Origin of the sequence: Streptomyces sp. DH12 (assembly GCF_020873895.1) — a bacterium.
Lineage (GTDB): Bacteria > Actinomycetota > Actinomycetes > Streptomycetales > Streptomycetaceae > Streptomyces.
Genome location: NZ_JAHWGT010000017.1, coordinates 1 through 112,831, shown reverse-complemented (window position 1 = coordinate 112,831; position 112,831 = coordinate 1). Strand labels below are relative to the sequence as shown.

Annotated in this window: 96 protein-coding genes, 2 tRNA genes, 1 pseudogene and 1 riboswitch (1 of these 100 cut by a window edge); of the genes and pseudogenes, 50 read left to right on the top strand and 49 right to left on the bottom strand. The window is 74.7% G+C overall.

All coding sequences use genetic code 11. The features are described from left to right. On the top strand, window positions 1-554 hold the 3' portion of the coding sequence (locus LPA54_RS17735; protein ID WP_228978793.1) for a GtrA family protein. It extends 1 nt beyond the left edge of the window; the window shows 554 of its 555 coding nt (coding positions 2-555); only part of the start codon is in view: it crosses the left edge, with 2 bases visible at window positions 1-2; its stop codon occupies window positions 552-554. Window positions 555-741: 187 nt separating this feature from the next. On the opposite strand, the gene LPA54_RS17730 is transcribed toward LPA54_RS17735, so the two are convergent. Both LPA54_RS17730 and LPA54_RS17725 read right to left on the bottom strand, forming a co-directional pair. Beyond that, window positions 742-2,013, bottom strand: a complete 1,272-nt coding sequence (locus LPA54_RS17730; protein ID WP_228978791.1) for an ATP-binding protein — start codon at window positions 2,011-2,013, stop codon at window positions 742-744. Window positions 2,014-2,026: 13 nt separating this feature from the next. Then, window positions 2,027-2,707 carry a response regulator transcription factor gene (locus LPA54_RS17725; RefSeq protein ID WP_228978790.1) on the bottom strand — a complete coding sequence of 227 codons (681 nt, stop codon included), beginning with the start codon at window positions 2,705-2,707 and terminating at the stop codon, window positions 2,027-2,029. Window positions 2,708-3,119: 412 nt separating this feature from the next. On the opposite strand from LPA54_RS17725, the gene LPA54_RS17720 reads away from it, so the two are divergent. The 3 genes from LPA54_RS17720 (at window position 3,120) to LPA54_RS17710 (ending at window position 6,862) form a co-directional block, all read left to right on the top strand. Continuing rightward, window positions 3,120-4,640, top strand: coding sequence for a peptide MFS transporter (locus LPA54_RS17720; RefSeq protein ID WP_228978789.1), 1,521 nt, complete (start codon window positions 3,120-3,122; stop codon window positions 4,638-4,640). A gap of 194 nt (window positions 4,641-4,834) precedes the next feature. Beyond that, window positions 4,835-5,929 carry an LCP family protein gene (locus LPA54_RS17715; RefSeq protein WP_228978787.1) on the top strand — a complete coding sequence of 365 codons (1,095 nt, stop codon included), beginning with the start codon at window positions 4,835-4,837 and terminating at the stop codon, window positions 5,927-5,929. A gap of 177 nt (window positions 5,930-6,106) precedes the next feature. Further along, window positions 6,107-6,862 carry a CDP-alcohol phosphatidyltransferase family protein gene (locus LPA54_RS17710; protein WP_228978874.1) on the top strand — a complete coding sequence of 252 codons (756 nt, stop codon included), beginning with the start codon at window positions 6,107-6,109 and terminating at the stop codon, window positions 6,860-6,862. Here the strand turns inward: LPA54_RS17710 and LPA54_RS17705 are convergent. Beyond that, window positions 6,831-7,331, bottom strand: coding sequence for an adenylyltransferase/cytidyltransferase family protein (locus LPA54_RS17705; protein WP_228978785.1), 501 nt, complete (start codon window positions 7,329-7,331; stop codon window positions 6,831-6,833). The two genes, LPA54_RS17710 and LPA54_RS17705, sit on opposite strands and share 32 nt — an antisense overlap. Before the next feature lie 135 nt (window positions 7,332-7,466). On the opposite strand from LPA54_RS17705, the gene LPA54_RS17700 reads away from it, so the two are divergent. The 3 genes from LPA54_RS17700 to LPA54_RS17690 are packed head-to-tail and all read left to right on the top strand — an operon-like array spanning window position 7,467 to window position 11,844. Beyond that, complete coding sequence (locus LPA54_RS17700; RefSeq protein WP_228978784.1) at window positions 7,467-8,753, top strand: glycosyltransferase family 4 protein; 1,287 nt, start codon at window positions 7,467-7,469, stop codon at window positions 8,751-8,753. Then, a complete protein-coding gene (locus LPA54_RS17695; RefSeq protein WP_228978781.1) occupies window positions 8,750-10,492 on the top strand; it encodes a lipopolysaccharide biosynthesis protein in 1,743 nt (580 codons plus the stop codon). Before LPA54_RS17700 ends, LPA54_RS17695 begins: the two co-directional genes overlap by 4 nt. Next, complete coding sequence (locus tag LPA54_RS17690; RefSeq protein ID WP_228978780.1) at window positions 10,489-11,844, top strand: hypothetical protein; 1,356 nt, start codon at window positions 10,489-10,491, stop codon at window positions 11,842-11,844. The genes LPA54_RS17695 and LPA54_RS17690 overlap by 4 nt, the downstream gene beginning before the upstream one ends. On the opposite strand, the gene LPA54_RS17685 is transcribed toward LPA54_RS17690, so the two are convergent. Then, a complete protein-coding gene (locus LPA54_RS17685) occupies window positions 11,811-13,346 on the bottom strand; it encodes a hypothetical protein (protein ID WP_228978778.1) in 1,536 nt (511 codons plus the stop codon). The genes LPA54_RS17690 and LPA54_RS17685 overlap by 34 nt on opposite strands. A gap of 241 nt (window positions 13,347-13,587) precedes the next feature. Between LPA54_RS17685 and LPA54_RS17680 the strand changes: the two genes are divergently transcribed. Together LPA54_RS17680 and LPA54_RS17675 are read left to right on the top strand one after the other, a co-directional pair. Then, window positions 13,588-14,127 carry a WcaF family extracellular polysaccharide biosynthesis acetyltransferase gene (locus LPA54_RS17680; RefSeq protein ID WP_228978775.1) on the top strand — a complete coding sequence of 180 codons (540 nt, stop codon included), beginning with the start codon at window positions 13,588-13,590 and terminating at the stop codon, window positions 14,125-14,127. Between the two features lie 11 nt (window positions 14,128-14,138). Then, a complete protein-coding gene (locus LPA54_RS17675) occupies window positions 14,139-15,281 on the top strand; it encodes a glycosyltransferase (protein WP_228978872.1) in 1,143 nt (380 codons plus the stop codon). On the opposite strand, the gene LPA54_RS17670 is transcribed toward LPA54_RS17675, so the two are convergent. From LPA54_RS17670 to gmd, 3 genes are all read right to left on the bottom strand, one after another. Further along, entirely contained in the window at window positions 15,260-15,994 is a 735-nt protein-coding gene (locus LPA54_RS17670) for a hypothetical protein (RefSeq protein ID WP_228978773.1), read from the bottom strand. The genes LPA54_RS17675 and LPA54_RS17670 overlap by 22 nt on opposite strands. 71 nt (window positions 15,995-16,065) lie before the next feature. Beyond that, window positions 16,066-18,780 (bottom strand): LamG-like jellyroll fold domain-containing protein, encoded by a 2,715-nt coding sequence (locus tag LPA54_RS17665; RefSeq protein ID WP_228978771.1) that lies wholly within the window; start codon window positions 18,778-18,780, stop codon window positions 16,066-16,068. A 154-nt stretch (window positions 18,781-18,934) separates the two neighbouring features. Continuing rightward, a complete protein-coding gene (gene gmd, locus LPA54_RS17660; protein WP_228978769.1) occupies window positions 18,935-19,948 on the bottom strand; it encodes a GDP-mannose 4,6-dehydratase in 1,014 nt (337 codons plus the stop codon). A gap of 122 nt (window positions 19,949-20,070) precedes the next feature. Between gmd and LPA54_RS17655 the strand changes: the two genes are divergently transcribed. Next, window positions 20,071-21,072: a GDP-L-fucose synthase gene (locus LPA54_RS17655; protein WP_228978766.1), complete on the top strand. Its 1,002-nt coding sequence runs from the start codon at window positions 20,071-20,073 to the stop codon at window positions 21,070-21,072. Window positions 21,073-21,097: 25 nt separating this feature from the next. On the opposite strand, the gene LPA54_RS17650 is transcribed toward LPA54_RS17655, so the two are convergent. The 3 genes from LPA54_RS17650 to LPA54_RS17640 all read right to left on the bottom strand — a co-directional run bounded on the left by LPA54_RS17650 (window position 21,098) and on the right by LPA54_RS17640 (window position 23,953). Beyond that, window positions 21,098-22,603: a sugar transferase gene (locus tag LPA54_RS17650; RefSeq protein ID WP_228978765.1), complete on the bottom strand. Its 1,506-nt coding sequence runs from the start codon at window positions 22,601-22,603 to the stop codon at window positions 21,098-21,100. Between the two features lie 269 nt (window positions 22,604-22,872). Further along, window positions 22,873-23,397, bottom strand: a complete 525-nt coding sequence (locus LPA54_RS17645) for an ATP-binding protein (RefSeq protein ID WP_228978763.1) — start codon at window positions 23,395-23,397, stop codon at window positions 22,873-22,875. A 190-nt stretch (window positions 23,398-23,587) separates the two neighbouring features. Further along, on the bottom strand, window positions 23,588-23,953 hold the full coding sequence (locus LPA54_RS17640) for an STAS domain-containing protein (protein ID WP_228978761.1): 366 nt from the start codon (window positions 23,951-23,953) through the stop codon (window positions 23,588-23,590). A 224-nt stretch (window positions 23,954-24,177) separates the two neighbouring features. Between LPA54_RS17640 and LPA54_RS17635 the strand changes: the two genes are divergently transcribed. Further along, window positions 24,178-25,107 carry an RNA polymerase sigma factor SigF gene (locus tag LPA54_RS17635; RefSeq protein WP_228978760.1) on the top strand — a complete coding sequence of 310 codons (930 nt, stop codon included), beginning with the start codon at window positions 24,178-24,180 and terminating at the stop codon, window positions 25,105-25,107. A 231-nt stretch (window positions 25,108-25,338) separates the two neighbouring features. Beyond that, entirely contained in the window at window positions 25,339-26,217 is an 879-nt protein-coding gene (locus LPA54_RS17630; RefSeq protein ID WP_228978758.1) for a class I SAM-dependent methyltransferase, read from the top strand. Between the two features lie 65 nt (window positions 26,218-26,282). Here the strand turns inward: LPA54_RS17630 and LPA54_RS17625 are convergent, their stop codons facing one another. The 5 genes from LPA54_RS17625 to hutU form a co-directional block, all read right to left on the bottom strand. After that, complete coding sequence (locus LPA54_RS17625) at window positions 26,283-26,489, bottom strand: DUF4287 domain-containing protein (RefSeq protein ID WP_228978757.1); 207 nt, start codon at window positions 26,487-26,489, stop codon at window positions 26,283-26,285. Window positions 26,490-26,577: 88 nt separating this feature from the next. Beyond that, window positions 26,578-27,888 carry an imidazolonepropionase gene (gene hutI / locus LPA54_RS17620; RefSeq protein ID WP_228978756.1) on the bottom strand — a complete coding sequence of 437 codons (1,311 nt, stop codon included), beginning with the start codon at window positions 27,886-27,888 and terminating at the stop codon, window positions 26,578-26,580. A 26-nt stretch (window positions 27,889-27,914) separates the two neighbouring features. Then, complete coding sequence (locus tag LPA54_RS17615) at window positions 27,915-29,204, bottom strand: formimidoylglutamate deiminase (protein WP_228978870.1); 1,290 nt, start codon at window positions 29,202-29,204, stop codon at window positions 27,915-27,917. Window positions 29,205-29,278: 74 nt separating this feature from the next. Beyond that, complete coding sequence (locus LPA54_RS17610) at window positions 29,279-30,490, bottom strand: allantoate amidohydrolase (RefSeq protein WP_228978755.1); 1,212 nt, start codon at window positions 30,488-30,490, stop codon at window positions 29,279-29,281. Next, a complete protein-coding gene (hutU, locus tag LPA54_RS17605; RefSeq protein ID WP_228978753.1) occupies window positions 30,487-32,151 on the bottom strand; it encodes a urocanate hydratase in 1,665 nt (554 codons plus the stop codon). The genes LPA54_RS17610 and hutU overlap by 4 nt, the downstream gene beginning before the upstream one ends. Window positions 32,152-32,310: 159 nt before the next feature. On the opposite strand from hutU, the gene LPA54_RS17600 reads away from it, so the two are divergent. From LPA54_RS17600 to LPA54_RS17580, 5 genes are all read left to right on the top strand, one after another. Next, window positions 32,311-33,642, top strand: a complete 1,332-nt coding sequence (locus LPA54_RS17600; RefSeq protein ID WP_228978751.1) for a diaminopimelate decarboxylase — start codon at window positions 32,311-32,313, stop codon at window positions 33,640-33,642. A gap of 193 nt (window positions 33,643-33,835) precedes the next feature. Further along, the gene (locus LPA54_RS17595) at window positions 33,836-34,270 is read left to right on the top strand and encodes a hypothetical protein (RefSeq protein ID WP_228978750.1); all 435 of its coding nucleotides are present in this window, start codon (window positions 33,836-33,838) and stop codon (window positions 34,268-34,270) included. After that, window positions 34,270-35,094, top strand: a complete 825-nt coding sequence (locus LPA54_RS17590; RefSeq protein ID WP_228978749.1) for a transcriptional regulator — start codon at window positions 34,270-34,272, stop codon at window positions 35,092-35,094. The genes LPA54_RS17595 and LPA54_RS17590 overlap by 1 nt, the downstream gene beginning before the upstream one ends. A 39-nt stretch (window positions 35,095-35,133) precedes the next feature. Then, window positions 35,134-35,571, top strand: a complete 438-nt coding sequence (locus LPA54_RS17585; protein ID WP_228978747.1) for a roadblock/LC7 domain-containing protein — start codon at window positions 35,134-35,136, stop codon at window positions 35,569-35,571. A 70-nt stretch (window positions 35,572-35,641) separates the two neighbouring features. Continuing rightward, window positions 35,642-36,013: a hypothetical protein gene (locus LPA54_RS17580; RefSeq protein ID WP_228978745.1), complete on the top strand. Its 372-nt coding sequence runs from the start codon at window positions 35,642-35,644 to the stop codon at window positions 36,011-36,013. A 45-nt stretch (window positions 36,014-36,058) separates the two neighbouring features. On the opposite strand, the gene LPA54_RS17575 is transcribed toward LPA54_RS17580, so the two are convergent. Together LPA54_RS17575 and LPA54_RS17570 are read right to left on the bottom strand one after the other, a co-directional pair. Beyond that, the gene (locus tag LPA54_RS17575; RefSeq protein WP_228978744.1) at window positions 36,059-36,622 is read right to left on the bottom strand and encodes a hypothetical protein; all 564 of its coding nucleotides are present in this window, start codon (window positions 36,620-36,622) and stop codon (window positions 36,059-36,061) included. 164 nt (window positions 36,623-36,786) lie between these two features. Next, window positions 36,787-37,644 carry a MurR/RpiR family transcriptional regulator gene (locus tag LPA54_RS17570; RefSeq protein WP_228978743.1) on the bottom strand — a complete coding sequence of 286 codons (858 nt, stop codon included), beginning with the start codon at window positions 37,642-37,644 and terminating at the stop codon, window positions 36,787-36,789. A 136-nt stretch (window positions 37,645-37,780) separates the two neighbouring features. Here LPA54_RS17570 and LPA54_RS17565 point away from each other — a divergent pair, with 136 nt between their 5' ends. From LPA54_RS17565 to LPA54_RS17545, 5 genes are all read left to right on the top strand, one after another. Continuing rightward, the gene (locus tag LPA54_RS17565; RefSeq protein WP_228978742.1) at window positions 37,781-38,188 is read left to right on the top strand and encodes a hypothetical protein; all 408 of its coding nucleotides are present in this window, start codon (window positions 37,781-37,783) and stop codon (window positions 38,186-38,188) included. A gap of 265 nt (window positions 38,189-38,453) precedes the next feature. Continuing rightward, on the top strand, window positions 38,454-38,903 hold the full coding sequence (locus tag LPA54_RS17560; protein ID WP_228978741.1) for a hypothetical protein: 450 nt from the start codon (window positions 38,454-38,456) through the stop codon (window positions 38,901-38,903). Between the two features lie 139 nt (window positions 38,904-39,042). Continuing rightward, window positions 39,043-40,494 carry a hypothetical protein gene (locus tag LPA54_RS17555; RefSeq protein ID WP_228978739.1) on the top strand — a complete coding sequence of 484 codons (1,452 nt, stop codon included), beginning with the start codon at window positions 39,043-39,045 and terminating at the stop codon, window positions 40,492-40,494. An 11-nt stretch (window positions 40,495-40,505) separates the two neighbouring features. Continuing rightward, entirely contained in the window at window positions 40,506-41,117 is a 612-nt protein-coding gene (locus LPA54_RS17550) for a hypothetical protein (RefSeq protein WP_228978738.1), read from the top strand. Window positions 41,118-41,207: 90 nt separating this feature from the next. Then, a complete protein-coding gene (locus LPA54_RS17545) occupies window positions 41,208-42,053 on the top strand; it encodes a histidine kinase (protein ID WP_228978736.1) in 846 nt (281 codons plus the stop codon). A gap of 375 nt (window positions 42,054-42,428) precedes the next feature. Here the strand turns inward: LPA54_RS17545 and LPA54_RS17540 are convergent, their stop codons facing one another. Further along, window positions 42,429-43,814 (bottom strand): cystathionine beta-synthase, encoded by a 1,386-nt coding sequence (locus LPA54_RS17540; protein WP_228978728.1) that lies wholly within the window; start codon window positions 43,812-43,814, stop codon window positions 42,429-42,431. 116 nt (window positions 43,815-43,930) lie between these two features. Between LPA54_RS17540 and LPA54_RS17535 the strand changes: the two genes are divergently transcribed. From LPA54_RS17535 to LPA54_RS17525, 3 genes are all read left to right on the top strand, one after another. Further along, window positions 43,931-45,073 carry an SGNH/GDSL hydrolase family protein gene (locus tag LPA54_RS17535; protein ID WP_228978726.1) on the top strand — a complete coding sequence of 381 codons (1,143 nt, stop codon included), beginning with the start codon at window positions 43,931-43,933 and terminating at the stop codon, window positions 45,071-45,073. A 141-nt stretch (window positions 45,074-45,214) separates the two neighbouring features. After that, entirely contained in the window at window positions 45,215-46,435 is a 1,221-nt protein-coding gene (locus tag LPA54_RS17530) for an acetyl-CoA C-acetyltransferase (RefSeq protein WP_228978724.1), read from the top strand. 255 nt (window positions 46,436-46,690) lie between these two features. Beyond that, complete coding sequence (locus LPA54_RS17525; RefSeq protein ID WP_228978868.1) at window positions 46,691-47,608, top strand: hypothetical protein; 918 nt, start codon at window positions 46,691-46,693, stop codon at window positions 47,606-47,608. 14 nt (window positions 47,609-47,622) lie between these two features. On the opposite strand, the gene LPA54_RS17520 is transcribed toward LPA54_RS17525, so the two are convergent. Continuing rightward, window positions 47,623-47,979, bottom strand: a complete 357-nt coding sequence (locus tag LPA54_RS17520) for a hypothetical protein (protein WP_228978721.1) — start codon at window positions 47,977-47,979, stop codon at window positions 47,623-47,625. 99 nt (window positions 47,980-48,078) lie between these two features. On the opposite strand from LPA54_RS17520, the gene LPA54_RS17515 reads away from it, so the two are divergent. Next, complete coding sequence (locus LPA54_RS17515; RefSeq protein ID WP_058945016.1) at window positions 48,079-48,309, top strand: DUF4287 domain-containing protein; 231 nt, start codon at window positions 48,079-48,081, stop codon at window positions 48,307-48,309. A gap of 188 nt (window positions 48,310-48,497) precedes the next feature. Here the strand turns inward: LPA54_RS17515 and LPA54_RS17510 are convergent, their stop codons facing one another. Then, the gene (locus tag LPA54_RS17510) at window positions 48,498-49,376 is read right to left on the bottom strand and encodes a Bax inhibitor-1/YccA family protein (RefSeq protein WP_228978718.1); all 879 of its coding nucleotides are present in this window, start codon (window positions 49,374-49,376) and stop codon (window positions 48,498-48,500) included. A 149-nt stretch (window positions 49,377-49,525) separates the two neighbouring features. Further along, a tRNA-Leu gene (locus LPA54_RS17505) sits at window positions 49,526-49,607 on the bottom strand. Between the two features lie 395 nt (window positions 49,608-50,002). Here LPA54_RS17505 and LPA54_RS17500 point away from each other — a divergent pair. Together LPA54_RS17500 and LPA54_RS17495 are read left to right on the top strand one after the other, a co-directional pair. Then, complete coding sequence (locus LPA54_RS17500; protein WP_228978716.1) at window positions 50,003-50,779, top strand: ABC transporter ATP-binding protein; 777 nt, start codon at window positions 50,003-50,005, stop codon at window positions 50,777-50,779. A gap of 79 nt (window positions 50,780-50,858) precedes the next feature. Next, complete coding sequence (locus tag LPA54_RS17495) at window positions 50,859-53,390, top strand: ABC transporter permease (RefSeq protein ID WP_228978713.1); 2,532 nt, start codon at window positions 50,859-50,861, stop codon at window positions 53,388-53,390. Between the two features lie 104 nt (window positions 53,391-53,494). Here LPA54_RS17495 and LPA54_RS17490 read toward each other — a convergent pair whose 3' ends face one another. Beyond that, window positions 53,495-54,829, bottom strand: coding sequence for a cyclopropane-fatty-acyl-phospholipid synthase family protein (locus tag LPA54_RS17490; RefSeq protein WP_228978711.1), 1,335 nt, complete (start codon window positions 54,827-54,829; stop codon window positions 53,495-53,497). 324 nt (window positions 54,830-55,153) lie between these two features. Further along, entirely contained in the window at window positions 55,154-56,533 is a 1,380-nt protein-coding gene (locus LPA54_RS17485) for an NAD(P)/FAD-dependent oxidoreductase (RefSeq protein WP_228978709.1), read from the bottom strand. Between the two features lie 472 nt (window positions 56,534-57,005). On the opposite strand from LPA54_RS17485, the pseudogene LPA54_RS17480 reads away from it, so the two are divergent. The 3 genes and pseudogenes from LPA54_RS17480 to LPA54_RS17470 all read left to right on the top strand — a co-directional run. After that, window positions 57,006-57,251 (top strand): annotated as a pseudogene (locus LPA54_RS17480) (type II toxin-antitoxin system Phd/YefM family antitoxin); the annotation flags it as partial. 96 nt (window positions 57,252-57,347) lie between these two features. Further along, complete coding sequence (locus LPA54_RS17475; RefSeq protein WP_228978866.1) at window positions 57,348-57,620, top strand: type II toxin-antitoxin system Phd/YefM family antitoxin; 273 nt, start codon at window positions 57,348-57,350, stop codon at window positions 57,618-57,620. After that, window positions 57,617-57,886 (top strand): type II toxin-antitoxin system RelE/ParE family toxin, encoded by a 270-nt coding sequence (locus LPA54_RS17470; RefSeq protein WP_228978708.1) that lies wholly within the window; start codon window positions 57,617-57,619, stop codon window positions 57,884-57,886. The genes LPA54_RS17475 and LPA54_RS17470 overlap by 4 nt, the downstream gene beginning before the upstream one ends. Before the next feature lie 37 nt (window positions 57,887-57,923). Here LPA54_RS17470 and LPA54_RS17465 read toward each other — a convergent pair whose 3' ends face one another. The 11 genes from LPA54_RS17465 to LPA54_RS17415 form a co-directional block, all read right to left on the bottom strand. Beyond that, window positions 57,924-58,850 (bottom strand): Ppx/GppA phosphatase family protein, encoded by a 927-nt coding sequence (locus tag LPA54_RS17465; protein WP_228978704.1) that lies wholly within the window; start codon window positions 58,848-58,850, stop codon window positions 57,924-57,926. Beyond that, on the bottom strand, window positions 58,847-59,443 hold the full coding sequence (locus tag LPA54_RS17460) for a DUF501 domain-containing protein (protein ID WP_228978703.1): 597 nt from the start codon (window positions 59,441-59,443) through the stop codon (window positions 58,847-58,849). Before LPA54_RS17460 ends, LPA54_RS17465 begins: the two co-directional genes overlap by 4 nt. 39 nt (window positions 59,444-59,482) lie before the next feature. Then, window positions 59,483-59,956 carry a septum formation initiator family protein gene (locus LPA54_RS17455; RefSeq protein ID WP_228978701.1) on the bottom strand — a complete coding sequence of 158 codons (474 nt, stop codon included), beginning with the start codon at window positions 59,954-59,956 and terminating at the stop codon, window positions 59,483-59,485. Between the two features lie 87 nt (window positions 59,957-60,043). Continuing rightward, window positions 60,044-61,324, bottom strand: a complete 1,281-nt coding sequence (eno, locus tag LPA54_RS17450; protein ID WP_228978700.1) for a phosphopyruvate hydratase — start codon at window positions 61,322-61,324, stop codon at window positions 60,044-60,046. Window positions 61,325-61,634: 310 nt separating this feature from the next. Continuing rightward, window positions 61,635-62,327, bottom strand: a complete 693-nt coding sequence (locus LPA54_RS17445) for a transglycosylase family protein (protein WP_228978699.1) — start codon at window positions 62,325-62,327, stop codon at window positions 61,635-61,637. A gap of 3 nt (window positions 62,328-62,330) precedes the next feature. Then, a riboswitch (cyclic di-AMP (ydaO/yuaA leader) is annotated at window positions 62,331-62,505 on the bottom strand. A 259-nt stretch (window positions 62,506-62,764) separates the two neighbouring features. Further along, the gene (locus LPA54_RS17440; RefSeq protein WP_228978698.1) at window positions 62,765-63,823 is read right to left on the bottom strand and encodes a transglycosylase family protein; all 1,059 of its coding nucleotides are present in this window, start codon (window positions 63,821-63,823) and stop codon (window positions 62,765-62,767) included. Between the two features lie 113 nt (window positions 63,824-63,936). Then, the gene (locus LPA54_RS17435; RefSeq protein WP_228978697.1) at window positions 63,937-65,202 is read right to left on the bottom strand and encodes a cytochrome P450; all 1,266 of its coding nucleotides are present in this window, start codon (window positions 65,200-65,202) and stop codon (window positions 63,937-63,939) included. Next, on the bottom strand, window positions 65,199-67,487 hold the full coding sequence (locus LPA54_RS17430; RefSeq protein WP_228978694.1) for a tetratricopeptide repeat protein: 2,289 nt from the start codon (window positions 67,485-67,487) through the stop codon (window positions 65,199-65,201). Before LPA54_RS17430 ends, LPA54_RS17435 begins: the two co-directional genes overlap by 4 nt. Before the next feature lie 48 nt (window positions 67,488-67,535). Further along, window positions 67,536-68,546 (bottom strand): nucleoside triphosphate pyrophosphohydrolase, encoded by a 1,011-nt coding sequence (locus LPA54_RS17425; protein WP_228978864.1) that lies wholly within the window; start codon window positions 68,544-68,546, stop codon window positions 67,536-67,538. Window positions 68,547-68,651: 105 nt separating this feature from the next. After that, window positions 68,652-69,302: a SurA N-terminal domain-containing protein gene (locus tag LPA54_RS17420; protein WP_228978693.1), complete on the bottom strand. Its 651-nt coding sequence runs from the start codon at window positions 69,300-69,302 to the stop codon at window positions 68,652-68,654. A gap of 83 nt (window positions 69,303-69,385) precedes the next feature. Then, complete coding sequence (locus LPA54_RS17415; RefSeq protein ID WP_228978691.1) at window positions 69,386-69,805, bottom strand: GtrA family protein; 420 nt, start codon at window positions 69,803-69,805, stop codon at window positions 69,386-69,388. Window positions 69,806-70,123: 318 nt separating this feature from the next. Here LPA54_RS17415 and LPA54_RS17410 point away from each other — a divergent pair, with 318 nt between their 5' ends. Beyond that, window positions 70,124-70,942 (top strand): class I SAM-dependent methyltransferase, encoded by an 819-nt coding sequence (locus LPA54_RS17410; RefSeq protein ID WP_228978689.1) that lies wholly within the window; start codon window positions 70,124-70,126, stop codon window positions 70,940-70,942. 267 nt (window positions 70,943-71,209) lie between these two features. Here LPA54_RS17410 and LPA54_RS17405 read toward each other — a convergent pair whose 3' ends face one another. The 3 genes from LPA54_RS17405 to LPA54_RS17395 form a co-directional block, all read right to left on the bottom strand. Further along, window positions 71,210-72,778 carry a protein kinase gene (locus tag LPA54_RS17405; RefSeq protein ID WP_308112867.1) on the bottom strand — a complete coding sequence of 523 codons (1,569 nt, stop codon included), beginning with the start codon at window positions 72,776-72,778 and terminating at the stop codon, window positions 71,210-71,212. Beyond that, a complete protein-coding gene (locus LPA54_RS17400) occupies window positions 72,775-73,443 on the bottom strand; it encodes a hypothetical protein (RefSeq protein WP_228978687.1) in 669 nt (222 codons plus the stop codon). The genes LPA54_RS17405 and LPA54_RS17400 overlap by 4 nt, the downstream gene beginning before the upstream one ends. A 118-nt stretch (window positions 73,444-73,561) precedes the next feature. Beyond that, entirely contained in the window at window positions 73,562-75,715 is a 2,154-nt protein-coding gene (locus LPA54_RS17395) for an N-6 DNA methylase (RefSeq protein ID WP_228978684.1), read from the bottom strand. 240 nt (window positions 75,716-75,955) lie between these two features. On the opposite strand from LPA54_RS17395, the gene LPA54_RS17390 reads away from it, so the two are divergent. After that, window positions 75,956-76,798 (top strand): DUF4190 domain-containing protein, encoded by an 843-nt coding sequence (locus LPA54_RS17390; RefSeq protein ID WP_228978681.1) that lies wholly within the window; start codon window positions 75,956-75,958, stop codon window positions 76,796-76,798. 88 nt (window positions 76,799-76,886) lie between these two features. Then, entirely contained in the window at window positions 76,887-77,666 is a 780-nt protein-coding gene (locus LPA54_RS17385) for a hypothetical protein (protein ID WP_228978679.1), read from the top strand. Between the two features lie 22 nt (window positions 77,667-77,688). On the opposite strand, the gene LPA54_RS17380 is transcribed toward LPA54_RS17385, so the two are convergent. The 3 genes from LPA54_RS17380 to mfd all read right to left on the bottom strand — a co-directional run bounded on the left by LPA54_RS17380 (window position 77,689) and on the right by mfd (window position 82,997). Continuing rightward, window positions 77,689-78,441, bottom strand: coding sequence for an N-acetyltransferase (locus tag LPA54_RS17380; protein WP_228978677.1), 753 nt, complete (start codon window positions 78,439-78,441; stop codon window positions 77,689-77,691). 95 nt (window positions 78,442-78,536) lie between these two features. Continuing rightward, complete coding sequence (locus LPA54_RS17375) at window positions 78,537-79,277, bottom strand: HNH endonuclease family protein (protein ID WP_228978675.1); 741 nt, start codon at window positions 79,275-79,277, stop codon at window positions 78,537-78,539. Window positions 79,278-79,463: 186 nt separating this feature from the next. After that, on the bottom strand, window positions 79,464-82,997 hold the full coding sequence (mfd, locus tag LPA54_RS17370; protein ID WP_228978673.1) for a transcription-repair coupling factor: 3,534 nt from the start codon (window positions 82,995-82,997) through the stop codon (window positions 79,464-79,466). Between the two features lie 981 nt (window positions 82,998-83,978). On the opposite strand from mfd, the gene LPA54_RS17365 reads away from it, so the two are divergent. The 4 genes from LPA54_RS17365 to LPA54_RS17350 all read left to right on the top strand — a co-directional run bounded on the left by LPA54_RS17365 (window position 83,979) and on the right by LPA54_RS17350 (window position 89,113). Further along, window positions 83,979-85,526: an MFS transporter gene (locus LPA54_RS17365; protein ID WP_228978860.1), complete on the top strand. Its 1,548-nt coding sequence runs from the start codon at window positions 83,979-83,981 to the stop codon at window positions 85,524-85,526. A gap of 229 nt (window positions 85,527-85,755) precedes the next feature. Then, window positions 85,756-86,175: a hypothetical protein gene (locus tag LPA54_RS17360; protein WP_228978671.1), complete on the top strand. Its 420-nt coding sequence runs from the start codon at window positions 85,756-85,758 to the stop codon at window positions 86,173-86,175. 20 nt (window positions 86,176-86,195) lie between these two features. Then, window positions 86,196-88,448 (top strand): hypothetical protein, encoded by a 2,253-nt coding sequence (locus tag LPA54_RS17355; RefSeq protein ID WP_228978669.1) that lies wholly within the window; start codon window positions 86,196-86,198, stop codon window positions 88,446-88,448. Between the two features lie 182 nt (window positions 88,449-88,630). Beyond that, window positions 88,631-89,113 (top strand): hypothetical protein, encoded by a 483-nt coding sequence (locus LPA54_RS17350; protein WP_228978668.1) that lies wholly within the window; start codon window positions 88,631-88,633, stop codon window positions 89,111-89,113. Window positions 89,114-89,165: 52 nt separating this feature from the next. Here the strand turns inward: LPA54_RS17350 and LPA54_RS17345 are convergent, their stop codons facing one another. Next, window positions 89,166-91,853 (bottom strand): SUKH-4 family immunity protein, encoded by a 2,688-nt coding sequence (locus LPA54_RS17345; RefSeq protein WP_228978666.1) that lies wholly within the window; start codon window positions 91,851-91,853, stop codon window positions 89,166-89,168. 7 nt (window positions 91,854-91,860) lie between these two features. After that, window positions 91,861-92,844 carry an SMI1/KNR4 family protein gene (locus tag LPA54_RS17340; RefSeq protein WP_228978663.1) on the bottom strand — a complete coding sequence of 328 codons (984 nt, stop codon included), beginning with the start codon at window positions 92,842-92,844 and terminating at the stop codon, window positions 91,861-91,863. Window positions 92,845-93,073: 229 nt separating this feature from the next. On the opposite strand from LPA54_RS17340, the gene LPA54_RS17335 reads away from it, so the two are divergent. Together LPA54_RS17335 and LPA54_RS17330 are read left to right on the top strand one after the other, a co-directional pair. Beyond that, complete coding sequence (locus LPA54_RS17335) at window positions 93,074-93,613, top strand: YwqJ-related putative deaminase (RefSeq protein WP_228978662.1); 540 nt, start codon at window positions 93,074-93,076, stop codon at window positions 93,611-93,613. An 11-nt stretch (window positions 93,614-93,624) separates the two neighbouring features. Then, entirely contained in the window at window positions 93,625-94,113 is a 489-nt protein-coding gene (locus tag LPA54_RS17330; protein WP_228978660.1) for an SUKH-3 domain-containing protein, read from the top strand. A 504-nt stretch (window positions 94,114-94,617) separates the two neighbouring features. On the opposite strand, the gene LPA54_RS17325 is transcribed toward LPA54_RS17330, so the two are convergent. Beyond that, window positions 94,618-95,940, bottom strand: coding sequence for a sensor histidine kinase (locus LPA54_RS17325; RefSeq protein ID WP_228978659.1), 1,323 nt, complete (start codon window positions 95,938-95,940; stop codon window positions 94,618-94,620). Between the two features lie 312 nt (window positions 95,941-96,252). On the opposite strand from LPA54_RS17325, the gene LPA54_RS17320 reads away from it, so the two are divergent. The 7 genes from LPA54_RS17320 (at window position 96,253) to LPA54_RS17290 (ending at window position 102,059) form a co-directional block, all read left to right on the top strand. Continuing rightward, window positions 96,253-96,325, top strand: a tRNA-Gln gene (locus LPA54_RS17320). Between the two features lie 115 nt (window positions 96,326-96,440). Beyond that, entirely contained in the window at window positions 96,441-97,886 is a 1,446-nt protein-coding gene (gene glmU / locus LPA54_RS17315) for a bifunctional UDP-N-acetylglucosamine diphosphorylase/glucosamine-1-phosphate N-acetyltransferase GlmU (RefSeq protein ID WP_228978657.1), read from the top strand. A 110-nt stretch (window positions 97,887-97,996) separates the two neighbouring features. After that, on the top strand, window positions 97,997-98,974 hold the full coding sequence (locus LPA54_RS17310) for a ribose-phosphate diphosphokinase (protein WP_228978655.1): 978 nt from the start codon (window positions 97,997-97,999) through the stop codon (window positions 98,972-98,974). 283 nt (window positions 98,975-99,257) lie between these two features. Further along, entirely contained in the window at window positions 99,258-99,842 is a 585-nt protein-coding gene (locus LPA54_RS17305; RefSeq protein WP_228978654.1) for a 50S ribosomal protein L25/general stress protein Ctc, read from the top strand. A 70-nt stretch (window positions 99,843-99,912) separates the two neighbouring features. After that, the gene (gene pth, locus LPA54_RS17300; protein WP_228978653.1) at window positions 99,913-100,509 is read left to right on the top strand and encodes an aminoacyl-tRNA hydrolase; all 597 of its coding nucleotides are present in this window, start codon (window positions 99,913-99,915) and stop codon (window positions 100,507-100,509) included. 54 nt (window positions 100,510-100,563) lie between these two features. Continuing rightward, the gene (locus tag LPA54_RS17295; RefSeq protein WP_228978652.1) at window positions 100,564-101,034 is read left to right on the top strand and encodes a hypothetical protein; all 471 of its coding nucleotides are present in this window, start codon (window positions 100,564-100,566) and stop codon (window positions 101,032-101,034) included. Window positions 101,035-101,249: 215 nt separating this feature from the next. After that, a complete protein-coding gene (locus tag LPA54_RS17290) occupies window positions 101,250-102,059 on the top strand; it encodes an LPXTG cell wall anchor domain-containing protein (RefSeq protein ID WP_228978650.1) in 810 nt (269 codons plus the stop codon). Between the two features lie 88 nt (window positions 102,060-102,147). On the opposite strand, the gene ppc is transcribed toward LPA54_RS17290, so the two are convergent. After that, window positions 102,148-104,877, bottom strand: coding sequence for a phosphoenolpyruvate carboxylase (ppc, locus tag LPA54_RS17285; protein ID WP_228978648.1), 2,730 nt, complete (start codon window positions 104,875-104,877; stop codon window positions 102,148-102,150). Between the two features lie 327 nt (window positions 104,878-105,204). Here ppc and LPA54_RS17280 point away from each other — a divergent pair, with 327 nt between their 5' ends. Together LPA54_RS17280 and LPA54_RS17275 are read left to right on the top strand one after the other, a co-directional pair. After that, window positions 105,205-106,179: a fatty acid desaturase gene (locus LPA54_RS17280; protein WP_228978646.1), complete on the top strand. Its 975-nt coding sequence runs from the start codon at window positions 105,205-105,207 to the stop codon at window positions 106,177-106,179. Further along, window positions 106,179-106,850: a TetR/AcrR family transcriptional regulator gene (locus LPA54_RS17275; RefSeq protein WP_228978857.1), complete on the top strand. Its 672-nt coding sequence runs from the start codon at window positions 106,179-106,181 to the stop codon at window positions 106,848-106,850. Before LPA54_RS17280 ends, LPA54_RS17275 begins: the two co-directional genes overlap by 1 nt. A gap of 74 nt (window positions 106,851-106,924) precedes the next feature. Here the strand turns inward: LPA54_RS17275 and LPA54_RS17270 are convergent, their stop codons facing one another. After that, window positions 106,925-107,752, bottom strand: coding sequence for a trans-aconitate 2-methyltransferase (locus LPA54_RS17270; RefSeq protein WP_228978644.1), 828 nt, complete (start codon window positions 107,750-107,752; stop codon window positions 106,925-106,927). A gap of 131 nt (window positions 107,753-107,883) precedes the next feature. On the opposite strand from LPA54_RS17270, the gene LPA54_RS17265 reads away from it, so the two are divergent. Continuing rightward, entirely contained in the window at window positions 107,884-108,381 is a 498-nt protein-coding gene (locus LPA54_RS17265) for a MarR family winged helix-turn-helix transcriptional regulator (RefSeq protein ID WP_228978642.1), read from the top strand. On the opposite strand, the gene LPA54_RS17260 is transcribed toward LPA54_RS17265, so the two are convergent. The 4 genes from LPA54_RS17260 to galT form a co-directional block, all read right to left on the bottom strand. After that, the gene (locus tag LPA54_RS17260; protein WP_228978640.1) at window positions 108,340-109,119 is read right to left on the bottom strand and encodes a response regulator transcription factor; all 780 of its coding nucleotides are present in this window, start codon (window positions 109,117-109,119) and stop codon (window positions 108,340-108,342) included. The genes LPA54_RS17265 and LPA54_RS17260 overlap by 42 nt on opposite strands. Before the next feature lie 327 nt (window positions 109,120-109,446). After that, window positions 109,447-110,631 (bottom strand): galactokinase, encoded by a 1,185-nt coding sequence (galK, locus tag LPA54_RS17255; protein WP_228978638.1) that lies wholly within the window; start codon window positions 110,629-110,631, stop codon window positions 109,447-109,449. Next, complete coding sequence (gene galE, locus LPA54_RS17250; protein ID WP_228978637.1) at window positions 110,628-111,602, bottom strand: UDP-glucose 4-epimerase GalE; 975 nt, start codon at window positions 111,600-111,602, stop codon at window positions 110,628-110,630. Before galE ends, galK begins: the two co-directional genes overlap by 4 nt. Then, window positions 111,599-112,687 (bottom strand): galactose-1-phosphate uridylyltransferase, encoded by a 1,089-nt coding sequence (gene galT, locus LPA54_RS17245; protein WP_228978635.1) that lies wholly within the window; start codon window positions 112,685-112,687, stop codon window positions 111,599-111,601. Before galT ends, galE begins: the two co-directional genes overlap by 4 nt. Between the last annotated feature and the right edge of the window lie 144 nt (window positions 112,688-112,831).

Sequence of the window (112,831 nt, the reverse complement as noted above, 5' to 3'; positions counted from 1 at the left end):
TGAGTGCGCAGAGCGCCCTTCGGGTGCGGCTGGAACAGCTCGTCCGTGAGATAGCGAAATTCGGTGTCGTCGGCGGCATCGGTTTCCTGGTGAACATGGCCGCCTTCAACGTGCTGCGCCAGACCACCGACCTGCCCGTCGTCCGGGCCAGCCTGCTGGCCACGGTCATCGCCATCGCCTGCAACTACGTCGGTTTCCGCCACTTCACCTATCGGGACCGGGACAAGACGCGGCGGACGCGTGAGGCGTCGTTGTTCTTCGCGTTCAGCGCCGCCGGAATGGTGATCGAGAACGGGATCCTGTACGCCGCGACCTACGGTTTCGGGTGGGACAGCCCGCTGCAGAACAACGTCTTCAAGTTCATCGGGATCGGCATAGGGACGCTGTTCCGGTTCTGGTCCTACCGCACGTGGGTGTTCCGGGCGGTCCCGGGCGCTCAGGCGGGGGCCGGTGCGGAGGACGGGGAGGCCGGGGCCGCCACGGCGGGCCCGGCGATCCTGGAGCAGCGGCGGCCGGAGGAGTCCCCGGCCCCGGTGGGCCCGCGCCTCCCCTGACGCCCGCGGCGCCGGTCCCGACGGCGGGGGTCGCGCCCGGCGCACCACCGGCCCGCGCCCGCCGCCCCGCTCCCACCGCCCCCGGGCCCAGCGCCCACCGCCCCGGCACGACGGCTCCCGCCGCGCCCGGCACGACGACGCCCAGTCGCGCCCGCCCGCGCCCGGCGCGGCCCCGCGGCCCCGCGGCCTAGCGGATGGGCCGCTGCGGGGCCTCCTCGTCGCGGCGGCGTGACTCGCGGCTCAGGAAGAGGGCGAAGACGGCCGGCTTGAGCTGGACCAGTTCCAGCCGTCCGCCGTCCGCCTCGGCGAGGTCGCGGGCGACGGCCAGGCCGATGCCGGTGGAGTTGCGGCCGCTGATGGTCCGCTCGAAGATCCGCGCGCCGAGGTCGGCGGGGACGCCGGGCCCCTCGTCGGTGACCTCGACGACGGCCTGGTTGCCGGTGACGCGGGTGCGCAGGGCGACCGTGCCGCCGCCGTGCATGAGCGAGTTCTCGATCAGCGCGGCCAGCACCTGGGCGACGGCGCCGGGGGTGCCGACGGCGCGCATGCCGGTGCGGCCGGAGCGGACGATGGCCCGGCCGGCGCTGCGGTACGCGGGCCGCCACTCCTCGATCTGCTGCTTGACGACCTCGTCGAGGTCGAAGCCGACCGCGGAGCCCGTGCGCGGGTCGCGCGCGTTGGTCAGGAGCCGCTGGACGACGTCGGTGAGCCGCTCCACCTGGGCGAGCGCGATCGTCGCCTCCTCGCGGACCGTCTCCAGGTCGTCGGTTTCGGAGATCTCCTCCAGCCGCATCGACAGCGCGGTCAGCGGGGTGCGCAGCTGGTGGGAGGCGTCGGCGGCGAGCCGGCGCTCGGCGGTGAGCATCCGGGCGATGCGTTCGGCGGAGGCGTCGAGGACGTCGGCGACCCGGTCCAGTTCGGGCACCCCGTACCGCCGGTGGCGCGGCCTGGGGTCGCCGGAGCCGAGCCGTTCGGCGGTCTCGGCGAGGTCGGTGAGGGGCGACGCCAGCCGGTTGGCCTGGCGCAGGGCGAGCAGGACGGCGGCGACGACCGCGAGCAGCGCGACCGCGCCGATGATCAGGAGCGTACGGCCGACCTCGCGGGTCACCGACGAGCGGGACTCCTCGACGACGACCCGTTCGCCGCGCTCGCCGACGGCGGTGCCGCGGATGACGCCGCCCTCGGGGCGGGTGCCCACCTCGACGGGCGGGCGGCCGGGGATCTCGATGCGGGCGTACCGGTCGGCGCCGCCGTGGTCGGAGAGGATGCCGGGGTCGACGGGCTCGCCGCCGATGAGGCGGCCGTCGACGATCCCGGCGAGCCGCATCGCCTCCAGCTCGACGCTCTCCTGCGCGCTGCTCGTGATGGTGCGGGTCTCGACGATGACGAGGGAGACCCCGAAGACGGAGATGACGACCAGGACCACGGCGAGCGTGGAGCTGATCAGGCGGCGGCGCACGGAGAGGTCCGCCTCAGCTCTTCTCGAAGCGGAAGCCGACGCCGCGGACGGTCGCGATGTACCGGGGGTTCGCCGCGTCGTCGCCGAGCTTCTTGCGGAGCCACGAGATGTGCATGTCGAGGGTCTTGGTGGACGACCACCAGGTGGTGTCCCAGACCTCGCGCATCAGCTGGTCGCGGGTGACGACCCGGCCGGCGTCGCGGACCAGGACCCGCAGCAGGTCGAACTCCTTCGCGGTGAGCTGGAGCTCCTCGTCGCCCATCCAGGCGCGGTGCGACTCGACGTCGATGCGCACGCCGTGCGTGGACGGCGGCTGCGGGGCGGGCTCGGTGGCGCCGCGCCGCAGCAGGGCGCGGACGCGGGCGAGCAGCTCGGCGAGGCGGAACGGCTTGGTGACGTAGTCGTCGGCGCCGGCGTCGAGGCCGACGACCGTGTCGACCTCGTCGGCGCGGGCCGTCAGGACGAGGATCGGGACGGTGTGGCCCTCGGAGCGGAGCCGGCGGGCGACCTCCAGCCCGTCCATGCCGGGCAGGCCCAGGTCGAGCACGACGAGGTCGACGGCGCCCTTCAGTCCGGTGTCGAGCGCGCTGGGGCCGTCCTCGCGCACCTCGACCTCGTACCCCTCGCGCCGCAGCGCGCGGGCCAGCGGTTCCGAGATCGATGCGTCGTCCTCGGCGAGCAGTACACGCGTCATGGGGTGATGGTAGTCCGCGGGGCGTGCGGGTCGTGGAGAGATCGCGTCAAGATCGTCCATACCTGGGTGTCATCGATGACATCCTGGAAATGACCTTAGAAACTGGGTACGCGGTTCCACCGCCACCTGTGATCCATGTCTCAAGTCCTTCCATATGCCGCAGTGTCGTGGCGTATGGTGGCGAGACGCTTGTAGTAGGCAATCGGGGACCTTTGGCGGCATCACTCGTTGACGCACCAAAGGTCTCTTTTCTGCTCGGCGTAGGAATGACCTGTTGGCCGGGCTCCTCCGCGCGATGACGCGGCGGGGTGTGGATCCCGGCACGGCTGCGACCGTGCCGGTGCCGGCCGCCCCGGAGCGGGCGCGGGTCGCCCACAAAGCGACGAGCGTCCCGAACGAACAAGGATCGACCATGGCGTCCAGCCTGACGAAGGACCCGGCGAACACCCCCGTCGCCGAGAAGACCTTCTTCGGCCACCCCCGCGGCCTGGCCACACTCTTCATGACAGAGATGTGGGAGCGCTTCAGCTACTACGGCATGCGCGCCCTCCTCGTGTACTACCTGGTCTCCGGCGGCGCGGACGCGGCCGTCGGCAGCCAGGGCGGCGGGCTCGCCATGACCGCGGCCACGGCGACGGCGATCTACTCCGTCTACGTGTCGATGGTCTACCTCATGGCCATGCCGGGCGGCTGGTTCGGCGACCGCGTCTGGGGCGCCCGCAAGACGGTCGCCATCGCCGGCGCCGTGATCATGCTGGGCCACCTGTCGCTCGCCCTGCCCGGCCAGGCGATGTTCTTCGTCGGTCTGGCGCTCGTCGCGGCCGGCTCCGGTCTGCTCAAGGCCAACATCTCCACGATGGTGGGCCACCTGTACGACGGCCCGGACGACCCGCGGCGCGACGGCGGCTTCACGCTCTTCTACATCGGCATCAACCTCGGTGCCTTCGTCGCCCCGTTCGTCATCGGCACGGTCGGCAAGGAGCACAACTGGCACGCCGGCTTCGCGCTGGCCGCGCTCGGCATGGGTCTCGGCCTGGTCCAGTTCCTGTTCGGCACCCGCCACCTGAGCCCGAAGAGCAGCGTCGTCCCGAACCCGCTGTCGGCCGAGGAGCGCCGCCGCGTCCTGCTGCGCGTCACCGGCGGCCTGCTGGTCGCCGCGGCGTTCTACGGCGCGGTCGTCGCCCTGGGCATGTACACCCTGAACTGGGCGCTCGTCCCGCTGACCCTGGCCGGCCTGGTCATCCCGGTGGCGGTGCTGGCGCGGATCAAGCGCGACAAGGACCTGTCGCCCACCGAGCAGTCCAAGGTCAACGGCTACATCTGGTTCTTCGTGGCCGCCGCGGTCTTCTGGATGATCTACGACCAGGGCGGCTCGACCCTCTCCCTCTTCGCGGACGACAAGACCGCGGACAGCGTCTTCGGGTTCGGCTTCTCCGCCACCTGGTACCAGTCGCTGAACCCGCTGTACGTCATGGCGCTGGCGCCGGTCTTCGCCTGGCTGTGGCTGTGGCTGGCCCGCAGGAACCAGGAGCCGAACACCATCGTGAAGTTCGCGATGGGCCTGGTCCTCGTCGGCGCCTCGTTCTTCGTCTTCGTCATCCCCATGGGCATGGCGGGCGACGGCGGCAAGGTCTCCCCGATGTGGCTCGTCTCGATCTACATGATCCAGACGATCGGTGAGCTGTGCCTCTCCCCCGTCGGCCTGTCGGTCACGACGAAGATGGCGCCGCAGAAGTACGCCTCGCAGATGATGGGCGTCTGGTTCCTCGCCGTCACCGCCGGCGACTGCACCACGGGCCTGCTCTCGCTGGCCGGCGTGGACCTCAACGGCACCGGCGTCATCGCGATGGAGGCCTCGCTGGCCGTCCTCGCGGGCGTGGCGATCTACATGTACCGCAAGAAGGTGCAGGGCCTCATGGGCGACGTGCGCTGACGCACCCGCTCCCCCGCACCCGACGAGGGGCGCCGCACCGGTCCGGTGCGGCGCCCCTCTCGCGTGCGGTGCCGGGTGCTCGGGCCTCCCCGTGCCGCGGGGGGACGTTTATAGTTCACCGACCGGTCGGGCCCGGGGGGGGCCGTACGCGTGGGCGGGCCGGCGCGTCAGCACAGCGAGCAGGGGGGCCATCGATGCCGGACACCAACGAGACGGTCGACGGGGCGGAGGGCTCCGGCCCGCCGCCGGCGCCCGGGCGCCGGGCCGGTCGGCGGCGGCGCGGGTGGCGCCTCGCGGGCGCCGGGTGCGCCGTCGTCCTGCTGGGCGCGGCCGCGGCCGGCTGGTGGGCGTACCGGAGCCTCGACGGCGGCCTCACAGGCGTGGACATCGGCCGCGCCCTGGGCGACGACCGGCCGCAGAAGGCGCCCGGCGCGCTCGGCGCGACCAACCTGCTGGTGCTGGGGTCGGACTCGCGGGCCGGTGAGAACGCCGCGCTCGACGCCGGTGACGTGGGCGGCGCCCGCTCCGACACCGCGCTGGTGGTGCACGTGTCGGCGAACCGGGCGGACGCGGTCGCGGTGAGCATCCCCCGCGACACCCTGGTGGACCGCCCCGCCTGCCCCCGGCCCGGCGGCGGCGAGAGCGGGCCGGCGTCCCGCGTCATGTTCAACTCCGTCTACACGACGGGCGGCCCGGCCTGCGTGGTGAAGACGGTGGAGAAGATGTCCGGTGTCCGCATCGACCACCTCATGGAGATCGACTTCGCGGGCTTCAAGGAGCTCGTCGACGAGCTGGGCGGGGTGACCGTCGAGGTGCGGGAGCCGATCCGCGACACCAAGGGCGGCTTCGCCCTGGAGCCCGGCACGCACCGGTTGGACGGCACCGAGTCGCTGAAGTTCGTCCGTACCCGCTACGGCTACCGCGACGGGAGCGACCTGGGGCGCATAGGGCTCCAGCAGCAGTTCCTCACGTCGCTGCTGCGCGAGGTGCAGCGGCAGGACCTGCTCGGCAGCCCGGCGAAGTCGTTCCGGATCGCCCAGTCGCTGACCGGGTCGCTGACGACCGACTCCGAACTGGCGTCGCTCCCCGCGCTCGTCGAGTTCGGTCGGAGCATGCGGGGCATCGACCCGGCGTCGATGGACACGGTGATGCTGCCCGTCGCGTACGACCGGGCGGACCCCAACCGCGTGGTGCCGGCGCAGCCGCAGGCGGACGAGTTGTGGCGGGCCCTGCGGGAGGACGACCCGGTGCCGGCGTCGGCGCGGCGCTCCCCGGCGTCCGCCCGCTGACCCCTGCCGATCCGCCTGGCCCGCGCGGGCTGACCCCCGGCCCGCGCGGGCCGGCCTCCGCGTCCGTCCCCGCGCCGTGGGCGGGGCTGTCATCATGAACGCTCCGGCAGGCGGAGTGGCACAGGGGGCGGGATGGTGGCGGGGACGACGGGCGGTACGGCCGCGGTGGCGGCGCGGATGTCGTGGGGCCAGGCGCTGGCGCGGCTCGGCGGCGCGCAGAAGACGGCCAAGGGGGTGTCCCTGTACTCCCGGTTCGTCAACCGGCCCACGGGCCGGTTCCTCGCGGCCGGCTCGTACGTCGCCGGCCTCACGCCCAACCAGGTCACGCTTGTCAGCGCGGCGTTCAGCTTCGCCGGGGTCGCCGCCGTGGCCGTGGCCCCGCCCACGTGGTGGACGGGCGCGCTGGTGTGGCTGGCGCTCGCCGTGGGCTTCGCCTTCGACTCCGCCGACGGCCAGCTCGCGCGGCTGCGCGGCGGCGGCAGCCCAGCGGGCGAGTGGCTCGACCACGTCGTGGACTGCGCGAAGACGACCGCGCTGCACACCGCGGTCCTCGTCGCGTTCTTCCGGCACCCCGGGCACTTCGGCACGGGCGCGGACGTCGTGCTGCTGGTGCCGCTGGTCTTCCTCACCGCGTCCACCGTGACGTTCTTCGGCGGGCTGCTCACCGAGCAGCTCAAGCGGAAGGCGGCCCCGGGCGGTCCGGCGCCGGCGCCCTCCACCCTGCGGGCGGTGGCGCTGCTCCCGGTCGACCACGGGGTCTTCTGCCTGGTGTTCCTGCTGCTGGGCGGCGGGCCGCTGTTCCTGTGGGGGTACGGGCTGCTCGGCGCCGCCGCCGTCCTCTACCTGCCGCTGTTCCTCGCCAAGTGGTTCCGCGAGCTCGACCGGCCGGCCGCCCAGCCGGTCACCGGCGCGGAGCCGTCTCCGGCACGCTGACGCCCTCGGCCGCCGCCCGGTCCTGCGGCGGCCCCTGGCGGGTCAGCGCGTCCAGCGCGCGGCGCAGCTGGGTGCTGGAGGTGTGGACGGTGTACGGGAAGTACACGACGTCCACGCCGACGGTGGCGAAGTCCCGCTCCAGGCGTTCGCCCCGGGGGGTGCCGCGCCAGTCGTCCCCCTTGAACAGGACGTCGAACCGGACCTGCTTCCAGGTCTCCAGCTTGTCCGGGACCGTCTCGACGAACGCCGCGTCGACGTACTTGATGTTGCGGACGATCTCCAGCCGCTCGATGAGCGGGATGACCGGCCGGTGGCCCTTGGCCCGCTCGGCCATCTCGTCCGACACCACTCCGGCCACCAGGTAGTCGCAGTGCTGCCTGGCGTGGCGAAGGATGTTCAAGTGGCCTATGTGGAACAGGTCGTAGGCCCCCGGTGCGTACCCCACCCGGTACGGTCTGCGCTCCGACATGACGTGCTTGCCCCCCTCTGGAACGGTCCGCCCCCGTGCGTCCCGGCTGACAGTACCGTGCACACTTCGCGCAGGACAGGTGAACGATTAGGGTGCACGAGCGAGCGATCGTTCGTCACGAGGGGGGCCATCCGGATGCGGGACGCGGACCAGACCGACCAGTCAGACACCGGCCGGCGGCCTCGGCGCCTGCTGCTGGTGTCGACCAACTACGCGCCGGAGCACACCGGCATAGGCCCCTACGCCACGCAGATAGCCGAGCACTGGGCGGCCCGGGGCCACGAGACGCACGTCCTGGCCGGCATGCCGCACTACCCGTCCTGGTCGGTCGACCCGGCCTACCGGGGGGCGTGGCGGCGCACCGAGCGGCGGGCGGGCGTCACCGTGCACCGCCGCCGGCACACCGTGCCCGCCCGCCAGACCGCCGCGCGGCGGGCGCTGTTCGAGGCGTCGGTCCTCGCCCACCAGCTCGCCGCGCCGCCCCGGATGGGGCGCCCCGACGCGGTCGTCGCCCAGCTGCCCAGCCTCGCCGGCGGCGTGGTGGGGGCCCGGCTCGCGGCCCGCTGGCGGGTGCCGTACATACCCGTCGTGCAGGACCTGATGGGGGCGGCGGCCGCGCAGAGCGGCATCGAGGGGGGCGACCGGGCGGCGGCGGCCGCGGCGCGCGTCGAGGCGTACGCGCTGCGCCGGGCCACGCTCGTCGGCGTGATCCACGAGACGTTCAGGGCGGGGGTCACCGCGCTGGGCGTGGCGCCGGAGCGGATACGTACCGTCCCCAACTGGTCGCACGTGGCGGCCCCGGCGCGGCCGCGCGAGGAGACCCGCCGGCGGCTCGGCTGGCGTCCGGCCGAGACGGTCGTCCTGCACTCCGGCAACATGGGCCTCAAGCAGGGCCTGGAGGTGCTCGTCCGGGCGGCCCGCCTCGACCCGGCGGTACGCGTGGTGCTGATGGGCGACGGCAACCAGCGCGCGGCGCTGGAGCGGCTCGCCGAGGGCGTGCCGAACCTGCGGTTCCTCCCCGCCGTCGACGACGCCGAGTTCCCCGAGGTGCTGGCCGCCGCGGACGTGCTGGCCGTGACGCAGCGGGCCTCGGTGCTCGACATGAGCGTGCCGTCAAAGCTGACCTCGTACTTCGCCACCGGCCGGCCGGTGGTCGCCTCGGTCGCCGAAGGCGGCGGCACCGCCGAGGAGGTGCGGCGCTCCGGGGCGGGCGTCCTGGTGCCGCCCGAGGATCCGGCGGCGCTCCTGGCGGCCGTGCGGGAGCTGGCCGCCGACCCGGTGGCGGCGGCGGAGCGGGGCGCGGCCGGGCCCCGGCACGTGGCGGCCCACCTGGGCCGTGCGGCGGGTCTGGCGCGGTACGACGCGCTGCTCGACGAGGCCCTGGCGGGGACGGGCGCGGCGGTGGAAGGAGCGGACAGGTGACACACCCCCACGGCGGCCCGGCGGCCGCGGTCCCGGTGGACGACGAACCGGACCTGCTGCGCGACCAGTTCCGCCAGCTCCTGCGCTACCCGCGGCTGATGGCCGCCGGCGTGCTCCTCGGACTGCTCGGCGGGGCCTGGCTCGGGTACAGCACCTCCGACACCTACGTGGCGACGAGCGACGTGGTGCTGCGGGTCCCCATGGAGGACCCCTTCAACCCGACGATCGCCGTCGAGAAGACCCTCGACATGAACACCGAGCGGCAGGCGGCCACGAGCCGGCGCATCGCCGGCCGGGCCGCCGAGGACCTCGGGTACGAGGGGGAGGCGGCCGGGCTGGTGTCGGGCCTCCAGGTGACCAACCCGCCCAAGTCGCAGGTGCTGCGCTTCAGCTACACGGACGAAGACCCGGCCGAGTCGGCGCGCCGCGCCAACGCGCTGGTCGCGGCGTACCTCGCCGACCGGCAGGAGCAGACCGAGCAGACCCGCGACACCATGATCAAGGGACTGCAGGCGCAGCTGGACCCGGTCGCCAAGCAGCACGACGAGCTCGCGGAGCGGCTGGAGGGGCGGTCGGGGACGGACGCCGAGGCGGACTACACCGTCAAGGCGAACCTCCTCAACCGCATCACCGAGCTGAGCAACCGCATCAGCAAGCTGAAGGCGCTCGACGTGACGCCCGGCAAGGTGATCAGGACGGCGACGCCGCCGACCGCGTCCGACGGTCCGGGGTGGGCGCTGTCCCTCGGGCTCGGCGGCGCCGTGGGCATCGCGCTGGGGCTGCTCATCGCCTGGGTGCGGCTGGTGTTCGACCCGGCGGCCCGCTCGGAGGGCGACGTGGCGCGGGCGCTGCGCGCCCCGGTGCTCGGCTCGCTGCCCCGCACCCGTGACACCGACCCGCTGCTGACGGAGGACCGGGAGGAGTCGCCGCTCGCCGAGGAGTACCGGTCCATCGCCTACCGGCTCGCCTACGACCAGCGGTTCGCCGACCGGCGGCGGCTGCTGGTGGCCGCGCCGCGAGGCTCCAGCCGTACGGCCGCGGCGGTGGCCGTCAACCTGGCCGCGTCCTTCGCCGAGACCGGCAAGCGCGTGCTGATCGTGGAGGCCGAGCTGCGCCGGCCGTCGCTGGAGAAGCAGTTGCGGGCCCGCGAGGTGAGCCGACCGGCGTGGACGCAGGACGGCGAGACGGACGCCTGGCCGGGCGGGCGGCGGCTGACCGTGGACGCCGGGGAGTCCGGGAGTTTCGAGCTGGTGCCCGGGGCGCGGGTGCGCAACGTGGCGCGGGCGCTGACGTCGCCGGAGATGTCGCGGCTGGTGGAGGAGGCCGACGACCCGCAGGTGACGGTGATCGTGCTGACCCCGCCGGTGTTCGCGTACGCCGACGCCCTCGCCCTGGTGGACCGGGTCGACGGTGTGCTCGTGGTGTGCGACCCGCGGGGCGTGCACCGCTCGCAGCTGGCCCGGCTGCGCGACCTCATCACGGGCGCGGGCGGCACGGTGCTCGGCACGGTCATGCACCGCGGCCAGCAGAGCGGGGGCGCCCGCCGGGGCAAGGGCGCCCGCGGGCAGTCGGGCGGTGCCGCCCCGGCCCCGGACGGCGGCCGCGCCGACCACGGCGCGGGCGACCGGGACGGGCGCGGGCGCGGCGGGGCGCGTACGGGCGCGGTCGGCGCGTCGGCGCACGACGACCCGGCCACCACGATGGCGCTGCGGGCGGTCTCACCCCCCGACCGCCGGTGAGCGCGGCCGGCGGGGCGCTGCGCGGGCGTACGGCGGCCCTCGCCTCCGTCCTCGACCAGGGCGCCGCGGGGCTGACCAACATCCTGGTGCTGGTGCTGGCCGCGCGGCTGTCGACGGCGTCCGGGTTCGCCGAGTTCTCCATGGTGTACCTGGTGTTCACGGTGGCGCTGGGGCTGTTCATGGCGTACGTCGGGCAGGAGCTGGTGCTGGTGCGCGGCGGGGCCGGCGCGGTGGCGGCGGCCTGCCGTTCGGCGCTCGGCTTCACGGCCGCGGCGGCGTTCGCCACCGGCGCGGTGCTCGCCGCGACGGGTGCGGCGCTGCCGCCGGGCGGGCGGGCGCTGGCGGCGCTCGGCGCGGTCCTGCCGGTCGTCCTGCTCCAGGACGCGGCCCGCTACTGCTTCTCGCTGCTGGGCCGGCCGCACCACGCGCTGGCGGCGGACGCGCTGCGGCTGGCGTCGACCGTGACGGTGCTGGCGCTCCAGCCGGCCGGGGCGTCGGCGTCCCGGCTGGTCCTGGCGTGGGGGCTGGCGGCCCTGCCGGGGCTGGTGGTGGCGGCGCTGCTGCTGCGGCGGCCGCTGGCCGGGGCGCGCGGGGAGTGGCGCCGGTACGTGCGCCGGGGCCACCTGGGGCGGCGGTTCGCCGTCGAGTTCGCCGTCGGCAACGGCTCCAGCCAGCTGGCGGTCCTCTGCCTCGGCCTGCTCGGCAACCCCCTGGCGGTGGGGGCGCTGCGCGGCGCCTCGGCGCTCTTCGGGCCGCTGAACGTCTTCTTCGGCGCGGCCAACGGCTTCGGACCTCCGCTGCTGAACCGCCTCGGCGGCGGGCGCGCCGTGGTCCGGGCGACGCTGCTGCTGGGCGGGGCGCTGGCCGCGACCGGCGCCGCGTGGGGCGGTGTGTGGTGGCTGCTGCCCGACGGCGCGGGGCGGGCGGTGCTGGGTGACACGTGGCCGGCGGTCGCCGCGCTGCTGCCGGCGTCGGCGGCGCAGTACACGCTGATGGGGCTCGGGGTGAGCGCGCTGCTCACGCTGCGGGTGCTCAGCCCCCGCGACACCCTGCCGGTGCAGGTGGTCTTCTCGCTGCTGTCGGTGGCGCTGCTGTACGCCGGGTTCGTCCTCGGCGGCGCGGTCGGCGCGGCGTGGGGCCTGGCGGGCGGTTCGGCGGCGAAGGCCCTGGCCGCGTGGGTGCGGGTGGCGCTCCTGCGCCGCCGCGCGGGCGCCGCTCCCGAGGCACCCGGGGTGCCCGAGGCCGGGGTGCCCGAGGCCGGCGTGCCCGAGGGCCCCGACGTGCCGGAGGCGCCGGACGCGCCCGGCGCGCCGGGCGGTCAGTCGAGGCGGGCGCCCCGGTCGCGCCGGTAGGTGGCGATCAGGGCGAGGCAGAGCGCGGCGATGGCCACCTTGCCCGTCGCCTGGAGCAGCGGGCCCCGCACGAGGATGAAGGAGTACCCCGCCACCAGCGGCGCCGCGATCAGCAGCAGGCTGCCCGGCGGCGAGCCCCGTACGGCGCGGCGCGCCACCCGGCGGTCGACGCGGGCGGCGGCGTACCCGAGGGCCGCCATCCCGGCCGTCATGCCGACGGGGCCGAAGTCGATCCACAGCTCGGCCCAGACCGGCGAGGAGAGGTTGGTGTTGACCGCGCCCATCCACTCGCCGACGGTCACGCCGGTGTCGGACGGCTTCTGCGCCCACATCGAGCGGGGCACGGCGAACAGCAGGGAGCCCGCGGCCTGGCGGCCGTAGCTGTGGCCCTGGCCGGACTCGACGTAGGTGATGGTGTTGGCGAACATGCCGACCTGGTCGTAGTCCTTCAGCGCCAGCGGCTCCAGGAACGAGGTCGTCTCGATCTGCTGGGTGTTGTTCTCGTCGTACCGGAAGCGGTCGGCGAAGGGGAAGACGAGCAGCGCGACGACGACCCCGAGGGAGAGCGACGCCCGGTACAGGGCGGCGCTCGTCGGGAAGGCGGTGAACAGCAGCGCGAACAGCACCGTGAGGAACCAGTAGCGCGGGTTGGAGATGGGGTTGTTCACCACGGCGTTCAGCACCACCAGGGCGCCGAAGACGGTCACGACCGACCAGGTGCGGCGGGCCCGGCGGGAGGTGACGAGCCAGCGGGTGTAGACGAGCAGGGCGATCAGCGGCGGCACGGTGCCGAAGCCGCGCAGGAACGCCTGGCCGGCCTGGCCGCCGTCGCCGGAGACGCCCGCGTCCTCGATGCTGGCGATGATCTCCTGGCGGCTGCTGAAGAAGACGGCGGGCCCGCCGAGCTTGACGACGAGCAGGCCGCCGCAGGCGAAGGCGGCCAGCACCAGCAGGGCCAGCCGCCGGCGGTGGATCAGCACCGGCCGGTCGTCGGGCGCCTCGCCCCGCGCCGGCGCGCCCGCGCCGCGGGCGCGGCCGCGGCGGTGCCAGGGGGTGCGGTACCGGGCGAGGAGGGCGCCGACGTCGAAGGCGAAGCAGCCGAGCAGGACCAGCGCGACCGCCTGGACGAGGTCCTCGCGGGGGCCGACGACCGGGGTCGGCACGCGGCCGATGACCGCCTGGGCGAGCGGGGCCACGCCCATCGCCATGTAGCAGAACATCCAGAACGTCGCCTGGAGGAGCTTGCGGCGGGTGGTGAGGACCATCGCGGAGAGCCGTACACCGCAGTAGACGGTGAGGACCACCTGGAGCCAGAATGCGGCGTCGCGCGGGCCGTCGCCGGGCTGGGAGACGACCGTCAGGGGCAGGAAGAGTGCCAGGCCGAGCACGAGGGGCACGGCGAGCGCCCGGGAGAGCAGTGTGCGCGGCTTGAACGGCGGTGGCAGCGGCACCGTGCGGGGCCGTGGCGGCGGCACCGCGCGGGGCGTGGTCCCGACCGTCATCCCGTACCCCCGTCGCCCCGCCGCCCCTGTTCCGCGCGCAGTCTAACGAGCGCTCCGGGACCGCACCCTGGACGCAGGCGTACGAACCGATAACCTGACGTTCGTTTTCCGTACGTGGCGGCCGTCCGCACGTCGCGGCCGTCGTACGTGGCGGCCGTCCGCGTGTCACGGCCGTCCGCACCTCGCGGTCTCCGCACCTCGCGGTTTCCCGCACAGCGCGCACAGGGGGGAGTCCGGCGCCATGCGCGACCTGTCCGCATTCACGCTGGCCGGGTACGACAAGGGCCGGGGCAGGCTGACGCAGGCCCTGTGGTTCGCCGTGCTCAATCTGGTGTTCACGACCTGGTGGTGCCCGGCCCGGCTGCGGGTGGCGCTGCTGCGCGCGTTCGGCGCGACGATCGGCGAGAACGTGCTGATCCGCCACCGCGTGCGCGTCCTGTGGCCGTGGAAGCTGACCGTCGGCGACCACACCTGGATCGGCGAGGGGGCCTGGCTGCTCAACCTGGAGCCGATCACCCTCGGCGCGCACGTGTGCGTCTCCCAGGAGGCCCTGCTCTGCACCGGCAGCCACGACCACCGCGCGGCCGACTTCCGCTACCGCAACGCGCCCGTCACCGTGGAGGACGGCGCCTGGATCGCCACCCGCGCCACCGTGCTCGCCGGCACCCGGGTCGGCCGCCACGCGGTCGTCGGCGCCGGCGCGGTCCTCCACCAGGACCTGCCCGAACTGACCCTGCACACCGCGGACGGCACCCGCCGGCCCGTCGAGGAGCCGAAGTGAGCACCGCACCCCTGCGGGTCCTGCACGCCGTCACCCTGCACTCCCCCACCGGGGCGTTCGGCGGTCCGGTGCGCGTCGCCCTGAACCTCTCCCACGGCCTGCGCGACCGGGGCCACCACCCGCGGCTGCTGGCCCTCGCCGACGGCTTCGGGCCCGTGCCGCCCACCGACGTGGAGGGCGTACCGGCCCGGCTCCACCCGGCCCGGCGGCTGCTGCCGCTCGGCTTCAGCGGCATCACCTCGCCCGCGCTGCTCGCGGAGGCGGGGCGCCTGGTGCGCGGCGCGGACGTCGTCCACGTCCACCTCGCCCGCGACCTCGTCACGCTGCCCGTCGCCCTCGCGTGCCTGCGCGCCCGCGTGCCGCTGGTGCTCCAGACGCACGGCATGGTCGACCCCAGCGACCGGCTGCTGGCGAAGGTCCTCGACGCCCTGGCCGTCCGGCGGGTGCTGCGCGGCGCCGCCGCGGTGCTCCACCTCACCACGCACGAGCGGCGCGGCCTGGACGCCGTCCTCGGCACGCCGCTGCGCACGGCGGTGCGGCTGGTCAACGGCGTCCCCGCGCAGAGCCCCCGCCCCGCGCCCGAGGGCCCGCCGAGGATCCTGTACGCGGCCCGGCTCCAGGCCCGCAAGCGGCCGTGCGACTTCGTCGCCGCCGCGCCGGAGGTCCTGCGCCGCCACCCCGAGGCGCGGTTCGTCGTGGCGGGCCCGGACGAGGGCGAGCGGGGCGCGGTGGAGCGGCTCGTCGACGACCTGGGCCTGCGGGACCGGGTCGAGCTCGTGGGGCCGCTGGGACCGGCGCAGGTGCTGGAGGAGCTGCGCCGGGCGCACGTGTACGTGCTGCCGTCGGTGGACGAGCCGTTCCCGATGTCGGTGCTGGAGTCGCTGTCGGTGGGCACCCCGGCCGTGGTGACGGTGTCCAACGGGCTGGCCCCGGCGGTCGGGGAGGCCGGCGCGGGCCGGGTCGTCGAGGACGCCTCGGGGCTCGCGGGCGCGGTGCTGGAGCTGCTGGAGCCGGAGGCGGCGGAGAAGGCCGGGGCGGCGGCGCACGCGCTCGCCGGCTCGGCCTTCTCCCTGGACGCCGTGGTGGACGACCTGCTGGACGTGTACGCCGGGGCGGTCGGCCGGGCGGTCGGTCAGGCGCGCAGCCAGGCGTAGCAGCCGGTCGAGGTGAAGCGCGCCGCCCCGGCCGGGACGGTCAGCGTGTGCCGCTCGCCGGACGCGCCGGGCGCCGGTCCCGCGGCCAGCTCGCCGCCCTGGGCGTCGGTGACCTGCCAGGTGCAGCCCGGTCGGGCGGCGGCGGTGCGGTAGCGGCCGGCGGCCGGGGAGGCGTGGGTGCCGTCCGGGTAGCCGCCCTTGGCCGCGTCGAGCACGGGTCGCTGCTCGGGGCAGAGGTGGGTGACGGCGTCGGCGGCGTCGCGCACGTCCCCCGCGATGACGGCCGCGACGGCCGCGTCCCTGTCGTGCCGGGCGGTCCGCTCGATGCGCTGGCAGGACTCCTTGCCGACGTCGAGCACGGCGGCGGGGTCGACGGAGCGCGGCACCCGGCCGCTCAGGTACTCCTTCTCCCGCGGGGTGAAGGAGCCCGTCGCCGGGGTGAGCGAGGCGTCCGGCCGGACCGGGCCGGCGGGGGCCGAGGCGCGGGGGCCGGCCGGCGCGGAGGCGCCGGGGGCCGGCGGGGGCGGGGTCGTGGCGCCCTCCTGCTCGCGGGCGACGCGTTCGGCGTCGGACAGGGCCGGGGCCGAGGCCGACGGGGTGGCGCCCGCGCCCCGGGCCGCGTCGGATCCGCCGCCGGAGGAGCAGCCCGTCGCGGTGAGCACCGCCGCCAGCAGCAGCGTGGCCGCGGCCGGGCGGCGGAGGTGGGTACGCATGTGTGTGGTGCTCCTGCTCCGTGGATCGCGTGCGGCGGGGGCGGCGCGCGCGGCGCCGCCCCCGCCACTGCCTACTTCGGCGAGAAGGTGAGGACCAGCTTCGGCGTGCCGCCGGAGGCGGGCGCCTCACGGGACCACAGCCACAGCGCGTCCGTGCCCTCCCCGGTCAGCGCCATGCTGTACTCGCCGCCCAAGGCCGCCGCGATGGCGGTCTTGTCCAGCTGTACCGAGGCGCCCGTGGACGGCCCGGTGGGCGGGGTGAGCGTGCCCAGCGTGCGGTCGCCGAGCGCCGGCTTCGTCGCGTGGGTGACCTCGGTCTCGGACCAGGCGCCCGTGACGGGGCTGACCCGCACCGCGTCGGTCGAACCGGCGCTCGCCGACGAGTCGGTCCGCACCTCCAGGGAGGCGCCCGTCAGCTGCCTGCCGGCCGGCAGGGCCGGCAGCGCGAAGCGCAGGTACGTCTCGTAGGCGGCGCTGCCGCGCACTGCGAGGGAGGTCCCGGTGCCGTGGTTGGTTCCGGTGGAGGCCCCGTTGACGTAGGTGTCCGCGACGGGCTGCAGGGTGGTGACCGTGTCGCCCTGCTGGGACGCGCGCTGGTAGTGCGCGGCGACCTGGTCGGCCGTGAGCGCCGTCGGGTAGACGGCCGTCTCGTCGATCTGCCCGGCGAAGTAGTTGCTCGACGGGCGGGACGGCCAGCTGCCGACGGCGTCGCCGCCGACGCGCCAGTACCCGGCGTACCGCTCGTGGCCCGAGCGGGTGTTGCTGCCGACGCGCTTGCCGTCGACGTACAGGGTCATGCCGCCCGGGCCCTGGGTGCCGACGACGTGGTGCCACTTGCCGTCGTTGTAGGAGGAGAGGGTCGACAGGGTGCGGGCCGTGCCGTCGTAGGCGCCGAAGTACAGCTGGCCCCAGTTGTTCATGTAGACGTGCTTGTCGTAGCGGCCGCTGTTGCGGGTGCTGTTGTTGCCGAACCCGATGAGCTTGCCGCCGCGGTTCGTGGTCGTCTTGAACCAGGTCTCGACGGTGTACGCGTCGCCCACGGTGACGCGGCGGTCGCTGTGGACCACGGAGTCGGTCCCGTCGAAGGCGTACGCCTTGCTGCCGTCGACCGTGGCGCCCGGGCCCTGGCCGAGGACGGGGCCGTTCGCCTGCAGGCCGCTCGTGTCGCCCTTGGACGAGTCGGCGGTGTACGGCGTGGTCGTGTCGTCGTAGCGCCAGTACAGCGAGGCGCCGTCGGCGATGACCGCGGAGGCGTACGGCTGCGCGGAGACGGCGGTCGTGGCGCTGACGGAGGCGGAGAGCGCGCTGACGTTGCCCGCGCCGTCCGTCGCGGTCACCCGGTAGGTGTGCGTGGAGCCGGGGGCGCGGCCGGTGTCGGTGAACGACGCCTGGGGCCGGTGCCACGGCAGCGACTCGGCGTCGAGGGTGGCGATCGGGGTGGCCGCGCCGTCGCGGTACACCCGGTACGTCAGCCGGCTGTCGTCCAGGTCGAGGCTGGTGCGCCAGCGGACCTGGATCTCGCCGGGCTTCACGCTCGCCGCGCTGGCGACGGGCGTGGTGGGCTTGCCGGTGTCGCCGGTGGAGGCGAAGCGGGTCAGGCCCTGCGCCGGGGCGCCGTTGACGGTGGTGAACTCGCCGCCGGACCACAGGTACTCGACGCCGTCCTTGGCGGCGATCGTGATCACGCGCGGTCCGATGCCCTCACCGAGACCGTCGTTGGTGTCCGGGAACCAGCCCAGCTTGCCGACGGAGGTCGTCGGCTGCGCCAGGAAGTGGTAGCGGCGCCCGTCGGGGAACTCGCCGACGAGGCCGCAGTCATGCGCGTGGGAGGCGCTGTACAGCACGCCCTTGTGCGCCTCGACGGCCTGCGTCGCGCCCAGGCAGGTGTCGCGCCAGCGCTGGTCGAAGCCGTTCAGCTCCAGGGCGATGCGGCCGTCGAAGCCGCCGGTGCCCTCGTTGGCGGTGTAGAAGCCGGTGGCGTCGGTGTCGATGTCCTTGACGACCGAGCTGTTCATGATGAAGCCCGGGTACGTCCTGGCGTTGGCGCCGGTCTGGGCGTCGACCACGGCGAGCGCGTGCGAGTCGGCGCCGTTGACCTTGAAGAAGTCGCCGCCGAGCAGGGCGTGCCGCCCGTCGGGGGTGATCTCGATGGCCCGGCCCGGCTCGTCGGCGTCCGCGCGGAAGGGCCGCAGGGCGCCCGTCGTCGCGTCGACCGCGGCGTACCGCTGCCGCGTCTGGCCGTTGACCGTGCCGAAGTCGCCGCCCGCGTACACCGTGTCGTCGGTGACCGCGAGGGCGCGGACCGTCGCGGGGAAGGCCGCGTTGAAGCCGTCCTTCGGGGTGCAGGTGGCGATGTCGATCGCGGCGGCGCTGGAGACCGGCTTGCCGTTGACGGCGCCGAAGTAGCCACCCGCGTACAGGGTGCGCTGGTCCGGCGAGACGGCCAGGGCGCGCACGGTGGCGGTGCCCGAGCCGACGGTGAAGGACAGCTTGCAGTCGGTGGGCGCGCCCGTCGCGGCGTCCAGCGCCACGAAGTTCAGCGCCTGCCGCTCGGCTCCGGCCGCCCCCTCGGGGGGCCGCACGGCGGAGAACGTACCGCCGGCGAAGACCACCCCGTTGGCCTGGGCGAGCGCCCAGACGATGCCGTTGGTCTGCCAGGTGGGCAGGTCGTCGGCGGTGAAGGCCACCGGCTCGGTGAGCGCGGTGGCCTGCGGGGCGGCGGCCGCCCCCAGGCCGGCCGCCAAGGACAGGGCGAGGGCAGCGTGCAGCCCCCTGGATCTCTTCATGTACCCCCCAAGACAGAGCGTCTTGACGCAGTGGGCGGTCGGCGGCCCGCGGTTCGAGGCGTCCGGCCGATCGCCCATAAGAGTGAATGAGCCGTAGAGTAGCGGCTCTGCGGCTATTTCTGGCCAACTCCGGAAGAATTCCCGGGCGGACGGCTCAGCGGTCGACGCGCACCGTGGTCCCGGCCAGTTCGTCCTGCACCTGGCGGACATCGGCGTCGACCATGATCCGGGCCAGGTCGTCCACCCTGACCTCGGGCTTCCACCCGAGCAGCGTCTCGGCCTTGCTCGCGTCGCCGATGAGCGCGTCGACCTCGCTGGGGCGCTCGTACTTGGCGTCGTAGCGGACGTACTCCTGCCAGTCGAGGCCCGCGTGGCCGAAGGCGGTCTCCAGGAACTGGCGCACGGTGGCCGCGACACCGGTCGCCACGACGTAGTCGGTGGGCTCGTCCTGCTGGAGCATGCGCCACATCGCGTCGACGTACTCGGGGGCGTACCCCCAGTCGCGGACGGCGTCGAGGTTGCCGAGGTACAGCTCGCTCTGGAGGCCGGCCTTGATGCGGGCCACCGCGCGGGTGATCTTGCGGGTGACGAAGGTCTCGCCGCGGCGCGGGGACTCGTGGTTGAAGAGGATGCCGTTCACCGCGTACATGCCGTACGCCTCGCGGTAGTTGACGGTCGCCCAGTACCCGAAGACCTTCGCGACGCCGTAGGGGCTGCGCGGGTGGAAGGGCGTCGCCTCGTTCTGCGGGGGCGGGGTCGCGCCGAACATCTCCGAGGAGGACGCCTGGTACACGCGCGTGTCGATGCCGGCGGCGCGCACCGCCTCCAGCAGCCGCAGCGCCCCGAGGCCGGTGACGTCCCCGGTGTAGAGCGGGGCGTCGAAGGAGACGCGCACGTGGGACTGGGCGCCGAGGTTGTACACCTCGTCGGGGCGGATCTCGCGCAGCAGGTTCACCAGCGCCACCCCGTCGGAGAGGTCGGCGTGGTGCAGCACGAAGGAGCGGCCGGCCTCCTGCGGGCCCTGGTAGATGTGGTCGATCCGCTCGGTGTTGAAGGTGGACGACCGGCGCACGAGACCGTGCACCGTGTACCCCTTCGACAGCAGCAGCTCGGACAGGTACGACCCGTCCTGGCCGGTGACCCCCGTGATCAAAGCGGTCTTGCTCATGCGTGGCATCTCCTCCCGGAGGAGCCGCGCGCCGGCCCCGTCCGCAGCGTTCTGTTGCGTGGTGTGCGGAAAACCCGGCCGCGGTCGGCGGCGCCGCCGCCGCTCCTGGCATGATCCGGCTCATGACCGACTCGCAGGCGGTACCGCCGCCCCTCACCCAGTCGTCGCCGTACCTGCCGCGGCAGGCCCGGATATTCGTGGCGGGCCACCGGGGCCTCGTCGGGTCCGCGGTGGTCCGCAGGCTGGCCGCCGAGGACCACGAGGTGATCACCCGTGACCGCGCGGCGCTCGACCTGCGCGACGCCGCGGCCACCGCGGCGTTCCTGGCGGACGTACGGCCGGACGCGGTCGTCCTGGCCGCCGCCAAGGTCGGCGGGATCCTGGCGAACAGCACCCAGCCGGTGCCGTTCCTGGAGGACAACCTCCGGATCCAGCTCAGCGTCATCGCGGGCGCGCACGCGGCCGGCGTGGCGCGGCTGCTGTTCCTCGGCTCGTCGTGCATCTACCCCAAGCACGCCCCGCAGCCCATCCGGGAGGACGCGCTGCTGACCGGCCCGCTGGAGCCCACCAACGAGCCGTACGCGCTGGCGAAGATCGCCGGCATCTGCCAGGTCCAGTCGTACCGCCGGCAGTACGGCGCCGCGTTCGTCTCGGCGATGCCGACCAACCTCTACGGCCCGGGCGACAACTTCGACCTGGAGACCTCGCACGTCCTGCCCGCGCTGGTGCGCCGGTTCCACGAGGCGCGCGAGGCCGGCCGGGACGAGGTGACGCTGTGGGGCTCGGGCACCCCGCGGCGGGAGTTCCTGCACGTCGACGACCTGGCGGACGCGTGCCTGACGCTGCTCGCCGCGTACGACGGGGACGCGCCGGTCAACGTCGGCTGCGGCGAGGACCTCACGATCCGCGAGCTGGCCGAGACGGTCGCCGACGTGACCGGCTTCACCGGCCGGATCGCCTGGGACACGAGCAAGCCGGACGGGACGCCCCGCAAGCTGCTGGACGTCTCCAAGCTCACCGCGCTCGGCTGGCGGCCCCGCGTCGCGCTGCGCGACGGCATCGCCGCCACGTACGCGTGGTGGCTGGACGCGCGCGGGGGCGAGGGGCCCGCGGGCAGGGCGTAGCGCCGCCGGTCGCCGCATCGGCGCCTCAGTACGCTCCGCGGCCGTCGACGACGGCGCGGAGCGTACGGCTCATCACATCGAGGTCGCTGCTGAACGACCAGTTGTCCACGTACTGCAGATCGAGCTGAATCGTTTCGTCCCAGGAGAGGTCCGAGCGTCCGCTGACCTGCCACAGCCCCGTCATGCCGGGCCGCACGCGCAGCCGGCGCAGCGCCGTGGCGTCGTAGCCGGCGACCTCGTCGGGGAGCGGCGGGCGCGGGCCCACCAGGGACATGTCGCCCTTCAGGACGTTGAGCAGCTGGGGCAGCTCGTCCAGGGACGTGCGACGCAGGAAGCGGCCCATGCGGGTGACCCGGGGGTCGCGGCGCATCTTGAACATCAGCCCGTCGCACTCGTTGCGCGCGGCGAGGTCCTCCTTGCGCCGGTCGGCGTCCGTCACCATGCTGCGGAACTTCCACATGGTGAACGTCTCCTGGTCCCGGCCGACGCGCACCTGCCGGTAGAGGGCGGGACCGGGCGAGTCGAGCCGTATGAGCACGGCCAGCAGGAGGAGCACCGGGGCGAGCAGGAGCAGGCCGAGCGCGGCGCCGCAGCGGTCGACGGCGGACTTCAAGGCGGCCTGCGCGCCGTGGCCGAGCGGCGGTTCGACCCGCAGCACGGTGAGTCCGGCGACGGAGGTGGCCGCGAGCCGCTTGACCGAGGTCTCGACCAGGCCGGGCGTCAGCGCGACGTCGAGCCCGGCGTCGTGGAGCGCCCAGCACAGCTCGCGCAGCCGGTCGCCGGTGAGCCGGGCGCCGGGCGCGAGGAGCACCAGTTCGGCGCGGTGGCGCCGGGCGGCGTCGACGAGGCGGTGGCCGGCGGCGCGGCCGTCGAGCTCCGGGTCGAGGCGGTCGCCCGCGCCCGTGGGCCCCGCGGCGGCACCGGCCGTGCCGGCGCCGACGACGACCGTGCCGACGACGGCGTACGGGTGGTCGGTGCGGGAGGCCAGCCGCTGGACGGCGGCGTCCAGCGCGCCGGGCTCGCCGACCACGAGCACGCGGTCGACGGCCTGGGCGACGCGCCGGGCGGAGGTCAGGTGGCGGTGGGTCCAGCGGCGGCACAGCAGCGTGCAGACCAGGCCGGGCGCCAGCGCGGCCAGCGCCGGGTACGGCTCGGGGGTCTGCGCCGTGGCGACGCTGAGCACCGCCAGCGAGGCCACCAGGATCAACCAGTCGTGCAGGACGGGCAGCGCGCCGCGCGACTCGCCCAGTTCGGAGGATCGGTACCGGTGCCGCAGGGCCCGTACCGCGACCCAGGTCGCCGTGGCGACGAGGGCCGACAGGCCCGGGTGCGGCTGCCCGGCGCGGGACAGCACCAGCGCGGTCGACGCGGCGGTGACCCCGGCGTCCACGCCGAGGACGACCGGCAGGTACCAGCGCGGTTTGGCGCGGCGGCCGGCCGCGGCGGTGTGGTGGTGGTGGCGTCCGGGTATGGCCGCGCGGACACCGGTCAGTCGAGCTGCGTGAACCCCGTAGGTTCCCGTGTCTCCCAAGATTCGTACGCCCCCCCAGGCCCGGAGAACCGCGCGCCCCGCTCCTGTGGAGTGAGCGGTTCACACAATTCCTTCACGCGAGGGCACACTACGCCACACGCCCGTTCTACAGAACACGTTCTTTCGTAAGCTTTCGTATACGCACTGTTTCCGGACACAGGTCAGAGCCACCCGGAAGGCGTTGCCGGGTGCGGTGCCGGGCTGGTGTACGCGGGGCGCGCGGAGGTGCACCGGGGGCGCACGGGAGGGGCGGTACGGCGGCGGTACGGCTAGGCGGGCGCGGCCAGCTCCGCCCAGACGGTCTTGCCCGACGCCTCCTGCGGCCGCTGGACGCCCCAGTCGAGGCACAGCCGCTGCACGATGAACATGCCGTGCCCGCCGGGCCGGCCGGCCCGGTGCGGGGTGCGCGGGGCGGGCTGACCGGTGCCCCGGTCGGTGACCTCCAGCCGCAGCGCCTTGGCGTGGAGGGAGACCCTCAGCTCATCCGGTCCGTCCGCGTGGAGGCAGGCGTTGGTGACGAGCTCCGAGACGACCAGCAGGACGTCCTCGGCCGCCGCACGCCGGTCGGCGGTGGCGGCGGGGAGCCATCCCCAGTCGTACAGGGCCTGGCGGGTGAAGTCGCGGGCGAGCGGGACGACACCGCTGGCACCGTCCAGCGCGAGCCGCCGCGTCTCGCGGTGCGGTCCCCGCTCGTCGGACGCGGCGGAAGGCACCCCGTCACGCGTGGAGGGGGCGCCGGGGCCGTCCGGCTCGGGGCCGAGACCGCTCGGCGGTTGCTGCTGGGTGGCACCCATCAGCGCGTCACCTCACCGATTCACCAGGTCGTCATTACGTCGACGTCTGCTTCGTTTGCTTCGTTACAAGGAGTGTGGCCCCTCGACGGGCCACCCGGGGGGTGGTTCTGCGTTCTTCTGCCCGGCTGCCGGCGGGCGACACCCCTCGGATCGGGTCGCGCACCGGCCCCTCGCGGACCGGCCGCGCCCCTCACCGCAGGGCGTCGTCCAGTGACTCGTGGACGGGGAAGACCGCACCCGCGCCCGTGATTTCGAACACTCTGGCGACGGCGGGGCGCATCGCGGCGAGGTGTACCGCGCCGCCCGCCTCCTCCGCCTTCAGTCGCGCCCCGAGGAGCACGTTCAGCCCCGTCGAGTCGCAGAACTCCAGCTCCGAGCAGTCGACCACCAGGCGGGTCCGTCCTCGGGCGATCGCCGCCTCCAGGGGTTCCCGCAGGAGGTCCGCCGTGTGGTGGTCGAGCTCACCGGCCGGCATGAGGACCTCACTGGGACCTTCCGTCCGGACCTCGACCTGGAGTCGGCCCTGATTCGCGCTGCCGACCGTCTCGCGGCCCATTCCGCCCCTCTTCGCCGATGCCTACGGGTCGGTAGAACCCTACGACGAATCCGCGCTGTCGGGTAGTCGAAGGCTGCCGTAAAGGGTATATACGGAACAAATGACACTTGCACCGGTGCGTGCGGACCCGGTAGGGCTAGTAGGGAACACCGACACGGCCGGCTTTGGAGGCGCCGCACACCGCAGGCTGACGTATGGGCATCGGCGGCCTTATGCCGAGAACGATGGAGGAGACCATGTCACCCCGGCTCGACGGAACGCGTACCCACGACGCGGCGTCGGCAACACCCCCGAACGAGATCCTTTTCCCCCCCACACCCCGCGCCCCCGGCGCGGCGCACCCCGACGGGCTCGCGGACCTCCCCGAGATCCCCCCGTTCGACGAGGTGGCGCCCCCGGACGCGCGAGCGCTGTCCAAGACGCTCTTCGCGCGGCTGGAGACCCTCGAAGAGGGCACGCACGAGTACGCGTACGTCCGCAACACCCTGGTCGAGCTGAACCTCGCCCTGGTGAGGTTCGCCGCCTCCCGCTTCCGCTCCCGCAGCGAGCCGATGGAGGACATCGTCCAGGTCGGCACGGTCGGCCTGATCAAGGCGATCGACCGCTTCGAGGTCGGCCGCGAGGTGGAGTTCCCCACGTTCGCGATGCCGACCATCGTCGGTGAGATCAAGCGCTTCTTCCGCGACACGTCCTGGTCGGTCCGCGTCCCGCGGCGCCTGCAGGAACTCCGCCTCGACCTCGCCAGGGCCGGTGACGAGCTGGCCCAGGAACTGGACCGCTCGCCGACCGTGGCCGAGCTGGCCGACCGGCTCGGCATCAGCGCCGACGAGGTCGTCGAGGGCATGGCCGCGAGCAACGCCTACACCGCCAGCTCGCTGGACGCCCAGCCCGACGAGGACGACGGCGAGGGCGCCCTGGCCGACCGGATCGGCTACGAGGACCACGGCCTGGAGGGCATCGAGTACATCGAGTCCCTCAAGCCGCTGATCGCCTCCCTGCCGGCGCGGGACCGCCGCATCCTGTCCCTGCGCTTCGTCGGCGGGCTCACGCAGTCGGAGATCGGCGAGGAGCTCGACATCTCGCAGATGCACGTGTCCCGGCTGCTCTCCCGCACGCTCGCCAAGCTCCGCAAGGGCCTCACCGTGGAGGAGTGACCGGCGGCGCGGCCCCCGCCGCGCACCCACACCGCACCGGCAGGCCGCGAGGACCCACCCCTCCCAGGGCGGGCCCTCGCGGCCTGCCGGCATGCGGGGCGGACGGCGCGGGCCCGGCACGCGGGTGGTGGACGGCGCGCGGGGGCGCCGGGCCGCGCACCGGCGCGCCGGGCTCCGCGCGTCCCGCGCGAAACCGCCGCCCCGCGCGCCGGACGCTGGTTGGGTGGGCGGATGACGACTGCTCGGCAAGAGGACTTCCTGCGGGCCTTCCACGCCCGGTGGCCCGCCGTGACGGCGGAGACGATGGGGCGCGGACGCGCCCCCGACGGCCGGTCCAGCTACGCGCTGCTGTGCGAGCAGGCCGCGGGGGCGCGCTCCGCCCTGGACCTCGGCTGCGGGGACGGGCCGCTGCTGGAGCTGCTGGCCCGCTCGGGGGTGGCGGTCCTCGCCGGGGTGGACCTCTCCCCCGAGGCGCTCGCCCTGGCCCGCCGCCGGACCGGGGTGCCCGCGGACGCCGCTCTGGTGCGGGGGCGGGCGCAGCGGCTGCCCTTCGCGTCCGGGACGTTCGACGCGTGCCTGTCGCACATGGCCTTGATGCTGATGGGCGACATCGAGCAGGTGCTCGCCGAGGTGGCGCGGGTCCTCGCGCCCGGCGGGACGCTGGCGTGCGTGGTGGGCGGCGGGGCCGTCACCGACGAGGACGCGTACGGGCGGTTCCTGAGCCTGCTGCGGCGGGCCGTCGACGCGCTCCCCGCCGAACGGCGCGTCCCCCGGCTCGGCGACCCGAGGGCGCGCGACGCCGGGGGGCTGGGGGCGCTGCTGCGGGGCGCCGGGTTCGGGCCGCTGGTGTGGGAGAGCGTGCCGCTGCGGCTCGACGGGTCCGTCGAGGAGGTGTGGGGGACCGTGTCGGGCCTGTACGACCTGGGGCCGCTGGCGCCGTCGGAGGTCCGGGCCCTGCGGACGGCGTTCCTCGCCGAGGCGCACCGGATCGCGGCACCGGACGGGACCGTCCCGTGCGCCGTGCGGGTCCACCTGGGCCGCACGGCCCTTCTGCCGGCGGGGATTCGGCCGCCGGCCCCGCCCGTCGCCGCCGGAGCCTCCCCGGCGTAGGCCCGCCGCCCGGACGGGCGGTGGCGGTGCGGGCGGGCCGCGGCGGCGGGCCGTGGCGGGACGCCTCAGGAGCGGTCGGCGAGGGTGTGGGCCACCAGGGCGTTGGCGTGGCCGTGTCCCAGGCCGTGCTCCGCCTTGAGCCAGGCGACGAGCTCCATGTGGCGGGTGAGCGGCGAGGCGCGGACGAGCTCCTGCCACTCCGCCACCGGCCGCCCGTACTTCCTCTCGATGGCGGGGAAGTAGCTCGCGGGGCCCTTCACCGGCTGCGTCATCGTCCTGTCCCTCTTCCTGTTCCTGCCGCTTCCCGTCTCCTGCACGGCGGTCGCCGTCGGAAGGGGAGACCGGCGCCGGCCGCGGGACTCATCGGTCCCACGGCATCGGATCCGTACGGCCCGTCACGCGCCGGCCCGTCCGCCAGACCGCCGCGACCAGCGGGACGCCCGGCCGGTACGCCAGGTGCACGTGTGACGGGGCGTCCAGGAGGGCCAGGTCCGCGCGGGACCCGACGGCGAGACGGCCGACGTCGGTGCGGCGCAGGGCCGCCGCGCCGCCCGCCGTGGCGGCCCACACGGCCTCGTCGGGCGTCATCCCCATGTCCCGTACCGCCAGGGCGACGCAGAACGGCATCGACGAGGTGTACGACGAGCCGGGGTTGCAGTCCGTGGACAGGGCCACGGTCGCGCCCGCGTCCAGCAGGCGGCGGGCGTCCGGCCACTCGGCGCGGGTGGAGAACTCCGCGCCCGGCAGCAGCGTGGCGACGGTGCCGCCGCTCGCGAGGGCGTCGACGTCCTGCGGCGTGAGGTGCGTGCAGTGGTCGGCGCTCGCCGCGTCCAGTTCGACGGCGAGCTGCACGCCCGGCCCGTACGACAGCTGGTTGGCGTGGATCCGCGGGTGCAGACCGCGGGCCTTGCCGGCGGTGAGGATCGCGCGCGCCTGGTCGCCGTCGAAGGCGCCCTTCTCGCAGAACACGTCGATCCAGCGGGCGTGCGGGGCGCACGCGTCGAGCATCGGGCCGGTGACGAGGTCGACGTAGCCGGCGGGGTCGTCGGCGAAGTCCGGGGGGACCACGTGCGCGCCGAGGTAGGTGACCTCGTCGGTGTGGCGGGCGGCGAGGCGCAGCGCCCGCTCCTCGTCCTCGACCGTCAAGCCGTAGCCGGACTTCGTTTCGAAGGTGGTGGTGCCCTGGCGGAGCGCCTCGTCCAGGTGGCGGGTGAGGGTGGCCTCCAGCTCCGCGTCCGAGGCGGCGCGGGTGGCCGCGACGGTCGTGCGGATGCCGCCCGCCTCGTACCGGCGGCCGGACATGCGGGCGTGGAACTCGGCGGTGCGGTCGCCCGCGAAGACCAGGTGGGAGTGGGAGTCGACGAAGCCGGGGATCACGGCCCGGCCGCCCGCGTCGACCCGGTTGTCGGTGGCGGGTGCTTTGCTGGACGCACCGATCCAGACGACGCGGTCGCCCTCGATGGCGACCGCCGCGTCCTCGATCAGTCCGAGGGGGGATCCGTCACCGAGGGAGGGGTCGTTGGTGACCAGGGCGGCGATGTGGGTGATGACGGTGGTGGCGGTGGCCGCCGCCGCGACGGCGCTGTTCGCCGTGTGCGGGCCGGTCGTCGCCGGGGCGCTGTTCGCGGGCTCGCTGCCGCTGTTCGCGACGCGGGGCGTGGTGGGGGGCATGGCGGGGGGCTCCTCCTTCGGCGGGGTCAGGCGTGCAGTGCCGCGATCGAGTCCCGCAGGGCCCGTGCGACGTCCGGTACGAGGGCGTGGGCCCCGTCCCGTACGACGTGGCGGCCGCCCACGACCGTGTGGCGCACGTCCGCTGCCGACGCGGCGAATACCACCGTCTCGGCTGCCAGACGCGGTACCGGCCCCGCTGTCCTGACGGTGTCGAGGGCGATCGTCGTGAAGTCGGCGGGCGCCCCGGCCTCCAGGCGGCCCGCGTCGGGCCGGCCGAGCGCGGCGTGCCCGTCGGCGGTGGCGGCGCGCAGCAGCGCGGCGGCGGTCCAGTGGCCGCGGGTGCGGGAGCGGAGGCGTTCGTCGAGTTCCATCGCCCGCGCCTCCTCCAGCAGGTCGATGACGGCGTGGCTGTCGCTGCCCAGCGACAGGGGCGAGCCGGCCCGCTGGAGGGCGAGGGCCGGGCCGATGCCGTCGGCGAGGTCCCGCTCGGTCGTGGGGCACATGCAGGTGCCGGTGCCGGAGCCGCCGAGCAGGGCGATGTCCTCGTCGGTGAGGTGGGTGTTGTGGACGCCCGTGGTGCGCGGGCCGAGCACGCCGTGGTCGGCGAGGAGCCGGGTGGGGGTGCGGCCGTGGGCGGCGAGGCAGGCGTCGTTCTCCGCGGTCTGCTCGGAGAGGTGGACGTGCAGCGGCGCGTCGCGGTCGGCGGCCCACCGGGCGACGGTGGCCAGCTGGTCCGCGGGGACGGCGCGCACGGAGTGGACGGCCGCGCCGATCCGCACCCCGTCGCGCTCCTTCAGCGCGGCCGCGCGCTCGGCCCACGCCTCGGCGGTGCCGTCGGAGAACCGCAGCTGGTGCCGGTCGGGGGCGGCGCCGAAGCCGGAGGAGAGGTACGCCGTGTCGAGGAGCGTGATGCGGATGCCGGCCTCGCCGGCCGCCGCGATGAGCGCCTCGCCCATGGCGTTGGGGTCGGCGTACGGCACGCCGCCGGGCGCGTGGTGCAGGTAGTGGAACTCGCCGACGGCCGTGATGCCGGCCAGCGCCATCTCCGCGTACACGGCGCGGGCGAGGGCGTGGTAGCTGTCGGGCGTCAGGCGGGAGGCGACCTGGTACATGGTCTCGCGCCAGGTCCAGAAGGTGCCGGAGCCGACCTGGACCGTGCCGCGCAGGGCCCGGTGGAAGGCGTGGCTGTGGGCGTTGGCGAGGCCGGGCAGGGTCAGGCCGCGCAGGATCTCGGCGCCCGGCGGCGGGGTGTCGACGCCGGTGCGCACGGCGGCGAGGCGCCCGTCCGCCACGTCGAGGGCGACGCCCGGTTCGATGGGGGTCCCCCCTGCCGGAGCGGAGCCGAGGGCCTGGGGGACGGTGCCGAGCCAGGCGTGTTCGCACCAGTAGGTCAGGCGCACGCGAGTCCCTCCAGTACGTCGGCGAGGGCGAGGACGCCGGCGACGCAGTCGTCCTCGCCGGCGTGCTCGGCCGGGGAGTGGGAGACGCCCGTGGGGTTGCGGACGAAGAGCATGGCCGTCGGGACGGCGGCCGACAGGATGCCCGCGTCGTGTCCGGCGCCCGTGCCGAGGACGGGGGCGCCGCCGCCGAGGAGCTTGCCCAGCTCGTCACGGAGGGCGTGGGCGAACTCGACGACGGGCGTGAAGGACTCGCGGACCACGGCGAGGTCGACGCCCTGGCGGTCGGCGGCCTCCCGGGCGGCCGCCTCGACCCCGGCGACGACCCGGTCCAGCGTGGCCTGGTCGGCGGCGCGGGAGTCGAGCCAGCCGCGTACGGCGGAGGGGATGGCGTTCACGCCGTTCGGTTCGACGGAGACCTTGCCGAAGGTCGCGACGGCCCCGGCGAGTTCCGCCTCGCGGCGGGCGGCGAGGACGGTCTCGGCGTACGACAGCATCGGGTCGCGCCGGTCGGCGAGCCGGGTGGTGCCGGCGTGGTTGGCCTCGCCCCGGAAGTCGTACCGCCAGCGGCCGTGCGGCCAGATCGCGGAGGCGATGCCGACGGGGTCGCCCGACAGGTCCAGCGCCCGGCCCTGCTCGACGTGGAGTTCGACGAAGGCGCCGATGCGGGCGAGCCGCTGCGGGTCGGGCCCGATGGCGTCCGGGTCGTACCCGGCGGCCTCCATGGCGCGGGGCAGCGTGACGCCGTCGGCGTCGCGCAGCTCGTACGCGGCCTCCTTCGTCAGCTGCCCGGCCGCGAGCCGGGAGCCGACGCAGGCGAGGCCGAAGCGGGCGCCCTCCTCGTCGCCGAAGTTGACGATCGCGAAGGGGCGCCGGAAGCGGACCTCGCGGGAGCGCAGTTCGTCGAGGGCGGCGAAGGCGGAGACGACGCCGAGGGGCCCGTCGAAGGCGCCGCCGTCGGGCACGGAGTCCAGGTGCGAGCCGGTGACGACGGCGTCGCCGGCCGCCGGGTCGCCGAGCCACGCCCACTGGTTGCCGTTGCGGTCGACCTCGTACTCCAGGCGGCGCGCCTCGGCCTGCATGCGGAACCAGAGCCGGCAGTCCGCGTCGGCCCCGGTCCAGGCGAAGCGGCGGTAGCCGCCGGTGGCGGCGCTGCGGCCGATGGGCGCGAGCGACCGCCACATGGCGTGGAAGGTGTCGCTCACGCGGAGCCGTCCTCACGCATCGGGACGCGGACGCCCTTCGCGTCGGCGACGGACTCGGCGGTGTCGTAGCCGGCGTCGACGTGGCGGATCACGCCCATGCCCGGGTCGTTGGTGAGGACCCGGCGGATCTTCTCGCCCGCCAGCGGGGTGCCGTCGGCGACGGTGACCTGGCCGGCGTGGATCGAGCGGCCCATGCCGACGCCGCCGCCGTGGTGGAGGGAGACCCAGGAGGCGCCGGAGGCGACGTTGACCATGGCGTTGAGCAGCGGCCAGTCGGCGATGGCGTCGGAGCCGTCGAGCATGGCCTCGGTCTCGCGGTACGGGGAGGCGACGGAGCCGCAGTCCAGGTGGTCGCGGCCGATGGCGAGCGGGGCGGCGAGCTCGCCGGAGGCCACCATGTCGTTGAAGCGCTCGCCGGCCTTGTCCCGCTCGCCGTAGCCGAGCCAGCAGATGCGGGCGGGCAGGCCCTGGAAGTGGACGCGCTCGCCCGCCATCCTGATCCAGCGCTGCAGGGACTCGTTCTCCGGGAAGAGGTCGAGGATCGCCTTGTCGGTCTTGTGGATGTCCGACGCCTCACCGGACAGCGCGGCCCAGCGGAAGGGGCCCTTGCCCTCGCAGAAGAGGGGGCGGATGTAGGCGGGGACGAAGCCGGGGAAGGCGAACGCCCGCTCGTAGCCGGCCAGCCGCGCCTCACCGCGGATGGAGTTGCCGTAGTCGAAGACCTCGGCTCCGGCGTCCATGAAGCCGACCATCGCCTCGACGTGGCGGGCCATCGACTCGCGGGCGCGGGTGGTGAAGCCGGCCGGGTCCTTGGCCGCGAGGGACGCCATGTCGTCGAAGTCGACGCCGACCGGCAGGTAGGACAGCGGGTCGTGGGCGGAGGTCTGGTCGGTGACGATGTCGATCGGCGCGCCCTCGGCCAGCATGCGCGGCAGCAGCTCGGCGGCGTTGCCGAGGAGCCCGATGGACAGCGGGCGGCGCGCGTCGCGGGCCTCGGTGGCCAACCGGAGGGCGTGCTCCGGGGAGTCGGCCCTCACGTCCAGGTACCGGTGCTCGATGCGGCGCTCGATGGCGCGCGGGTCGCAGTCGACGCAGATCGCGACGCCGTCGTTCATGGTCACGGCGAGGGGCTGGGCGCCGCCCATGCCGCCGAGGCCGGCGGTGAGGGTGATCGTCCCGGCGAGGGTGCCGCCGAACTTCTTGGCGGCGACGGCGGCGAACGTCTCGTAGGTGCCCTGGAGGATGCCCTGCGTGCCGATGTAGATCCAGGAGCCGGCCGTCATCTGGCCGTACATGGTGAGGCCGAGCTGCTCCAGGCGGCGGAACTCCTCCCAGTTCGCCCAGTCGCCGACCAGGTTGGAGTTGGCGATGAGGACGCGGGGCGCCCACTCGTGGGTCTGCATGACGCCGACGGGGCGGCCGGACTGCACGAGCATCGTCTCGTCCTGCTTGAGCGTGCGCAGCGTGCGGACCATCGCGTCGAAGGAGCGCCAGTCGCGGGCGGCCTTGCCGGTGCCGCCGTAGACGACGAGCTTGTCGGGGTGCTCGGCAACCTCGGGGTCGAGGTTGTTCTGCAGCATCCGCAGGGCGGCCTCCTGCTGCCATCCCAGGGCGCTCGTTTCCGTACCGCGCGGGGCCCGTACGGGGCGGGGTCCTGACATGGGGGGTGCCTCCTCGGTTGCTCGGCCTGGTCGGCGAGAGACCCCCCAGGACCACTGGGACGACGCTCGCCGTGTTGAGCGGGATATTCACATCCTGCTGGACTGAATAGATGTAGTCAACAGCTGCGCGGCGGCAGAACGGGTGTTTGGCTGGGTGCCATGGCTTCCGACCGACGCGATCAGGCCGTCCGCGCAGCCGTCGCCCACGCGCTGCTCTCCGACTCCGCACCCGTCGCCGCCCTCCTCGACACCGCCGGCGTCCGCGCCTCCGCCGCCGCCCTCCGCTCCGCCTTCGCCGCCGTCACCGACGCCCCCGTCCTGCACGCCTTCGCCGTCAAGGCCGCCCCGCTCGTCCCCGTCCTGCGCCTGCTGCACGAGGAGGGGCTCGGCGCCGAGGTCGCGAGCCCCGGCGAACTGGCCCTGGCCCGCGCGGCGGGCGTACCGCCGGAGCTCACCGTCCTCGACTCCCCCGCCAAGACCCCGGCCGAGCTGCGCGAGGCCCTCGCCGCGGGGATCGCCCTCAACGCCGACAACCCCCAGGAGCTGGCCCGGCTCGATCCGCTCGTCGCCGCCCTCACCGGCGCCGGCGGCACCCCGCCGCCCGTCGGGCTGCGCGTCAACGCCCAGGTCGGCGGCGGCGCCATCGACGCCCTGTCCACCGCGACCGACACCTCCAAGTTCGGCGTGCCGCTGCGGGACGAGGGCGCGCGGGAGTGGATCGTGCGCGCCTTCCTGGAGCGCCCCTGGCTGACCCGGCTGCACACCCACTCCGGCTCGCAGGGCGTGCCCCTGCCGCTCATGGCCGCCGGGGTGCGGGCCGCCTACGAGCTGGCCGAGGAGATCAACGCGGCGGCCGGGCGGCACCAGGTGGACACCGTCGACATCGGCGGCGGCCTGCCGGTCAACTTCACCTCCGACGAGGAGACCCCCACCCACGCCCGGTACGCGCGGCTCCTCGCCGACGAGGTGCCGGGGCTCTTCGACGGGCGGTACGCCCTGGTCACCGAGTTCGGCCGGTCGCTGCTCGCCCGGCACGGCACGGTGCTCGCCCGCGTCGAGTACACCAAGACCTCCGGCGGGCGCCCCGTCGCCGTCGCGCACGCCGGCGTGCAGGTCGCCACGCGCACGGTTTACGACCCGGCCTCCTGGCCGCTGCGCATCCTCGCGTACGACGCCGCCGGGCGGCCCAAGGCGGGGCCGCTCCTCGCGCAGGACGTGGCCGGGCCCGCCTGCTTCGCGGGCGACCTCCTCGCCGTGGCGCGGCCGCTGCCGCCGCTGGAGCCGGGCGACGTCGTCGCGGCGCTCGACACGGGGGCGTACTACTTCGCCCACCACTACGCCTACAACTCCCTGCCGAGGCCCGGCGTCTACGGCTACGAGGTGGAGCCGGACGGGACGGTCCGCTTCGCCACCGTGCGGACGCCGCAGGGGCCGGCGGAGATCGTCGCCGAGTCGGGCGGCGCGCACCGGGACGCGCTGGTACGCCGGTAGCGGCGCGGGTGCCGGCTCCCGGCCGCGGGGGCGGACGCGGCGCGTGGGGCGGGGTGGGACCCGGGGCGGCGGAGCTTACCGCGCCGTGGCACGTTCCACGGGAAAATGCCAGAAGTCCCACCCGTGGGCAGAACGTTGCGTAACGTCTCCATCACTGAGCCGTTCGCGTCTGCGCCATGGGAGGGGAGCCCGCGTGCCCGGAATCGACGAGTGCCTGGTCGAGGCGATGGCCCTGCCCGGGGCGCGCGGGGCGGCTCTCGTCGACTGGACCAGCGGGCTCGCCCTCGGCACGGTGGGCGAGTCCCCGGTCGGCGACCACGAGACGTCCGCGGCCGAGGCCGCCGAACTGGCCCGCGCCGCCGCCGAGTACGAGTCCTTCACGCCGCCCGCCCCGCCCGTCCCCGCCGCGTCGCCCGGTGCCGGCGCCGGTCCGGACGGCGAAGACGACGGGGGCGCGCCCGTCGAGGACCTCATCGTCACCACCCGCACCGGCTACCACGTGCTCCGGTTCGTCACCACCAACTTCGACAGCAGCCTCTTCCTCCACCTGTGGCTCGACCGCACCACGGGCAACCTCGCCCTCGCCCGATTACGCCTGCGCGACCTCGCCGAACGGCTGGTGCTGTGATGGCCGGCGTCGTCTCGCCGATGCTGCGCCGCCTCGCGGCTGACCGGGCGACGGGAGCCCTGGTGCGCGACCACGGCACGCTGTACCTCGTCGACGGCCAGGTCGTGCACGCCGAGAGCCCCGTCGCCCCCGGCCTCGACATCCTGCTCGCCGGCGGCAGCGACCGGCGCACCGCCGCCCCCGCGCGCGCGGGGCGCATAGGCGACGGCGAGCGGGAGATATGCCGGCTGGGCGCCCTGTTCGACGCCGCGTTCTTCGCCCTGGCACCCGGCCGCGGCCCGGCCCGCTTCCGCTACGGCCACCACCCCCGGTACGCCGGCCCCGGCCGCCCGGTGCCCGCCGCCGCGGTCGAACGCGAGACGCTGCGCCGCCGCGAACTGCTCGACAGCGTCTGGCCGTACCCCGCTCTCGACGCCGCCCCCGTCGTCCCGCGCCCCGCCGCGCCCGGCCAGACGGTCACCGCCCGCGGCCGGGCGCTCCTGGCCCGCGCCGACGGGGTGCGCACCCCGGCGCAGCTCGCGTGGGTACTGGGGCGTCCCGCCTTCCACACGCTGCTGGAGATCCGCCGACTGGCCGCCGCCGGGTTGGTCGAGACGCCCGACCCCGCGCCGCCGCCCGCCGCGTCCCCGCCGCCCCCGCCGCCCGCCGGGCCCGCGGGCGGCCCCGCCGACACCCCCCGGGCGCCCGGGTCCCCGGCCCACCGCCGGCCCGACGGCCCGCCCGCCCCCCGGCCCGCGCCACCGAGCAGCCCCACCGCCGCGACCGATCTCCCCGACATCGCCCTGCTCCGCCGAGTCCGTGACGCCCTGGAGGCACGCCTGTGACCACCCGCTCCACCCCCCTGCCCTCATGAGGGGGGCGTCATGAGGCGCGCCCTGCGGCAGCGCGCCGAGAGGAGACAACTGATGACGGCCGAACCGTACGTACTCGGCGAGCTGCGCCGGCTGCGCGCCCGCGTCCCGCAGCTGACGGGGGCGCTCGCCGCCAGCGTCGACGGGCTGGTCCTCGCGCAGGACACCGGCGACGTCGAACCGGAAGGCGTCGCCGCCCTGACGGCGGCGGCCCTCGGCGTCGCCGTGCGGCTGAGCGACGCCACCGGCCGGGGCGGGTTCCGCGAGCTGCTCGTCCGCGGCGAGCACGGCTACGTGGCGACGTACGCGGCGGGCGGCACCGCCGTCCTGACCCTCCTCGCCGAGCCCCGCGTGAACGTCGGCCGGCTCCACCTGGAGGGGCGCCGCTCGGGCGCCCGGATAGCGGAGCTCGTGGACGGCGCCATGGAGCGGCCCGAGGCCACCCCCTGACCGGTCAGGCCCCTGACCGGCCCCGAAGACCCCACACCACCCCACCCCGTAGGAAAGGAAGTGCGCGTACATGAACGCGGAGACCGCCCTCAAGGAAGCCACGACCCTGATCGACGGCGCCCTGGGCGCCGCGCTCGTCGACTACACGAGCGGCATGGCCCTCGGCACGGTCGGCGGCGGCAAGGACCTGGACCTGACCGTCGCCGCCGCGGGCAACACCGACGTGGTCCGCGCCAAGGTGCGGACCATGGAGATGCTCGGCCTGAGCGACGAGATCGAGGACATCCTGATCACGCTGGGCACCCAGTACCACCTGATCCGGCTGCTCAAGGGCCGCGGCACCAACGGCCTGTTCCTCTACCTGGCGCTGGACAAGGGCCGCGCGAACCTGGCGATGGCCCGCCTCCAGCTCAAGCGGATCGAGAACGAGCTGGAGGTCTGAGCCCCGCCTTCCGGGCCCGCCCGGCGCCGCCCGTACGGGGCGGGGTCAGCGGCGCCGCGCCCCACCGGGCGCGGCGTCGCCGGCGGCGATCCCCGTCGTCCGGTACGCGGTGACGCGCGGCCCGGCCGGGCCGCGCCCGCCGAGCAGGTCGACCGGCACCCACAGCAGCCGGTCCGCGGCACTCTCGCGGCGGCCGAGCCACGACGCCTTGAGCCACAGCCCGACGCCCAGGCCGGCGAGGAGCAGCCCCACCGTCCCCGGCAGGACGAACGACGAGCCCACGGCCACCGCGAAGGCGAGCAGCAGCCACCAGCGCCGGGCCCGCCGCCAGACGCGCACGGTCACCGCCCGGTCCTGGAGGACGTCGGCGCGGGCGGCCCGCTCGGCGCCGTCGGCCAGCGCCGCGTACCGGCCCCGCCGGGCGAGGGCGGCCACCGCCGCCGCGACCAGGAACAGCGCGGCCCCGGCCAGCAGCCCGATGCGCCGCCCGGTCAGCCCGGGGACCAGCGCCCCGACGCCGGCCCCGAGGATCCCCGACCACCACAGGGGCGCCGCTCCGGCCCGTACGGCCACGGCCACCCTCGCCAGCGCCTGTCCTCCGCGCGCCACGTCTCCTCCTCCTGCTCGGCTGTCGTTGCGGGTGCGCGCGGCACGGTACAGCCGGTCGGTGAGATTTCCGTGAGAACCGCCCCGGCCCGCCGGCCGAACACCACGCACCCGGCGAGACCCCGCCCTCCCGGCGTGAGCCCCCGCCCGCCCGGCGCGAGCTCCGCCTACTCGACGAACAGGCCCCGGGCCGCCGCGCCCGCGTCGAACTCCTCCAGGCGCGCCTGGGCGTCGGGCAGGCCGTCGCACATCGCCTCCAGCAGGGCCCGGCCGAGCAGCATCGGCGCGCACGCGGTGTCGAAGGCGAGCGCGGTGCCGACGGCGGCCGGCAGCAGGACGTCGCTGTGCCCGGCGACCGGCGCGAACGCCGAGTCGGCGACGGTCACCACCGTCAGCCCGGCGCCCCGGGCGTGCTCCAACGCCTCGACGACCTCCCGCGGGTGGCGGGGCAGGGCGAAGCAGAGCAGCGCCGTGGCGCCCGCGCGCACCGCGGCGTCGACGCGGTCGGTGAGCATCGAGCCGCCCTCGTCGAGCAGCCGCACGTCGGGGTGGACCTTGGCGGCGAAGTAGGCGAAGCCGCGGGCCTGGGCGGCGGCGGCGCGCAGCCCCAGCACGGGCAGCGGACGCGAGGCGGCGAGGAGCGCGCCCGCCCGCTCGACCGGCGCGGGGTCGGCGAGGAGCTCCGCGAGGTGGCGCAGGTTCTCGATCTCGGCGTGGACGGCCTGCTGGTACTCGTTGGCGGGCGGTCCCTCGGCGGCGGCGTCCGCGGTCGGGCGGCCGGGCTCGGCGGGGGCGACCTCGCGCAGGTGGCGGCGGAGCGCCGGGTAGCCGTCGAAGCCGAGGGCGACCGCGAAACGGGTCACGGACGGCTGGCTCACCCCGGCCAGTTCGGCGAGCTCCACGCTCGACAGGAACGGCACGTCCGCGGCCCGCCGCACCATCCAGTGGGCGATGCGCCGCTGCGTGGGCGTCAGCCGGTGGCCGTCGAAGAGCGTCTGGAGCCGTGCGCCCGGGGTGTCGCCCATCCGGACCTCCCCTCCTCCACCTCGAATCCATTCAGCCACACCTGTGACTGAATAGACCATATGCAAGAGGGGGGCCCGGGCGAAACCGGGGGCCAACCCCACCGACAGGCCCGGCCCGCGGGCCTAGCGTGAGGTCATGGACGCCCACGACACGGACCTCAAGCGCGACCTGGACGCCACCCTGCACGCCCGCCGCGAGCTGGGCGACGCGTACGAGACGGCGCTCGTCGAGTCCTTCCTGGAGAAGGTGGACCAGCGGCTCGACGCCTCGATCGACCGGCGGGTGGGCCGCCGGCTGGCCGAGCGCCGGCTCGACGCGGCCCGCGCCCGCGGCGGCCCGTCGGAGGACGGCGGCACCGGCGGGTACGGCGACCGGTTCGGCTTCGCGACGGTCTCCCTCGTCCTCGCCGTGCCGCTCTCCGCGATCGGCGCGGCCCAGGCGGGCCTCACGGGGCTGGTGGTCGCCTGGCTGGGCATCGTCGGCGTGAACGCGCTGCACACCCTGCGCGACCTCCCCCGGGGGCGCGCCGGCCGCGGCGAGTGACCGACGGGGCCGCGTAGGCCGAGCGGGCCGAGTTCGCCGAGCGGGCCGAGTTCGCCGACCGTGCGCCAAGCGGCGTTTTCCGGCCACCCATCGAGGTGCCGCGACGACCCCCACACGACCCGCCACCTTCTCCACCGAACCCTCACAGACCGGCAATTCCCCCAGCCCGTGGCCGTGTTGCCCCGGGGAACCGCAGAGGCTCCCCCTGCGTGATCGTTTCTGTCGGCGCACGGTGTCGGCCATAGAATGCGACGGAGCAGCGCGAGTGAGTATCGGGGGTCGGCACACCATGGGGTTCGACGGGGAAGGGACCCGGCCGCGGTCGGAGACGGCGGGGCGGCAGGACACGGCGACGCGGCTGAACCAGCTGCCGGCCGACCAGGGCGGCACGGGCGGCGGCAAGCTGGTCTCCTCCCCGGCGGAGAAGAACGCCGCCGCCAACACCATCGAGACGCGCCTCGTCCCGGACACGAAGAAGGCCACCGACTTCGCGGACGAGGCGACCTCGACCGCCATCGGCGCGATGAAGGACTGGCAGACCGCGACGGGGCTCAAGACGGTCCAGGAGACCTGGGACAGGCAGGTCAAGACGCTCGTCGACCGGCTGCACCGCGAGAAGGGCGCCCTGCGCGCGACCGTCGCGACCCTCGGCGGGACCGACGTGGAGCGCCGGCAGCGCATCCGCAGCGTGCCGTCGAGCCTCGACGCGTACTGAGCCGCGACCAGCCGCGCCCTCCCCGCGTGCCGGGCCGCCGCGCGCACCGCTCCGCGCCGCCGCCCCACGCCCCGCCGCCCCACGCCCCGTCGCCCCACGCCCCGTCGCCCCACGCCCCGTCGCCCCGTAGGGAAAGTGAATGCTGACGTACCACGACGTCATGTCCGCCGACTTCGGTCCGCTCAACACCGCCGCGGACAGGTGGCAGAAGATGGCGGACGAGATCCACAAGGTGGAGAACGCCTACCGGGACAGCGTCCAGAAGATAACCATGGGCCCGACCTGGCTCGGTGAGAGCGCGACCGCGGCGTACACGAACTTCGCCGCGACCCGCTACGAGTACCAGGCGGCCCAGACCCAGGCGAAGGCGACCGCCACGCTGCTGCGCAACGCCCACCAGCAGTTCACCGAGTTGAAGAAGCAGCTGGAGAACGCGCGCGCCGACGCCGTGAAGGCCGGCATGAAGGTGTCCGAACAGGGCAACGTCGCCTACGACTGGGACAGGCTCACCCCCGCCGAACGCGAGGCGGCCCGCCACGACCCCGACCACGCGAGGACGGTCCGCGAGAGCGAGGAGTCCTGGCAGGAGTACATCAAGGCGTGCGTGCGGGCCGTCGACGACGCCGACAAGGACCTGAAGAAGGACCTGGAGTCCGCCGTCAAGGACGGCACCGGCAACAAGAACGACGAGACGCTCGGCACCGGCTTCAACGGCGACGCGGGCAAGGTCGCCGCCGCGGACGACAAGCAGAAGCAGGAGCGCCTGGAGCTCGCCTCGCTGGCGATGCGCGACAACGAGACGCTCGAGGACTGGATGCAGCGGCTCCAGCGCGACGGCGTCGAGAAGATCACCGGCAGCAAGCGGCTCGCCGATCTGTTCGCGGGCGTCCAGAAGGGCACGGTCACCGCCGGCGCCTTCGCCCTGGCGCTGGGCACGAGCGCCAAGAGCGGCTGGAAGCTCTTCAAGTACGCGAAGGACGGCACGAACGTCACCGCGCCGGGCACCGGCATCGCCGCCCGCGTCAACGAGCGCATGATGCTGTCCTCCTCCGGCTTCTGGAGCAAGCTGCCGCCCAACGTCGTGGGCGCCCTGACCGGTTCGGAGGAGGCGGCCGCACTCGGCGGTCACATGAAGAACGGGCGGTTCTTCATCCCGACGGCGGCCGAGGCCAACCTCGCCCGGGTCGCCGCGAACGGCGGCCTCGCCAACGCCGCGAAGGCCGCGGGCTGGCTCCGCGGCGCGGGCGTGGTGGGCGCGGCGGCGGGCACCGCCTTCGGCGTCGCCAACCTCGCCACCTACAACGGCGAGATGATCAAGGAGGATCCCGCCAAGTTCGCCAGCGACCTCAGCGGAACCGCCTTCAACGCCTCCCTCACGGCGCTCGCCGTCGCCCCGAACCCGGTCACGGCCGGCCTGGCCGTCGGAACGGGCCTGGTGTACGCCGGCTGCCTGGTGTGGGACAACCACGAGGCGATCGGCAAGGGCCTGGACAAGGCGGGGGACTGGATCGGCGACAAGGCCTCGGACATCGGGGACGGCATCGCCGACGGCGCCAAGAAGCTCGGCAGCGCCCTCAACCCCTTCGACTGACGAGGTGGACCATGCACACCACCCTCACCCCGTTCACGCTCTCCCCGTGGAAGGCGCGTGAACCGGGCGGGCGCCGGCAGCACGGCTGGGAGGGCACGTCCCCCGAGTTCGGCGACGTGCGGGTCGTCTGCCCGGCGTTCCCGCACGCCTCGGGCGTGATCGTGGCGCAGGTGACCGGCGGGCGCGTCCCCGCCGCGTCGTTCGAGACCCGCGGCATCCACACCGAGGTCGTCAGCAGGCCCACCCTGAACCGGGCGACCTGCCGGGTGGGCGACGGGCTGGTGGGGCTGGACCGGAACCGGTGGGCCCTGACCCACCGGGGCCGCTCCCTGCGCCTGCGCCACCTGGGCGACGACTACCGGCTGACCGCGATCGACAACCGCGCCTACCGGCTGACCCGGCGGCCGGACGCCGAAGACCCCGGCGCGGTCCTCACCGTTCGGCGGTCCGGCATCGCGGGCGGCCGGAAACTCACCGTGCGGGCGACGGGGCGGGTACTGCCCGCCGACGTGTCCCTCGCGGTCCTGTTCTCCGCCGTCGACCGGTCGGTCCTCACCCGGCGGGGAGCCGTGCGGGCCGGGATCTCCCGGATGTTCGGCTTCTGGGCGGAGACGACGTACTGACGCCCCGTCCCGATCGACCGGCCGGTCCGCCGGCCCCATGAACGCGCTCCCGCCGGCCGCGGCGAGCGACTGACTACCAAGTGAGTGTGTATGCCTTCCTTCGACCTTTCCCGGTCCCGCTTCCGGCTCTCCGACGAGCACCTCATCGTCCTCGGCGAGCTGGGCTCGGGCGCCGGGGTCCCCGACGGGTTCGCCACGGCCCACGAGGAACTCGTGGCGTGCGGCCTGGTCGACGCGGAGGACCGGCTCGCGCAGCCGCTCCTGCCGCTGGTCAGGACGTTCCTCTCGGCCGGTGTGGTCGTCTCCCTGGAGACGGCCGGCCGCCAGGGCAGGCTGGAGCACGGCATGTTCATCGGCGAGGAGGACGTCGTCGCCTTCGAGGCGTGGCCCGGGGAGCGGGAGTCGGAGTACTCCCTCGTCGAGCCGAGGACACTGGTCTGGAAGCTCGCCGCGATGGTCGCCCTGCGGCAGTCGCGCACCGTGCGGGAGACGGCCCTCCCGGCCGTCGACACCACGGTGGCCACCGTGGAGGCCGGCTTCGCCGCGCTGGAGCGGGCGGCGGCCGCACCGACCGGTGACGAGGAGCGGCGGATCGTCCGCGAGGCCCTCGGCGCCGGCGGCGCCCTCGCCGGGCCGGCCCTGTCGCTCCTCACCGAGCTGATGTCGGAGCTGCGGTCGAGCTGGCGGATGACCGCCGCCTGGCAGGGCCGCGACGGCGGGCGCACCGGCGTCGAGGGGCGCGGCTTCGCCGTGTGGGACTGCGGGCCGCTGGGCTACTGGCTGCGCGAGCTGCCCGAGGAGCCGCTCCCGGCCGACCAGGTCACGCCCGGCAGCCCCTTCCGGCTGGCCCGCACGGACGCCAGGACGGTGTGGAGCCGCATCACGGACCTCCTGCCCGACCAGGCGGAGCTGCGGGCCGCGGCGGCCGCCCGCTGACGCAGCGGACGGACAGCCTGGCTGCCGGGTTGCCGGACAGCAAGGGCTGCCGGCTGCCGGCCCGGCGGCAGGCGGGCACGACGGGCAGACGGGCAGACGTCGACGGGGGGCCGATCCGTGGACCGGCCCCCCGTCGACGTCTGCGCGGGGGCCGCCGCACCCCCGTCGCCGGGGGTCGGGACGGCGGCGGTCCCCGCGGGGGACACGGGCCCGGGTCGGGGCCGGTCCCCGCGTCCGCGGCGTCCGCGGAGACCCGGGAGCCGCTCCGGGAGTCCGTGACGCCGACACCCCCTACGGTGCCGTGGGCGTGTTAAGCGGGTGCTGCCGGTACGTGACGCCCCCGTACCGTTCGCGCGAACCCCGTGCGCGCGGGGGTCACTTCCCGTCGCGGGCCAGGAACGCGAGCAGGTCCTGCCGGCTCACGACGCCGGTCGGCTTCCCCTCGACCAGCACGATCGCCGCGTCGGCCCGGCCGAGGACGGCCATGAGGTCCTCGACCGGCTCTCCGGAGCCGACCTGCGGGAGCGGGGCGCTCATGTGCTTCTCCAGCGGGTCGTTCAGCGACGCGCGCTGCGCGAACAGCGCCTCCAGCAGCTCCCGCTCGACGACCGAGCCGACGATCTCGGCGGCCATCACGTCGGGGTGGCCGGCGCCCGGCTTCACGATCGGCATCTGCGACACGCCGTACTCGCGGAGCACCTCGATCGCCTCGCCGACCGTCTCCTCCGGGTGCATGTGCACCAGCTTGGGGATGTCGCCCTCCTTGTGGCGCAGCACGTCGCCGACGCGCGCCGACGGTCCGGCGTCCTCCAGGAAGCCGTAGTCGGCCATCCACTCGTCGTTGAAGATCTTCGAGAGGTAGCCGCGGCCGCTGTCGGGCAGCAGCACGACGACGACGTCGTCCGGGCCGAGGCCCTCGGCGACGCGCAGCGCCGCGACGACCGCCATGCCGCAGGAGCCGCCCACGAGGAGGCCCTCCTCCTTGGCGAGGCGGCGGGTCATCTGGAACGAGTCCTTGTCGGAGACGGCGACGATCTCGTCCGTCACCGTGCTGTCGTACGCGGACGGCCAGAAGTCCTCACCGACGCCCTCGACCAGGTACGGCCGGCCGGAGCCGCCCGAGTAGACCGAGCCCTCGGGGTCGGCGCCGACCACCTTCACCCGGCCGCCGCTGGCCTCCTTGAGGTACCGGCCGGTGCCGGAGATGGTGCCGCCGGTGCCGACGCCCGTGACGAAGTGCGTGATCCTGCCCTCGGTCTGCTCCCACAGCTCGGGGCCGGTCGTCTCGTAGTGCGAACGGGGGTTGTTCGGGTTCGAGTACTGGTCCGGCTTCCAGGCGCCCGGCGTCTCGCGGACGAGGCGGTCGGAGACGTTGTAGTACGAGTCGGGGTGCTCGGGGTCGACGGCCGTGGGGCAGACGACGACCTCCGCGCCGTACGCGCGCAGCACGTTGATCTTGTCGGTGGACACCTTGTCGGGGCAGACGAAGATGCACTTGTAGCCCTTCTGCTGGGCCACGATCGCGAGGCCGACGCCGGTGTTGCCGGACGTCGGCTCGACGATGGTGCCGCCGGGCTTGAGCTCGCCGCTCTTCTCGGCCGCCTCGATCATGCGCAGGGCGATGCGGTCCTTGACCGAACCGCCCGGGTTGAAGTACTCGACCTTGGCCAGGACCGTGGCCTGGAGGCCCGCGGTGACGCTGTTGAGCTTCACCAGCGGGGTGTTGCCGACGAGGCTGATCATCGAGTCGTGGATTTGCACCGTAAGTCTCCGGGGTCTCCGTAATGGTCCAGCCAGCGTAAGCCGAGTGGATGCGTAGGCGGACACGGTTCCGGGGCAGTTAGCTCACAGACGGCACGGAGGAGGTGGGCGCCCCTATGTCGAGGGCGAGCGTGGCACGGCGGATCGCGGCGGGCGCGGCGTACGGCGGCGGCGGCATCGGCCTGCTCGGGGCGGCCGGGATGGGGGTGCTCCTCGCCGAGGTCCAGCTGGCGAAGCGCTCGGTCGGCGGCGGGACCGCGCCGCTGCCCCCGGCGGCGGACGGGCTGTACGGGCGGGGCTTCGACGGGGTGCCGCTGCGGCTGGCGCTGCTGGGGGACTCCACGGCCGCGGGGCAGGGCGTGCGGCGGGCGGGGCAGACGCCGGGCGCGCTGCTCGCCTCGGGGCTGGCGCAGGTCGCCGAGCGGCCGGTGGCGCTGCGCAACGTCGCCCTGCCGGGGGCGCGCTCCGACGACCTGGAGCGGCAGACGTCCCTGCTGCTGGAGCGGTCGGTGCGGGCGCCCGACGCCTGCGTGATCATGATCGGGGCGAACGACGTCACCCACCGCATGCCGCCCACCCAGTCGGTGCGCTACCTGTCTGAGGCGGTGCGGCGGCTGCGCGGCGCGGGCACGGAGGTCGTGGTCGGCACCTGCCCGGACCTGGGCACCATCGAGCCGGTGTACCAGCCGCTGCGGTGGCTGGCGCGGCGGCTGTCGCGGCAGCTGGCGGCGGCGCAGACGATCGTGGTGGTGGAGCACGGGGGGCGGACGGTGTCGCTGGGCGACCTGCTGGGGCCGGAGTTCGCGGCGAACCCGCGGGAGATGTTCGGCGCGGACAACTACCACCCCTCGGCTGAGGGCTACGCGACGGCCGCCATGGCGGTCCTGCCGACGGTGTGCGCCGTCCTCGGGGTGTGGCCGGAGCCGGAGCGGCTGGAGGCCGAGCGGCGCGAGGGGCTGCTGCCGGTGGCGCAGGCGGCCGCGGAGGCGGCGCAGGAGGCCGGTACGGAGGTCACGGGCGCCCGCGCCCCGTGGGCCCTGCTCAAGCACCGCAGGCGCCGCCGGCTGACCGAGTCGGCGGCGCCCGCCCGGTCCGCGCACCCCGACCCGGACCACCACGACGGCGGCCGCGACGCCGGTGGCGACGGCCGCGGCGGCAGCGGCGGCACGGGGCAGCCCGGGCGTACGGTGGGCCGTGTGCGGTCGCCGCGGCCCCCGGCCGGGGGCGGCACGGGGACCGGCGCGGAGACCGGGACGTAGACACAGCCACCGAGACGGACACCGAGGGCGACTGAGCGAGCGCTTAGAAATGCGGTGGGGGTCACACCCCGCGAGCGGTGACCCGGGCTCTACGTAGGGGTAACTTCCCTCTCAGTCGCCCACACGTCACCTGGAGCCGTGATGCCCGAAGCCGTGATCGTCTCAGCCGCCCGCTCCCCGATCGGCCGGGCCTTCAAAGGCTCGCTGAAGGACCTGCGGCCCGACGACCTGACCGCCACGATCATCCAGGCCGCCCTCGCCAAGGTCCCCGAGCTGGACCCGCGCGACATCGACGACCTCATGCTCGGCTGCGGCCTGCCCGGCGGCGAGCAGGGGTTCAACCTCGGCCGCATCGTCGCCGTGCGGATGGGCATGGACCACCTGCCCGGCTGCACGCTCACCCGCTACTGCGCCTCGTCCCTCCAGACCACGCGCATGGCGCTGCACGCCATCAAGGCAGGCGAGGGCGACGTCTTCATCTCGGCGGGCGTCGAGACGGTCTCCCGGTTCGTGAAGGGCAACTCCGACAGCCTGCCCGACACGCACAACCCGGTCTTCGACGAGGCCCAGGCCCGTACCGCCTCCCGCGCCGAGCACGGCGGCGACGAGTGGCACGACCCGCGCGAGGACGGCCTCGTCCCGGACGCGTACATCGCCATGGGGCAGACCGCCGAGAACCTCGCGCTCCTCAAGGGCGTCACGCGCCAGGAGATGGACGAGTTCGGCGTGCGGTCGCAGAACCTCGCCGAGCAGGCCATCAAGAACGGCTTCTGGGAGCGGGAGATCACCCCGGTGACGCTCCCGGACGGCACCGTGGTGAGCACGGACGACGGCCCGCGCGCCGGCGTCACCCTGGAGGGCGTGCAGGGCCTGAAGCCGGTCTTCCGCCCGGACGGACGGGTCACCGCCGGCAACTGCTGCCCGCTCAACGACGGCGCCGCCGCGCTCGTGGTCATGTCCGACACGAAGGCGCGGGAGCTGGGGCTGACCCCGCTCGCCCGCGTCGTCTCCACCGGCGTCTCCGGCCTCTCCCCGGAGATCATGGGGTACGGCCCGGTCGAGGCCAGCCGGCGGGCGCTGAAGCACGCCGGGCTCACCATCGACGACATCGACCTGGTGGAGATCAACGAGGCGTTCGCCGCCCAGGTGATCCCCTCCTACCGCGACCTCGGCATCCCGCTGGAGAAGCTGAACGTCAACGGCGGCGCCATCGCCGTCGGCCACCCCTTCGGCATGACCGGCGCCCGCATCACCGGCACGCTCATCAACAGCCTGCAGTTCCACGACAAGCAGTTCGGCCTGGAGACCATGTGCGTCGGCGGCGGCCAGGGCATGGCGATGGTGATCGAGCGCCTCTCCTGACCCCGCGCCCCTTCCAGGCCCGGAGCCTTCCCAACCGCTCCGCGTCCCGGCCGTGACCGAATCTCCCCCAGGATGTGACCTATCTCCTGGGGGAGATTCGTTTACGCAGGTCACGACCGTGGGAGCGGGAAACATCGACCAAAGAAACCTGTCCAATTCGTGACGTAATGCACTGACACCGGGCCCACGGGCAGTTCAAGCTGATGTAGGAAGTGCGGGGGATCGATTGAAACCGGGAGTAAGTCAGTGAGCGCCATGTCTCTCGCCCTGCTGCTGACCACGGCCACCGCCACGGCCGTGGGCGCCGCCGCGCTGTGTGCCGCCCACGGGCTGCGCCGGCAGATCACCGCCCTGCGCACCGACCTGGCCACCGCCCGCGCCGCCGCGGGACAGGCGCCCACGGTGCCGCACGCCCGCTCCGCCGACGCGACCATGGCGGAGGAGATACGGGCGGCGGTCGCCGAGGCCCTGGCCGAGGAGCGCGAGCGCGAGCTGGCCGAGGCGCGCGCGTTCTGGGCGGCCCAGGAGGCCAGGGACGCCGCCGACTCCCCCGCCTCCCTGCTGGGCGGCACGGGCCCGCTGGGCGCCGCCGGCGACGACGGCCCCTACTTCGTGCCCCGCCAGGCCGACTTCGCGGGCCTGGACGCGCTGGACCTGGACGCCGAGTACGGCGACACCCCCGACTACGGCGACACCGACCCCGCCGACCTGCCCGGCCTCCTCGGCGGGCTGCCGGGGCTCGCCGCCGGCGAGTGCCCCGAGTACGCGGAGGACTCCCCGGAGCTGGCCGCGGCCCGCCGCCGCCACCCCTCGCACCCGGACTTCGTACCGGTGCAGGCCCCGGTCGTCACCGACCACGAGCGGACCGTGGCTCGGCTGGAGGAGCTGGCCGCCGCCCGCACCGCGCTGACCGACGTGCGGCCCGGCCCGCTCGGCACGCTCGACGTGTACGTCTTCGCCGACGGCACCACGCTCTGCATGACACCCGGCCACCGCGAGACCGCCGAGCGGCTCGCCGCGGCCGTGCACGGCGGCGCCGCGCCCTTCCTGCTGGGCGGCTCGGGCATCTCCGGCGCGTACGCGCTGACCTTCTCCTGCCCAGAGGGCGCCGGAGGCGACGGCGGCCGCGACAACGTCTACATCCTCGCCGACCGCGTCATCGCCTCCCTGTAGCCCGCGCCCGACCCCTACACGGCCGACCGGGCCGCGGCTTCACGCACCAGCGCCAGGGCCTCGTCCCACTCCGCGCGCAGCGCGTCCCGCCGGGCGGCGTCGTCCCGGGCGGCCGCGACGGCGGCCCGCCAGGCCTCGGCGAAGTCCGCGCCCGCGACCGCGAGCTGGTCGCCGACCGCGAAGACGCCCGCGTCCGGCATGAGCCGCGGCTCGCCGGGCGCGCCCTCCAGCCGGTGCGCCCGCACCGCCAACTCCCTGGCGAGCTCCAGGCCACCGGCCGCCGTGCCCTGCCGGAGCCGGCTCTGCGGGGCGGAGCGCAGCCGGTCGCAGAGCCGGCCCACGGCCTCGGTCAGTTCCGTCGTATCGTGCACGCCGCGACCCTATGCGCCGCGGCGGCACTGTTGCCAACGGGCGAACACTCGGGCACGGTGACGTGAAGGAGCACTCGCGCACAGCGTCCGGAGGCGCCGATGTCCCACGTCTTCTCCGCAGAGACCCACCGAAACCTGCTCTCCCGCATCCCCCACTGCACCGGCCGTGAAGTGGCCGACTGGCTGCGCACCGTCGAGGAAGGCCCCTCCCTCGTCCGTTTCGAGGAGAAGGTGAGCTGGCTCCGGAGCGAACACGACCTCGCCTACGGCCACGCCAAGGCGATCATCCACGAGTACGACCTGAGGCGCGCGGCGCGCAAGCTGGTCTGACGCGCCCCGACACCCCCGCCGCCCGACGAGCCCCGCGCCCCGCGCCCCCAGTGCCGCACGGCCTGACGGGTCGCAGGCGGGAGGGGCCGGACGGGCCGGCGGAGCAGGGAAGACGGGAGGGCCCTCCCGGACCGAGTCCGGGAGGGCCCTCCCTCGTGGTGCGCGTCCGCGCGACCGACGACCGCCGGTCAGTCGTCGCCGGAGAAGATGGAGATCAGGCGCAGGAACTCCAGGTAGATCCACACCAGGGTCATGGTGAGGCCGAAGGCCGCCAGCCACGACTCCTCGCGCGGGGCGCCGTAGGCGACGCCGTCCTCGACCTGCTTGAAGTCCAGGGCCAGGAAGCACGCGCCGAGCACGATGCCGATGATGCCGAAGACGATGCCGAGGCCGCCGCTGCGGAAGCCGAGGCCGTCACCGCCGCCGAAGACGGCGAACAGCATGTTCACCGCCATCAGCAGGACGAAGCCGATCGCGGCCGCCATCACGAAGCCGTAGAAGCGTCGGTTGACGCGGATCCAGCGCTTCTTGTAGGCGATCAGCACGCCGGCGAAGACCGACATCGTGCCGAGCACCGCCTGCGGGACGGCGCCCGCCGCGACGTACGTGGTGACGGCGCTGGAGATGACGCCCAGGAACACGCCCTCGAAGGCCGCGTACCCCAGGATCAGCGCCGGCGACGCCTTGCTCTTGAACGCCTGCACCATCGCGAGGACGAAGGCCACCAGGGCCGCGCCGATGCCGATGCCGTACGACTTGTTCAGGTTCGCCGGGTCGACCGGCAGCAGGAACCAGGCGAGAGCGGCGGTGACGAAGACCGTGCCGAGCGTGATGGCGGTGCGCGACACCACGTCGTCGATGGTCATGACACCGGACCGGGCCGGGGCCTGCGGCGGCATGCCCGCCTGGACGCCGGGCTGGGCGTAGGGGTCGGTCGCGTACGGGTTCGTCGCGTACGGGTTCGTTCCGGCGGCGGGGCCCCCGGCCTGCTGCTGCGCGTTGAAGCCCGCGTAGCCGTTGTCGCGGCTGAACCCCCGTCGCGAGAAGACCGGGTTGCTGCTCCTCATCTCACTCCTCCATGGCCGCCGTGCGCGGCCTTGACACAAGAGTAATGGGAGAGCAAAGCAAACACCCTAGTGCTCGGGGAGGATCTTTCGACCTGCGGATATCGATCACGCAACGCTCCGTGTCGGAGCCGACCCGCCCGAGCGGTGAGTGCCCGGAGCCGGACTCGAACCGGCACGGCCCGAAGGCCAGCGAGGTTTAAGCTCGCCGTGTCTGCGTTCCACCATCCGGGCAAGTGCGCGGCTCCGCGTCAGCACAGGAGCCTATCCGGGGCGCGTCGCCCGACCAGCCGACGAGTGGCCCGATGTTGTCTTATTTTATTGAGGTCTGAGGGAGCGTCAGTGCTCCCGGGCGGCGCATCGCCAGTACCGGCGGGGGGTTCGCGCTCGCATATGCCCCGCCCACGGAATGACGGAAAGTCGCCGTACGTCCACGCGGTGTCCCCACCCGCGGCGGGCGCCGGCGGGCGTCTCGGGGGTGCCGTCATACCTCAGGAGGAGGGGCGGGCCCCGCCGTCAGACTCCAGAGGGCCCCGGGAACGGGCACGGGGAGGGACGCCCCGAGGGGGTGCCGGCGCCGATTATGGGAGGGTCCCCGACGAACACCATGCGTGACAGGAGCCCTCCACGTGATCCCCTCCCCGACGACCGCACACCGCGCCACCACCGCGGTGGCCGCCCGCGCCACGGAGCTGTCCAAGGTCTACGGACAGGGCGAGACCCGCGTGGTCGCCCTCGACCGGGTCACCGTGGCGTTCCCGCAGGGCGAGTTCACGGCGATCATGGGACCCTCCGGCTCCGGCAAGTCGACGCTGATGCACTGCGTGGCGGGCCTCGACAGCTTCACCAGCGGCTCGGCGCGCATCGGCGAGACCGAGCTGGGCACGTTGAAGGACAAGCAGCTCACGCAGTTGCGCCGGGACAAGATCGGCTTCATCTTCCAGGCGTTCAACCTGCTGCCGACGCTCACCGCGCTGGAGAACATCACCCTCCCGATGGACATCGCGGGCCGCAAGCCGGACAAGCAGTGGATGGACCGCGTCATCGACATGGTCGGCCTGTCCGGGCGGCTGGGACACCGGCCCGCGCAGCTCTCCGGCGGCCAGCAGCAGCGCGTGGCCGTGGCGCGCGCCCTGGCCTCCCGCCCCGAGATCATCTTCGGTGACGAGCCCACCGGCAACCTCGACTCCCGCTCGGGCGCCGAGGTCCTGGGCTTCCTGCGCAACTCGGTGCGCGAGCTCGGCCAGACCGTCGTGATGGTCACGCACGACCCGGTGGCCGCCTCCTACGCCGACCGGGTGATCTTCCTGGCGGACGGGCGCATCGTCGACGAGATGCTCGCGCCGACAGCGGACGGGGTGCTGGACCGCATGAAGGAGTTCGACACCAAGGGCCGGACCAGCTGACCGGGGCGCCGTAACGGCTTCCGCACCGCCCCGTACCGCCCAGCCCGCCACCGGCCCTCCACCCCAGGACACCCACCTCATGTTCCGTACCGCCTTGCGCAACGTCCTCGCGCACAAGGCCCGGCTGCTGATGACCGTGCTCGCCGTCATGCTCGGCGTCGCGTTCGTCTCCGGCACCCTGGTCTTCACCGACACCCTGAACCGCGCCTTCACCAACCAGTCCGCCAAGAGCTACGACGACGTCGCCGTCGCCGTCACCTCCTACGGGGGCGGCGACGACCCGAAGCAGGAGCCCGGCGTCTCCCGGGCCACCCTGGAGAAGATCGAGCGGCTGGACGGGGTCGCCACCGCCACCGGGCGCGTCGACGGCTTCGCCGGCGTCCCCGACCCGAACGGCAAGCTCATCGGCGCCGAGTGGTCGAACAAGGGCGCCAACTTCGCCCCCGGCAAGGACGGCCGCGACCCGGCGTACGACTTCGTCGACGGCGCCGGCCCCCGCACCGACGGCGAGATAGCCCTGGACCGCGACACCGCCGAGGAGGGCCGGTACCGGGTCGGCGACACGGTCCGCGTCGCCACCAACGGCCCGGTCAAGGAGTACCGCCTCGCCGGCGTCTTCACCACCGACGACGGCGCCGTCAGCGCCGGCGGCAGCCTCGTGCTCTTCGACACCGAGGTCGCCCAGCGGCTCTTCCTCGAGCCGGGCTACTTCAAGGACGTCACCGTCACCGCCGCGCCCGGCGGCCAGGACACCCTGATCCGCGACGCGATCGTGCCGCTGCTGCCGGAGAACGCCGTGGCGCAGACCGGCAAGGCCCTCGCCGACCAGCAGGCCAAGGAGATCGAGGAGGGCCTGAGCGCCTTCAACCAGATCCTGCTGGGCTTCGCGGGCATCGCGCTCTTCGTCGGCGTCTTCCTCATCGCCAACACCTTCACCATGCTCGTCGCGCAGCGCACCAAGGAGGTCGCGCTGATGCGGGCCGTCGGGGCGTCCCGCAAGCAGGTCACCCGCTCGGTGCTGACCGAGGCCGCCATCGTCGGCCTGATCGCCTCCACCGCCGGCTACGTCCTCGGCGTCGGCCTCGCCGTGGGCCTGCGCTCCGGGATGGCCGCCTTCGACCTGAAGGTGCCGGACGGCCCGCTCGTCCTCGGCCCGACCCCGGTCCTCTCCGCGCTCGGCGTCGGCCTGTTCGTGACGATGCTCGCCGCGTGGCTGCCCGGCCGCCGCGCCGCCAAGATCCCGCCCGTCGCCGCCATGAACAGCATGCACGCGGCCCCCAGCCAGAAGTCCCTGGTGGTGCGGAACACCATCGGCGGCGTGCTGGCCGCGGTCGGCGCCGGTGTCATCGTCTACGGCGCCGCCTCCGGCGGCGACACGGGCCGGATGCTGATCGCCGCGGGCGCCTTCCTCACCCTCATCGGCGTGATCATGCTGATCCCGCTGCTGTCGCGGCCGCTCATCGCCGCCGTGCGGCCGCTGATGGTCCGCCTCTTCGGGGTCTCCGGCAAGCTCGCCGGACAGAACGCCGTCCGCAACCCGCGCCGCACCGGCGCCACCGCCTCGGCGCTGGCCATCGGCCTGACCCTGGTCACCGGCCTGTCGGTGCTGGGCGTCACCGTCGGCCGGTCCATCGACAAGATGACCACCGACCAGATCACCGCCGACTACATGGTCCGGATGGCCGGCGGCGGCGACCTCGACGAGTCCGCGCTGACCGCGCTGCAGAAGGCCCCCGGCGTGACCGCCGTCTCGCCGCAGCAGGCGGCGTACCTGGAGCTGGACGGCAAGTTCGCCTCCGCGTCGGCCGTCACCCCCGGCGACATCGAGAAGGTCCTGCACGTCGAGCAGGTCGGCGGATCGCTCGCCTCGCTCGCCCAGGGCCGGATCGCGGTCGCCGAGAAGACGGCGAAGAACCGCGGCTGGAAGGTCGGCGACACCCTGCCCGTCACGTTCAGCGACGACAAGAAGGGCCGGCTGACCGTCGGGGCGATCTACGCGGACAGCGAGTTCCTCTCCCCCGTCCTCATCGACGCGAAGGTCGTGCGGCCGCACGACACCAAGCCGTACATCCCGGCCATCTTCCTGACGATGGAGGGCGGCCAGAGCGCCGCGAACGAGAAGGCGCTCATCGACGCCCTCGGGGACAACCCGGCGATCACCGTGATGGACAAGCAGGACATCCGCGACGAGTTCGGCGGCGTCATCAACATGATGCTGAACATCATGTACGGCCTGCTGGCGATGGCGCTGATCATCGCGGTCCTCGGCGTCGTCAACACGCTCGCCATGTCCGTCTTCGAACGCCAGCAGGAGATCGGCATGCTCCGGGCGATCGGCCTCGACCGCCGCCGCGTGAAGCGGATGGTCCGGCTGGAGGCCGTGGTCATCTCCCTCTTCGGCGCGGTCGTCGGCATCGGCCTCGGGTCGTTCCTCGGCTGGGCGATCGGCGAGACCATCAAGAGCAGCCTGCCGGACTACGCGCTGGTCCTGCCCTGGGACCGGATCGCGGTCTTCCTGCTGCTCGCCGGCGTGGTCGGCGTCCTGGCCGCCATGTGGCCGGCGCGCAGCGCCGCCAAGCTCAACATGCTCAACGCCATCAAGTCCGAGTAGCCGGCCCTCCCGGCCCCACCGGGCCGACCGGCGCACCGGCACGCCGCGGGGGCCGGACCTCCACCCGGAGGTCCGGCCCCTTCGCCGTCCGTCGGCGGCCCGGCCTACGGCGCGCCCCACACGCGGCCGCGCAGGGGCAGGCCGCTGGCCCCGTCCTCCGGGGTGCGGACGGCGAGGACCTGGTTGACGCCGATCCGGTTGCGCTCGAAGGCGAGCGCGGACGCGGCCATGTAGAGGCGCCAGACGCGGACCCGGCCGGGCGAGGTCAGGCGTACCGCCTCCTCCCGGTGCTCCTCCAGGTTCGCCACCCACCGGCGCAGGGTGAGGGCGTAGTGCTCCCGCAGCGCCTCCACGTCGCGCACCTCGAAGCCGGCCTCCTCCAGGGCGGCGGTGGTCCGCCCGAGGGGGGCCAGCTCCCCGTCGGGGAAGACGTACGCGTCGATGAACGGGTCGAGGCGGTAGCGCTGCCCCGGCGGGTCGGGGCGCCGGGCGATCTGGTGGTTGAGGAGCCGGCCGCCGGGCCGGAGCAGGGCGTGCAGGGCGGCGGCGTAGGCGCGGTAGCGGACGTCGCCGACGTGCTCGGCCATGCCGACGGAGGAGATCGCGTCGTACGGGCCGTCGCGGACGTCCCGGTAGTCCTGCACGCGGATCTCCACCCGGTCGGCGAGACCCTCCTCGGCGACGCGCTTGCGGGCGTGGGCGGCCTGCTCGGCGCTGAGGGTGACGCCGACGACGGTGGCGCCGTGGTGGCGGGCGGCGTGCAGGGCCAGGGAGCCCCAGCCGCAGCCCACGTCGAGGAGCCGGTCGCCCTCGGCGAGGGCCAGCTTGCGGCAGACCAGCTCCAGCTTGTCGTACTGGGCCTCCTCCAGCGTGCCGCCCGGGGTCCAGTAGGCGCACGAGTAGACCATGGACGGGCCGAGGACCAGGGCGTAGAAGTCGTTGCCGACGTCGTAGTGGTGGCTGACGGCCTGCCGGTCGCGCCGCCGGGTGTGGAGGGGCCCGCTGCGGCGCCGCACCTCCTCCGGGGGAGGCGGGGGCGGCGTCCAGGGCCCGGTGAGGTCGAGCAGCTCCCGTACGGCGGCGCGGGCCTGCGGGTCGCGGGCGGTACGCAGGGCGGCCGCGGCCCCGGCGAGCGGGCCGCCGGGGCGGTCGTCCCGATCGGGGCGGCGCTCCCACAGCGGCCCGGCGAGCCGGCCGAGCACCTCGTAGAGGTCTCCCTCCACGTCGAGCTCACCGGCGACCCAGGCGCGGGCGAGGCCCAGCTCGCCCGGCGCCCACAGCAGCCGCCGCAGCGCCCTGCGGTGGCGGACGACGAGGACGGACCCGCCGGGCAGGGGCGGGCCGGCCTCGCTGCCGTCCCAGGCGCGGATCCGCACGGGCAGCGGGACGCCGAGCAGCTCCCGGGCCAGCGCGGCCAGCCGCGCAGCGGTGTCGGACATGGGGCACACCTCCGTGACGTGGGGCCGGACATGCTCGGCACCACGTAAGCACCGGAGGCGGCGGAAGAGGAGTCCGGATACCACCCCGTGTCGTGGGCGGTCAGCGCACCGGCGGCGCGGGGCGCGCGCCGTGCGCCCCGGCGCGGGGCGCACGCACCACGCCGCCGGACCGGGTGCCCCCGTCCTCGCCGTCGCGCCGCGCCCGGGGCGGCGGGCCGTTCCCGGACGCGGCGAGGGGCCGCCCGCACCACGGATGGCGGGCGGCCCCTCGACGGGACTGCGGTGGGACTGCGGTCGAACCGCGGCCGGACGGGTCCGGCCGGGTCAGGAGGCCTTGGCCTTCTCCTGCTTGGCCGCGGCGGGCGCCGGGGCGGGCTTGGCGGCCTCGTAGAACTCCTCGCGCGGCGTCTCGATGGCGCCGAGCGAGACGACCTCGCGCTTGAGGAACATCGCGAGCGTCCAGTCCGCGAAGACGCGGATCTTCCGGTTCCAGGTCGGCATGGCCAGACCGTGGTAGCCGCGGTGCATGTACCAGGCGAGCCGGCCCTTGAGCTTGATCTTCATCTTGCCCATGACGATCATCGCGACGCCCTTGTGCAGGCCGAGACCCGCGACGGCACCCTTGTTGGCGTGCTCGTACTCCTTCTGCGGGAAGCCGCGCATGCCGGACACGACGTTGTCGCCGAGGACCTTCGCCTGGCGCAGCGCGTGCTGGGCGTTCGGCGGGCACCAGGCGTTCTCGTTGCCGGCCTTGCGGCCCACGAGGTCCGGGACCTGGGCGTTGTCGCCGGCGGCCCAGATGTAGTCGGTGCCGGTGACCTGGAGGGTCGGCTGGCAGTCGACGTGGCCGCGGGGGCCGAGCGGCAGGCCGAAGCGGGCCAGCGCCGGGTTCGGCTTCACGCCGGCGGTCCACACGATGGTGTTGGAGTCGACCTCCAGGCCGTTCTTCAGCACCACGTGGCCGTCGACGCAGGAGTCCATGGACGTCGAGAGGTAGACCTCGACGCCGCGGCCCTCCAGGTGCTCCTTGCCGTACGCGCCGAGCTTCGGGCCGACCTCGGGGAGGATCTTGTCGGCGGCGTCGACCAGGATGAAGCGCATGTCCTCGCGGGACACGTTCTTGTAGTACTTGGCCGCGTCCCGGGCCATGTCCTCGACCTCGCCGATGGTCTCCGCGCCCGCGAAGCCACCGCCGACGAAGACGAAGGTCAGCGCCTTGCGGCGGACGTCCTCGTCGTTCGTCGAGTCGGCCTTGTCGAGCTGCTCCAGCACGTGGTTGCGCAGCCCGATCGCCTCCTCGATGCCCTTCATGCCGATGCCCTGCTCGGCGAGGCCGGGGATCGGGAAGGTGCGGGAGACCGCGCCGAGCGCGATGACCAGGTAGTCGAAGGGCAGCTCGTACGCCTCGCCGACGAGCGGCGCGATCGTGGCGACCTTGCGGTCCTGGTCGATGGTGGTGACCCGACCGGTGAGGACCTCGGCCTTGGGCAGCACGCGTCGCAGCGGGACGACGACGTGCCGCGGCGAGATGCTGCCGGCGGCGGCTTCGGGGAGGAAGGGCTGGTACGTCATGTACGAGCGCGGGTCGACGACCGTGACGGTCGCCTCGCCGTAGCGCATCTTCTTCTGGATGCGTCGAGCTGCGTACAGGCCTACGTACCCTCCGCCTACTACGAGGATCCTGGGACGCTCCGTGGTGCTCATGCCATCGAGTATCCACCCCTCGGACGGGGGGTGCTCGTGCGCCCCTTCACAAGGTTTCCGGACACCTCTGCTACACTGCGCGGCCCACGTGACCGAGGTCATGGTGCCGACCGGGAACCCGGGTGCGGCGAGGGACGTTGATCACCCCTTCCTCACCCCCTGTGAACTGGACCGGAGAGCCTTCCATAACGGCGGACGGCCACCTTGGTTCACATGGCCGAAACTCGCCTGGGGCTACGAAAGATGGGCAGCGGAAGAGCCCTGACGAGCGTCTGTAAGGGCCACACCCCCCTCAGACCACCCCATCAGGGCTCTTTTCCTTGTGAAGAACTTCACGAAGTTTCTCCGGCCGTCCGCCGAACGGGTGGCGCGGGGGCCCGCGCCGCACCGGCGACCAGGCGATTCGCCCGGGTGCGTCGCGGGCGCGACCGCGCGACTCCCGGTCGCGCACGCGAGGGCGGACACCGGCCTCATGACGGAGAACACCGTGACCGTACGGGAAGCACGAGCACACCTCGCCGACCACATCGACCGGGCCGAGGAGGGCGTCCCCACCGTCATCACGCGCAACGGCGCCCCGGTGGCGGCCGTGGCCCCGATCTCGGACTTCGAAGCGCTGGAGGAAGCGGCCGACGTGCTCCTGGCGCGCGAGGCCGAAGCCGTGTCGGCCGAGGGCAGTTCCGCCGTGACCATGGCGGAAATGCTCGCGGACCTGTTCGCCTACGCCAGGGACCAGGCGATCCCGTCGAGCATCGCTCACGAACGCGACTCCCGACCGAGGTCGCGTGTACACGTGCACGCGTACACTGCCCTCATGAGTGAGAACACCGTGACCGTTCGGGAAGCCCGCGCACACCTCGCCGACCACATCAACCGGGCCGAGGAAGGCGTCCCGACCGTCATCACGCGCAACGGCGCCCCGGTGGCGGCCGTGGTCCCGATCTCGGACTTCGAAGCATTGGAGGAAGCGGCCGACGTGCTCCTGGCGCGCGAGGCCGAAGCGGTGCTGGCCGAGGGAGGCAGCACCGTGACCATGGCGGAACTGCTGGCGGACCTGTTCACCGAGCGGGACGGCGAGGCGGCGTGAAGTACGCCTTCCGTTTCACCACGGCGGCGCAACGGCAACTGCGGTCCATCAGCCGACCCGACGCCATGCGCATCCTGACCGCGCTGACCTCACTCGGTGACGACCCCTACCGCCAGGACGCCGACGTCAAGAAGCTCACCGGCCCGTCCGGGCTCTACCGGCTCCGGGTCGGAAGCTACCGGATCGCTTATCAGATCAACGACGGCGAACTCGTGGTCCTGGTCGTCAAGGTGGGCGACCGGCGGGACGTCTACCGCAGCCTGTGACGCCCCGCCCGACACCGAGGCCGCCGGGCACCGCCCCTCAACGCACCTCGCTCGCCGTGAAGTGAGCGATGCCGTCGAGGATGTCGTGCTCGCTCACCACGACCTCGGCCGCGCCGACGTACTCCATGACCTCGCGCAGCACCAGCGCGCCGGCGGTGATGACGTCCACCCGGCCGGGGTGCATGACGGGGATCGCGGCGCGCTCGTCGTGGGTCGAGGCCAGCAGCCGGTCGGTCACCTCGGCGACCTGCTCGTAGGAGACGCGCGAGCGGTGGATCGCCGCCGAGTCGTACTCCTCCAGGCCCAGCGCGACGGCGGCGACGGTGGTGACCGAGCCGGCCAGGCCCACCAGGGTGCGCGGCTCGCGGAGCGGGACGGTGGCGGCGGCCAGGTCCAGGGCGGCGCGCACGTCGGCGCGGATCGCCGCCACCTCGGCCGGCGACGGCGGGTCGCTGCGCACATGACGCTCGGTCAGGCGGACGCAGCCCACGTCGACGGAGCGGGCGGCCCGGACGTGGGAGCGGCCGACGACGAACTCCGTGGAGCCGCCGCCGATGTCCACGACCAGGTACTCGTCGTCGCCGTCCAGTTCGCGGGTGGCGCCGCTGAAGGAGAACTCGGCCTCCTGGTCGCCGCTGACCACCTCCGGTTCCACCCCCAGGAGGTCCAGGACGCCCCGGACGAACTCCTCGCGGTTCTCCGCGTCGCGGGAGGCCGAGGTCGCCACGAAGCGGACCTTCTCGGCGCCCAGTTCGCGGATGACCTCGGCGTACGCGCGGCACGCGGCGAAGGTCCGCTCCAGCGCCTCGGGGGCGAGCCTGCCGGTGCGGTCCACGTCCTGGCCGAGCCGGACGACGGTCATCCGCCGGTCCAGGTCGACGAGGGTGCCGGTGTCGGGGTCGACGTCGGCGACGAGCAGGCGGATGGAGTTGGTGCCGCAGTCGACGGCGGCGACCCGGGTCACCGGCCGCCCTCCGCGCCGTCGCCCGGGGCGTCCGAAGCACCCGGGGCGTCCGCGGTGCCGGCGCTGCCCGGGGCGTCGCGGTCGGCGCCGACGCACGGGCCCTTCGCCCACCACTCGGGGAGCATCGCGAGCGCCTCGTCGCCGAGCGGGTTGACGCCGGGTCCGGCGACCAGCGAGTGCCCGACCAGGACGTGCAGGCACTTCACGCGGTCCGGCATGCCGCCGGCGCTGGGGAAGCCGGCCAGCACCTCGATGGCGTCGCGGCGCGCGAGGTAGTCCTCGTGCGCGGCGCGGTAGGCGGCGGCCAGCTCCGGGTCGCGCGCCAGCCGCTCGGTCATCTCCTTCATGACGCCGTTCGCCTCCAGCGTGCCGATCGCGGAGTTCGCGCGGGGGCACGTGAGGTAGTACGTCGTCGGGAACGGCGTGCCGTCCGGGAGCCGGGGCGCGGTCTCGACCACGTCGGGGTTGCCGCACGGGCAGCGGTGCGCGATGGCCCGCAGGCCGCGCGGCGGGCGGCCGAGCTGGTCCTGGAAGGCCGCGACGTCGGCCTCGGTCGGCTCGGTGCGTTCGGTCTGCGGAGGGGGCGTTTCCATGCCTGCCTTGATCCTGCTCGGTCCCGTGGGGCTACGGGGCTATCGGTTCTCCTGGTCGGCGCGGTCCACGCCGTCCCAGACGTTGGAGTACCAGGGCCGGCCGGTGCCGCCCTGGTCGGTGCGGTGCTCGGGCGCCGCCTCGGGGTCGTTCATGGTGAAGGCCGTCTCGCCGGGCATCACGTAGTGCAGGTGCCGGCGGGCGAGCTGCCGGACGTAGGCGTCGTCCTGGAGGCGGGCCTTCTCGTCGCGCAGCCGCTCGACCCGGGCCGCGGCCCGCTCCGCGAGGCGCTCCTGCTCGGCGATCTCGCCGCGCTGCGACACGTACTGGCGCATCGGGTAGGCGAGGGCCACGACCATGGAGCAGACCACGAGGGCGAGGAACGCGGCCCGGCCGGTCAGCCGGGAGCGGCGGGCCTGGCGGCGGCTCTGGGAGCGGTAGACGCGGGCGGCGGTCTGCTCGCCGAGCAGTCGCAGCCTCGTCGCGGTCGAGAACCGGTCCCGTTCCTGGCCCATCGGCTCGCCCCTCCTCACGTACGACGTCCCCGGACACGGTACGGGACCGTGGCCGGGGACGGACGCAACCGCGGCGCCGGGCGGGCGTCAGCCCTTGAAGCGCGGGAAGGCGCTGCGGCCGGCGTACACCGCGGCGTCGTCGAGGATCTCCTCGATGCGCAGCAGCTGGTTGTACTTGGCGACGCGCTCGGAGCGGGCCGGGGCGCCGGTCTTGATCTGGCCGCAGTTGGTGGCGACGGCCAGGTCGGCGATGGTGACGTCCTCGGTCTCGCCGGAGCGGTGGGACATCATGCACTTGAAGCCGCTGCGCTGGGCCAGCTCGACGGCGTCGAGGGTCTCGGTGAGGGAGCCGATCTGGTTCACCTTGACGAGCAGGGCGTTGGCCGCGCCCTCGTCGATGCCGCGGGCGAGGCGCTCGGGGTTGGTGACGAACAGGTCGTCACCGACGAGCTGGACCTTGGTGCCGAGCTTCTCGGTGATGGTCTTCCAGCCGTCCCAGTCGTCCTCGAACAGCGGGTCCTCGATGGAGACGAGCGGGTACGCCTCGACGAGCTCGGCGTAGTACTCGGTCATCTCGGCGGCCGTGCGGGACTTGCCCTCGAACGCGTAGGCGCCGTCCTTGTGGAACTCGGACGCGGCGACGTCCAGGGCGAGGGCGATGTCGCGGCCCGGGGTGTAGCCGGCCTGCTTGATCGCCTCCAGGATGAGGTCGAGCGCGGCGCGGTTGGACTCCAGGTTCGGGGCGAAGCCGCCCTCGTCGCCGAGGCCGGTGGACAGGCCCTTGTCCTTCAGCACCTTCTTGAGGGTGTGGTAGACCTCGGTGCCCCAGCGCAGGGCCTCGGAGAAGGACTCCGCGCCGATGGGCGCGATCATGAACTCCTGGATGTCCACGTTGGAGTCGGCGTGCGAGCCGCCGTTCAGGATGTTCATCATCGGCACCGGGAGCAGGTGCGCGTTCGGGCCGCCCAGGTAGCGGAAGAGCGGGAGGTCGGACGCCTCGGAGGCGGCGTGCGCCACGGCGAGGGAGACGCCGAGGATGGCGTTGGCGCCGAGGGAGGACTTGTCCGGGGTGGCGTCCAGGTCGAACATCGCCTGGTCGATGAGCCGCTGCTCGGTGGCGTCGTAGCCGACGAGCTCCGGTCCGATCTGCTCGATGACGGCGAGCACCGCCTTCTCGACACCCTTGCCGAGGTAGCGGTCCTTGTCACCGTCGCGGAGCTCGAGGGCCTCGAACGCACCGGTGGAGGCACCGGAGGGGACGGCAGCACGGCCGGTGCTGCCGTCGTCGAGGCCGACCTCGACCTCGACCGTGGGGTTGCCTCGGGAGTCCAGGATTTCCCGGGCTACGACGACGTCGATGGACGGCACGAGCATCTCCTTCTGGGATGTGACGCGTGGAGTGCAGGGGCTTCACCCTTGCGGCAAGAGCCTAACCGGCTCCGGGTCCGGTGCCCGCGACCGCCCGCCTCCTGGGACGAAAAAGGGCACAACCCCCCATGAGTCGGGACGAACTGGCACCCCTTCTACTGATGAGTAATCACGCTGAGCACGCCGCCACTCATCCGTCCTGGCCCGGTTCGCCCCGTTTCGTACGGGGCCCTGGCGGCGGAGGGCCCCGGTCCGGCACGCCCCCGGTCGGGGGCGCGCCAAACCGGGGCCCGGTCGCCGCCGGGAGGGGTCAGCTCAGGTGGAGCTGCTGGCCCGGGTAGATCAGGTCGGCGTCGTCGACGACGTCCTGGTTGAGGTCGAACAGCTTCTTCCAGCCGCCCGCGACCTTCTCGGCCGTGGCGATGGAGCTCAGCGTGTCGCCGGCCTTGACGCGGTACTCGCCGTCACCCTTCTCGACCTTCTTGCCGGTCGGGGTCGTGACGGTGCCGGAGGACTTCGGGGTGGCCTTCGCAGCGGCCTCGGGGGCCGCGGGCTTGGGGGTGGTGCGCTGCTCGCTGCGGTTGGCGGGCTGCTCGGCGGGGCGCTCGACGGCGGCGCCGCCGTCGTAGGAGGCACCGGAGAGGCCGACGCCGCAGCTCGGCCACGCGCCCTTGCCCTGGCCGGCGAGGACCTTCTCGGCCACGGCTATCTGCTGCGACTTGGAGGCCTTGTCGGCCGTCTGGGCGTAGGCGGTGCCGCCGTAGGCGGCCCAGGTGGAGGCGGAGAACTGCAGGCCGCCGTAGTAGCCGTTGCCGGTGTTGATCGACCAGTTGCCGCCGGACTCGCACTGGGCGACGCGGTCCCACTCGGCGGCGGTGGCGGCGTTCGCGGTCGTGGCGCCGAGCAGCGGGGCGGCGACGGCGGCACCCGTGATGCCGGCGAAGGCGGCGAAACGGACGGCCTTGGACGGACGGCGGTGCTTGCGCTTGCCGGAAGAAAGCATGCTGGGTCTCCTCACCGACGCCTACGAGGTGAGCTGTCGGGTTCGGGCCTGGTGAGTGCCCGGCCGTGCGCTGGGTGGCGCACGGCTTCACCCCTAGCCGGTCCCCGGCCGTCCTTCGACGGCCCGGCCCCGGCACCTACCTTGGGTCCCCCGCTCCTGCCCACGGCGCTGAAAGCGTCGACTGTTCCCGTCGCCGGCGGCAGGATTCGGCGTTACCGGTCGGACGGGGCCCGCGGTGGCGAGCGGTTTCGACCGTAATCACAGACCCACCCGAAGTTCAAAGAGGGACATCCGGGTCAATCCGCCCCTACTTGCCTGCCCCGTACGGGTGTTTGCGCAGGTAGGGGCGGAAGCGGACGGACCGGGCGGCGGGGGCGCGCCAGTTGGGGTGAAGAGACTCTTGTCTCACTTCCCAGAAACGGACATTCAGCCCGTAACTACCCCTTGGGCTGGGCGAGATCGAGGCTCTGGCCAGGGACGATGTGGTCCGGGTCGGTGCCGACGGTCCCCCGGTTGGCGTCGTAGAGCGCCGGCCAGCCGCCGGGGACCTCGTGCGCGTCCGCGATGGCCCAGAGGTTGTCGCCGGGCCGGACCGTGTACGTGCCGTCGGCCGCCAGGCCGTCGGGGGTACGTGCCGCGGCGTCACCGCGCGAGGTGGGCGCGCCCGTTTCGCGCCCCTCGACCGCTCCGCCGACCCCGAGGGGGTCCTCACCGGCGACCGGGGCCGTCGAACCGGCCGCACCCGGCTCCTCGGCCGGCTCGCCGCGGTGCTTGCCGGTGCCGGAGGCGGGGGCCGGGGACCCGCCGTCGACGGGCGTCCCGCCGGGGGCGGTCGGGGAGGGCGCGGGGGTGGACCCGCCCGGGGCGGCCGGTGCCGTCGGCGCGGTCGGCGCGGTGGTGGCTCCGGTGCCGGCGGCGGCGCCGGGCGTGCCGGTCGTGGCACCGGGCGTGCCGGTGGCGGCGCCGGGCGTGCCGGTGGCGGCGCCGGTCGCGGGCCGGTCGGTCGCGGACGGCGTGCCGGCGCCGGGGGCGGGCTCGCCGGACTCCTCCGGCTGCTCGGCGCTCGCCGACGGTTCGGGCGAGGCGTCCGGAGCGGTGTCCGGGGAGGCGGCGGAGCCGCTGCCGCCGGTCAGGCCGGCGATGGGAGCGCAGGTCTCCCAGGCGGCGGCGCCCTGTGCGGCGTAGACCTTCTCCGCGACGGCGATCTGCTGGGCGCGGCTGGCGAGGTCGGCGCGGGGCGCGTAGGCCGTGCCGCCGTACGCCTGCCAGGTCTCCTGGGAGAACTGGAGGCCGCCGTAGTAGCCGTTGCCGAGGTCGGCGCTCCACATGCCGCCGGTCTCGCACTCGGCGACCCGGTTCCAGGTCTCGGCGTCGGCTGCGGACGCGGTGCCCGCGCCGAGGAGCGGCAGGGCGATGGCGGATCCGGTCACCCCCGCGGCGACGACGAGGGCGGGGGCCTGACGGGGTCGACGGTGTCGTCCGTTCCCGGAGCGCATGCGTTGGACCTTTCGCGTGACTGCTGAGGTGACGGTGAACGTAGCGGCATTCGAACGTCAGTCACAAGTCGATGCAGGGGAGATTACGCGAAGATCACAGTCTTGACGGAGTGTCAGCTTGCCTCGGGGGTGAACTCCACCGGCAGCGTGCGCAGTCCCCGCATGATGAGGCCGCCGCGCCAGCGCAGCTCCTCCGGATCGACGGCGAGCCGCAGGTCGGGCAGGCGCGTCAGGAGCGTGGCGAGCGCCGTCTGCCCCTCCAACCGGGCGAGCGGCGCGCCCAGGCAGTAGTGGATGCCGTGCCCGTAGCCGAGGTGCTGGTTGTCGCCGCGCGCCAGGTCGAGGGTGTCCGGCCGGTCGAACCGCTCCGGGTCCCGGTCGGCGGCGGCCAGGACGACCAGCACGGGCTCGCCCACCTCGACGCGCTGCCCGCCGAGGGTCAGCGGCTCGGTGGCGAAGCGCCAGGTCGCCAGCTCCACGGGCCCGTCGTACCGCAGCAGCTCCTCGACGCCCGTCTCCAGCAGGCCGCGCTCCCCGGCGGCCAGCGACCGCTGGAGGCGGGTGCGCTGGCCGTCGTCGCGGAGCAGGGCGTACGTGCCGTTCCCGATGAGGTTGACCGTGGTCTCGAAGCCGGCGAACAGCAGGATGAAGGCCATCGCGGCGGCCTCGTTCTCCGTGAGGTGCTCGCCGTGGTCGGAGGCCCGGATGAGACCGGAGATCAGGTCGTCGTCCCCGCCCTGCCCCAGCCCCTCCCGCTTGCGGTGGATCAGGTCGACGAGGTACGCCCGCATCCGCTTCACGGCCCGCGCCACCCCGCCGCGCGGCCCGCCGCCGTGCCGGATCATCTGGCCGGCCCAGTCCCGGAAGTCGTCCTGGTCCTCGGCGGGCACGCCGAGCATGTCGCAGATGGCGTGGATGGGGAGCGGGAAGGCGAACTCGTGGATGAGGTCGGCCTCGCCCTTCGCGGCGAAACCGTCGATCAGCCGGTCCGTCAGCTCCTGCACCCGGGGCGCGAACGCGGCGACCCGGCGCGGGGTGAACGCCTTCGACACGAGCCGGCGCAGCCGCGTGTGGTCCGGCGGGTCGATGTTGAGCAGGTGCGTCATCAGCTCCGCCTTGCGCTCCCCCGGAATGCCGGTCTTGCCCTTGGCGTGCGCCGGCTCGGCGTGGTGCGCCGGGTTCTTGCTGAGCCGCTGGTCGGCGAGGGCCTGCCGGGCGTCGGCGTACCGGGTGACCAGCCACGCCTCCACCCCGCTCGGCAGCCGCGTCCGGTGCACGGGGGCGTGCTCCCGCAGCCAGGCGTACGCCGGGTAGGGGTCGGTGGCGAACTCCCAGGTGAAGAGCTCGGGGGGTGCGGCGGGGTCGTGGGGAGCGTTCACCCCCCGACGGTATCCGGCCCCTCGTCGAGCGCCCGCACGGCACCCGGGTGCCCGGCGTCGGCGGCCTTCCGCATCCAGACGGCGGCCTCCCGCGGCTCGTACTCGGCGAGCAGGCGGGCCATCCGGTACGCGCCGTGGGGGTCGCCGAGCTCGTGGCCGCGGGTGAACCACTCGACGGCTCCCGGCCGGTCGTGCTCCTGCTCGCACAGGGCGCCGAGGAGCGTCGCTGCCGCGCCGAGCCCCTGGGCGGCGCACTCGTGCAGGTACTGCTCGGTGGCGTTGCGGGTGCGGATCCGGTCCGGGGCGCGCTCGACGGGCCGGGCGGTGTCCAGCGCGTCGGCGGCCCGGCGCAGCCACAGCCCCGCCAGCAGCTCCTCGCCCCGGTATCGGTGGAGCGCCCCGAGGCTCCCCGCGACACGGTGGCGGCCCGCTTCGAGCGCGTGGCCGTAGCGTTCGAGGGCCCCCGCGTCGTCGCCCTCGGCGAAGAGCAGGTCGCCCAGCCGGTGCGCCGCCTCGGGGTCGCCGTCGGCCGCGCCCCGGCGCAGCCAGCTCCGCGCCCGGTCCAGCAGCAGCAGGCCCAGCCGGGTCGCCGCGGTGGCGTCGCCCGCCTCGGCGGCCTGGCGCAGATACGGTTCGGCCGCGCCGGGTTCGCCCCGGTCGGCGAGGACGCGGCCCAGTTCGGCCGCCGCAGGACCGTGCCCGGCGTCGGCGGCCCTGCGCAGCCAGCTCACCGAGCCGGTCAGCCGCGCCAGGCGGTGCATCGCCGTGGCGTCGCCCTCCTCGGCGCGCGCCCCGAAGTGCCGGGCGGCCGGCCCGGCCACGGCCCCGCGGTCGTGGGCCAGGGCCAGCTCCCACACGGCGTCCGGCACCGGGGGGAGACCGTCGTCCGCCAGCGCGTCGGCGACGAGGGAACCGTACGCCCGCCACTTCCCGTCCTCCTCGACGAGCAGCCCGGTCACCCCGAGGCGGGGGCGGGCCGCCCAGGCGAGGGCGTCGGCCGGGTCGGCCGGGTCGTCGGGCGCGTGGTGCGCGTACGCGGCCCGCACCAGGTCGAGGGGGAGCGGGCCGTGCAGTCCGCACCGCGCCAGGTCGATCGCGGCGCGCACCAGCAGGTGGCCGCGCGGGTGGCGCGCGGGGCGCTCCGCGCGGCGCCACTCCTCCCACAGGTCGGGGCCGACGGCCAGGTAGGAGGTGACGGCGCGGCCGTCGCACCAGAAGAGCGCCGTCTCCAGCCGCCCGTCGTCCTGGGCGACGAGCCGGCCGGTCTCGGCGAGGCTCCACTCGGTGCCCAGCTCCACCGTCCGCGCCCGGCTGAGGACCCGGGCGGGGCCGGGGGCGCCGAAGCGGTGCTCGTCGTAGGCGGCGTCGGACATGGTCGCGAGCACCGGCACGCCCTGGGCGGTCAGCCGGGCGAGGAGCGGGGCGTCCAACCCGTGCGGTCCGAGGTGGCGTTCGAGGTCGTCCAGCCACAGGACGCACCGCCCGCCGCGGGCGCCCATCCGCTCGGGCACGTCCCGCAGGTCGGTGCCGGGCGGGGGCGCGCAGACCCGCCGGTCGGGCAGGGCGCGGCGCAGGGCGGCCCAGGCGGTGGTGGTCTTGCCGGACAGCGGCTCGCCCGTGACGAGCACGAGCCCGCCGCGCCCCGCCGGCCCGGCGAGGATCCGGTCGAGTGCGGCGTCGGCGTCGCGCTCGACGTACGGGCCGTCGTGGCGGGCGCCGAGGGCGAGCGGGTCGGCGGTGGCCGCGTCGAGCCACACCGCCGGGTCGGGGGCGGGGGGCGGGCCGTAGTGCAGCGCGCCGATGGTGCCGGCCTGGACGACGGTGGTGGCGGCGCCGCCGGAGACGGTGTTGCGCACGTCGTGCGCGCCGCCGCCCGGGCCGGGGCCGGCCGCCCCGTGGCCGTGCGGGCCGGTGCCTCCGACGCCGGGGCCGCCCGGTCCGGGGCTCTCCGGTCCGGAGCCGGGGCCGTCGGCGGCGGTGTGGTGGGGGCCGGGCCGGTCGCCGGGGCCTTCGGCGCCCGCGCCGCACGCGTCGACGAGGGCGCGGATCCGGCGCGGGGCGCGGGGGTCGCGCTGGGCGGCGTGGCGCAGCCAGTGCTCCAGACCGGCCCGGACGACCCGCTCGTCCGTGCCCGACCGCAGCTCCTCCTCGACGAGCGCGAGACCGCCCGCGTCCCCGAGGTCGTCCTCCGTCAGCCGCGTCCTGACCCAGGGCCAGGCGGCGCTGCGCATGACGGCCAGGAAGGCGGTGACGTCGGCGGCCGTGAGCCTCTCCCCGTACGCCATCACGCGTCCTCCCCCGACTCGCCCGCCCCGTACGCCCGGAGGGCCACGTTACCCAGCCGGCCGGGCCTCCGCCGCGCGGATGGCGTCGCGGTAGGCGCGGGCGGCGGCCCGCAGCGCGGCCTCCGGGTCGACGCCCTCCACCTCGGCCCGCACCGCCATGGCGAGGAGCTCGTAGCCGATGCCGGGGCCCGCGGGCGGCGGGACGTCCAGGCCGGCGGCGCGCACCCGGCCGGCGAGCTTGGACGCGAGGGCGAGGCCCGGCTGGCCGAGCGGCACCCCGTCGGTCACCGACGTCCGCTGCTTCTCGACGGCCTTCGTGCGCAGCCAGTGCGCCTTGACCTCCTCCGGGGTGTCGGCGGTCGCGTCGCCGAAGACGTGCGGGTGGCGGTGGACGAGCTTGTCCACGAGGGCGCCCGCCACGTCGTCGACGGAGAACGGCGCGTCCTCGTCCTCCTCCGCGACCCGGGCGTGGAAGACCACTTGGAGGAGGACGTCGCCCAGTTCCTCGCGCAGCTCCTCCCGGTCGCCGTCCTCGATCGCCTCGACCAGTTCGTACGCCTCCTCGATGGCGTACTTGGCGAGGCCCCGGTGCGTCTGCCGGGACGACCAGGGGCAGGAGCGGCGGATGCGGTCCATCACCTCGACCAGGTCGAGGAGGCGCGCGCCGGGCAGGTCGTACGAGCCGGGCAGCAGCTCCAGGTCCGGCATGGCGACGCGGCCGGAGCCGGCGAGGCGGGCCAGGCCGTCGGTGAGGGCCCGGTCGCCCTCGCCGGCGGCGAGGACGACCACCGTGCGGCCCCCGGCGCACGCCTCCACCAGCTCCTGCGCGGTCGGCGCGGCGACGACCGCCTCGACGCCCGCCTCCCGCAGGTACGGCAGCTGCGGGTGGCGGTCGTCGGGGCAGAGCACGCGGTCGGCGGAGCGCAGGGCCTGCCAGGCGGGCCAGGACAGCACACCGGGGGCGACCCGGTGGCTGGTGGTGAGGAGGACGACGCGGCCGGTGGCGGCGGTGGCGGCCGAGTCCGCGCCCTCGGCGTGCTCGTTCTCCGCGTGCTCCACGCGCTCCGCGTCCCCGGCGTGCCGGGGGCTCTCGGCGCGCTCGGGGCTCTCGGCCTGCTCGGGACTCTCGGGGTGGTTGGCGTGCTCGGGGTTCACCCCTCGAACCTACAGGGCCTCCGGAGCCGCCCCCGGGTCCTGGGTGACCTGGCGGAGCCAGGGGGCCTGGTAGCGGCCGAGCTGGATCTTCGCGTCGTCCCAGGTGCCGTAGCGGGGGTTCACGTCGATGTCGAGGGACTTCGACGCGGCCGTGAACAGCCGGGTCAGCTTCTGCTGGCCCTCCGGGGTGTTCGACGCGCCGTGCCGGTCGGCGATCTTGTTCATGAGGACGTTGCGGCGGACGACGGCGTCGATCTCGTCGGGGGCGATGCCCTGCTGCTGGAGGAGCATCGCGGCGAGCTGCGCGTCCCCGCCGTACTGGCGGGCGGCGGCGCGCCGGGTCTCCTGGACCTCCTTGCGGCTGACGGTGATCCCGGCCTCGGCGGCGACCTCCTCCACGACCCGGTCGAAGATCATGCCGTTGAGCTTCTCGCGGCTGAGGTCTCCGGTGGCCCGGATGAGCTGGTCGGCCTGCGGGGACGCCTCCTGCGCCGCGCGCACCTCCCGCACCTGGGCCTGGAGGGCGGCAGTCTCGATCCGGTCCCCGCCGACCACGGCCGCCGCACCGGGGTGGGCTTCACCGCCGCAGGCGGCCAGCAGGGGCGCCGCGACGACCAGGGCGGCGGACACGGAGAGCGCGGTGCGACGGCGGCGGTGCAAAGGGGGCCTCCCGGCGTGGGTCGTACGTCAGTGTCAACGACCTTGCGGTGATCGATGGTATGCAGTGGCCGTGGCCCGGGCCACTACTTCGGAGCCACTTCTGCCAACGAGTCACGGTCGCGCGGGGTCTCGGGCCGCAGCATGATCGTCCGGGAGAGGACGAACGTGACGGGGATGGCGGCCGCGGCGGCGAGCAGGGGCGCGTACCGGCTGGACAGCCCGGCCACGTCGACCAGCAGGTAGACGCCGGCGGTCGTGATGACGAAGTTGGCCGCGTTGGTGAGCGGGAAGAGCAGGAACTTCCGCCAGGTGGGGCGGGTGCGGTAGGTGAAGTGGCTGTTGAGGAAGAACGAGCCGGTCATCGACAGCAGGAACGCCGCGACATGCGCCCCGACGTACGGCAGGCCGACCGTCAGGAACAGCAGGTAGAGGCCGTAGTAGGTGGCGGTGTTCACCACGCCCACCAGGGCGAACCTGACGATCTGGCCGCTGACGCCGGTCATCTGCGGGTGGACTCCCCCGGGGACGGACGGGTGCGGCGGCGCGGCCGGGTCGGTCACCCGCGCGGGTGGTGCGGGCGCCGCTGCACCTCGTGGTGGATACGGCCACATACTCCCCGATGGCGTCCGGCATGACCATCTCGACCCCCGCCGCGCGTGCCGGGGCGGCCCGCCGGCGGGGTGGCCCGCCCGGCGGCCGTACCGGGGGCCGTCCGCTCGTGCGCCTCCGGCGTCCGGGTCACCGGCGCGCCACCGAGACTTCACCCGTGCACCACCGGAACGTGTCCCGCGCGGGTGCCGCCGGGGCGTAGCTTGCCCCGCATGCCCCCTCTCCTGAACAACCCGCTGACGCGGCGCCTGTTGCGGCCGGCCGTCTCGCTGGTCGAACAGCGCATGGACCGGGTCACGGCCGCGTTCCAGAAGGACCTCGACGCCCTCCACCACGAGCTGGCCGACCTGCGCCGGCAGAGCTACGGGCTCGGGCTGCTGCTCGACCACGCCGGGCGGGACGCGCACCGCATGCCGACCCCCACCCAGGTGGACCGGCTCGTCGGCGAGGTGCGGGACGTCACGGGGCTGCCCGCCGAGCGCGTCCGCGGCGACGTCACCGTCGCCTACCGGCACCTGGTGGCCCTGGAGGCGCTGGGCGCGGGCGGTGTCGGCGGGTCCGTCTCCGACGTGTGCGGCCGGCTCGCCGCGCTGCCGGTGCTCGCGCCGGCGCGGGGCGGGGAGCTGGAGGTGCTGGAGGTGGGCACGGCGCACGGGCTGTTCGCGGCGGCCCTGCGCCGGATGCTGCGGCAGGGCGGCGTCGAGGCGCGGCTGACCGTCGTCGACCCGCTGGACTCCACCCCGATCCGCGAGGACGTCGTGCGCGACAACCTCGCCCTCGGCGGCGGCCGCCCGGACGACGGCACCGCGACGCGGCTCGTACGGGGCGCGCTCGGCGACCCGGCGGTGCGGGAGCGGGTCGCGGACCGGCGGTACGGGGTGGTCGTGGTCAACGGCGGACCCGACGCGGCCGCGGCGCGGGAACTGGCGGGGCCGGACGCCGTCGTCGTGCTCGCCGCGGACGCGCCGGCGCCGGGCCTCGCGCCGCTGGGCCGGGTGGCGGAGACGGCGTACTTCCGCGCTGCGGGCTGAGCACGGAGGGCTTCCGCGCGCCGGACTGAGCGCGGCGGGCTGAGCACGGAGGGCTTCCGCGCGGCGGACTGAGCGCGGCGGGCTGAGCGCGGCGGACTTCCGCGCGGCGGATCGGGCCAGGGGGCCGAACCGCCCGGCCGCCGGGGCGGGCCGCCCGCCGTGAGCCGGGCGGCCGCCCGCGGCGGGGGGCCGCCGGGGGCGGGCGTGGGCGGCTTGCCGCGGCGGGATCGCCGGGGGCGGCGGGCCGTGGGGCCGGGGTCGCGTCGGTCAGGCCCCGCGGACCTGCTGCTGGTGCTGGAGCGCGCGGCGCAGCTCGGCCGCGAGCGGGTGGTACGGGCCGTAGGTGCGCTCCGTGTCGTACAGCAGCTCCTGGAGGTGCCGGTGGGCGGCCGAGTGGTCGCCCGCGGTGAGCAGCAGGTGCCCGATGCGGTGGCGGATGTCGAAGGCGCGGCCGGCGTCCCCGCCGGGCTGCCGCCGGGCGTCCTCGTGGTGCGGCAGGATCGCCCGGTACTCGGCGAGGGCCGCCGTCGCCTCGCCGAGCTGCTCCAGGCAGAGCGCCGCGTCGTAGCGGTACTGGAGGGCCTGGGGGTCGGCCGGGCCCGCCTCGGCGGCCCGGTCGTCGGCGAGCCGGCGCAACTCCGGCAGCGCCCGCCGGTACTGGCCGTCGTCCATGAGGGTGGAGGCGTACTGCCGGCGCAGGATGCGCACGACCGCCGAGTGCTCGCCGTGCTCGGCGGCGGCGGCCGGGAGGATCGCGCCGAGGACGTCCACGGCCTGGGTGATGCGGCCCTCGCCGAGCAGCCGCTTCACCTCGTCGACGGCGGCGGCGACGTCCGGGCGCCCGGCGGGCGCGCCGGCCGGGGCGGGGACGGGCGGGGCGTGGGTGGGCGGGGGCGGCAGCTGCGGCGGGGCGGCGGGCGCGGCGGCCCGGTCGGGCCAGGGCGCGAGCGGCCGCAGGAAGGGACGCGTGGGGTCCATGGGGCCGGCGGGGGCCGCGCCGGGCGCGGGCAGCAGCGGGGCGAGCGCCTCGTACACCTCCTGCGCGCCGGACGGGCGGTCCGCGGGGTCCTTGGCGAGGAGCCGCAGCACCAGCGCCTCCAGCGGTCCGGGGACCTCGGGGCGCAGCCGGCGGACGGGCTGGGGCGGCTCGTAGAGGTGGCGGTGCAGCACGCCGAGCGCGGTCGACCCGGCGAACGGCACGGTGCCGCTGAGCAGTTCGTGGAGGAGCACGCCGAGGGCGTACAGGTCGGTGTACGGGCCGACGGCGCCGCCCATGGCCTGCTCGGGCGCCATGTAGGCGGGGCTGCCGATGGGCGAGCCCGTGTGGGTCAGGCGGGTGGTGTCGGTGTCCACGACGGAGGCGACGCCGAGGTCGAGGACGGTGACGGTGCCGTCGGGCTTCACCATCACGTTCCGCGGCTTGAGGTCGCGGTGGACGATCGGCACGGCGTGGACGGCGGCGAGGACCGCGCACAGCTGCGCGGCCACGGCCACGGCCCACCGCCACGGGTACGGCTCGTGCTCGGCGAGGTGGTCGGCGAGGTCGGCGCCGTCCACATGCTGCATGACGAGGTACAGGTCGTCGGCGTCGCTGCCGGCGTCGTGGACGGTGACCAGTCCGGGGTGGGAGACCTGCGCCGTGACCCGGCACTCGCGGACGAAGCGGCGGCGCATCTCGTCGGCCCCGGTGGCGGCGGCCATGTGGTCGGGCCGCAGCAGCTTGACGGCGACGCGGCGGTCGAGGCGCCGGTCGTACGCCGTCCACACCTGGCCCATCCCGCCCTGGCCGATGAGCGCGGCCAGTTCGTACCGGTCGGCGATGACCCGTCCGTTCACTTGCCGTCTTCCCTGCGGAGGAGGTCGCTCAGCTCGTCCAGCTCGGCCCGGACCTGCTGGATGCGGGGCGGCGCGGCCTGCGGCTGCGGGTACGGCTGGGGTTGGGCGGGCTGGGGTTGGGCGGGCGGCTGGGGTTGCGGTGCCCGCTGCGCGGGGGCCTGCGGCTGGTGGTGCGGGTGCGCCGGCGGGGCGGCGAGGGGGGCGGCCGCCCCCGGTATCCCCCCGTACGGCTGCGGGTGCGGCTGCGGCTGCGGCTGCGGCTGCGGGTGGCCGTACCCGGGCCCGGGGCCGGCCTGCGGGTACGTGGTCCCGTACGGCGAGCGCCCCGGGAGGCCCGCGCGGCGCGGGTCGTGGTGGCGGATGTCGGCGTACAGGAAGTACGCGGTGAACAGGGCGGCGTTCAGCAGGATCCCGCCCACCAGGACGTTCGCCAGCGTGGTCTCGATGTCCTCGGGCATGAACGCCATGCAGGTGATCGGGGCGACGACGGAGACGCCGAACAGCCACCAGTCCCGCGTCCGGCGCGTCACCACGGCGAGCCGCAGGGTCGTGGCGCCGGTGAGGAAGCCCAGGCTGAGCAGCGGCAGGACGGCGAACAGGACGCGCGGCACGACGACTCGGGCCGTCGTTGGCCGCTGCGGTGGCACGGGGCCGGGGCCGTACATGGCTGCTCCTGGGGGCCGGGCGGTCGTCACGTCGGACGCGCGCACACGCGGGTACGGGGACGAGCGTATACAGCGGCGCCGACGGCCACCCCGGGGTCGTGCGGATCGCCCGCCCGTCTCACGCCTCGATCGTGCCGTCCGTCAGCCCGTCGTACAGGCCGCGCACGAGCCGCTCCCCCAGCCGGCCCACCTGCCGCAGCGCGTCCTCGAACTCGGCGAGCGCGCGGAACCGCTCGCCGTGGCGGCGCTGTTCGGCGAGCGGGAGGCGGGGCAGCCGCAGCCGGCGCACGTCGAGCCGGGTGGCGGTGGACGCGTGGCTGCTGGCCCGGCGCTGGTTGGCGGAGCCGCGCAGGAACCCGGCGAGGAACCACGGGTCGATGGCGGCCGGGTCGGGGCGCAGCAGGTGGAGGTTGCGGCCGAGCGCGGCGCCCTCGGCGGCCGCGTCGACGACGCGGGCGACGGAGCCGCCGCCGAGGACGGGGACGACGACGTCGCCGGCGCGCAGCAGCACCGGCTCCTCGTCGGCGGGGCCCTCGGGGAGGGCACCGGTGGGGCCCTGGCCGGTGAGGACGTCCTGTTCGGTGAGGACGCGGGGCCCGTCGGCCGGGCCGGACCCGGAGGCGGGGGCGGGGGCGGGGACGGCGGTGCCCGCGTGGAGGCGCAGGGCGCCGGCGCGGGCGAGTTCGCCGACGGTGACGCCCGGCGCGCGGTGCGGGGCGGGGCGGCCGGGGGCGGGCGGGGCGGCCGGCTCGGCGGGCGGGGCGAGCCGCGCGGTGCGGCGCAGCTCGTCGGCGAGGCGGTCGCGCACGGTCGCCAGCTCCGCGGCGCCGCCGTCGGCGGCCGGGGGCGGCAGGTGGCGGGCGGGCGCCAGGTCCACGTCGTCGTCGAGGAGGTCGATGACGGGCAGGGAGCGGCCGGCGCCGGACCGTTCACCGGTGGTGCCGTGCCGGGCGAAGGGCGTCCAGGCGTCGAGCACGGCGGTGTGCACGGCCGGCCAGTCGAGCCGGTCGCGGCCGGCCGCTCCGTACCCGCTGACGTCGACGAGCAGCAGCTCCGGCGTGGGGGCGGCACCCTCCGCCGGGCCGCCGGGGCGGCGCAGCACCCACAGGTGGAGCGGCACGCCGTAGGGGGGCGCGGCGCCGGCCGGGAGGGCGACGACCGCGCGGAGCGCGCCGCGGCGCAGCAGGTCCGCGCGGATGCGGCGGCCGGAGCGGCGTGAGGCGGCGGCGGGCGGCATGAGGAGGACGGCGGTGCCGCCGGGGCGCAACCGGGCGAGGGCGTGCTGCACCCAGGCCAGCTCGGACTCGGTGCGGGCGGGGAAGCCGTACTCCCAGCGCGGGTCGTAGGCGAGTTCGTCGTGGCCCCAGTTGCGCTCGTTGAAGGGCGGGTGGCAGACGACGGCGTCGGCGGCGAGGTGCGGGTGGGCGTCGGCGCGCAGGGCGTCGCCCGCGCGGGCGTGCACCGCGGCGCCGGTGTGCAGGGCCAGGCGCAGCGCGGTGAGCGCGGCGAGGTCGGGGTCGGCCTCCTGGGCGTACAGGGCGGCGGGCCCGTCGACGGCGCGCAGCAGGGCGCCGGTGCCGGAGGCGGGGTCGAGGACCGTGACGCCGCGCCCATGGGGCAGCTCGGCGCCGTGCCCGGCGCCCCGGTCGCGCTCGGCGCCGTGCTCGGCGGGGAGGGCGAGGGCGGCCATGAGGGCGGCGGGGCCGGGCGGGGTGAGGGTGTACTGGCGGGGGTTGGCGTCCAGGTGGCGGCCCAGCAGGAACTCGAAGGCGCCGGGGGCGCCGCCGGGCTCGGCGGCGGCCAGCTCGACGGCGGCGCGCAGCAGGGGCAGGGAGGGGGCCAACTCCTCGGCGGTGGGGGTGGGGACGGCGCGGTCCGGGCCGAGACGGGCCGTCAGGGCCTCGCCGAGCGGGGCGGGCAGCAGCGCCGCGAGGCGGTCGCCGGGCGCGGCGGCGGCCTCCCGCCAGGCGGCGGGGGCCTCGTGGACGAGCAGGAGCGCGCACCCGGCGTGGACCAGGGCGGCCGGGGCGCCGGCGGGGTGCCCGGCGACCTGCTGCCAGACGCGTTCCCGCAGGGGTACCTCGGCGAGCTTGCCCTGGGCGCGCAGCCACCGCTCGATCTCGGCGAGGGCGAAGGAGGGGCTGGTCTCCGTACCGCCGACGGGCCGGGGGAAGTCGGGGTGGCGGCGGCGCCAGTTGCTGACGGCGGCCCGGCCGACCCCGGCGAGCCTGGCGATGCCGGCGGCGGTGACCTCAGTTGCGTTGTCCGGCACGTGGCCGCTCCCTCCGTCCGCTGGGTGTGGACCGATCCTACGGTGGCGCGCGTACACACCCCTTCCACAGTGTGACTCGACCCGAGACCTGTGAACCGTGTTGACTCGGTTCACAGGCTCTGCTGTGATTGACCCGTCGCCACACGGAGCTGCGTCCGGGCTCCGACCCTGCCGACCTCCGGCATGCCGCCCGCCGCCATGCCGCCACCACCTCGTCTCCTCGCCCGGAGGGCAGCCACCATGTCCCACGCCCCGCAGCAGCCCCAGTACGGTGCCCCGGCCCCGGCCCCCGCGCCGGCGTCCCCGGCGCGCAACGGCCTCGGCACCGCCGCCCTGGTGCTCGGCATCATCGGCACCGTCACCGGCTTCGTCCCGCTCCTCTTCTGGCTGGCGGGCCTCCTCGGCCTCATCGCCCTGGTCCTCGGGCTCTCCGGCCGGGGCCGCGCCAAGCGCGGCGAGGCCACCAACAAGGGCGCCACCACGGCGGGCGCGATCCTCGGCCTCGTGGCGCTGGTCCTCTCCGCCGTCGGCGCGTTCCTCACCTTCAAGGCCGTCGACGAGGCCGTCACCGAGATCGACAAGCAGCTGTCCTCGACCGCGCCCAAGGACGCCACCGGCGGCACGGCGACGAAGGACGCCACCGGCGGTGCCGCGACGAAGGACGGCGCCGCGGACGCGTCCGCCACGCCGGTACCGGAGGTGCTCGGCGCGGACGAGACGGTCGTCTACGACGACGACCTCCAGGTCACCGTCTCGGCGGCCGCGGTGTACACGCCGACCGAGGCGTCGGACGGCCACGCGGAGGGCAACACCGCCTACCGGGTCACCGTCGTCGTCGAGAACGCCGGCAAGGAGACGTACGACTCCGACACCGCCTTCCTGGAGGCCCGCGCCGGCAAGGATGGCGTGACGGCCGGCCAGGTCCACGACGAGGGCCTGGACGGGATCACCGGTGCGGTCGCGCCCGGCAAGCGGGCGACCGGCACCTACGCCTTCGACGTGCCCGCCGGTGCGAAGACGCTCACGGTCGAGGTCACGCCGGGCGTGGACTACGAGGCCCACCAGTGGGAGCTGAAGCTCTGACCTGCCCCGCCCCCGGCCCACCAGTGGGAGCCGAAGCCCTGACCCGGCCCCACCCCACGGCCCGACCCCCCGCCCCGGAGAGCAGCCCATGCCCGCCGCCCACCCGAAGGTGGCCGCGCCCACGGTCGTCCTGGCCCTCGGGCTCGGTGTCCTCGCCCTGCTCTCCCCCGCCGCCCGCGACCCCCACGTCGAGCACGCCGGGACGACCGGCCGCCTCACCGGGCTGACGGCGCCCGAAGTGCTCGACCGGGCCCTCTCGGCGACGAAGGGGGCCCCGTCCCTCCGGGTGGAGGTCGCCCGGGGCCGCACCGGCGGGGGCGCCACCCGGGCGTTCCTCTCCGTGGGCCCCGGCGGGCGGTGCGCGGGCACCCTGACCGTGGGCACCGCCGGCACGGTGGAGCTGATCCGCACCGGCGACGACGCCTACGTGCGCTTCGACGAGGCGTACCTGCGCGCGGAGCGCGCGGCCGGCGGGCAGGGCTCACCGCACCGCACCGAGCGGGTCCTGACGATGCTCCGGGGCCGCTGGCTGCGGACCGACCCCGCCGACCCGGCGCCGGGGGGCGGACCGGACCCGTGCGACCTGGAGGCGCTCCTCGCCGACGTGGAGGCGAACGCCGTCTCCGCCCGCCGCGCCGGCCACGCCACCGTCGACGGCCGCAGCGCGCTGAGGCTGACCGTCCCGGCCCGCGGGGCCACCACCACCGCCTACGTCGCCGCCGAGGGCGAGCCGTACCTGCTGCGGACCGAGACCCGGGGCGGGGCGGCGCCGGGCACGGTATCCCTCACCGCGTCCGACGACCCGGCCGGCGCCGACCCGCCCGCCCCGCGGGACGTCGTCGACCTCGGCCCGCGCCGCGGTACCTGACCGGCCGTCCGCCGGGGCGTCGTCACAGCCGGTGGCGCACCCACACGTTCGGCTCGACGTACACGGCGTACCCCTGCGACGCCTCGCAGCGCACCGGGGCGAGCGCGCCCGGCACCTCGACGGGCCCGTCCGCGTCGAAGGGCAGCCCCGTCCACTCCCGCCACCGCTCGACGCTGTCGGTGATGGTCATGGACGCCGGCGCGACGGAGTCGACGACGCCGCCCGCGCGCACGTGGGCCCGCAGCCACGGGTCGTGCGGCAGCCCGTCCCCGGGCCGGGTGCGGAAGGCGTACTCGGCCATCGGCGCGTGCGGCTCCAGGTGCTTGCCGTTGGGCCGTACCGGCGCCACCACCTCGGCGAAGCCCGCCCCGCGCGCCGCGTCCCGCATCGCGTCCAGCATCACCGACGACAGCCCGTGCCCCAGCAGGTCCCGGGCGACGGAGATCTCGATGGCGCTGACCGTGTCCGGCGTCCGGCCGTCCCGCCGGTCCCGCATCGCCCACACCAGCACCTGGTCCCAGCCCTTGGCCGGCAGCGCCCCGCCGCCGCGCCCCTCGGCGCGCAGCGCGAACGGCACGCTGAACGCCCGCGCCACGACCCGCCCCTCCCCGTCGACCGCGACCCGCACGTACTCCGGGACCTCGGCGACCATCCAGTCGTAGGCGACGTCGGAGACCGGGTCGTGCTGCATGAACGGCTGCCAGGTGTGCGGCATCCGCCACATGGCGCTCGTCAGGTCGGGGCGTTCGGCGATGCTGTGGGTGGTCACGTCCATCCGCGCAGGCTAGGGCGCCCGGCGGCGCCCGGACCAGCACTTTCCCGCGCACGGGAGGGCGGGGCGGGTGAGGCGGGCGGGGCGGGCGGCGCGGCTCAGGGGAGGCGCTCGCCGGGGCAGCCGTTCAGGACGCGCTTCATCGCGTCCCGTTCGGCGGCGGTGACCCACACGCCGTACTTCTTCTTCACCGCGACCTGCCGCGCCACGTACCGGCAGCGGTACTCCCGCGACGGCGGGAGCCAGGTGGCGGCGTCGCCGTCGCCCTTGCGGCGGTTGGCGGAGGCGTCGACGGCGAGGAGGTTCAGCGGGTCGTTGGCGAAGCGCAGCCGCTTGTCCGCGTCCCACTGCCCGGCGCCCTTCTGCCAGGCGTCGGAGAGGGCGACGACGTGGTCTATGTCGACCTTCCGGTCGCCCCGGGCGAAGGCGATCCGCCTGCCGGTGTACGGGTCCTCCGCGAGGACGCCGCGCGCCACCTTGCACCGCTCCCCGTCCTGGTACCGCACGTCGGTGGCGTCCCGGGCGAGGATGTCCTCGCGGGTCCCGCAGCCGTTGCGGTCGGTGTCGGCCCAGGCGCGGCCGAACTCCTCGCGGTCGTACCCGGTCTTGGGGGCGCGGCCCTTCACGGTGAGCGTGTCGACGGCGGCCAGCGCCGGCCCGCCCGCCCCGCTCCCGCCGCCCGCCGCCCCGCCGCCGCCCGCCGGGGGCTGCGGGGTGCAGCCGGCGGCCAGCGCGGCCGTCACCAGCAGGGCGGCGGGCACGGTCCGGTGAGGGGCGCGGCGGGCCCGGCGGACCGGGCGGGCGGGGGGCGCGGGCGGGGTCGCGGTACGGGCGGGCATGGGCGCATCCTAGGCGGCCGCCCGGAAGCCCGGTACCGCGCCCACCCGTCCGGCGACGCGCCCGCGCGGGCGGTCCTGCGAGCCGCCGCGCGGGCCGCCCACGAACGGCCGAAGTACGGCCACCCGAGCGCCCACGAGCCGCCCGGCCGCCGCCTACCAACCGCCTACGAGCCGCCCACGAGCCGTCTACGAGCCGAGGATCGTCGTCAGGAACTCGCCCGTCCACGACAGCAGTTCGCGGCCCACCACCGGCTTGCCGCCGATCGTGCCCGTGGTCGGGCGGGGCACCAGGATCTGGTGGGCGGACGCCTTGATCACCGTGCGCGGGTGGAGGCGCTTGAGCCGCAGCTCCTGCGACTCGCGCAACTCCACCGGCGCGAAGCGGACGTTGTTCCCCTGGAGGACGATCTCGCCGACCCCGCAGGCCCGCGCCAGCATCCGCAACCCGGCCACCAGCAGCAGGTTCTCCACCGGCTCCGGCAGCTTGCCGTACCGGTCGGCCAACTCCTCCCGGACCGCCCGGATGTCCTCCTCGGAGTTCGCGGAGGCGATGGCCCGGTACGCCTGGAGGCGCAGCCGCTCGCCCGGGGCGTAGTCGTGCGGGACGTGCGCGTCGACCGGCAGCTCGATCTTCACCTCCAGCGGCGGTTCCTCCGCCGCCCCGCCGCCCTCCAGGGAGGCCCGGTAGTCCGCGACGGCCTCCCCCACCATGCGCACGTACAGGTCGAAGCCGACGCCCGCGATGTGGCCGGACTGCTCGCCGCCCAGGAGGTTGCCCGCGCCGCGGATCTCCAGGTCCTTCATGGCGACGTACATGCCGGCGCCCATCTCGGTGTGCTGGGCGATCGTCGCGAGCCGCTCGTGGGCGGTCTCCGTCAGGGGCTTCTCCGGCGGGTACAGGAAGTAGGCGTACCCCCGCTCCCGGCCGCGGCCCACCCGGCCGCGCAGCTGGTGCAGCTGCGACAGGCCGAAGTTGTCGCCGCGCTCCACGATGAGGGTGTTGGCGTTGGAGATGTCGATGCCGGACTCGACGATCGTCGTGGAGACGAGCACGTCGAACTTCTTCTCCCAGAAGTCGACGACGACCTGCTCCAGCGCCTGCTCCGACATCTGGCCGTGCGCGATGGCGATGCGCGCCTCGGGGACGATGTCGCGCAGCCGGGCCGCCGCCCGGTCGATCGACTCGACGCGGTTGTGGATGTAGAACACCTGCCCCTCTCGGAGCAGCTCGCGGCGGACGGCCGCGCCGATCTGCCTCTCCTCGTACGGGCCGACGAAGGTGAGGACCGGGTGCCGCTCCTCGGGCGGGGTGGTGATGGTCGACATCTCGCGGATGCCGGTGACGGCCATCTCCAGGGTCCGCGGGATGGGCGTCGCGGACATCGTCAGCACGTCGACGTCGGCGCGCAGCTTCTTCAGCTGCTCCTTGTGCTCGACGCCGAAGCGCTGCTCCTCGTCGACGATGACCAGGCCGAGGTCCTTGAACTTCGTCTCGGACGAGAACAGCCGGTGCGTGCCGATGACGACGTCGACGGAGCCCTCCCGCAGCCCTTCCAGGGTGGCCTTCGCCTCCGCGTCCGACTGGAACCGCGACAGGGCCCGCACGACCACGGGGAACTGCGCGTACCGCTCGGAGAAGGTGCCGAAGTGCTGCTGCACCAGGAGCGTCGTCGGGACGAGGACGGCGACCTGCTTGCCGTCCTGGACGGCCTTGAACGCGGCCCGGACGGCGATCTCCGTCTTGCCGTAGCCGACGTCGCCGCAGATCAGCCGGTCCATGGGGACCGTCTTCTCCATGTCCTCCTTCACCTCGGCGATGGTGGACAGCTGGTCGGGCGTCTCCACGTACGGGAAGGCGTCCTCCAGCTCGCGCTGCCAGGGCGTGTCCGGCCCGAAGGCGTGCCCGGGGGCGGCCATGCGGGCCGAGTACAGCTTGATCAGGTCGGCGGCGATCTCCTTGACCGCCTTCTTCGCCCGCGCCTTGGTCTTCGTCCAGTCGGCGCCGCCGAGCCGGTGCAGGGTCGGGGCCTCGCCGCCGACGTACTTGGTGACCTGCTCCAGCTGGTCGGTGGGGATGTACAGCCGGTCGCCGGGCTGGCCGCGCTTGGCGGGGGCGTACTCGACGAGGAGGTACTCGCGGGTGGCGCCCTGCACGGTCCGCTGCACCATCTCGATGTACCGGCCCACGCCGTGCTGCTCGTGGACGATGTAGTCGCCCGCCTCCAGGGTGAGCGGGTCGATCGTCTTGCGGCGGCGGGTCGGCATCCGCTGGCCGTCCTTGCCGGCCGCCTTCTGACCGGACAGGTCGGTCTCGGTGAGGACGGCGAGGCGCAGCGCGGGGTCGACGAAGCCGTGGTCGATCGAGCCGCACGCGACGTGCACGACGGACGGCGAGATGTCGGTGAGGTCGCCGTCGAGGCGGGCCGCGATGCCCTCGCCGCCCAGCACCTCGACCGTGCGGGCGGCCGGTCCGTGCGCCTCGGTGACGTAGACGGCGCGCCAGCCGTCGGCGAGCCACCCCTTGGTGTCGGCGAGGGCCCGCGCGGTGTCGCCCCGGTACGACTCGGGGGCGCGCATGCCCAGCTTGATCGTGTCCGCGTCGAGTTCCTCGTCGGCGGCGAACGGCGACACCGACCACCACATGACGCCCAGCTCCCGGGCCCGGTCCCGGACGTCCGCGATGCCCCACAGGGAGGCCGCGTCGACGTCGATCGGGGCCTCGCCGCCGGTGGCCGTCGCGGCCCAGGAGGCGTGCAGGAACTCCTGCGAGGTGGCGACGAGGTCGGCCGCGCGCGTACGCACCCGCTCCGGGTCGCAGACCACGGCCATGGCGCCCTTCGGCAGGACGTCGAGCAGCAGCTCCATGTCGTCGACGAGGACGGGGGCGAGGGACTCCATGCCCTCGACGGCGATCCCCTCGGCGATCTTGCCGAGCAGTTCGCCCAGCTCGGGGTGGTCCTCGGCGAGGGCGGCGGCGCGGCGGCGCACCTCGTCCGTGAGGAGCAGCTCGCGGCAGGGCGGCGCCCACAGGCCGTGCTCGGCGACCTCCAGGGACCGCTGGTCGGCGACCTTGAAGTAGCGGATCTCCTCGACGTCGTCGCCCCAGAACTCGACGCGCAGCGGGTGCTCCTCGGTGGGCGGGAACACGTCGAGGATCCCGCCGCGCACGGCGAACTCGCCGCGCTTCTCCACCAGCTCCACGCGCGCGTACGCGGCGGCGGCGAGCCCGGCGACCACGTCGTCGAGGTCCGCCTGCTGCCCGGTCCGCAGGGCGACGGGCTCCAGGTCGCCCAAGCCCTTCACCTGCGGCTGGAGCACGGAGCGCACGGGTGCGACGACCACCGAGACGGGGCCCGCGGACGGGTCGTCCGCCGACGGGTGGGTGAGGCGGCGCAGCACCGCGAGGCGGCGGCCGACGGTGTCGGAGCGGGGGGACAGCCGCTCGTGCGGGAGGGTCTCCCAGGAGGGGTACTCCACGACGGTGTCCGGGTCCAGCAGCGAACGCAGGGCCGCCGCGAGGTCCTCGGCCTCCCGGCCGGTCGCCGTCACCGCCAGCACCGGGCGGCCGGCGTCCCGGGCCAGCGCGGCCACCGCGAAGGGCCGCGCCGCCGGCGGACCGACCAGGTCGACGTGGCCCCGGTGCCCGTCGGCGGCGGCCTTGACGGCCTCGGCGAGGGCGGGGTCCTTGACGACGGCGTCGAGCAGACCGTGCAGGCTCATGGGGCTTTCCGTCCCGTGTCTTCGTAGGGGGCTGGGCAGCACGAAGGACCCGACACGAACGACGGGCCGGGGTCTCTTCAGCCTACGCCCGCCCGCTGACACCCGCGCCGGCAAACCGGCGCGCCGGGGCGGCGCGGGCCGAGGTCGGGACCGGGGGGCGGGGCCGGGGCAGGGTCGGGGGGCGGGCGCCGGGGCAGCGCGGGCCGGGGCGGACGCCCGAAGCAGGGCCGGAGGGCGGCGCGGGCCGGGGGCAGGCCCCCGGGGGGCGGGCCGGGGGCGGGCACCGGGTGGCGGGCCGAAGATCCTCGTCCTGCCGGTACTGCCCGAGGCCCGCGTACCAGGCGCCGAGGGACGCCTGCCCCTCAGCGGTCGCCCCGCCCGGCCCCCTCACCCGGTCGGCCCCGCTCGCCGTGGGCGCCTCGGCCGCCATGGGCGGGGCGGCGCCCGGGGCCTCCGGCGCGCCAGTCCGACGGGGCCCGCGAGCAGGGCCCGTCCCCCAAGGGGGCGCTCCGCCCCTCGTCACCTGCCTCTTTCCCGCGCTTCCCCGTGTGTTCGCCCGTGTGCTCGTTCCGTGCGGGTGGCCCGCGTTCCGCTGCGGACCGCGTGGGGCTCGGGAACACTACGACAGCGGACACAGATCGGTGTACCGCACACCCGGACGCCCTCCGACCCCCGACCTCCGACCGGACGCACGGCCGCCCGCGCGGGAAGGCCCCTCCGCGGGGTCCCCACCCCCGTGGGGGACCCCGCGGAGGAGCCGGCCACCCCCTTGGGTACCAGGGGGCGCCCGGCCCTCCCAACCTGTTTTCCGGGGGCCGCGTGGTGAGAGGGTGTCAGGTGAGACGGCCGTACGGGGAAGGAACGCAGGTGGCGGAAGGCGCGGACGGTACGGGCAAGGACGGCATAGGAACGGACGGCGAGGGCCCGGCAGCCGACCCGCCCCGCGACCCGGCCCCCCACCCGGCCCCGGCGGCCCCGGCCATCCGCGCCGCCCAGGCCGCCCGGACGCCGCCGCCCGGCGGGAAGGCCCTGCGCCGGGGCCCGGTGGTGGCCGCGATGATGATGTCGGTGGCGCTGGCCGCGCTGGACGGCACGGTCATCGCGACGGCCGTCCCGCAGATCGTGGCCGACCTCGGCGGCTTCTCCCTCTTCTCGTGGCTGTTCTCCGGCTACCTCCTCGCCGTCACCGTCACCATCCCGGTGTACGGGCGGCTGTCCGACACGTACGGCCGCAAGCCGGTGCTCATCACGGGCATCGTCCTCTTCCTGGTCGGCTCGCTGCTGTGCGCCTCCGCGTGGGACATGGCCTCGCTGATCGCCTTCCGCGTCGTGCAGGGGCTGGGCGGCGGCGCGCTCCAGGGCACCGTGCAGACCATCGCGGGGGACCTGTACCCGCTGAAGGACCGGCCGCGGATCCAGGCGCGGCTGTCGGGGGTGTGGGCCGCGTCGGCGGTGGCCGGACCGGCGGTGGGCGGGCTGCTCACGACGTACGCCGACTGGCGCTGGATCTTCCTGGTGAACCTGCCGGTGGGCGCCCTCGCCCTGTGGCTGACGGCCCGCTACCTGGTGGAACCGGGCCGCACCGGCACCGGCACCGGTGCGGGCGGGGGCGCGTCGGGGCGGGCGCGGGTGGACTGGCCGGGCGCGCTGCTGGTCTTCGCGTCCGGGACGGTCCTGCTGACCGCGCTCGTGCAGGGCGGGGTGGCGTGGCCGTGGCTGTCCGCGCCGTCGCTGGGGCTGCTGGGGGCGGGCGCGGTCCTCGTCGCCGCGACGGTGGCGGTGGAGCGCCGGGCCGCGTCGCCCATCGTGCCGGGCTGGGTGTGGCGGCGGCGCACGATCGCGGCGGTCAACCTGGCGCTGGGCGCGCTCGGGCTGCTGATGGTGGCGCCGTCGGTGTTCCTCCCGACGTACGCGCAGGCGGTGCTGGGGCTCGGGCCGGTGGCGGCCGGGTTCGTGCTGTCGGTGATGATCCTGAGCTGGCCGGTGAGCGCGTCGCTCTCCCATCACGTGTACCGGCGGGTCGGGTTCCGTCAGTCGGCGGTCATCGGCATGACGCTGGCGATGCTGACGCTCCTCGCCTTCCCGTTCCTGCCCTACCCGGGCGAGCCCTGGCAGCCGGCGCTGCTGATGCTGCTGCTCGGCGCGGCACTGGGCCTGTTCCAGCTGCCGCTGATCGTGGGGGTCCAGTCGACGGTCGGCTGGTCGGAGCGGGGCACGGCGACCGGGTCGGTGCTGTTCTGCCGCCAGATCGGCCAGAGCGTGGGCGCGGCGCTGTTCGGCGCCGTCGCCAACACGGTGCTCATCTCCCGCCTCGGCACCTCGGGCGGCGACCTCGACTCGGCGGCGCGCGCCCTGGACGACCCCGGCGCCCTCGCCCCGGCCGCGTCGGAGAGCCTGCGCCGCGCGGTGGACGCGGCGGTCGAGTACGTCTACCTGGGCGCGGCGGCGGCAGCGGCCCTGGCCGTCGCGGCCCTGCTCCTCCTGGCCCCGCGCCGCTTCCCGGTCCTCAAGGACCCGGACGACGACTGACCGCGCCGCCGCCACCGGGCGGTGGCGGCACGGTCCACGGCCCCGCGTCAACGGGCGGTGGACCGGCCACCCCGCCGCAACGCGCCGAAATGCCGCCACCGTTGGCCCGTCTGGGCGTCGCGTCGATACCGTCGCGTGGTACGCAGGTCACGCAGAGCCACGACCGCGGACAGCGGACAGCGGACAGCGGACAGCGGACAGCCGACAGCGAGCAGCGACGGGGGCGCCGATGGCGTGGGACGAGTGGGAGCAGGCCAAGCGGGACGCCGCGACGCGCACACGGCTCAACCAGCTGCCGCCCGACGCGGCCGCCTCAGCCACCGTCAACCCGGACCTCGTCGTCGACGACCAGGTACTCGGCGCCCTCGGCGACCTCGCCCGGCAGCTCCGCGACCGCGTCGCACGCGACGGCGACCACGCCCGTACCGCCACCGCCGACGCCGCGCTCGAACTGACCGCCGACGGCCTCGGCCTCGGCCGCGCCCTGCACGCGCTGCACGACGCCTGGACCACCAAGCTGGGCACCCTCAAGGACGCCTGCGCGCACATCTCCAACCACCTCGACTACTCGCGGTCCGTCCACGCCAAGGACGATCACAAGATCGCGACCGACATGCCGGTGTCCCGCATCTGGGACGCGATCAAGTGAGCGGGGAGCCGCGGCACACCATGGTCACTCTGCAGGAACTGCGCGACCTCCGCCTGGGCAAGCTCGCCACGGCGGTCGCGCACTGGGAGCAGACGGTCCGCAAACTGACGGCCCTGGCGGCGGGCGGCGACGGCGTGAGCGCGGCCGACCTCGCCGCCCGGGCGAAGGCCGCCCACTGGAAGGGCGACAACGCCACCGTCACCCAGGCGTTCACGGTGACGACCGCCCGCCAGTTCACCGACGTCCTCACCGAGGCCCGCAGCGTCCACGCGGTCCTCCGCGACGCCCACACGGCCCTCGCCGGACACCAACGCGACCTGAAGGCCGCCCTGGCCCGCTGGCACGCCGAGAACGTCCGCTTCGACACCCGGGGCAGGGCCCACGGGCTGGTCCGGCACGCCGACAACTCCTCACCCGACAAGCCCGTCGCCCCGGAGGTCCTGCACACGGCGGCACGGGAGGTCGCGGCGATCCTGGAAGCCGCGTCGGAGACCGACCGCATCGCCGGACGCGCGCTGCTCCGCCACGCCCGCAGCACCCACGACTTCGACGAGACCGGCTACCGGAGCCTCGCGGACGCCGACCGCTCGCAGGGCCTCGCCGACGTCGACGCCGCGCTCCGGCTCGCCGCCAGGGGCGCCGACATGACGGACGCGGAACTCCAGCGCTTCAACCTCCTGGCCCGCCAGCACCGCGACAACCCGGCGTTCGCCGAGGCGTTCGCGACCCGCCTCGGCGCGACAGGCACGCTGGAGTTCTGGCGCGGCCTGGCAGGCGGCCCCTACCCGGGCCCGCGCGCCGACAGCGCCCGCGCCGAGCTGCTGGCTGCCACGCAGAAGTACCTCGGCACTACCCTCGCCACGGCCAGCCACGGCACGTCACCGGATATGCGGGCGTGGAAAGGCGGCGTCATCGCGGCGGGCGGCGAACGCGTCGGCGAGAACGGCCCGTACGGCTTCCAGGTGACCGGTGCCCTGCTGCGCCACGGCAGGTGGGAGTCCGGCTTCCTGAACGCGTACGGCGGGAAGCTCATCGAGTTCGAACGTGCCAACCCCCGCCACGGCGGTCCCGAGGCCCTGTGGGCCACCACCCGCGGCCAGCGCCTTACGTACCCGGAGACCGACTCCCCGGTCCTCGCCAACGACCCGGTCAACGGCTTCCTGGAGGCCCTGGGCCACAACCCGCAGGCGTCGTTGGAGTTCTTCAGCCGGGCGGCCGACAAGAACGATCCGGACAGCGTGTCGAACTGGTCCTACCTCGTCGACAAGAGCCCAGACAACCCCGACGCCCGCAACTGGCCCACCGACCGCGACGGCAAGACCCCCGGCTACACCCACCTCGGCCACGCCTTGGAGGCGGCCACGCTGGGCTACCCGTACGACGCGGTGAACCCGCAGGTACCCCCCAACGAGACAGCGGCACAGGCCGAGGAGCGCGGCGCGCTGATGAGCAGCGTCGTCGCGCACTACTCCTCTTCCGAGCTCGTCGACAGGCAGGACGGCATCCGCCCGAGCCTGGCGCGCATGGCAGCGGGCCACATCGACAGCCTGAACTACTCCGCCGACAACTTCGGCGGCAGCGGCAAGGCCACTGGACGGGACGAGGCATACGGACACAACGCCAACCGGCTGACGGACTTCGGCCGCCCGGAGAGCATCGGATTCCTCCGGGCGCTGGCTGGTGAGCAGAACGCGTACGAAATCCTGTCCACAGCCCAGCAGGTATACGGCACGAGTGCCATGGCGGCTCACGGCGATGACGTGGTCACCGCCCGACGTGTCGGTATGCACAGCGTCTACATGCACGGGCTCCTGGACGAGGTCCGCTCCGAGGCGATCGGCAAGGAGGCCGCCGACGAGACACAGCGTCGAAACCTGGAGTTGGAAAAGCACGCCGCGTGGCGCAGCTTCGCCACGTCGGCGGTCGTGGGGGCGGGTGTCGGCGCGGGCACGGCGCTCGTCACTGGCACCGGTGTCGGCGCGCTTCTCATCCCGATCGCCATGGAGACCGTCGGTGGCGCCGTCGAGACGCACATGGAGACCGAGATGATGGACTGGCTGAAGGCGAACCAGTACGACAACAGCGCCGAAACCCTGCAAGAACTGAGCGGCGCCGGGGAAGCGGGCGCGGTTCAGGCGGTCCAGCCCCTGCTCAACTGGGCCGCAGCAAAAGGCATGACATCTGACGAGGTCAAGCAACTCGTGAGCGAGGCGGAAAAGGACTACCGCCTCGGCGAGGCTGCGGCGGATACCGAAGATCGGCGGGGATGGTGAACAACCGTGGTGCCGCCGTTCTGGCGCTGGTCTTGCTGGTGGCGGTCGCCGGATGCTCCGGCGGCCAGAGCGCCCGGACACCGACCGCTCCACCCTCGCGGGACGCCGGAGGGTGCGAAACGGTACTCGGGTCCGATGCCAGGAGCTGGATCGAGGCACGCACCGGATCCGCACCGCTACGTGTGGGGGCGGACGACGGCCTGAATGAGGCACGTTCGGCGTATTACCGCCACCTGCGGGAGTGGAAGCCGACCCAGGATCCGGGCAAGCTCCCGAGAAGTGCCGAGCTCTGTTCCGTCAAGAGGGAGAGCGACCCCTCGCAGCTGCTGTACCTGTCCTACGGTTGGTCGTACGCCCCGTTCGAGCACTACCGACAGCAGAAGGACCGACCCGTCTTCGTGGTGAATGACGACGTGCTCTTGACCTCCGGGCCTGATCGGCAAGCCAGCTATCACCTCTACGTGCGGTGCCAGATCCCCGGCGCCTTGCCGCAGCAGAAGGACGAAGTCCCGGTCTCAGGTTCGCTCACCGACACCCTCACCGGCGAGACCGACCCCCGCGTCCCCTACACCCACCTCCTCCACTCCGCCCGGGTCATGGTCGAGGCCCTCGGGTGCACCAACAAGCCCGTCGTGCCCGCGCAGCCGCCCGCCTCCGTGCGGTGAGCAGGGGCGGGCCCCGGTCGCACGGGGGTGCGGCCGGGGTCCGTCCGTGGGGTTACAGCAGGCCGTCCCACATCTGTTCCAGCAGGACCGACCACCAGCTCTCCGGGGACGACAGGGCCGCCGGGTCCAGCATGGCCAGCTGGGCCTGGAAGTCCATCGTCCAGCGGCCCGCCTGCTCCGGTGTCAGGCCGAAGCGCAGGCGCCACATGCGGCCCAGGAGGGCGAGGCAGCGGGTGAACTCGGGCAGGCCCGTGTTCACGAACTGCGGCGCCACCGGCCGGCCGCCCGGGCCCGCCTCCACCGGGACGGCCACGATGTGCGCCGTGCCGTACTGGACGCACAGGGCGCGGCCGAAGTCGGAGCCGAGCACCAGGTACGAGCCCGCGTCCGCCGCCGGCTGGACCTGTCGCTGCGCGGCCAGTTCGGCGAGGGTCGGGACGACCGGCTGGGCGGGCTGGGCCCAGAAGAACGGCCCGAAGTCCGCCGGGAGGCCCGCCCACACCAGGGTGCGGGCGACCAGTTCCGGTACGCCCTGGCGGGACACCGCGCGCTGGTCGAAGCGGAGGATGCCGTGCGGTCCGAAGGCGCCCGCCAGTTCCTGCGCGATGCCCTCGGGCGGGATCGGCGGGGCCGGCTGCACCTGCGGCAGGGGGGCGCGTACCGGGGCTGGGCGGGCGGGGCCGTCCGCGACCTGGTGCAGCTCGCCCTGGTGGGCGATGAGCTGCCGCATGCCCTGCTGGCGGCTCGCGTGGTCGTGCCCGTACGGGGCGATCGACGTGATCCGCGCCTGCGGCCACGTCTCCCGGATCATGCGGGCGCAGTAGCCGCCCGGCAGTTCGCAGGAGGCGAGTTCGGTGTGCAGTTCCAGCACCTGCTGCGGCGGCACGTTCATGGCGCGCAGCTCGTGCAGGATCTGCCACTCCGGGTGGGGCGTGCCCGGCGCGGAGCGGCGGATGATCTGCGCCTCGGAGCCGTCCGGCGCGCGGTAGCGCAGCACGACCTGGTAGCCGGGGCCGACCGTGGGCAGGCCGGTCGGCTGGGGCTGCGGGTAGCCGTACGCGGGCGCGCCGGGGTGCGGCAGCGGGCCGGGCGCGCCCGGCGGCGGTACGGCCCCGGGCGCGCCGGGGGCCCCGGGCGGGCCGGGGGGTGCCAGGGGGCCGCCGGGGCCGGGGTGCGCCAGCATCGTCGCGGCATGGTGCACGCCGCCGGGCGGCGTGCCGCCGGGGGCTCCGGGTGCGCCGGGGGCTCCCGGGGCGCCGGGGGCTCCGGGCGGGCCGGGGGGCGCGAGGGGGCCGCCCGGGCCCGGGTGGGCGAGCATCGTGGCCGCCTGGTGGGCGGAGCCGCCGCCCGGCGGGGTCGACCCGGGCGGGGCGGGGGGACCGGAAGGCCCCGGCCGTCCGGGGCGTCCGGGGGTTCCGGGCGGTCCGGGGGGCGGAGGCGTGCCCGGGCCGCCGGGGCCACCGGGTCCCGGGTGGGCCAGCATCGTCGGGGCCTGGTCCACCGTGCCCGCGCCGGGCGGCGGCGTGGCGCCGGGCGGCCGCAGGGCGTCCGGACCGAGAGGGGACATCAGCTGCGTGGGCACGTACCCGCCGGCGGCGGGCGGCGGGGTCGCCGTGTCCGCCGCGGGCCGCGCGCCGGGGGCGCCGGGGGCACCCGGTGGCGGCGGGGTCGCAGGACCGCCGGGCGTACCGGTGCCGGGCGTACCGGTGCCGGGCGTACCGGTGCCGGGCGTACCGGTGCCGGGGGCGGGCGGCGTCACGGCCGCCTTGCCGGTCGTCGCGTCGGCGATGTCGGCGGCGCGTACCGCGTCGGCGCCGAGCGCGGGCGAGACGGCGGTGCGCGGCAACTGGCTGCCGCCCTGCATCAGCGCGGTCGGCGCGTCCGCCGGTACCGACGGGGGCGGTGTGTCGTCGTCGTCCGCGCCGGCCAGCGGCGGGGCGAAGACGGTGGCGGGCAGCGGTACGGAGACGTCGTCGTCCGCGCCGCCGAGGGTGCTCGTGTCGTTCCACGCGGACGGCGGCGGGGTGGCCATGCCCCCGGCCGGAGGGGCGAACGCGGGCGCGGGGGCGGGGACGGGCGTGGGCGTGGGCGTGGAGCCCGCGCCGCCGGTGTCGCCACCGCCCGGCGCGGGGGTGGAGCCCGTACCGCTGCCCGCGCCGACCGACGCGGGGGCGGCGGACGGGCCGGGCGCGCCGAAGGGCACCGGGGCGGGGGCGTCCGGGACACCCGGGTCCGCCGGGCCGGTGCCGGACGGCGGCATCGGCGTCGGCGCCCCGTCCGGCGCCCCGTCCGCGGTCCCGCCCACCCCGGGCGCCGGCGCGGCGCCGCCCGCGGTGGCGTCCTCGCGGCGCCGGTCCGGTACGCCCATGCGGTCCGCCGCGTCCTGGAGCCACTCCGGTGGCGTCAGCAGGAACGACGTCTGGTTCAGGTCGATGCGCTCCGGCGGCCGCGCCGCCTCGGCGTCCTGCGCGTCCTCGGCCCGCACCCCGTACTCCTCCTCGTACCGGCGGATCACCTCGCCCACCGGCAGCCCCGGCCACAGCGTGACCTCGCCGCTGTCGCGGGCGACGACCAGGCGCTGCCGGCCGCCGTCCGACGACGGCCCGTCGGCGCGGTCCTCGGCCCACGCGACGAAGCCCAGCTCGAACTCCCGCACCCGCACCTCGCGGTGCTGGTAAGCGGGCACGTCGCCGTTGACCCACTCCTCGGCGCGCTCCTGCGCCTGCGCGAACGTCACCATCGGACCGTCACTCCTCGCCCGTGACCGGGACGGCCCGCGCGAAGCCGCCGTCCACCATCAGGTTCGCCACCGTCTCCAGCTCGGGCGGGCTGCCCGCCAGCCGCTGGAGGAACTCGTCGAAGTCGGCACCGCACGGCAGCAGGAGCCGTTCCGCGCGGTCCTGGACCGTCGTGCCGTCGCCGTCGCGGGCGTCGTCGTACGCGCAGAACCACACCGAGCCGGCCCCGGCGCCGCGCACCCGCACCGCCAGCAGGCCGCCCTGGACGAAGGCGACGCCCAGGTAGTCCTTGGTGAGGTGGTCGCGCAGGCACTTGTTGACGTACACGAGGTCGTTGACACCGGCCTCGTCGCGCACCGTGAAGAACGGCTGGTCCACCAGCAGCCCCAGCTCGGCGTCGAGGGCGACGCCCACCGGCGCGCAGCCGCCCGCCGCCTTGAGGAACGAGCGGTAGGGGCCGGGCAGCCGGTAGCCGAGGTCCTCCTCCACGCCCTGAAGCTGCGTCTCGGAGACGGAGACCGCGCCCCTGGGCAGCCCGAAGTGCGCGGGCCGGGTCTCCTGGAGGGGGCGCGTGCCGCGCTTGCCGTGGTCGACGGCCGCCGTGGCGAGCCCGCCGTGGTGGCGCAGCAGCGCCTTCACCTCGACGGGTACCAGCTCCATGCGGCGCGTGCCGGGGACGTGGTGCCAGGTCCAGCCGTGCGGCGTGGCCACCGCGGGGACGGTGTCCCACAGGGCGTGGCCGTCGGCCTTGAGGGCGGCGTTCGCCGAGACGTAGTCCGTCAGCCGCAGCTCGTCCACGCCGAACCCCTCCGGGGGCTCGGCGATCTCCGCGGCGGCGCGCGCGTAGGACGAGAAGTCCGGGTAGCCGTCGGCGTCCATCCGCACCCCTCTGGGGTGGCGGGCGGCCCGGACCGGGTCCGGGAAGTGCACGACCTGCCCGGCGTAGGCCGCGTTCGGCGGCGCGGCGCGGTGCCCGAGCCGACCTGTCGTCATGGCGGTTGCCCCCTGGCTGCTGCTGGCTGGTTCGGCACAGCCTATGCGGTGGGCCGGAGGGTGGCCGATACCGCCGTTCCGGTGACCATCCGTCACCCCCAGGTGACCCTTCGGCGATCTTGCGACACACCCGTGGCACGTTTCGGTGTCCCCGTTTCCCATCTCCTCACCCATTTGGCAGTCTGTCCCCGCAACTCGGGGGATTGCACAGAGGGGAAACGCACCGACCATGCACGCAGCGCAACCAGGAACCACACCCGCCGCACCGGAAGCGGGCCACGGCGGCGGCGACCCGCGCCTGTCGTGGAGCAGCGCGGCCCCCGGCCCCGCGCCGGCGCTGCGCCACCGGCGCGACGGGATACTGCCGACCGTCGGCGCGGCCCTGTCCGTCCGCGGCGAGACCCTCACGTGCACCGCGTCCCGCGGCAACCAGCCGCCCGCGCTGCACCCCCTCGTGCAGGACTTCCTCGACACGCTCACCAGCGGGCAGCGGGAGCGCTTCACGGGGCGCTGCCCCGAGGCGATCCTGCTCTCCCGGCACCTGAGCGCCGCGGAGAGCGGCCGTTCCAAACGGGCCCGCCGCAAGCCGCTGACGGCGGGCGAGGCGAAGCGGACCCTGCGGAACGCCAAGATCACGGCGCGGCGCATCCGCGAGGACGGCGACCCGCTGCACGGCAGCTACGCCGCGCCCTGCCGCTCGTGCACCGCGCTCCTCGCGCACTTCGGCGTACGCCCCGTCGACCCGACCGCGACCCACCAGAACGGCTGACCGCACCCGCCATGCCCGAGATCGACACCACCCGCTTCTCCGTCGCCGTGGACGCCGCCCTGCGGGAGGCCGGCTGGCACCCCGGCCGCTGGGACATCCGGCGGGCCGAGGACTGGGCGGACGCCCTGCGCGCGCACGTCTCGCCCGCCGGCCACCGGCACAGCGTGTTCCCGGCGGCGGTGGAGGCGTGGGCCGAGTTCGGCGGCCTGCGGATCACGCCGCCGGGGCAGGGGCGGCAGATCGCGCCGACGCCGCTGCTCATGGACCCGCTCGCCGGGCTGCACCTGGCCCGCAGCCTGTCCGACCTGGGCCGGGCGCTGGAGACGGAGCTGGCGCCGCTGGGCGCGGAGGCCGACGACCAGGCGGTGCTGGCCATCGACATCGACGGGCGGGTGTACAGCCTGGACCACGCGGGCGACTGGTACCTGGGCCCGGACGTCGACCACGCCCTGTCCGCCCTGATCACCGGGGTACACCCGGTCCGCCTCACCAACCCCTGACGGGCCCTGGCGCGCGTACGGCCCAGGATTCGATTGCTCCAGCCTCGTCCAGAACGCGACGGGCCCGGGCGCGCGCGTACCGCCACGGCCCGCCGGGCCGTGGCGTCCTGCCCGCGCCGCCCGGGAGGTCCCGCCCTCGGGCGGTACCACCGCCGGGGTACCGCCGCCGGGCCGTGACGCCCCGCGCGCACCGCCCGTCGCCCGGCGCCTGTCGCTGTCGCCCGTCGCCCGTCGCCCGTCGCCCGTCGCCCGTCGCCCGTCGCCCGGACAGTCTCGCCACCCCCGCGCCGGGCCGCGGCGCGCCGCGTGCCGCCGCCGGGCCGGGGCGCCGCGCGGACCGGGCGTCGCCGGCCGTGCCACCGCAGGACCGTGCCACCGCAGGACCGTGCCGTCCCCGCCGGGGCCGTCCCGTCCCCGGCGGAGCCGTCCCGCCGTGGGGCCGGACAGGCCGTGTGGGCCGCCCCGCGCCCGGCGTCCGTCGGCCGGAGGGGGCGGGCCGTGGGGTCAGGTGCCGGCCGGCAGGACCGCCGAGACGCGGAAGCCGCCCGCGTCCGTCGGGCCCGAGACGAAGACGCCGCCCAGGGCCGTGACCCGCTCGCGCATCCCCACCAGGCCGTTGCCGCCGCTCGGCAGGTCGGCGTCGGCCGCGGCGCCGTCGCACGGGCCGTTCTCCACCTGCATGGCGACCTCGTCGCCCCGGTGCGCGAGCCGGACGACGACCTTCGCGCCCGCCGCGTGCTTGTGCACGTTGGTCAGCGCCTCCTGCACCACGCGGTACGCGGTCTGCTCGACCTCCGGCGCGTACTCCCGCACGTCGCCCGACACCAGCAGCTCGACCACCGTGCCGACCGCGCGGGACTGCTCGACGAGCTCCTCGACGTTGCCGAGGCACGGCCCGTCCTCACCGGCGGCCAACGCCTCCGCCGCCGCCGCGGGCACGGGCCGGCCCACGGCCGCCGGCGGCACCGCCCCGGGGCGCGCGGCCGGGGGCGGGGAGACCGGCTCGGAGCGCAGGACGCCCAGCATCTCCCGCAGCTCGGTCAGGGCCTGGCGCCCCATCTCCCCGACGAGCGCGGCGTTCTTCACGGCCTTCTGCGGGTCCTTCAGGGCGACCGCCTGGAGCGCCGCCGCGTGCACCACCATGAGGCTCACCCGGTGGGCGACCACGTCGTGCATCTCGCGGGCGATCCTCGTCCGCTCCTCGGTACGCGCCAGCTGCGCCCGCTGCTCCGCCTGGTCGGCGAGGAGCGACAGCTCCTGCTCCAGGCTGTCGGCCCGCTCGCGCAGGCTCTCCATGAGCCGCCGGCGTGCCCCTATATAGAGGCCGAACAGCACGGGCGGGGCGGTCAGCGCGACGGCCATGAACGCCGACACGAGCGGCACGTACCAGGAGCTCGTCTCGAAGTCCGCGGCGGCGACGTCCTGCCGTACGCGGACGAACGTCACGAGGAAGGACGCGGCGAGCGACATCCCCGCGAGCGCCGCGGTGATCCGCCGGGGCACCTCGCAGGCGGCGAGCGTGTACAGGCCGACGAACCCCATGAGGAAGCCCATCTCGGCCGGGGTGACGGCGATGGAGACGAGGACGACGACGATCGGCCACCGGCGGCGCAGGACCAGCACCGCTCCGACGCCCAGCCCGAAGAGCACCCCCACCGGCAGCGGCAGTCCGGCGTCGTCGGCGAAGCCGGCGCCCTCGGCCGCGCACTCCAGCGCCGACAGCACCCCGAGCCCGATGTCCAGCGCGGCGCTGCGCCGCCTTCCCCACCACCAGGGACCGCGCGCGGGCGTGCCCGCCGTGTCCTGGTGTGCCCCCGTCGTGGTCATGTCTCCCAGCCTACGGGCGGCCTCCGGGGCCCCGCCCGGCACCGTCACACCCACCACCCGCCGCCCTCGCCCCCACCACCGCCACCCTCGTCCCGGGCCTCCCGATCCCCTCGCCCCCACCACCCGCCACCCTCGCCCCCGGCTGCCCGGCACCCTCGTCCCGGCCACCCGGCACCCGAACGCCCGCCGCCCGCGCCCCCCGAGGCCGGCGGGCGCGGGCCACCCGCACCGTCGCACGCAGGCCGCCCGGTACGGCATAGTGTTGCGTGCCGGTCCGGCGCACCGACTTCTCGTCCGGTACGGCCGGGCTGATCCCCCATGGTGTAATCAGGCAGCACTGCGGGTTTTGGTCCCGTATGTTCAGGTTCGAATCCTGATGGGGGAGCCTGTCGCGGCGACACCAGCGGTCCTGGCCTCCGGGCCGGGACCCGCCCCCCTCTCGCTCCGGAAACCCCCCGGTATCCTGCGGGTGTCCACCACCCGAAGCCGAAGGGCCACTCGTGAGCGCCAACCCCCCGGCCGCAGTCATCGTCCTCGCCGCGGGTGAGGGCACCCGCATGAAGTCCAAGACCCCCAAGGTCCTGCACGAGATCTGCGGCCGTTCCCTCGTCGGACACGTCGTCTCCGCCGCGCGCGAGCTGGACCCCGGGCACCTGTGCGTCGTCGTCGGCCACGCCCGCGAGCAGGTCGCCGGGCACCTCGCGGAGCACTACGCGGGGACCCGCACGGCCGTGCAGTACGAGCAGAACGGCACCGGCCACGCGGTCCGCATGGCACTGGAGGAGCTGGGCGAGGTCGACGGCACCGTGGTCGTGGTGTGCGGCGACACCCCGCTGCTGTCGGGCGGGACGCTCGGCGCGCTGGCCGCGACCCACGCCGCCGACGGCAACGCCGTCACGGTGCTGACCGCCGAGGTGCCGGACTCCACCGGGTACGGCCGCATCGTCCGCGACCCGGGCACGGGCGCCGTCACGGCGATCGTCGAGCACAAGGACGCCACGGACGCCCAGCGGGCCATCAGCGAGATCAACTCCGGTGTCTTCGCCTTCGACGGGCGCCTCCTCGCCGACGCGCTCGGCAAGGTCCGCACCGACAACAGCCAGGGCGAGGAGTACCTCACCGACGTGCTCGGCATCCTGCGCGAGGCCGGCCACCGCGTCGGCGCGTGCGTCGCGGGCGACCACCGCGAGATCCTCGGCATCAACAACCGCGTGCAGCTCTCCGAGGCCCGCGCGCTGCTCAACCGGCGCCTCCTGGAGCGCGCCATGACCGCCGGCGTGACCGTGGTCGACCCGGCGTCCGTGCAGCTCGACGTCACAGTGACGTTCGAGCGGGACGCGGTGGTCCACCCCGGTACGCAGCTGCTGGGCGCCACGCACCTCGCGGAGGACTGCGAGGTCGGCCCCAACACCCGGCTGAAGGACACCCGGGTGGGCCGGGGCGCCCGCGTGGACAACACCGTCGCCGACTCCGCCGAGGTCGGCGAGGGCGCCTCCGTCGGCCCGTACGCGTATCTGCGTCCGGGCACGCGGCTCGGCGTCAAGAGCAAGATCGGCACGTACGTCGAGACGAAGAACGCCGCGATCGGCGACGGCACCAAGGTGCCGCACCTGTCGTACGTGGGCGACGCCACCATCGGCGACCACACGAACATCGGCGCCGCGAGCGTCTTCGTGAACTACGACGGTGAGAAGAAGCACCACACGACGATCGGGTCCCACTGCAAGACGGGCTCGGACAACATGTTTGTGGCTCCTGTCACGGTCGGGGACGGCGCCTACACCGCCGCCGGCTCCGTGATCACCAAGGACGTGCCGGCCGGTGCGCTGGCCGTGGCCCGTGGTCAGCAGCGGAATATCGAGGGCTGGGTGGCCCGCAAGCGGCCCGGGAGCGCCGCCGCGCAGGCGGCCGCGACGGCCGCCGGCGAGCCCGAGGGCGGAGCCTGACCGAAAACGAGTACGCCGTACTGGGCGTACCGTGATACGTGCACACAAATTCGGCTGGTTCGCGGCACACGGGACGCGCGGCCAGGGAACACGTCTGAGGAGACAGTGCTGTGACCGGGATCAAGACGACCGGCGAGAAGAAGCTGATGCTCTTCTCCGGCCGCGCCCACCCCGAGCTGGCCGAGGAGGTCGCGCACCAGCTGGGCGTCGGCCTGGTGCCGACGAAGGCGTTCGACTTCGCCAACGGTGAGATCTACGTCCGCTTCCAGGAGTCGGCGCGCGGTGCGGACTGCTTCCTGATGCAGAGCCACACGGCTCCCATCAACAAGTGGATCATGGAGCAGCTGATCATGATCGACGCCCTGAAGCGGGCGTCCGCCGCGAGCATCACCGTGATCATCCCGTCCTACGGCTACGCCCGCCAGGACAAGAAGCACAAGGGCCGCGAGCCGATCTCCGCGCGTCTCGTCGCCGATCTGCTGAAGTGCGCGGGCGCGAACCGCATCCTCACGGTGGACCTGCACACCGACCAGATCCAGGGCTTCTTCGACGGCCCGGTCGACCACCTGACGGCGCTGCCGGTCCTCGCCGACTACGTGGGCGCCAAGGTCGACCGCTCGAAGCTGACGATCGTCTCCCCGGACGCCGGCCGCGTACGCGTCGCCGACCGCTGGTGCGACCGGCTGGAGGCCCCGCTGGCGATCGTCCACAAGCGCCGCGACAAGGACGTCGCCAACCAGGTGACCGTCCACGAGGTCGTCGGCGAGGTCGAGGGCCGGGTGTGCGTCCTGGTCGACGACATGATCGACACGGGTGGCACCATCTGCGCCGCCGCCGAGGCGCTCTTCGCGCACGGCGCCGAGGACGTCATCGTCACCGCGACGCACGGCATCCTCTCCGGCCCGGCCGCGGACCGCCTGAAGAACTCGAAGGTCAGCGAGGTCGTCCTGACCAACACGCTGCCGACCCCGGGCGAGCTGGAGCTCGACAAGATCACGGTGCTGTCGATCGCGCCGACGATCGCCCGCGCGGTGCACGAGGTCTTCGAGGACGGCTCGGTCACCAGCCTCTTCGAGGAGCAGGGCTGACCCCGCCCCCTTGCCGTCCGGAAGGCCGCCTCCCCCGCCCGGGGTGGCGGCCTTCCGGCCTTCCCGCCGGGCGCCGCCTCCCCTTCCGCCGGCGGCCGGTGGTGATCCAGTTGGGTCCCTCGGCGGGTGCCGAGTAGACTGGGCGGGTTGCTCGGCGAGGGAGGCCGTGGTCGTGTGCGACCGCGGCGGTCCGTTATCGACGCGCTCTTCGTAGCAGGCCAAGTCCAGTCGTGGCCGAGTGACCGCGACCAGATTTCCGTTCCACGCTTACGAGGAGTGCCCCATGTCCGAGGTGAAGATCTCCGCCGAGACCCGCAGCGAGTTCGGCAAGGGTGCCGCCCGCCGCATCCGCCGGGAGAACAAGGTTCCGGGCGTCCTGTACGGCCACGGCACCGACTCGGTCCACGTGACCCTCCCGGGCCACGACCTGATGATGGCCCTCAAGACCTCCAACGCGCTGCTCGCGCTGGAGCTCGACGGCAAGACCGAGCTGGCCATCCCGAAGGCCGTGCAGCGCGACCCGCTGAAGGGCTTCATCGTGCACGTCGACCTCCTCCTCGTGAACCGCGGCGAGCAGGTCAACGTCGAGATCCCGGTCAACACCGAGGGCGAGCTGGCCGCCGGCGGCAACCTCCTGGAGCACGTGCTGAACGCGCTGCCCGTCGAGGCCGAGGCCACCCACATCCCCGAGTCCCTGACCGTCTCCGTCCAGGGTCTGGGCGCCGGCGACGCCGTCCTGGCGAAGGACATCCCGCTGCCCAAGGGCGTCACCCTGGCCGTCGAGGCCGACACCGTCGTCCTGCAGGTCCTGTCCGCGCAGGCCGAGGAGCCGGCCGCCGGCGAGGGCGGCGAGGGCACCGAGGCCTGAACGGCCCTGGCCTGATGTAGTCGTGGGGGGTGCACCGCACCCCCCACACCCCTTCCGGAGGCACACGCAGATGACGACCGACGCCAGCGCCCCCTGGCTGATCGCGGGGCTGGGCAACCCGGGCCCCGGTCACGCCGCGAACCGGCACAACGTCGGCTTCATGGTGGTCGACCTCCTCGCCGAGCGGATCGGCGGCTCGTTCAAGCGCCACGGCAAGGCGCAGGCGCAGGTCGTCGAGGGGCGCGTCGGCCCGCCGGGACCGGCCGGCCGCCGCGTCGTGCTGGCCAAGCCGATGGCGTACATGAACCTCTCCGGCGGGCCCGTCACCCAGCTGCGGGACTTCTACAAGGTGCCCACGGCCAACATCGTGGCCGTCCACGACGAGCTGGACATCGACTTCGGCGCGCTCCGCCTCAAGCTGGGCGGCGGCGACAACGGCCACAACGGCCTCAAGTCGATGACCAAGGCCATGGGCCCCGACTACCACCGGGTCCGGTTCGGCATCGGCCGGCCGCCCGGCCGGATGCAGGTCGCCGACTTCGTCCTCAAGGACTTCTCCGCCGCCGAACGCAAGGAACTGGACTACTTCGTGGACCGCGCGGCGGACGCCGTCGAGTCGCTGGTCACGGAGGGTCTGGAGCGCGCGCAGTCCGCGTACAACTCCTGACGGACCGGCCCCCGAATTGACCCGGCGCGGTCCCATGGCCAAGGATCGCGCCCCATGAGCCCCAAGAACCGGACCTCTGTTCTGCCCTTCGCCCGTGTCACCGTCATGGCGCTCGTCGCGCTGCTGCTGGTGGTCGCGGGCGTCTGGGCGTCCTGGGGCACCGCGCAGCACGTGCTGCTCTCGCAGGGGCGCGAGCACGGCACCCTGACCGTCACCGGGTGCGGCGACGAGGTGTGCACGGGCCGGTTCGTGTCCGAGGACCCCACTCCACCGCGCACGGACACGACGATCGCGCGGTCGGTCGCCGTGGAGAAGGGCGGCCGGTACGCGGTCGTCGTGAAGCCCGGCACCACCGAGGCCGTGCGGACCGGCTGGGCGGGCGGCCTCCACGCGTGGCTGCCCCTGGGCGGCGCGCTGCTGCTCGCCTCCCTGATCATCGGCGGCGGACTGCGCTGGACCCGGGGCGCGTACGCCGCGGCCGCGGCGGGCGGCGCGCTGCTGGTGGCGGCCTTCCTGGCGCTCTGACGGTACGTCAGAAGCCGCCGCTCGGCGACGTTGTGGCGGAACCGGTACGGACCGCCGTACAACCAAACCAGCCGTGGCCGAAACGTGATGACGCATCGAGGGCGCAAACGGTACGAACCCCTCCGAACGCCCAGGATCCCCCTTGACTGGTGCGCCGTGCCACAGGAAGCTGAGCCGCCCCCCACGGCACCGTCACCTCTCACGTTGGACTGCCCATGCGCTCCCTTACGAAGACCACCGGCGCCCTCGTGGCCGCCGCGGCCGTCGGTCTGCTGTCCGCCCCCGCCGCCCACGCCACCAAGGGCGACACCTACTCCCCCACGCTCCGCCAGGAGCTGCCCCGCACGGCGACCGACGAGGGCGCCCCGCAGCAGAAGGCCGGCACCTGCGCCGACATCCCGGCGGACCAGGACGGCTGGCACTTCGTGCTGCCCGGCAACACCGCCCGCTTCGTCAAGCTCACGGTCACCTTCCAGCCGGGCGGCGAGCAGGTCGTCACCGTCTTCGGCCCGCCGTCCGACAAGCACGCGTACGTCGCCTCGGCGCCGGGCGCCACGCTGACCTCGGTCGTCGCCGAGGTGAAGGGCGGCGACCTGAAGAAGTTCAACCTGTCGCACACCTGCCCGGCGAACACCGCCCCGTCCGGGAACCCCTCGGAGAACCCCTCGGAGAACCCGTCGGAGAACCCTTCCGAGGGCCCCTCGGAGAACCCGTCCGAGAACCCCTCCGAGGGCCCCTCCGAGAACCCCTCGGAGAACCCGTCCGAGAACCCCTCCGAGAACCCCTCCGAGTCCCCCGCGACCACGCCGTCGCCGTCGACGCCGGGCACGCCCGCGCCGTCCGAGTCCGTCCCGGGCGGGACCGCGCCGAGCACCGCGCCGTCCCCGTCCGAGGGCCCCTCGACCGGTGACCTCGCCGAGACCGGCAGCAGCGCCCCCGTCGGCCTCCTCGCCGCGCTCGCCGGCGTCCTCGTCGCCGGTGGCGCCGTGCTCGTGATGCGCCGCCGCAAGGCCGCGCAGCACTGACCCGGCACGCGCCCCGCGCGCGTGGAACGGGAAAGGGCCCCCGCCGGAGCGATCCGGCGGGGGCCCTTTCCCGTGTGCGGGGGCGCGGTCAGCCGGTGTTGCGCAGACCGGCCGCCACGCCGTTCACGGTGAGCAGCAGGGCGCGCGCCAGCAGCGGGTCCGCCGGCTCGCCGGCGGCCGCCGCGTCGCGCTGCCGCTTCAGCAGCGCCACCTGGAGGTAGGAGATCGGGTCCAGGTAGGCGTCGCGGACGGTGAAGGTCTGCTTGAGGGCGGGCTGCGCCTCCAGCAGCTCCCGCTCGCCGGTGACCGCGAGGACCTGCTCCACGGTCAGGGCGTGCTCGGCCTCGATGGTGGCGAAGACGTGCCGCAGCTCGGCGGGGACGAGCGTCTCGACGTAGTGCCGGGCGATCCGCAGATCGGTCTTGGCGAGGGTCATCTCGACGTTCGACAGGAAGTTGCGGAAGAAGTGCCACTTCTCGTACATCTCGTCGAGTACGGCGTCGAGGCCGGCCTCGCGCAGGGCCTTGAGGCCGGAGCCGACGCCGAACCAGCCGGGGACGATCTGCCGCGACTGGGTCCAGCCGAACACCCACGGGATGGCGCGCAGGCCGTCGAGCGAGACGCCCGAACCGGGGCGGCGGGAGGGCCGCGAGCCCAGGTGCAGGTCGGCGAGCTGGTCGACGGGGGTGGAGGCCAGGAAGTACGTCGGCAGGTCGGGGTCCTCGACGAGCCTGCGGTAGGCCGTGTGGGCGGCGTCGGAGACGACGTCCATGGCCGCGTCCCAGCGGGCGAGGGACTCGTCGGACTGGCGGGGGGCGGTGTGCAGGGCGGACGCCTGGAGCGTCGCGGCGACCGTCAGCTCCAGGTTCTCCCGCGCGAGGGACGGGATGAGGTACTTGTCGGAGATGACCTCGCCCTGCTCGGTCACCTTGATCTCGCCCTCCAGGGTGCCCCAGGGCTGGGCGAGGATCGCGTCGTGCGAGGGGCCGCCGCCGCGGCCGACCGTGCCGCCGCGGCCGTGGAAGAGCCGCAGCCGCACGCCGTAGCGGTGGGCGACGTCGCGCAGCCTGCGCTGGGCGCGGTGGATCTCCCACTGGGAGGTGGTGATGCCGCCGAACTTGGACGAGTCGGAGTAGCCGAGCATGACCTCCTGCACGTCGCCGCGCAGGGAGACGAGCCGCCGGTAGGAGGGGTCGGCGAGCATGTCGTTGAGGATGACGTCGGCGGCCTTCAGCTCGTCCGTCGTCTCCAGCAGCGGCACGATGCCGATCTTCGCCCAGCCGCCGTGCAGGTCGATCAGGCCGGCCTCGCGGGCGAGGACGGCGGCGGCGAACACGTCGTCGGCGCCCTGGCACATCGAGATGATGTACGACTCGATGACCTCGGGCCCGAACCGCTCGAAGGCCGCCTTCACCGTGTGGAAGACGCCGAGGGTCTTCTCGCCGGCCGCGTCCAGCGGCGCCGGGGTCGGGGCGAGCGGGCGGCGCGAGCGCAGCTCCTTCGCGAGCAGCTTCTGCCGGTACTCGCGGGGCATGTCCGCGTACCGCCACGACTCCTCGCCCAGCCGGTCGAAGAGCTGGCCGAGGGCGTGGTGGTGGGCGTCGGCGTGCTCGCGGACGTCCATCGTGGCCAGCTGGAGGCCGAACGCGGAGAGCGTGCGGATGGTGCGGTCCAGGTGCCCGTCGGCGAGGAGGCCGCCGCGGTGCTCGCGCAGGGACCGCTGGATCAGGGTGAGGTCCGCCAGCAGCTCGGAGGTGCCGAGGTAGTCGCGGCCCTCCTGGTGCGGGGTGCCCTGGGCGAGCCGCTCGCGGGTGTGGACCAGCTTCTGCCGGATGCAGGTGGCCTTGAGCCGGTACGGCTCCTCGGCGTTCAGCCGCTTGTAGCGGGGGCTGATCTCGGGCAGGCGCTCCAGGTCCTCCTGGAGGGAGTCCAGCAGCTCGGGGGTGGCGCCGGCGTACCGGATGGAGTTGGAGAGCAGCCCGCGCAGCTCGTCGACCAGCTCGATGGCGTCGGTGAGGCCGTGCTCGTGCTGGAGGATCAGCACGTCCCAGGTGACGGCCGGGGTCACGTTGGGGTTGCCGTCGCGGTCGCCGCCGATCCAGGTGCCGAAGGTGAGGGGACGGGTGCCGGGCGGCAGCTCGAAGCCGACCCGCTCCAGCTCGGCGGCCAGGTCCTCCAGGACGTCGCCGACCGCGCCGGCGTGCAGCTCGTCCAGGTAGTAGATGGCGTTGCGGGCCTCGTCGGCGGGCTCGGGGCGCACGACGCGCAGCTCGTCGGTCTGCCACACGAGGTCGATGTTCTCGGCGAGCCGCAGGTCGTGGCGGCGCCGGTCGGCGCCGGTGACCGGCTCGTCGAGGAGGGCGGCGATACGGCGCAGCTTGTTCAGCACGGAGCGGCGGGCCGCCTCGGTCGGGTGCGCGGTGAACACCGGCCGGACGTTGAGGTTGCGGACCGTCTCGCGGACGTGCTCGGGGTCGCCGTCCTTCAGCATGTCGGCGGTGCGCGCCAGCAGGCCGCCCTCGGCGGCGCGCCGCGCGCGCATCTCGCGGCCGCGGTGGACCTGCTCGGTGACGTTGGCGAGGTGGAAGTAGGTCGAGAAGGCGCGGACCAGCCGGGCGGCGGTCTCCAGGTCGGTGTCGCCGAGCAGCTCGGCGGCGGCCTCGCCGTCCTCGCGGGTCAGGCGGCGGACCTTCTCGACGAGTTCGAGGAGCTCGGGCCCTTCCTGCCGTACGAGCGTCTCGCCCAGCAGGTCACCCAGTCGGCGGATGTCGGCGCGCAGCTCGGCGCTGGCGGAGGGGGTCTGGTCGGCACTGCTCACAGGTGCGGCTCCTTGCAGTGATGAGCACGTCTGGAGGGGTACTGCTGAGGTGTCCCGGGATCGTCCCTTCGAACTACCGGCGGGTTTGGCGGGGCGATCCCTCGGGGACGCTGCGGACCGCGCTGTCCGACGACACCCAGGATAGGTGTCGCCCCGGGCCGGACCGTGCGCAGCCCTCTTGCCGCGAGCCGGAGCACTGCCATACTTACGAGGCCGTAGGTTACGGAACCGTAGCCACGCTGCCCGTACCGACGACACGCACCCCCGTTCCCCTCCCCCTCCGCTCCACCCCCCCTTCCCCCCTCCTCCTCACCCCCAGGGACGCCCATGACCACGAGCCCCGACGTGCTCGACACCAGGACCGACTCCCCCGACGCGCCGTCCGCCACCCTCGGCGGCGACAGCAAGCGGTCCATCGAGCAGATCGCCCTCCTCATCTTCATCACGGTGCCGTTCCTGGCCCTGGCCGCGGCGGTACCGCTCGCCTGGGGCTGGGGCGTCAGCTGGCTCGACCTGGGCCTGATGACGGCGATGTACTACATCGGCTGCCACGGCATCACGATCGGCTTCCACCGCTACTTCACCCACGGCTCGTTCAAGGCGAAGCGCCCGCTGCGGATCGCCCTCGCCGTGATGGGGTCGATGGCGGTCGAGGGGCCGCTGGTCCGCTGGGTGGCGGACCACCGCAAGCACCACAAGTTCTCCGACGCGGAGGGCGACCCGCACTCCCCGTGGCGGTTCGGCGAGACCGTGCCGGCGCTGATGAAGGGCCTGTGGTGGGCGCACATCGGCTGGATGTTCGACGAGGAGCGCACGCCGCAGCACAAGTACGCCCCCGACCTGATCAAGGACCCGGCGCTCCGCCGCATCTCGCGGCAGTTCATCCTGTGGACCGTCGTGTCGCTGGCGATCCCGCCGGTGGTGGGCGGGCTGGTGACGATGTCCTGGTGGGGCGCGTTCACGGCGTTCTTCTGGGGCTCGCTGGTCCGGGTGGCGCTGCTGCACCACGTCACGTGGTCGATCAACTCGATCTGCCACGCCGTCGGCAAGCGCCCCTTCAAGTCGCGTGACCGCTCCGGCAACGTCTGGTGGCTGGCGGTGCTGTCGTGCGGAGAGTCCTGGCACAACCTCCACCACGCCGAGCCGACGAGCGCCCGGCACGGCGTGATGCGCGGGCAGGTGGACTCCAGCGCCCGGCTGATCCGCTGGTTCGAGAAGCTGGGCTGGGCCTACGACGTGCGCTGGCCGAGCGCCGACCGGATCGAAGCCCGCCGCCGGTCGCAGTCCGCGAACGCGGCATGATGGACGGTGTGGCGATCGACGGCAGTGGGACCAGCAGTGACAAACCGAGGCGCGGCCGCCGCGTCCGCATGACGGGCGCGGAGCGCCGCCAGCAGCTGCTCGACATCGGCCGCACGCTGTTCGCCGCACGCGGTTTCGAAGGCACCTCGGTGGAGGAGATCGCGGCGAAGGCCGGGGTGTCCAAGCCGGTCGTCTACGAGCACTTCGGCGGCAAGGAGGGGCTGTACGCCGTCGTGGTCGACCGCGAGATGCGCCAGCTCCTCGACATGGTGACCGGCGCGCTCACGGCGGGGCACCCGCGTGAGCTGCTGGAGCAGGCCGCGTTCGCGCTGCTGGACTACATCGAGACGTACACGGACGGCTTCCGGATCCTGGTGCGGGACTCGCCGGTGGCGCAGTCGACGGGTACGTTCGCGTCGCTGATCTCCGACATCGCCACACAGGTCGAGGACATCCTGGGCCTGGAGTTCAAGGCCCGCGGCTTCGACCCGAAGCTGGCGCCGCTGTACGCGCAGGCCCTGGTCGGCATGGTGGCGCTGACCGGCCAGTGGTGGCTGGACGCCCGGAAGCCGAAGAAGGCGGAGGTCGCGGCCCACCTGGTGAACCTCGCCTGGCACGGGCTGGACGGCCTGGAGCCCAAGCCCCGCCTGATAGGCCACCGCAAGTCCTGACCCGGACACCGGCCCGCCCCCGGCCCGGCCGGCGGCCCCGCGCGTCCGGCCGGCGCGCGGGGCCGCGGTGTTCCTCAGTACTCCTTCCGGGCGACGGCGAAGACCCGGCGGTACGGGAAGACCGTGCCGTGCGGCCCCGGCGGATAGGCCTTGCGGAGCAGGTCGCGGTACTGGGACAGGAACTCCGCGACGGCCGCGCCGTCGCCCTCCAGCTCGGTGAGGACGGGGCGCAGCGCGGTGCCCTTTACCCAGTCGAGCACCGGGTCCTCGCCCTGGAGGAGCTGGGCGTACACCGTCTCCCACACGTCGGCCGCGCAGCCGAGGTCGACGAGCCGGCCCAGGTACTCCGCCGTGTCGAGGACGTGGGCGAAGAGCCGTCCGCGCCCGGCGAGGCGGGAGCGCCAGCGGGGACTGTCGCACAGCTCGCCCAGGAGCGCGTGGCTCGGCGCGGTGAAGTTGGCCGGCACCTGGAAGGCCAGGGTGCCGCCCGCGACCACGCCCTCCAGCCAGCCCGCGAAGGACTCCGGGTGGTTCGGCACCCACTGGAGCGCGGCGTTGGAGACGATCAGGTCGTAGGGCTCGTCGGGCGTCCACCGCGCGGCGTCGGCGTGGCGGAAGTCGAGCCAGCCGCCGCCGGACGTGGTGCCGGCGTGGTGCTTGTCGGCCTGCTCCAGCATTTCCCGGGAGAGGTCGAAGCCGGTGATGCGGGCGTCGGGCCAGCGCTCGGCGAGCAGCGCGGTGACGTTGCCGGGCCCGCAGCCGAGGTCGGCGATGCGGGCGGGCCTCCCCTCCGCGGCGGCGGGCAGTTCCGGGATCCGGGCGAGCAGGTCCAGGAACGGACGGGTGCGGTGGCCGGAATGCCTCAGGTACTGCTCCGGATCCCACGTGGGTGCGGAATGCACGGTCGAACTCCCTTGCTGGTGCGAGTGGTCTAAGCGGAACGTTGCTCCAACGGGGGTCCGCTCAATCGTCCGGAAACACATTTCTTGACATCAAGAGACTTCATGTCGACAGATCCCCTACACTGATCGTCATGGAGGACGAGGTCGACCGTCTGGTCGCTGCATGGCGCCGCGAGCGCCCCGACCTCGACGTGGAGCCGCTCGAGGTGCTCAGCCGCGTCTCCCGGCTGGCCCGCCACCTGGACCGGGCGCGCCGCCTCGCCTTCGCCGAGCACCAGCTGGAGCCGTGGGAGTTCGACGTCCTCACGTCGCTGCGCCGCGCGGGCGCCCCGTACCAGCTCTCCCCCGGCCAGCTGCTCACCCAGACGCTCGTCACGTCGGGGACGATGACCAACCGCATCGACCGGCTCGCGAAGAAGGGCCTCGTCGAGCGGCTGCCCGACCCCACCGACCGGCGCGGCGTCCTCGTCCGCCTCACCGCCGAGGGGCGCGACCGCGCCGATCAGGCCCTCGCCGGCCTGCTGGACCAGGAGCGGGCGATCCTCGCCCGGCTGTCCCGCGCCGAGCGGGCCGACCTCGCCGCGCTGCTACGCCAGCTGACCGCCCCGTTCGACAACATCCCCGGCTGACACGGCCGGCCCCACACCGGCCCTGCGGGCCAGGGCGACCGCCGCCAGCGTGGAGTGGACGCCGAGCTTGCCGAGGACGTTCTGCATGTGGGTGCGGACGGTGTGCGGGGAGAGGAAGAGCCGCTCCGCGACCGCCTTGCGGCCGAGCCCGGCCACCATGCAGCGCAGCACCTCCCGCTCGCGCGGGGTGAGCGACTCCACCAGCCGCTCGCTCTCGGTGCGGTGCTTGCGCGCGGCGGTCAGCTCCCGCAGCACCCCGGTGAGCAGGGCGGGCGCCAGGTGCGTCTCGTCGCGCAGCACGCCGCGTATCACCCCGAGGAGGCGCTGCAGCGAGCAGTCCTTGGCCACCCAGCCGCACGCGCCGGCCCCCAGGGCGAGGGCGGCGCGGGCCGGGTCGTCCTTCTCCGCCAGGACCACCGTCCGTACGGAGGGCTGCGCCCGGCGCACCCCGGCGACCAGGGAGATCCCGTCGACGATGCCGTCCGCGGCGCCGCCGTCCGGGACCACGCGCGCGACCGGCCGCCCGGCCGCCGCGCCGAGGTCCGCGTCGACCAGGAGCACGTCGAACCGGCGGCCCTCCGCTGCGGCCCGGTCGAGGCAGCGCAGCGCCGCGGGACCGCTGCCGGCCGCGGCGACGTCCACGTCGGGCTCGGCCGCCAGCGCCGCGGCGAGCGACTCGGCGAAGATGCGGTGGTCGTCCACCACGAGAACCCGGATACGGACCACGGACACCCCCATGGGTCGAGGAAGCTGACTGGCGCGGGTACGGCGCCCGGAGGCGGGGCGGGCACGCGGACACCCGGCCGCCGCCGCGTACCGGTGCCACCCCGCCCGGGCGTCGTACCCGACCGTCTCGCCCCCTGATCAGCACCGGCCCCCACCGGTGCTGTGCATCAGGGTAAGGCCGCGGGGCCGGACCGGAAGCCGATTTGCAGAACTGACCGACCCGGCCGTTCCCCCTGTGTCACCTGTGTCGTTACGGGGCGGAAATCGACAGTTTCCCGATCACGCGTCCGGGGCGGTACGGGCGGCGACGGGCCGGCGCGGGAGGCTGCGCCGGCCCGGTCACCACAGCCGCCGGGCCCCCGCCGACGGCAGCGCCGGGAAGACCCGCGGGGCGCGCAGGCCCCGCGCCGCGAACGCCTCCTCCACGGCCGCCGCCACCGCGTCCGCCGCCTCCGCCTCGGCCAGGACCACCGCCGAGCCGCCGAACCCGCCGCCGGTCATCCGGGCGCCCAGCGCGCCCGCCGCGCACGCCGCCGAGACGACCAGGTCCAGCTCCGGGCAGGAGACCCGCAGGTCGTCGCGGAGCGAGGCGTGGCCCTCCGTCAGCACTGGGCCGACCGCCCGCACCTCGCCGGCGTCGAGCAGCGCCACCGTCCGGGCGACCCGGTGGTTGTCGGAGACGACGTGCCGGACGTACGCGCGCACGGTCGGGTCGTCCAGCCGCGCCAGCGCGCCGGCGAGCTCCCCGTACGGGACCTCGCGCAGCGTGCGGACCCCGAGCGCCCGCGCGCCGGCCTCGCACCCGGCGCGGCGCTCGGCGTACGCGCCGTCCCCGAGCGCGTGCCGCACGCGGGTGTCGACGACGAGCAGCCGCAGCCCGTGCGCGGCGGGGTCGAACGGCACCTGCCGCCGGGTCAGGTCGCGGGTGTCCAGGTGCAGGGCGTGGCCCTCGGCGCAGCAGGCGGACGCCATCTGGTCCATGACGCCGCAGGGGACGCCGACGAAGTCGTTCTCGGCGCGCCGGGCGAGGACGGCGAGCTCCGGGCCGGTCAGCCCGAGCCCGAACAGGTCGTTCAGGGCGAGGGCGGTGACCACCTCCAGCGCCGCCGACGAGGACAGCCCGGCGCCCGTCGGCACGGTGGCCGACAGGTGGACGTCCGCGCCGGTCACGGCGTGCCCGGCGGCGCGCAGCGCCCACACCACGCCCGCCGGGTAGGCGGCCCAGCCGCCGTCCGGGCCGGGCGGCGCCAGGTCGGCGGTGTCGAGGCGCACCACGCCCCCGCCGGGCGCCGGGCCCGCCTCGGCGGAGTGCAGCCGCAGCACGCCGTCCGTGCGGCGGGCGACGGCGGCGACCGCGGTGTGCGGCAGCGCCAGCGGCAGCACGAACCCGTCGTTGACGTCGGTGTACTCCCCGATGAGGTTGACGCGGCCGGGGGCGGCCCACACGCCGTCGGGCTCCCTCCCGTACAGCTCCCGGAACCCCGCGGCGACCTTCTCGGCCGCCGCGGTGCCCGCACCGCTCACCGCGCCGCCTCCCGCTCCCGGGCGTGCCCGCGGGCGAACTCCCAGGCGTCCGCGACGATGTCCGCGAGGTCGGTGCGGGTGGGCCGCCAGCCGAGCCGCTCGCGCGCGGTGGCGGCCGAGGCGACGAGGACGGCCGGGTCGCCGGGGCGGCGCGCGGCCAGGACCTCGGGGACGGGGTGGCCGGTGACCTTGCGGACGGTCTCGACGACCTCGCGGACCGAGAAGCCGCTGCCGTTGCCGAGGTTGCAGACCAGGTGCTCGCCGGGGGTGACGGCGTCCAGGGCGAGGAGGTGGGCCTCGGCGAGGTCGGAGACGTGGATGTAGTCGCGAACGCAGGTGCCGTCGGGGGTGGGGTAGTCGTCGCCGTAGACGGCGATGGACTCGCGTTCGCCGAGGGCGACCTGGAGCACCAGCGGGATCAGGTGCGACTCGGGGTCGTGGCGCTCGCCGTGCGGGCCGTGGGCGCCGGCGACGTTGAAGTAGCGCAGGGACGCCGCCGCCAGTCCGTGCGCCGCCGCCTCACCGGCGATCATGTGGTCGACGGCGAGCTTGGAGGCGCCGTACGGGCTGGTGGGCGCGGTGGGGGCGGTCTCGGTGAGGGGGGTGGCGACCGGTTCGCCGTAGGTCGCGGCGGTGGACGAGAAGACCAGCCGGCGCACGCCCGCCGCCCGCATGGCGGCGAGCAGCGCCATGGAGCCGCCGACGTTGTTGTCCCAGTACTTCTCCGGCCGCGCGACCGACTCGCCGACCTGCGAGAACGCGGCGAAGTGCAGGACTCCGTCGAACGAGGCGTCGAGGTGGCGGGCCGCGTCCTGCACCCGGCCCTCGACGAGGACGGCGCCGTCCGGCACGGCCTCGCGGAAGCCGGTCGACAGGTCGTCGAGGACCACCACCTCGTGTCCGGCCTCCAGCAGGTGTGCCGCGACGACCCCGCCGACGTAACCGGCCCCGCCCGTTACCAGGTACTTCATGATGCGCTCGCTACCTCTCGCAGTCGCCGTGCCGCGGCCTCCGGCGGCACGTCGTTGATGAACGCGCCCATGCCGGACTCGGAGCCCGCGAGGAACTTCAGCTTGCCCGACGTGCGGCGGATGGTGAACAGCTCCAGGTGCAGGGCGAACGCGTCGCGCCGCGGATCGCCGAACGGCGCCTGGTGCCAGGCGGCGATGTACGGCGTGGGCGGCGCCCCGCCCCCCGCGTCCCCGCCGCCCGGGTCCTGCCGGGCCTCCGGGTCGAAGATCCGGTCGAAGCGCCTCAGGAGCTCCAGGTACACCCGCGCGCACTCCGCGCGCGCGGCGTCGTCGAGGGCGCGCAGGTCCGGGACGCGGCGGTTGGGGTAGAGGTGCACCTCGTACGGCCAGTGCGCGGCGTACGGCACGAAGGCGGTCCAGTGCTCGGTGGCGAGGACCACCCGCTCGCCGTCGTCGCGCTCGCGCGCGACGACGTCGTCGAAGAGGTTGCGGCCGCCGGTGCGCCGGGCGTGCGCGTCGAGGGAGCGGAGCATGAGGGCGGTGCGGGGGGTGGTGAAGGGGTAGCCGTAGACCTGGCCGTGCGGGTGGCCGAGCGTCACGCCGATCTCGGCGCCCCGGTTCTCGAAGCAGAACACCTGCTCCACGCCCGGAAGCGCGGCGAGTTCGGCGGTGCGGTCGGTCCACGCCTCCAGGACGAGCGCGGCCCGCTCCTCGGTGAGGTCGGCGAAGGACGCGTCGTGGTCGGAGGTGAAGCAGACCACCTCGCAGCGCCCGGAGTCCCCGGCGAGGGAGGGGAAGCGGTTCTCGAAGACGACCACCTCGTAGTCGTCGGCGGGGACCTCGGTGCGCCGGCCGTCGCGGGACGGGCAGAGCGGGCAGGCGTCGACGGGCGGGTGGTGGGTGCGGCCCTGGCGGTGGGAGGCGACGGCGACGCGGTCGCCGAGCAGGACGTCCTCGCGGATCTCGGCGGTGGTGGCGACCGGGTCGAGCGGCCGGGCGTCGACGGCGTCCCGTACGGCGTCGTCCCGGGAGTCGTAGTAGACCAGCTCGCGCCCGTCGGCGAGCCGGGTGGACGTCTTCTTCACGCGGAGGCTCCTCGCACCACACCAATCAAACAGAACCTCACACAAGGAACCACAATCAAACAAGCCCGTCAACGACGCGCGCACGACCGGAGGGCCGCACCGATGGCGGCTGACAGCCATCCGGGACGGTCCTGGGGGCCGGGC

Excerpts from the sequence above, each read along its gene's own strand:
- LPA54_RS17535 (WP_228978726.1), top strand. The coding sequence starts at position 43,931 with ATGTCGAGGGCGAGCGTGGCACGGCGGATCGCGGCGGGCGCGGCGTAC.
- mfd (WP_228978673.1), bottom strand. The coding sequence starts at position 82,997 with ATGAGCCTGCACGGTCTGCTCGACGCCGTCGTCAAGGACCCCGCCCTC.
- LPA54_RS17580 (WP_228978745.1), top strand. The coding sequence starts at position 35,642 with ATGAACGCGGAGACCGCCCTCAAGGAAGCCACGACCCTGATCGACGGC.
- LPA54_RS17570 (WP_228978743.1), bottom strand. The coding sequence starts at position 37,644 with ATGGGCGACACCCCGGGCGCACGGCTCCAGACGCTCTTCGACGGCCAC.
- LPA54_RS17645 (WP_228978763.1), bottom strand. The coding sequence starts at position 23,397 with ATGGGTGCCACCCAGCAGCAACCGCCGAGCGGTCTCGGCCCCGAGCCG.
- LPA54_RS17265 (WP_228978642.1), top strand. The coding sequence starts at position 107,884 with ATGGAGGACGAGGTCGACCGTCTGGTCGCTGCATGGCGCCGCGAGCGC.
- LPA54_RS17490 (WP_228978711.1), bottom strand. The coding sequence starts at position 54,829 with ATGTCCGACACCGCTGCGCGGCTGGCCGCGCTGGCCCGGGAGCTGCTC.
- LPA54_RS17355 (WP_228978669.1), top strand. The coding sequence starts at position 86,196 with ATGGTCACTCTGCAGGAACTGCGCGACCTCCGCCTGGGCAAGCTCGCC.
- LPA54_RS17710 (WP_228978874.1), top strand. The coding sequence starts at position 6,107 with ATGTCGTGGGGCCAGGCGCTGGCGCGGCTCGGCGGCGCGCAGAAGACG.
- LPA54_RS17700 (WP_228978784.1), top strand. The coding sequence starts at position 7,467 with ATGCGGGACGCGGACCAGACCGACCAGTCAGACACCGGCCGGCGGCCT.
- LPA54_RS17725 (WP_228978790.1), bottom strand. The coding sequence starts at position 2,707 with ATGACGCGTGTACTGCTCGCCGAGGACGACGCATCGATCTCGGAACCG.
- LPA54_RS17360 (WP_228978671.1), top strand. The coding sequence starts at position 85,756 with ATGGCGTGGGACGAGTGGGAGCAGGCCAAGCGGGACGCCGCGACGCGC.
- LPA54_RS17585 (WP_228978747.1), top strand. The coding sequence starts at position 35,134 with ATGAGGCGCGCCCTGCGGCAGCGCGCCGAGAGGAGACAACTGATGACG.
- LPA54_RS17555 (WP_228978739.1), top strand. The coding sequence starts at position 39,043 with ATGCTGACGTACCACGACGTCATGTCCGCCGACTTCGGTCCGCTCAAC.
- galE (WP_228978637.1), bottom strand. The coding sequence starts at position 111,602 with ATGAAGTACCTGGTAACGGGCGGGGCCGGTTACGTCGGCGGGGTCGTC.
- LPA54_RS17385 (WP_228978679.1), top strand. The coding sequence starts at position 76,887 with ATGCCCGCCGCCCACCCGAAGGTGGCCGCGCCCACGGTCGTCCTGGCC.
- LPA54_RS17415 (WP_228978691.1), bottom strand. The coding sequence starts at position 69,805 with ATGACCGGCGTCAGCGGCCAGATCGTCAGGTTCGCCCTGGTGGGCGTG.
- LPA54_RS17530 (WP_228978724.1), top strand. The coding sequence starts at position 45,215 with ATGCCCGAAGCCGTGATCGTCTCAGCCGCCCGCTCCCCGATCGGCCGG.
- LPA54_RS17400 (WP_228978687.1), bottom strand. The coding sequence starts at position 73,443 with ATGTACGGCCCCGGCCCCGTGCCACCGCAGCGGCCAACGACGGCCCGA.
- LPA54_RS17325 (WP_228978659.1), bottom strand. The coding sequence starts at position 95,940 with ATGACCACGACGGGGGCACACCAGGACACGGCGGGCACGCCCGCGCGC.
- LPA54_RS17495 (WP_228978713.1), top strand. The coding sequence starts at position 50,859 with ATGTTCCGTACCGCCTTGCGCAACGTCCTCGCGCACAAGGCCCGGCTG.
- LPA54_RS17295 (WP_228978652.1), top strand. The coding sequence starts at position 100,564 with ATGAGCCCCAAGAACCGGACCTCTGTTCTGCCCTTCGCCCGTGTCACC.
- LPA54_RS17280 (WP_228978646.1), top strand. The coding sequence starts at position 105,205 with ATGACCACGAGCCCCGACGTGCTCGACACCAGGACCGACTCCCCCGAC.
- LPA54_RS17380 (WP_228978677.1), bottom strand. The coding sequence starts at position 78,441 with ATGGACGTGACCACCCACAGCATCGCCGAACGCCCCGACCTGACGAGC.
- LPA54_RS17640 (WP_228978761.1), bottom strand. The coding sequence starts at position 23,953 with ATGGGCCGCGAGACGGTCGGCAGCGCGAATCAGGGCCGACTCCAGGTC.
- gmd (WP_228978769.1), bottom strand. The coding sequence starts at position 19,948 with ATGAGCAAGACCGCTTTGATCACGGGGGTCACCGGCCAGGACGGGTCG.
- LPA54_RS17515 (WP_058945016.1), top strand. The coding sequence starts at position 48,079 with ATGTCCCACGTCTTCTCCGCAGAGACCCACCGAAACCTGCTCTCCCGC.
- LPA54_RS17430 (WP_228978694.1), bottom strand. The coding sequence starts at position 67,487 with ATGGCGTACGGGGAGAGGCTCACGGCCGCCGACGTCACCGCCTTCCTG.
- LPA54_RS17720 (WP_228978789.1), top strand. The coding sequence starts at position 3,120 with ATGGCGTCCAGCCTGACGAAGGACCCGGCGAACACCCCCGTCGCCGAG.
- LPA54_RS17485 (WP_228978709.1), bottom strand. The coding sequence starts at position 56,533 with ATGAGCACCACGGAGCGTCCCAGGATCCTCGTAGTAGGCGGAGGGTAC.
- hutU (WP_228978753.1), bottom strand. The coding sequence starts at position 32,151 with ATGTCAGGACCCCGCCCCGTACGGGCCCCGCGCGGTACGGAAACGAGC.
- LPA54_RS17685 (WP_228978778.1), bottom strand. The coding sequence starts at position 13,346 with ATGACGGTCGGGACCACGCCCCGCGCGGTGCCGCCGCCACGGCCCCGC.
- LPA54_RS17590 (WP_228978749.1), top strand. The coding sequence starts at position 34,270 with ATGGCCGGCGTCGTCTCGCCGATGCTGCGCCGCCTCGCGGCTGACCGG.
- LPA54_RS17525 (WP_228978868.1), top strand. The coding sequence starts at position 46,691 with ATGTCTCTCGCCCTGCTGCTGACCACGGCCACCGCCACGGCCGTGGGC.
- LPA54_RS17390 (WP_228978681.1), top strand. The coding sequence starts at position 75,956 with ATGTCCCACGCCCCGCAGCAGCCCCAGTACGGTGCCCCGGCCCCGGCC.
- LPA54_RS17305 (WP_228978654.1), top strand. The coding sequence starts at position 99,258 with ATGTCCGAGGTGAAGATCTCCGCCGAGACCCGCAGCGAGTTCGGCAAG.
- LPA54_RS17625 (WP_228978757.1), bottom strand. The coding sequence starts at position 26,489 with ATGACGCAGCCGGTGAAGGGCCCCGCGAGCTACTTCCCCGCCATCGAG.
- LPA54_RS17440 (WP_228978698.1), bottom strand. The coding sequence starts at position 63,823 with ATGCGCTCCGGGAACGGACGACACCGTCGACCCCGTCAGGCCCCCGCC.
- LPA54_RS17680 (WP_228978775.1), top strand. The coding sequence starts at position 13,588 with ATGCGCGACCTGTCCGCATTCACGCTGGCCGGGTACGACAAGGGCCGG.
- LPA54_RS17655 (WP_228978766.1), top strand. The coding sequence starts at position 20,071 with ATGACCGACTCGCAGGCGGTACCGCCGCCCCTCACCCAGTCGTCGCCG.
- LPA54_RS17455 (WP_228978701.1), bottom strand. The coding sequence starts at position 59,956 with ATGGGCCAGGAACGGGACCGGTTCTCGACCGCGACGAGGCTGCGACTG.
- LPA54_RS17330 (WP_228978660.1), top strand. The coding sequence starts at position 93,625 with ATGCCCGAGATCGACACCACCCGCTTCTCCGTCGCCGTGGACGCCGCC.
- LPA54_RS17705 (WP_228978785.1), bottom strand. The coding sequence starts at position 7,331 with ATGTCGGAGCGCAGACCGTACCGGGTGGGGTACGCACCGGGGGCCTAC.
- LPA54_RS17345 (WP_228978666.1), bottom strand. The coding sequence starts at position 91,853 with ATGGTGACGTTCGCGCAGGCGCAGGAGCGCGCCGAGGAGTGGGTCAAC.
- LPA54_RS17670 (WP_228978773.1), bottom strand. The coding sequence starts at position 15,994 with ATGCGTACCCACCTCCGCCGCCCGGCCGCGGCCACGCTGCTGCTGGCG.
- LPA54_RS17260 (WP_228978640.1), bottom strand. The coding sequence starts at position 109,119 with ATGGGGGTGTCCGTGGTCCGTATCCGGGTTCTCGTGGTGGACGACCAC.
- hutI (WP_228978756.1), bottom strand. The coding sequence starts at position 27,888 with ATGCCCCCCACCACGCCCCGCGTCGCGAACAGCGGCAGCGAGCCCGCG.
- LPA54_RS17600 (WP_228978751.1), top strand. The coding sequence starts at position 32,311 with ATGGCTTCCGACCGACGCGATCAGGCCGTCCGCGCAGCCGTCGCCCAC.
- LPA54_RS17715 (WP_228978787.1), top strand. The coding sequence starts at position 4,835 with ATGCCGGACACCAACGAGACGGTCGACGGGGCGGAGGGCTCCGGCCCG.
- LPA54_RS17335 (WP_228978662.1), top strand. The coding sequence starts at position 93,074 with ATGCACGCAGCGCAACCAGGAACCACACCCGCCGCACCGGAAGCGGGC.
- LPA54_RS17290 (WP_228978650.1), top strand. The coding sequence starts at position 101,250 with ATGCGCTCCCTTACGAAGACCACCGGCGCCCTCGTGGCCGCCGCGGCC.
- LPA54_RS17510 (WP_228978718.1), bottom strand. The coding sequence starts at position 49,376 with ATGAGGAGCAGCAACCCGGTCTTCTCGCGACGGGGGTTCAGCCGCGAC.
- LPA54_RS17635 (WP_228978760.1), top strand. The coding sequence starts at position 24,178 with ATGGAGGAGACCATGTCACCCCGGCTCGACGGAACGCGTACCCACGAC.
- LPA54_RS17375 (WP_228978675.1), bottom strand. The coding sequence starts at position 79,277 with ATGCCCGCCCGTACCGCGACCCCGCCCGCGCCCCCCGCCCGCCCGGTC.
- LPA54_RS17545 (WP_228978736.1), top strand. The coding sequence starts at position 41,208 with ATGCCTTCCTTCGACCTTTCCCGGTCCCGCTTCCGGCTCTCCGACGAG.
- pth (WP_228978653.1), top strand. The coding sequence starts at position 99,913 with ATGACGACCGACGCCAGCGCCCCCTGGCTGATCGCGGGGCTGGGCAAC.
- LPA54_RS17475 (WP_228978866.1), top strand. The coding sequence starts at position 57,348 with ATGAGTGAGAACACCGTGACCGTTCGGGAAGCCCGCGCACACCTCGCC.
- LPA54_RS17445 (WP_228978699.1), bottom strand. The coding sequence starts at position 62,327 with ATGCTTTCTTCCGGCAAGCGCAAGCACCGCCGTCCGTCCAAGGCCGTC.
- LPA54_RS17630 (WP_228978758.1), top strand. The coding sequence starts at position 25,339 with ATGACGACTGCTCGGCAAGAGGACTTCCTGCGGGCCTTCCACGCCCGG.
- LPA54_RS17340 (WP_228978663.1), bottom strand. The coding sequence starts at position 92,844 with ATGACGACAGGTCGGCTCGGGCACCGCGCCGCGCCGCCGAACGCGGCC.
- LPA54_RS17565 (WP_228978742.1), top strand. The coding sequence starts at position 37,781 with ATGGACGCCCACGACACGGACCTCAAGCGCGACCTGGACGCCACCCTG.
- LPA54_RS17550 (WP_228978738.1), top strand. The coding sequence starts at position 40,506 with ATGCACACCACCCTCACCCCGTTCACGCTCTCCCCGTGGAAGGCGCGT.
- LPA54_RS17410 (WP_228978689.1), top strand. The coding sequence starts at position 70,124 with ATGCCCCCTCTCCTGAACAACCCGCTGACGCGGCGCCTGTTGCGGCCG.
- LPA54_RS17460 (WP_228978703.1), bottom strand. The coding sequence starts at position 59,443 with ATGGAAACGCCCCCTCCGCAGACCGAACGCACCGAGCCGACCGAGGCC.
- LPA54_RS17665 (WP_228978771.1), bottom strand. The coding sequence starts at position 18,780 with ATGAAGAGATCCAGGGGGCTGCACGCTGCCCTCGCCCTGTCCTTGGCG.
- LPA54_RS17275 (WP_228978857.1), top strand. The coding sequence starts at position 106,179 with ATGGACGGTGTGGCGATCGACGGCAGTGGGACCAGCAGTGACAAACCG.